The following is a 114,880-nucleotide window of genomic DNA, read 5'->3' on the forward strand; positions in this document are numbered from 1 at the left end:
CTAGAAACCAAAGAACTCGAGTTCGCCCGCCAGGTGCGCCGCGCGCTCGACGAAACCGCCGCCAGTATTCCGCCCGCCACCGTCGACCGGCTCGCTGTGGCGCGCCGTGCCGCGCTCGCTCGCAAGAAGCCCGAGTCCGTGAGCGCGCCGGTGTTCGTACCCGCCTTCGCCGGTGCCGGCATGCCCTCCGGGATGCCGCAGGTCGAGATGCCGCAGCGCCGCCGCTCGCCGCTGCGCCGCTTTGCGCTCGCGTGGCCGCTCGTCGCGCTGGTCGTCAGCCTCGTGGGCATCGCCTACTGGGAAGACCAGCAACGCACCGCCGAACTCGCCGATATCGATGCAGCCATGCTAAGCGACGACTTGCCGCTCAATGCCTATCTCGATCACGGTTTCAACGCGTACCTATCACGCGCCCACTGAGCGGGAGATTCTTCGGGTGAGTTACAAGCGCGGCTTGGCCGTTGTTTTCGGATGCGCGATCGCGGCCCTCGTGTCGTTTGCCGCGACGTATCCGCGCTTTTATCCGAGCCCGTCGACCGCCAGTGCGCCTGCCGCGGGCGGCAACGCAACCGCCAAGGCGCCCGCGCCAACGCTCGCCGTCGAACTGCCGGGCCTGTCCGGCAACAATAGCCCGTTGGCATGGTCGCGCCTGAGCTCGGCCGAGCACCTTGCGCTCGCGCCGTTCGCGGGCGTATGGGATTCCTTCAGCGACGAACGCAAGCGAAAATGGATCAAGATCGCCGCGCGTTATCCGAAGTTATCGCCTGATGCGCAAAAACGCCTGCATGACCGAATGGCTGAATGGGTGCGCATGACACCCGATCAGCGGCGCGTTGCCCGCGAAAACTACCAGGTGTCGAAGGAGTTGCCGCGCGAAACCCGCCAGAACGCGTGGAAGACTTATCAGCAATTGCCGGAAGAGCAGAAGGAGCGGCTCGCCGCGAGTGAGCGTAAGCGGCGCCCGAGCGTCGTGAGCGCACCGCCGTCCGGCAAGACCGAGATCAAGGGCCTCGACCGTCTGGTCAATGCCCGCGAGCACGGCGCGAGCGGTGCCGCAGCGGCGAGTGCTGCGGCGGCAGCTGCATTGCCGAGCCCGGCCGTCACGCCGGCGATTCCCGCTGCGGGCAGCTTCGTGCCCGCCACGCCGCTGCCGGTTTCGCCGGCCGAGGCGCCGTCGATCTTCAACGGCTCCTGATCCGCGCCCCACTGTGTCCCAGCCGCTCGCCACCTCGACACTGCCCGCCGAATCATCCGGCACCGCGCCCACCGTTCGCCGGCGCCTCGCCGCGCTGCTCTACGAAGCGGTGATCCTGTTCGGCGTCGTGTTCATCGCCGGCTATCTGTTCAGCACGTTGACGCAGCAGCGCAACGGTCTCACCCATCACAACCTGCTCGCCGCGTGGATCGGCCTCGTGGTCGGTCTGTATTTCGTCTGGTTCTGGACCCACAGCGGCCAGACGCTGCCGATGAAAACCTGGCGCCTGCGCGTCGTCGCCGCTAACGGCGCGCCGCTGTCCACAGGCCGGGCGATCGTTCGTTACGTGCTGGCGTGGCTGTGGTTTTTGCCGCCGCTCGCGCTGCATCCGTTGCTGGGCCTCTCTGTACCACAGACGCTGGTGATCGCCGCGATCTGGTTCGTGCTGTGGGCCGCCACCGGCCGTTTCGATTCGCAACGTCAATTCCTGCACGACCGCCTCGCCGGTACACGCGTGATCAGCGTCGAGCGATGACCCTCCCTCTCCCGCCACAGTAATAAGAACTTCTCGTGACTGTCACGGCACGGTCACGCGCGACTGGCGCAATACGGGCACCGCAACTCGACGCGTGAGCCATGGACCCCAAAACGTCCGCGACTTCCCTGTTCCGCCAGACCGGCCCGAGCGTCGACCCTGTCGCGTTCCGCCCGGAACCCAACCCTAGCCACGGCTTGCCGTTGCCTGTGCCGTCACTGCCGCTCGACGCGCAAGCCAGCCATCACGACGACGACCACGCCGAACCACACCGCTATCGCACCATCTGGCTGTCCGACATCCACCTCGGCTCGAGCGGTTGCCAGGCGCCGTATCTGCTCGACTTCTTGCGCCACAACGAGTCGGAATACCTGTACCTCGTGGGCGACATCATCGACGGCTGGCAGTTGAAAAAAGGCTGGTACTGGCCACAGGCGCACAACGACGTCGTGCAGAAGGTGCTGCGCAAAGCACGCAAAGGCACCCAGGTCATCTACGTGCCAGGCAATCACGACGAAGCCGCGCGCCAGTTCTGCGACCTCGCGTTCGGCGACATCCACGTGCGCGGCGAAGCGTTCCACACGACGCTCGCCGGCAAGCGCCTGTGGATCGTGCACGGCGATCTGTTCGACGGCGTGATCCAGCATGCTAAGTGGCTCGCCTATCTCGGCGACACGCTCTACACGATGATCCTGATCCTGAACCGCTGGTTCAACCGGATCCGCAGCCGGCTCGGCTTTCCGTACTGGTCGCTGTCGCAATACCTGAAGCATCAGGTGAAGAACGCGGTGAATTTCATTTCGTCGTTCGAGCGGGTGATGACCGACGAAGCACGCCGCCGCGGTTGCGACGGCGTGGTCTGCGGGCACATTCACAAAGCCGAAATCCGTGACATCGACGGTGTGCTGTATTGCAACGACGGCGATTGGGTCGAAAGCCTGTCGGCACTCGTCGAGACGTATGAAGGCGAACTCAAGGTGATCTACTGGACCGTGATGCGCGCACCGGAAGTCGGCGTGCAAAAGGCCCGGGCGACCGCGTAGTCCCTCTCCACTTCTATTGGGCCTAAACCGATGAAGATCATGATCGTCACCGATGCATGGGAACCGCAGGTCAATGGCGTCGTGCGCACGCTGAAGAACACCACGCGCGAACTCACCGCGCTCGGCCACCAGGTCGATCTGCTGACGCCGCTCGAATTCAAGACGATTCCGTGCCCGACCTATCCGGAGATTCGCCTGTCGCTGCTGCCGCGTCGCAAGCTCCATCAGCGCATTGACGAATTCGCGCCCGACGCGCTGCACATCGCCACCGAAGGCCCGCTCGGCATGGCCGCACGCTCCTACGCGATCAAGCACAAGCTGCCGTTCACAACCGCTTATCACACGCGCTTTCCCGAATACGTGCAGGCGCGCTTCGGCATTCCGATCGCGGCCACCTACAAGTTTCTGCACTGGTTCCACAAGGCGTCGCTGGCGGTAATGGCGCCCACGCCCGTGGTCAAGGCCGACCTCGAAAAATTCGGTTTCACCAATGTGGTGTTGTGGACTCGCGGCGTCGACCTCGACATCTTTCACCAGATGGACTCGAAGGTGCTCAACACCGCGCGGCCGATCTTTCTGTACGTGGGACGTGTAGCAGTCGAGAAGAACGTCGAGGCGTTTCTCAAGCTCGATCTGCCCGGCTCGAAGTGGGTGGCCGGCGAAGGCCCGGCGCTCGCCGAACTGAAATCGCGCTATCCGCAAGCGAATTACCTGGGCGTGCTGACGCAAGCCGAACTGGCCAAGGTCTACGCGGCCGCCGACGTATTCGTGTTCCCGAGCCGCACCGATACCTTCGGGCTCGTGCTGCTCGAAGCACTGGCCTGCGGCACGCCGGTCGCGGCGTATCCGGTAACCGGCCCGATCGACGTGCTCGGCGACGGCGGCGCGGGCGCCATGCATGAGGACTTGCGCGAGGCTTGCCTCGAAGCGCTGAAGATCGAGCGCAGCCATGCGCGCGCCTGGGCCGAACGCTTCTCGTGGGCAGCCGCGTCGGAGCAGTTCGCGGCACATTTGAAGCCGCTGCCGCGCACGTCGTATAGCGAGGAAAGCGCCGCCGCGTGAAGCGACGCGCCGAGCCGTTTATGCGAACCCGAAACTCCACCGCCGCACGCGCGTCGAAAGGCGCGCTGCGCGCTGTCGACACCGAGGCCGCCGGCATCGAGCCGTTCGACGACGTGAGCGAGCACGGCACGCCGAATCATGTCGATCACGCGAATGGTTTTCACGGCATGAACGGTGCAAGCCGTGAGGGTCTCGCGAACCCCGAGAGCGAGCCGCACAACGAACCGCTCAGCCCCGACGATCCATTCGCACCGCTTCCCTTTAATCCATACAAGGGCAATCGCGGCGTGACCCGCGCGTGGCACGCGATGAAAAATTCGCTGGCCGGATTTCGCGTGGCGATCCGCGAGGAAAGCGCGTTTCGCCAGGAGCTCACGCTCGCCGCGATTCTGATTCCGTGCGGCGTGCTGGTGCCGGTCGATCCCGTGTCGCGTGTATTGCTGCTCGGCTCGGTGCTGCTGGTGCTGATCGTCGAATTGCTCAATTCGAGCGTCGAGGCGGCCATCGACCGGATTTCGCTCGAGCGCCACGAGTTGTCGCGTCGTGCCAAGGATCTCGGCAGCGCGGCGGTCATGGTCGCGCTCGGCATGTGTGTGATGACATGGGGACTGATCGTCGGGCCGCTTGTCGTTCATTGGGTCAAAGCGTGGCTCTAAGCGTGGCTGTGGAATTCACCCCGAAGCACCGCCTGATGCCCTTTCCCGGTGTCCCAAAGAATGAAAACCCTGAGTATCCGTTTGGTATAAGAACGGTCGGTTTATAATCGTCCGATAGTCTTCTCGGGAAACCGTTGAGACGCTCAATCAAAAATACCAACCACGTCCGGGTGGATCACGCTAAAGCGGCAAGCCGCCACGCGCCCAGCCCGGCGTAACCAGGGCCGGACGACATGGAAGCCAAACCTCCCCGCCGCACCCGCGAACGGATACTCGAACTATCGTTGAAGCTGTTCAACGAAATCGGCGAGCCGAACGTCACAACAACGACGATCGCCGAGGAAATGGAAATCAGTCCAGGCAATCTGTACTACCACTTCCGCAACAAAGACGACATCATCAACAGCATCTTCAGTCAGTTCGAGCAGGAGATCGAAAAGCGTCTGCGCTTTCCCGACGACCACCGCGCGACGATCGACGAGATGTGGTCGTACCTGCAGTACATGGTCGATTTCACGTGGCGCTATCGCTTCCTGTATCGCGACCTGAACGATCTGCTGGCGCGCAACCGCACGCTCGAGACGCACTTCAAGCAGATCATCAGCCACAAGGTGCGCTTTGCAAGCCAGTTCTGCGAGCAACTCGTGGCCGACGGCGAAATGGTCGCCACGCCCGAAGAACTGCACGTGATCGCCACCAACGTCGGCGTAATCGGCACGTACTGGCTGTCGTATCAGTTCGTGATGAACCCGCGCAAGTACAACGAGCAGGAAACGATTCGCGCGGAACTGCATCAGGTGAGCGTGCAGATCGTTTCGCTGATGGCGCCTTATCTGCGCGGCCGCTCGCGGCAGATTTTCGACGACCTCGTCTCGGGCAAGCTGCCCAAGCGCGAGTTCTACGACTACCTGCCGCCCAAGGAAGGCGCCGCGCCCCGCAACGAACCGAAGGACGTTTGAGTATGAAGTCGGTGTGTGTGTATTGCGGCTCCTCCGACGGAGCCAGACCCTTGTACGCCGAGGCCGCGCGCGCCTTCGGCCGTGCGCTGGTGCAGGCCGATCTCGCGCTGGTCTACGGCGGCGGCAAGGTCGGCCTGATGGGCGTGATCGCCGATACGGTGATGGCCGAAGGCGGTCGTGCAATCGGCGTGATTCCCGAGTTGCTGGTCAACAAGGAAGTCGGCCATAACGGGCTGACCGAGTTGCACGTGGTGCCCGACATGCATCATCGCAAGAAGATGATGGCCGACCTGTCCGACGCGTTCGTCGCGATGCCGGGCGGCGTGGGTACGCTCGAAGAGCTCTTCGAGGTCTATACGTGGGCGCAGCTCGGCTATCACCAGAAGCCGGTGGCAGTGCTGAACATCGACGGCTTCTACGATCCGCTGATCGCGCTCCTCAAGCACACGGTAGACGAAGGCTTCATGCGGCAGACCTATTTCGACATCCTGCAAAGGGAGTCCGATCCGGTCGCGCTGATCGACAAGCTGCAACGCTACAAGCCGCCCGTCAGCGACAAATGGGCTGTCAAACGCGACGCTGTTTGATCGTGGTTTGATTGCCGCCTCCCGCGCTTTTTCGACCGCCTGGGCGATCGCTTGAGCAACCGCCCGAACGAACACCCGCCGCACGCTCCCGCGGCTTCCACCCGAACGATGAGCTTGCAATGACGAAAACCGTTCTGATCACCGGGGGCAGCCGCGGCATTGGCCGCGCGACCGCCCGTTTGCTGGGCGCGCGCGGCTGGTCGGTCGGCGTGAATTACGCGCGGAACCTCGCGGCCGCGGAGGACACCGTTGCCGAAGTGGAACGCGCCGGCGGCCAGGCATTGCCGATTGTCGGCGACGTCGCCAGTGAAGCCGATGTGATCGCGATGTTCGACACGCTCCAGCAAAAGTTCGGCCGGCTCGATGCGCTCGTCAACAATGCCGGGATCGTCGCGCCTTCGAGCCAGCTCGCGGATATGGACCTCGCGCGCCTGAAGCGCATGTTCGACGTCAATGTGCTCGGCGCGTATCTCTGCGCACGCGAAGCCGCGCGCCGCATGTCGACCACGCGCGGCGGCGCGGGTGGCGTGATCGTGAACATCTCGTCAGCGGCCTCGCGTTTGGGTTCGCCGAACGAATACGTCGACTATGCCGGCTCGAAAGGCGCAGTCGACACCATGACGATCGGCCTCGCCAAGGAACTCGGTCCGCAGGGCGTGCGCGTGAACGCAGTGCGCCCTGGCCTGATCGATACCGAAATCCACGCCAGCGGCGGCAAGCCCGAGCGCGCCGCCCAACTCGGCGCGACCACGCCGCTAGGCCGCCCCGGCCACGCCGACGAAGTCGCCGAGTCGATCGTCTGGTTGCTAAGCGACGCTGCCTCGTACGTGACGGGCGCATTGCTCGACGTCGCCGGCGGACGCTGAATACCGCCCTTCTGTTCCCGCGGCCGGCGGCTTCGCACGGCCGCAATCCCCTTTCCCCACATTCCATTCCCGTCAATCTGACGAGGAATCGACTCAATTCGTTCGGCTGAACACCCTATTCCACACCTTTTCTGTAATCGGCCGTAATAAACTGGGACTACAATCGCAGCGTTCGTATGCACCCGCATGCGACGCATAGCCAAAGCATAAGTCCGCGGCCCAAGTCGCTGCGTACCGCGATCAGAGATTCCAATGTTCGAAAAACCATCCGCGCCCTGGCGCGCGGGGAAGGTCGCGATTGCGACGCCAGCGCCGGCCGGCCCTGCCGACGGCGCTCCGGAGACGCATCCCGGCTCGGCACACGCGACCGAAGCAGCAGCGCCCGCAAGGCCCGCCCCTGCCGGCCCCACGGATCCGGCCGCCCCGTCTCCCGCTTCGCGCGGCGCCCGGCGCTTGCGCGCGCTCACGGCGGCTCGTCCGTTGAAGTGGCTGGTCGCGCTGGCGATCCTGTGCGCATGGCTTCTGCCTGGCACCCTGGGCCACGAGCCCTGGAAGCAGGACGAGACCTACACGTTCGGGATCATTCAGCACATGCTCGACACCGGCGATCTGGTCGTGCCGACCAACGCCGGCCAGCCGTTCGTCGAAAAGCCGCCGATCTACGACTGGGTCGCCGCCGGCCTCGCGTGGATGTTCGGCCGCTACCTGCCCTTGCATGACGCCGCACGCCTCGCGAGCGCGCTCTTCGCCGGACTGACCGTCTACTACACGGCACGCGTCGCCCGGCGTGCGGTGGCTGCCTCGAGCTGGTTCGATATCCGCGTGATCGGCACGCTGGCCTTGTTCGCCAGCACGCTCGTCGTCATCAAACACGTGCACGACATGATGACCGACGTCGCGCTGATGGCCGGCGCCGCGATCGGCTTTTGCGGACTATTCGAACTCGTCCTCGTGCATCTGCGCGATGAAGCGCGCCTGCTACGGGGCGATGCACGCCGCCGGCGCCACGCGATTCTGAGCGGCGCGGCGATGTTCGGTGCGGGCGTGGGCGTGTCGTTGCTGGCCAAGGGCCTGTTCGTGCCGCTCGTGTTCGGCGCAACCACCGTCGCAGTACTGGTGCTGTATCCCGCCTGCCGCAAGCGCAGCTTTGCGGGCGCGCTCGGTATCGCCGCGCTGGTCTGCGCACCCCTCGCGCTGATCTGGCCGATCTGTTTCTATCTGCGCTCCGAAGCGCTCTTCAAGGTCTGGCTGTGGGACAACAACGTCGGCCGCTTCTTCGGTTTTTCGGTGGCGGAACTCGGCTCTGAAAACGAAAGCCGTTGGTTCGTGCTGCGCACCGTGCTGAGCGTCGGCTTTCCGGTCGTACCGCTTGCCTTGGCCGCGCTCGCCGGCGGCGGATGGCGCCGCTGGCGCGATCCGCGGGTCGCTCTGCCGGTGATTTTCGCGGGCACCGGTTTCGCCGTACTGCAAAGCTCGGCAACGGTGCGCGAACTGTACATCCTGCCGTTCATCGCCCCGCTCGCCCTGGTGGCGATGCAAGGCATCGAAAAGCTGCCGCGGCGTCTGCACGCAAGCTGGGACATGGCAAGCCGCGTGCTGTTCGGCAGCACGGCCGCGCTGGCGTGGATCATCTGGTCGATCATGAGCGATCCTGCCAACACGCATGCGTCGCTGCACCGGCTCGGCCGTTGGTTACCGCTCGACTGGGTGCTGCCCGTCAAGCCCGGGCTGATCGCAGCCGCGCTGCTGATGACGCTCGGCTGGCTGTGGCTCCTGCCGGTCTTCAAATACACCGGCAAATGGCGCGGTGTGTTGAGCTGGTGTGCAGGTGCGACTCTCGCGTGGGGCTTGGTGAGCACACTGCTGCTGCCGTGGCTCGACTACGGGAAGAGCTACCGCTCCGTGTTCGAAAACCTCGGCGCCAGAATGAATATCGAGTGGAACGATGGGGATTGCATGGCCAGTATGGACCTCGGCGAATCGGAAGCGCCGATGCTGTACTACTACACCGGCATCGAGCATCAACCGACCTCGAATCCCGCGGCGACCGAGTGTACGTGGCTGATCCAGCAGGGCCGCCGTGACAATCCGCGCGCGCCAGGTGGAGATTGGCGACTGTTCTGGTCGGGCGCGCGCCCAGGCGACACCGACGAGCTGTTGCGAGTATTCGTGCGAACGCCGGCAATACCCACGCGCGGCGAGTAGCACGTGGCAGCGCATGGCGCGCCCGAACTGCGCCTGCGCGTTGTCGTCACGCCTAGAACGACGAGCCGGGCTCTTTCAGGAAGGCCTTTTCTTCATCCGTCGACAGGCGCTCAAGTACCGCATTGCGATGGGGAAAGCGTCCGAAACGTTCGATGATTCTGGCGTGCCTGACCGCGGATGAATAGTAGGACGCACCGCCCGGCTCTGCCTTCAACTGTTTGAACAGGCGCAGCGATTCGTGCTGGCTGGCAAGCGTTTCGTCGTGTTCGAACGGCAGGTACGCGAACGCGCGGTGATGCACGGTCGGCAACAGGAGATCGGCGCCGCTTGCAATCATCTGTTGCGCGATGCGCAGCGCGTGATGATCGGCGGCGAAAGCGCGCGGTGTGTTGCGGTGGCAATTGCGCGAAAACTGATCCAGCACGATGACCAGCGCTAACGCGCCGAGCGGAGTCTCCGTCCAGCTGTCGAGGGACCCTGCGCGCGCCGCATCGATCAGTGCCCCGAAGCGTTCCAGCAGCATCGCGTCAAAGGCTGCGTCGCGGGAGAACCAGAGCTTGCGCGCCTCACCGAAGGTGGGCGTATTCGGAGCGCCGAACCAGCACTCCAGGACCGCCCGCGCCTCTGCTGCTTCCGGCTCCGCTACCCGCTCAACCATTGCGATTGCGCATCCAGTCCGCGGTCTCGAAGAACGACGCCAGCAAGCGCTCCCTCAACGACTCCGACAGCCCAACGTCTTCCATCGCCCACGCCATGCAGCGAAGCCACTGATCCCGCTCGCTGGACGCGATCGGAAACGGCATATGTCTGGCGCGCAGCCGCGGATGGCCGAAGCGGCTGATGTAATGATCGGGGCCGCCCATCCATCCGCACAGGAACCAGAAGAACTTGTCGCGCGAGCCATCGAGCGACTCGGGATGCAAGGCGCGAATCCCGGCGAATTCCGCTTCGAGATCCATCAAGTCATAAAACCGGTCGACCAGTTCGCGCACGCGCGCTTCACCGCCCACCAGTTCGAAGGCCGTCGGCTGTGCCGTGGACACTTCGTCGTTAAGATCGCTCATACCCAATCACGAAAACAGGAAAGAAAAATCACGCATCTCGCAGCGATTGCAACGCGGGCCGCGCCAGCACATGCCGCAAGCTGAGCCAGCCACCCACGCCCGCGCAGGCGATGCCGGCCGCGATACCCGCCGGCAACAACCACGGATCGAACGCCAGATAAAACTCGAACACGCGCGTCGCCAGTTGCCAGCCGATCACCTGCGCACCGAGCGCCGCCATCAAGCCGGCGAGCGCGCCAACCGCCACGAACTCGGCGACCTGCACCGCGCGCACCTGGCGATGCGAGGCCCCCAGCGCGCGCAGCAGCGCGGATTCTCGCATACGCTCGTCGCGGGTGCCGGCAAGCGCCGCGTAGAGCACCAGCACGCCGGCCGCGAGCGTGAACGCGAACAGGAACTGCACCGCGCCGATCACCTGCTGCAGGACACGCTGCACCTGCGCCAGAATCGGACCGGTGTCGATTGCCGTGAGGTTCGGATAGGCGGCGATCAACCCGTCTATGGTCGATTGCTTGTCGGGCGGTAAATGGAAACTCGTGATGAACGTCGCCGGGAAATCCTGCAAGGCGGCGGGCGGCATCAGCACGAAAAAGTTGACCTTGAACGAACCCCAGTCGAGCTTGCGCACACTCGTCACCGGCGCATCGATCTGCAGACCCGTCACGTCGAAGCGCAGTGTATCGCCGGGCTTCACGTTGATCAGCTTCGCGAGCCCCTGCTCGATCGAAATCTGCGGCGTCTTCGTGTCGCCATACCACGTGCCGGCAGAGAGACGGTTGTCGTCAGGCAGCTCGGTCGTGTACGACAAATTGAATTCGCGGTCGACGAGACGCCTCGCATCGTCGCCCTTGAACGAATCCGGATTGACTGGCTTGCCGTTGATCGCAATCAAGCGGCCGCGCACCATCGGCGCGAGCACCGTGCCGGGCACGCCGTGCGCGCCCAGATACTGCGTGACGGCGTCGCGCTGGTCGGGCTGGATATCGATGATGAATTCATTCGGCGCATCGGGCGGCGTCGATTTGCGCCAGCCGGCCACGAGGTCGTTACGCGTCATCGCAATCAGCAACAGGCACATCAGGCCGATGCCGAGCGCGGTGATCTGCAGCGCGCTCGCGCCACTGCGCCGTTCCAGCGACGCCAGCGCGTAACGCCAGCCGATGCCCGCATTCACGCGCTCGCTGCGCACCACACGCGACGCGCCCCACAGCGCCAGCCGCGCGATGCACGCGAATACCAGCAGTCCGCCGGCGAAGCCGCCCGCCACAATGCCACCAAGCTTCAACTCGCCCGCGGCAACGATCAGGAGTGCGGCGAACAGCACGATGCCGAGCGCGTAAGCGGCCCAGGCAGTGCGCCCCGCTTCGCCCCATTCGCGACGCAGCACGCGCACCGGCGGCACGCGCGTCAGCGGCAACAGCGGCGGCAACGCAAACCCGAGCAACAACACGAGACCGGCCGCGATACCTTCGAGCGCGGGCCATGCGGTTGGATACGGCAGCACGACGTCGATCAGACTGCCGAGCCACGTCAGCAACGCCATGTGGCCCAAGTAACCGAGCGCCACGCCGAGCGCGCCACCGATTAAACCCAGCCCTACGAATTCAAGCGTGAACAGCGTGCGCAGCGTCGCCTGACTGACACCCAGACAACGCATCGCCGCGCAGCCATCCAGATGCCGGCGCATATACCGATGCGCGGCCATGGCGATCGCCACCGCTGCGAGCAACGCGGTGAGCAGCGAGACCAGCGTGAGAAAGTGGCTCGCGCGGTCGAGCGTCTGACGCACTTGCGGCTGGCCGTCCTGCAACGACTCGAGCGCAACGCCGCGCATCTTGCCGCCGTCCACCTTGTCATGCGCGAATTGCGCGAAGCGCGCCACCGACGCATCCGAACCCGCCACCAGCAAGCGATAAGTCACGCGGCTGCCGAAGGTGATGAGGCCGGTCGACGGGACATCGTCGGCACGCAGCATCAAGCGCGGAGAAAAATTGACGAACGAGAAGCCGCGGTCGAGTTCGCGCGTAATCACTGCAGCGATCGCGAAGCTGCGGGACCCGACCTTCACGGTATCGCCGACGTGCAGCTTCAGCGCGTCGAGCAATGCCTGATCGACCCATACCGTGCCAGGAGCAGGAATCGATTGGGTGGGATGGTCCGCTGCGCCCGGCGCCGAAGCAATCCGCAACGCGCCGCGCAACGGATAACCCGGCGACACCGCCTTGATAGCGGCCAGCCGCGAGACCGGCTGCGCGCCGGTCGAATTGATCATGCTGGGAAAGATCGCCGTGCTGGCGGTATTCAGACCGAGCGCGCCGGCTTGCTGCGCGAACTGCGGATCGACCGGATGATCGGCGCGAACGATGAAATCAGCAGCGATCATGCGCCGCGCATCGCGCTCGAGCCCCTGATGCAAACGGTCAGCCAGAAAGCCGACACTCGACAGCGCCGCGACGGCCAGCACCAGCGCCAGCAGCAGCATCGTCAATTCGCCGGCGCGCCAGTCGCGTGCCGTCATGCGGATAGCCTGGCGCAACAGATCCATACTGCCCAACCGGCGCGCTGCCTTGGCGTGCGCCGTTACCCCGCGTCCCGTATCGCTCAATCGTGCCTGCTCCTGGCAAAGCGCGACACCATGTGCGTCGCCATCCCGCGAAAACCGCCCTGCACCCCGCGCCACAGACGCGGCAACGCCCAGGCGGCCAGCATCAGGAAGCCCACCATCAACACAAGGAACACAAGCGGCACGAACAGCGCGAGCAGCATGCCACCGAACACGAGACCGTCTTCAGCGGTCGAGGTCACGACATTCGACACTGGTTCCGGCGACAGATTGATTAGCGCGCGCGTACCCGCTTTAGCCAGATGCGCGGTGCCCGCCAGCGTGCCGCCTGCGAGCGCGGCGACCGTCAGCAGCGCGGGATCGGCATGGCCGAGCGCGCCGGCCGCCAGCACGGCGCCGGCGGGAATGCGGATAAACGTATGAATCGCGTCCCATAGGGAATCGAACGCGGGGATTTTGTCGGCGAGAAATTCGGTGACCGTCAGCACGCCGGCGACACCGATGACCCACGGTGAAGACAGCGCGGACAGCGTGTCGGGGAGATGGATGAAGCCGAGACGTGCGAACACGCCGGCCAGCAGGACTGTCAGATAGAGGCGCAGACCGCTGCCCCATGAGAGGCCCGCAGCGAGCGAAAGTGATTCAAGCATGGCCGCCTCCAGGCGCGCTGTGCGTGCCGGGCGCTTCGACGGGCATTGGAAAGGGAGCAGCCGCACCGAAGTCGTCAGACCCGCGCCAAGCCGGCCGCGCCAAATAGGCCGCGGGCAAATTCAGGTTGGATTCGATCTCATTATAGCCACGTTAATTCGCAGAACGCAGAGTGACTAACAAATGGCGGACTCTAACGGCAGGGTATGGGGGCACGGTTCGAGCGCACGCGGACACGATATTCGGGCCCGCCAACAGGGCTCAATGCCCCGATGACAGCTTCAAACCGATCAATCCGATCACGATCAGCGCAGCGCTCGCGACCCGCGCGACCGTCAGGGCCTCGCCCATCATGACGATGCCGAAGATGAATGCGCCGACCGCGCCGATCCCCGTCCACACGGCGTAGGCCGTGCCGAGCGGCAGTTGGCGCATCGCCATGGCGAGCAGAACGAAGCTGCCGAGCGCGGTCACGATCGTGAACACGGACGGCCAGAGCCGGGTGAACCCTTCGGATGTTTTGAGACCGGCCGCCCATGCGACTTCAAGCAAACCGGCAATCAACAGAAGAATCCAGGACATGAGACAGCTCCATGGTCAGATGGGGCCGTCCCCGTTTGTAGCAGTGCGCAAGGTCGTCCTTACGAACTGTAATTATATCAAAATAGGCCGCCGCCTTACTGCGGCGACAAGCCGCAAGGACGCGCAAGGGCCGCGGCGGACGCCTCGGGCAGGCTCAAACCGCGCCCACCAGCCGATATCCCACGCCCGTTTCCGTCACGATATGCTCCGGCTGCGCTGGGTCGCGCTCCAGTTTCCCGCGCAGATGCGCCATGTAGATACGCAAATAGTGATGGCTCTCCACATGTGACGGCCCCCACACGTCGCGCAGCAATTGCCGGTGCGTCAAGACGCGGCCGGCGTGGCGCACTAGTGTCGCGAGCAGGCGGTATTCGATCGGCGTGAGATGGACGGCCACGCCGTCGCGGCTCACCTGGCGCAAGGCCAGATCGACCGTCACCGCGCCGAAGCGCACCACCGGCGATTCATTCGCGCCGCCCTGATTGCGCCTCCGCATATGCGCTCGGATCCGCGCCAGCAGTTCCGAAACGCCGAACGGCTTGGTGAGGTAGTCATCCGCACCGGCATCGAGCGCGGCGACTTTCTCGGTTTCCTGGGTGCGCGCCGACAGCACGATGACCGGCAACTCGCTCCAGCCACGCAGCTCGCGAATCACGTCGAGACCGTCGGTGTCGGGCAGGCCGAGATCGACGATGACGAGATCGGGCTTGCGCGTCGCGGCTTCGACGAGACCTTGCTTGCCGGTCTCGGCGTCGTGCACAACGATGCCCTCGCCTTCCAGCGCGGTTCGCACGAAGCGGCGAATCTGCTTTTCGTCTTCAATCAGGACGACTGTGATGCTCGGGTCACTCATGGCTAGGCTTGGAACGCGGGTTAAGAGTTAAATCGTGGTCCGGCAAGGCATCGGCGCCTTCGTCTTCCAGCGCATCCGGTGCCTCGGGCGGCGTTTCCACCGGCAGCGTGAACCAGAAGCGCGCGCCTTCGACACGGCCGTCCGCGGACATCCGATTGAGCGCGCCGATTGTACCGCCGTGCGCTTCCACAATTGCGCGGCAAATCGCGAGGCCAAGGCCGATGCCCGGCTTGGCCGACTCTTTCTCGCCGCGCGTGAATTTCTCGAACACACGCGCTTCCATGCCGGCCGGCAGACCCGGTCCGTTATCGTCGACGGCGACGCGTACGAACGATTTGCCGTCCGCGTCGAGACGTTGCGCGCTGATTGTCAGGGGCGTGTCCGGCGACGTGTATTTGGCCGCGTTCTCGAACAGGTTCGAGAAGAGCCGCTCCATCAGCACAGCATCGAGATGCAGCAACGGCAAATCCGCGGGCAGCTTCACCTGTACGGGATGATTGGCCAGCACGCGCTTGCAGGCCCGCAACGCGGCGCCCACCGTTTCTTCGAGGAGCGTCCACTGCTGATTCAATTGCAGGCTGCCGGCTTGCAAGCGCGCCATGTCGAGCAGATTGGTGACGATGCCGGTCATGCGCAGCGCTTCTTCGTGAATGGCTTCGACAAGATCGTCGCCCGGTTGCGCATCAGGATGCGCCTCGCGCGATTGCGCCAGCATCGACGAGAAGCCGACGATCGTCGTCAATGGCGTACGCAGGTCGTGCGATATCGCCGAGAGGAGCGAATTGCGCAAGCGTTCGGATTCCATATTGACGAGCGCATCGCGTGCGATGTCGACATAGTGCACACGCTCAAGGGCCAGCGCGATTTGCGCGGCGAACGCGTCGAGCATGCGTTGCTGCTCGGGCACATCGAGCTCCCGCTCATCGCGCATCACGACGGCGAGCACGCCACGCGTGCGCATCGGCGCCTTCAGCGGCAGATACAGCGCGGCGGCGGCCGGCAGCGTATCGGTGCCTTGTCCGGCAGGCTTCTGCTGGTCGTAGACCCATTGGCCGACGTCGATATCGAGCATCTCGCCTTCGAGCGTGATCGTAGCGTCCGGGTCCTCGATCTTCTGCTTCACCTGATCGGCGCTGTCCGGCAACAGAATCGCGACGCGCGCGCCGAACACTTCGCTCACATGCCGGCTGCCGATGCCGACGATCTGCTCCATGGTGAGCGCCGCCGCCAGCTCACGCGCCATCGCATACATCGCGCCGGTGCGTTGCTCCCGACGCCGCGCAACACTCGCCTCGCGGCGCAAGCTCGACGTGAGATGGCTGATGACGAGCGACGTCAGCAGCATGCCGAAGAAGGTCAGCAGATACTGCGTATCGGACACCGACAACGACATGCGCGGCGGCACGAAGAAGAAATCGAACGCGGCCACGCTCATGAACGACAGCACGACGCCCGGCCCGCGCCCCAGCTTCACGGCCGTGAAGATCACGCCGAGCAGATACAGCATGACGAGGTTGGTCAGATCGATATGGTCGATCAACTGGCTCGACAGCAGCGTAATGGCCGCACAAATCGCCAGCGCGATGCCGTAGGCGCGCGGCGGCGAACGGCGTTCGCGCGCCGTGCTCAACGCCTCGCGCCACGCGTTGGCGGTGGTGTTCAGCAAGCGGCGATGTTCAGCGCCATCACGTTCCGACGACGCGCGGATCAGCGTGAGATCGAGATCGCCCGCGCGTTCGGCGATACGTTCACCGAGCGGCCGGCGCAGCCAGCGCTTGAGACCGGTGCGCGCCGATGCGCCGGCCACCAGCTTCGAGACGTTGCGAGCCTGCGCGTAACCGATCAGCGCCGCGACCGCATCGGTGCCGGCGAGCGTCGCAGTTTCAGCGCCGAGTTCGGCGGCGAGCTTCAAGGCATTAAGCGTGCGTTCGCGGCGCGCGTCGGGCAAGCGCTGCAGCGCGGGCGTTTCCACATAAACGGCGATCCAGTCGGCCTTCAGGCTGGCAGCGAGACGCGCCGCCGCGCGCACCAGCATCGGTGCTTCCGGGCCAGGGCCGACGCACACCAGCAAGCGCTCCCGCGCCTGCCAGATCCGCTGGATCGAACGATCGGCGCGATATTCCCGCATCTGCGCATCGACGCGGTCGGCGGTGCGGCGCAATGCCAGCTCGCGTAGCGCGATCAGGTTGCCCTTGCGAAAGAAGTTGCGCACCGCGCGCTCGGCCTGCTGCGGCAAATACACCTTGCCGTCGCGCATCCGGTCGAGCAGTTCTTCGGCGGGCAGGTCGACCAGCGTGACTTCGTCAGCGCGATCGAACACGCGGTCGGGCACCGTCTCCCAGACGCGGATGCCGGTGATCTGGCCGACCACGTCGTTCAGGCTTTCGAGGTGCTGGACATTGACTGTGGTGTAGACGTCGATGCCCGCATCGAGCAGTTCGTAGACGTCCTGCCAGCGCTTCAGATGCCGGGCGCCCTGCACATTCGAATGCGCGAGTTCGTCGACGAGAATCAGTTGCGGTTTGCGGGCGAGCGCGGCGTCGAGGTCGAACTCGCCGAGCTTGCGGCCGCGATATTCGATATGCGCGAGCGGCAGCACGTCGAGGCCTTCGAGCAGCGCAGCGGTTTCGCTGCGGCCATGCGTTTCGGCAATGCCGACCACCACGTCCGCGCCTTCATCGGCACGGCGCCGCGCGGCCTGCAACATCGCATAAGTTTTGCCGACGCCCGCCGACGCGCCGAAGAAAATCTTCAGCCTGCCTCGCTGACGCTTTTCTTCGTCACGTTGCAGCTTGTCGAGCAGTTCATCAGGATCGGGGCGGTTCATGCTCAATGGTTTTCATAGTAAGGCGAGCGATAGTGCCTGCATGGTGGCACGGCAGCGGCCGCGCCGCAAATGGCGAAGGCGGCCCCGCATGGACGCCGCCTCCTTGAAGCATAGCCATCATCGACGCTTTTCGACGTCAGCGACGCTCAACCTTGTTTCATCTCATCGAGCGCCAGATTCAGTTGCAGCACGTTCACGCGCGGCTCACCGAAAATGCCGAACTGGCGGCCGCTCGTATAACGATCGACCAGTGCCTGCACATCGTTGGCGGCAAGCTTGCGCGCTTTGGCAACGCGTTCGATCTGATACGCGGCAGCGGCCGGGCTGATCTCAGGATCGAGACCGCTGCCCGAGGACGTCACCAGATCGACCGGCACCGGCTTCGACATATCCGTGCCGGCAGCCTTCAACGCGTCGATGCGGCCTTTGACCTCATCGAGCAGCGCCGGGTTGGTCGGTCCGAGATTCGAACCGCTCGAGCCCTGCGGGTTGTACGGCATCGGGCTGGTGGCCGACAGACGGCCCCAGAAGTACTGCGGCGCATCGAACTGCTGGCCGATCAGCTTCGAGCCGACCGCCTTGCCGTCCTTCTCGAGCATGCTGCCGTTGGCCTGGTTGTTGAAGGCCGCCTGACCGACCGCGGTCATCACGGCGGGATAAGCGAGGCCGGTGACCGCGGTCAGCACCGCGAAGATCACGATTAACGGACGGAACAGATTTTTCATGATGAGTAATTCCTCTTAAACAGCCGCTGCTCAAACCCAGCCGAACGCGGCCAGCACCATATCGATCAGCTTGATGCCGATGAACGGCACGATGATCCCGCCCAAACCATAGATCAGCAGATTGCGGCGCAGCAGAATCGCCGCACCCAGCGCGCGATAACGCACGCCCTTGAGCGCCAGCGGAATCAGCAGCACGATGATCAGCGCATTGAAAATCACCGCGGACATAATCGCCGAAGCCGGTGTAGCCAGATGCATCACGTTCAGCGCGTTCAGTGCCGGATAAGTGGTCGCGAACGCAGCCGGGATGATCGCGAAGTACTTCGCCACGTCGTTCGCAATCGAGAACGTGGTGAGCGAGCCGCGCGTCATCAACATCTGTTTGCCGATTTCGACGATCTCGATCAGCTTGGTCGGATTCGAATCGAGGTCGACCATGTTGCCGGCTTCTTTCGCTGCCTGCGTGCCGGTGTTCATCGCCACGGCGACATCGGCCTGTGCCAGCGCCGGGGCGTCGTTGGTGCCGTCGCCGGTCATCGCCACCAGACGGCCTTCAGCCTGGTGCGAGCGGATCGTGGCGAGCTTCGCTTCCGGCGTGGCTTCGGCGAGGAAATCGTCCACACCGGCTTCTGCTGCAATCGCTGCTGCGGTCAGGCGGTTGTCGCCCGTCACCATGATGGTCTTGATACCCATCTTGCGCAGTTCGGCAAAGCGCTCCTTGATGCCGCCCTTCACCACGTCCTTCAGCTCGATCACGCCGAGCACGCGTGCGCCCTGCTCGCCTTTCTCGGCGACCACCAGCGGCGTGCTGCCGCGGCGTGCGACTTCCGCCACTGCCGTGCTGACTTCGTTCGGGAAACGGCCGCCATTTGCTTCGACGTAGTTCTTCACTGCGTCGGCCGCGCCCTTGCGAATTTCACGGCCCGGCAGATCGACACCGCTCATCCGCGTTTGCGCGGTGAAGGCGAGAAATTCCGCCTTCAGCGAAGCCATATCGCGTTGACGGATATTGAAGCGCTGCTTCGCCAGCACCACGATGCTGCGGCCTTCCGGCGTTTCGTCGGCGAGCGACGAAAGCTGGGCAGCGTCGGCCAGTGCTTCTTCGGTCAAGCCCGGCGCCGGCACGAACTGCGATGCCTGGCGGTTACCGAGCGTGATCGTGCCGGTCTTGTCGAGCAACAGCACGTCGACGTCACCTGCGGCTTCAACAGCACGGCCTGAGGTGGCGATCACGTTGGCCTGCATCATGCGGCTCATACCGGCCACACCGATCGCCGACAACAGCCCGCCGATGGTGGTCGGAATCAGACACACCAGCAGCGCGACCAGCGCGGTAATCGTGACCACGTGACCCGCTTTTGCAGCTTCGACCGAAAACATCGAGAACGGCAGCAGCGTGGCGGTAGCCAGCAACATCACGATGGTCAGCGCGACCAGCAGAATCGTCAGGGCGATTTCGTTCGGCGTCTTCTGACGCTTGGCGCCTTCGACCATCGCGATCATGCGGTCGAGGAAGGCCTCACCCGGATTCGCCGTGACACGCACGACGATCCAGTCCGACAGCACGCGCGTGCCGCCCGTCACCGACGAAAAATCGCCGCCCGACTCGCGAATCACCGGTGCGGATTCACCCGTGATCGCCGATTCGTCGACCGACGCAACACCGTCGATCACTTCGCCGTCAGCCGGAATCACGTCGCCGGTTTCGACCAGCACAACGTCGCCTTTACGCAGATCGGACGCCGTCAGAATACGGATCGGCGACTTCGGATGCGGCTCGTTGAGCCTCTTGGCCATCACGTCTTTCTTCGCGCTGCGCAGCGACGCTGCCTGGGCCTTGGAACGGCCTTCGGCAAGCGCTTCCGCGAAGTTCGCGAACAGCACCGTGAACCACAGCCACAAGGTGACCGCGAGAATGAAGCCCGCGGGCGCCTCAGCCTGACCGCCGAGCGCGGCGATCCACAGAATGGTCGTCAGAATACTGCCGACGTACACGCAGAACATCACCGGGTTACGGAACTGCGTGCGCGGCGTGAGCTTCTTGAAGGAGTCCACGATCGCCGGGCGCAGCAGCGCCGGGTCGAACATGGACCTGGTTGCATTATGTTCAGTCATTGAATCCTCGAATTTCCCGTTTGCGCCTGTTCACTCGTTGGTCGCTGGTGTCATCTCAATGGGCCGCCTCAATGGGCGCCCATCATCATCAGATGTTCGACACCAGGTCCGAGCGCAAGCGCAGGCACATAAGTCAGCGCGCCGACCAGCAGCACCGTGCCGAGCAGCAGCACGACGAACAGCGGGCCGTGAGTCGGCAGCGTGCCGCCGGTCACACCGATGCGCTTCTTCGAAGCCAGCGAACCGGCAATTGCCAGCACCGGAATGATCGTGCCGAAGCGGCCGAACCACATCGCGATAGCCGTGAGCCAGTTGTAGAACGGCGTGCTGACCGTGAGGCCTGCAAACGCACTGCCGTTGTTATTCGCAGCCGAGCTGAACGCGTAAAGGATTTCGGAGAAGCCGTGCGCGCCGGGGTTCAGAATGCCGGCCTTGCCCGCATCGCTGAGCACCGCGATCGACGTGCCCACCAGCACCAGCAGCGGCGTGAGCAGCACCACGATCGACACCATCTTCATCTCGTACGCTTCGATCTTCTTGCCGACGTATTCAGGCGTGCGGCCGATCATCAGGCCTGCCACGAATACGGCCAGCAGTGCGAACACGAGCATGCCGTACATACCGGAACCCACGCCGCCGAAGATCACTTCGCCGAGTTGCATCAGCAGCATCGGATAGAGGCCGCCGATCGGCGTCAGCGAGTCGTGCGTATTCGCTACCGCGCCGCACGAAGCCGCCGTGGTCGCCACCGTGAAGATGCCCGACTGCGCGATACCGAAGCGCGTTTCCTTGCCTTCCGCGTTACCGCCCGACTGCATCGCATTCGCCGATTGATCGACGTGCAACGCGGTCAACGCCGGATTACCCGATTGCTCGGCGCCGATTTCGCCGAACACGCATACGCCGAAAGCGATCGTCATTGCCGCGAGCACGGCCACGCCTTGCTTGCGGTCCATGATCATGCGGCCGAATACGAGTGCCAATGCCGCCGGAATGATCAGGATCGAGAAGATCTGGACGAAGTTCGAGAACGGCGTCGGGTTTTCGTACGGATGCGCCGAGTTGCCGTTAAAGAAGCCGCCACCGTTGGTGCCGAGCATCTTGATCGCTTCCTGCGAAGCAACCGGGCCCATCGCGATGGTCTGCGTCTTCACCGGCGTATCGACCGTCACCGCATTGCCCTTGGCGTCCTTCACCGGATTGCCTTGTGCATCGAGCTTCGGGGCGGCGTACGTCGTGGTTTGCAACGTCGGCACGTCCTGATACGACTTGAAGTTCTGGATCACACCCTGGCTCATCAGGATCGCAGCGATGATCACCGACATCGGCAGCAACACGTAGAGCGTCACGCGCGTCAGGTCGACCCAGAAGTTGCCGATGGTTTGCGCAGTGTGACGAGCAAAGCCGCGAATCAGCGCGATCACCACCACGATACCGGTGGCGGCCGAGAAGAAATTCTGCACGGTGAAGCCGAGCATCTGCGCGAGATAGCCAACGGTCTGCTCAGGCGTGTAATCCTGCCAGTTCGTGTTGGTCACGAAACTGACAGCTGTATTGAACGCGCCGTCGACCGTCATCGGGCCGAACTGCTGCGGGTTGCCCGGCAACCAGCCTTGTACGCGCAGCAACAGGTAAAGAAACAGCGTGCCGAGCGCGTTGAACGCGATCGTGGCGATGGCGTAGTGCTTCCAGCCCATTTCCGCCGACGGATCGACGCCCGCGATGCGATACAGCAAACGTTCGATAGGACCGCCGAAGCGGACCACGCGCGAGCTGCCGTCCATCACATTGCTCAGGTAACGGGACATCGGCACCGCGGCAGCCAGCAGCACGACGATGAAGAGACCCGCTTGCAGGACATTGTTCGAGTTCATTCAATGTCCTCCGCGCGCAACAGCGCATAGACCAGGTACACAAACAGCAGCGCGGTCGCCGCACCAGACAACCAGAGAATCCAGGTCATGAGCGAGCTCCCTGGCCACGCCGGAACTGCATCAACTTCTCGCAGCCGGCAATCAACCCAAAGGTCAGCGCGAAAAACAGCACCATCCCCCCGACATACAGCACATCCATTTCTATTCCCCATTCACGGACTTTGGATAGGTGCAACGTTATGCCGATCCGCGTAAAGGGCTGGTCAAAGATCTGAGATGGGATGTAAAAATCGCGTAAACGGAAAAGGCCGTTCCATCGGGAGATGGAACGGCCTTGACCCGCTGGGTATGGGTTTGCGGTCTTTCGCGTTTACGGCAGCAGAACCGTTGAACCGGTGGTGCGGCGCCCTTCGAGATCCGCATGCGCCTGCCCGACATCAGCCAGCGCATAGCGCTGATTGATGCTCGCCTTCACCTTGCCCGACACCAGGACGTCGAACAGCTCCGAGGACATCGCCTCGTAATCGCTGCGTTTGGCGATATACGTGAAGAGCGTGGGACGCGTAAAGAACAGCGAACCGCGTCCGGCGAATTCCGACGAATCGATCGGCGGCAACGGTCCCGAGGCATTGCCGAAGCTCACGAACATGCCAAGCGGTGCGAGGCAATCGAGCGAAGCCGTAAACGTGTCGTTGCCGATCGAGTCGTACACCACCGGCACCCCCGCGCCATTGGTGATCTCGCGCACGCGCCTGGTGAAGTTTTCGCGCGTATAGACGATGGGGTGATCGCAACCGTGTGCTTTGGCGATTTCGGCTTTCTCGTCGGAACCGACCGTGCCGATCACCGTGGCGCCGAGCGCCTTCGCCCACTGGCAAACCAGCAGGCCAACGCCACCGGCCGCGGCCTGAATCAGGATCGTGTCGCCGGCCTTCACCGGATACGTGCGGCGCAGCAGGTATTGCGCGGTCAGCCCTTGCAGCATCACGGAGGCTGCCTGCTCGTCGCTCAACGCGTCCGGCACCTTGACGGCTAGCGCCGACGGCAACACACGCTCCTGGGCGTATGCGCCAGGCGGGCGCGCCACGTAGGCTACGCGATCGCCCGTTTTGAAGCCGGTCACGCCAGGGCCGACCGCCGTGACTTCACCCGCCGCTTCCATCCCGAGTCCACCCGGCAACGGCAGTGGGTACAAGCCCTTGCGGAAATACACGTCGATATAGTTCAGCCCGACCGCAGTCTGTTTGATGCGGATCTCGCCCGCGACCGGCTCGCCCACTTCGACGTCGACCCATTTCATCACCTCCGGGCCGCCGGTTTTGTCGAATCGGATTGCTTTGACCATCATGTCTCCCTGGTTTGTGGTTTCGTTCGATCTTGAAACACCACCGCGTTCGCCTAGACCCGCTGCGTGAGGCGCAAGGTCAGTACGTCGAGAATCATTCGCGCGGTCGAAATATTGGTGGCGCATGGAATGTTGTGAACGTCGCAGGCACGCACCAAAGCGTTGATATCCGGTTCGTGCGGCTGCGGCGTCATCGGATCGCGCAGGAAGATCACCATGTCCACCCGCCCTTCCGCAAGCTGCGCGCCGATCTGCAGGTCGCCGCCGTGCGGGCCGGACAACATGCGCTCGACCGTGAGACCATGCGCGTCGCCAATGCGCGTGCCGGTCGTACCGGTCGCGACGATCTCGCAGCGCCTGAGCGTATCGACGTATTCGCCGGCCAGTTTGACGATGTCGTCTTTCTTGTGATCGTGCGCGATCAGCGCAATGCGGGTGCTCATGACGTAAGACTCCTGAAACCGTTGTGATTGTCGTTGTTGTAGTGAAGGTGCTGCTGGTGCGTCAGAACGTACGCGCTCAGAACGTACCGGGGTAAGCGCCGCCGTCCATCAGCCAGTTCTGCCCGGTGATGTAGCCGGCATGCACGCTGCACAGGAACGCACAGACGCGGCCAAATTCCTCACGCGTGCCGAAACGGCCGGCGGGGATCGTCTTCATGCGCTGCTTACGCGCATCATCGACGGAAATGTGTTGCGCGTTGGCTTGCGCCGCAAAGGTGGTGGCGATGCGGTCGGTGTCGAACAGGCCCGGCAGCAGGCTGTTGATCGTCACGCCCGAGGCGGCTACCTTGCTGCGCGCCAGTCCCGCAATGAAACCGGTCAGCCCCGAGCGCGCACCGTTAGAGAGACCGAGCACGTCGATCGGCGCCTTGACCGCCGAGCTCGTGATGTTGACGATGCGCCCAAAGCCACGCTCGCTCATCCCGTCGATGGTCGCGCGGATCAGCTCGATCGGCGTCAGCATGTTGCTCTCCAGCGCGCGAATCCAGTCTTCGTGCGTGAAGTTGCGGAAGTCGCCCGGCGGCGGGCCGCCCGCGTTGTTAACCAGAATGTCCGGCTGCGGACAGGCGGCAAGCGCCGCGGCGCGTCCTTCGGGCGTGGTGATGTCGCACGCCACCGTTTTCACTTCGACGCCGCTCTGGTTGCGAATCTCGGCGGCGGTCGCCTCCAGCGTCTCAGCCGTGCGCGCGACGATCGTCAGGTTGACGCCTTCGGCTGCCAGTGCTTCCGCGCAGCCGCGCCCCAGACCCTTGCTGGCCGCGCAAACCAGCGCGGTGCGTCCTGCGATTCCCATGTCCATGTGCCTATCCTCATGACGTACTCGTGGCGCGGGGATGGTCCCGCGGTTGCCCAATCGTGGCAAAGAATCCCCCGATTCTAGAAGAATCGGTGCCGGACTGCGCCGGGCCACTGCAATCTCCGGTATCTTCCGGCGCCACTCTTTCGGTAAACTTGCGCCGTGGCGCGCCCGCCTGCCGGTTTCAGGCCGTGCGGAGCGCCAAACCGATCCCTCTAGCCGCCGCTTGCGCCCCCGCCATGACCCAGGACAGCCGTTTCCCCAATCTTTTCATCCTCGATCACCCGCTGATCCAGCACAAGCTGTCGCATATGCGCGACCGGGACACCTCGACTCGCACGTTCCGCGAACTGCTGCGCGAGATCACGCTGCTGATGGGCTACGAGATCACCCGCAATCTGCCAATGACCACGCGCCGCCTCACCACGCCGCTGGTCGAGATCGACGCACCGGTGATCGCCGGCAAGAAACTGGCGATCGTGCCCGTGCTGCGTGCCGGCATCGGTATGTCGGACGGCCTGCTGGAACTGGTGCCGTCGGCGCGCGTGGGCCACATCGGCGTATATCGCGCTGAAGACCATCGCCCGGTCGAGTATCTGGTGCGCCTGCCGGATCTGGAAGACCGCGTGTTCATTCTGTGCGATCCGATGGTCGCGACCGGCTACTCGGCCGTGCACGCAGTGGACGTGCTCAAGCGCCGCAACGTGGCCGGCGAGAACATCATGTTCCTCGCGCTGGTGGCCGCGCCGGAAGGCGTGCAGGTGTTCCAGGACGCGCATCCGGACGTCAAGCTGTACGTGGCGTCGCTCGATTCGCACCTGAACGAACACGCGTATATCGTGCCGGGTCTCGGCGACGCCGGCGACCGCCTGTTCGGCACGAAAAACTGACAGCGGATTGAAGAAAGCAGCGGGCGGCGCGCGCAACGCGCCGCCACCGCGCAGTTTCCCCGTGATTTCCGACTACGCTCTCCTCTGCCGCACCCCTGCGCCGTGATAAAATTCGAATCCGCTCAAAGAGCGGCTCGACTTGCACTGCCACGCGGTGCATCACGCCTTTACGCCGGGTCTGCCGGGACCGGCGCACCTGGGGCGCCGCTGAGCCGCCCGCTGACCGTCCTGCCCCGCCCCAACCGCGCTGCCGACCTTTGGTCCCGCTAGCCGGGTCCGGCCGGGCGTGATCAAGCTGAGGAAAGCCTGACACCGGGCAGTCCGGCGCCGAGCGGTTTGACATCGAGGCGCATGGCCGCAATCAGCAGCGCCGCGCGCCCGACATCGCAACGACAATTGCACTATGCGTGCGCCCCACTGGCGCGCGCGACGGAGAAAAGTATGGCGGGTCATTCGAAATGGGCCAACATCAAGCATAAAAAAGCAGCGGCAGACGCCAAGCGCGGCAAGGTCTGGACGCGGCTCATCAAGGAAATCCAGGTGGCAGCCCGCATGGGTGGCGGCGACATCGACTCGAATCCGCGTCTGCGCCTCGCCGTCGAAAAGGCGTACGACGCCAACATGCCGAAAGATAACGTCAACCGTGCGATCCAGCGCGGTGTGGGCGGTGTCGATGGCGCAAACTACGAAGAAATCCGCTACGAAGGCTACGGCATCGGCGGCGCGGCAGTGATCGTGGACACCATGACCGACAACCGCACCCGTACGGTGGCGGACGTGCGTCACGCGTTCTCGAAGAACGGCGGCAACATGGGCACGGACGGCTCGGTGTCGTTCATGTTCGATCACGTCGGCCAGTTCCTGTTCGCGCCCGGCACGCCGGAAGACAAGCTGATGGAAGCCGCGCTCGAAGCCGGCGCTGAAGACGTCGTCACGAACGAAGACGGCAGTATCGAAGTGCTGTGCCCGCCGAACGATTTCCCGAAGGTGAAGACCGCGCTCGAAGCCGCGGGCTTCAAGGCCGAGTTGGCCGAGGTGACGATGAAACCTCAGACGGAAGTCGAATTCACGGGCGACGACGCGGTGAAGATGCAGAAGCTGCTCGACGCGCTGGAGAGTCTGGACGACGTGCAGGAAGTCTATACAAACGCCGCGATCGCCAACGAATGAGCGTGTCCCGGCGGCACATGGCGCGTGGCTCTGCAGCGAACCACACGCCCGCGCCGCCGGTTAGCACTCGCGTTGCTGCAGAGCGGGCGTTGGTTGGGGCCTTCCGCACCGCCACCACCCGGGTTCGCTATGTGCCCTGCGCCGCTGCCTGGCTGCGGGCCCATTGCAAACCTCGCTGTTTTTCCACGGCTGGGCGTGATGCTTCAGCCGTTTATGGTTTTTAAGTCTCGGGGATTCACATGAAGTTACTCGTCGTCGGTTCCGGCGGTCGCGAACATGCGCTGGCATGGAAGCTCGCGCAATCGCCGCGGGTTCAGCTCGTCTACGTTGCGCCCGGCAATGGCGGCACCGCCCAGGACGAGCGTCTGCGCAATATCGACATCACCGATCCGGCCGAACTCGCCGATTTCGTCGAGAAAGAACAGATCGCGTTCACGCTGGTCGGACCGGAAGGGCCGCTCGCCGCGGGCATCGTCAATCTGTTCCGCTCGCGCGGTCTGAAGATTTTCGGGCCGAGCAAGGAAGCCGCGCAGCTCGAAAGCTCGAAAGATTTTGCCAAGGCGTTCATGAAGCGCCACGCGATCCCGACCGCCGAGTACGAAACCTTCGCCGACGTCGCCGCCGCGCACGCGTATCTGGACGCCAAGGGCGCGCCGATCGTGATCAAGGCCGACGGCCTCGCCGCCGGCAAGGGCGTCGTGGTTGCGCAAACGCTGGAAGAAGCGCACGCCGCCGTCGACATGATGCTGTCGGACAACAAGCTGGGCGATGCCGGCGCGCGCGTCGTGATCGAGGAATTCCTCGCCGGCGAAGAAGCCAGCTTCATCGTGATGGTGGACGGTAAGCATGTGCTGGCGCTTGCTTCGAGCCAGGATCACAAGCGCCTGCTCGACGCCGACCAGGGTCCGAACACTGGCGGCATGGGCGCCTATTCGCCCGCGCCGATCGTCACGCCGCAACTGCATGCACGCGTGATGCGCGAAATCATCCAGCCGACCGTGCGCGGCATGGAGAAAGAAGGCATCCGTTTCACGGGCTTCCTGTACGCCGGCCTGATGATCGACGCGCAAGGCAACCCGAAGACGCTCGAATTCAACTGCCGGATGGGCGACCCGGAAACGCAGCCGATCATGGCGCGTCTGAAAGGCGACTTTTCGAAGGTGGTCGAGCAGGCCATCGCCGGCACGCTCGATACGATTGAACTCGAATGGGACCGCCGTACCGCGCTCGGCGTGGTGCTCGCCGCGTACAACTATCCGGACACGCCGCGCAAGGGTGACCGGATTAGCGATATCCCGGCGGAAACCGGCGATTCGGTCACGTTCCACGCCGGCACGACGCTGTCGGACGGCAAGCTGACCACCTCGGGCGGCCGCGTGCTGTGTGTGGTCGGTCTGGCGGATTCGGTGCGCAGCGCACAGTCGGTCGCGTACGAGACGATCAACCAGATTTCGTTCGACGGCATGCAATATCGCCGCGACATCGGCTACCGCGCATTGAACCGCAAGCACGACGCCAAGACCGAAGGCAAGCACTAAGCCCGCCCCACTCGCCCGCATGCGGCGCCAACGGCGCTACACTGCGGGTTTTCGCGGCCATCGCGGTCATCACGGCGCCCACCGCTCCATGTGGGCTCACCCCGGTTGAGCGGCATTTCACCCGGCGCGAACGACCGTAGCACCGCGCCTTCAGGAATATCCGGACGAAGGCCCGGCGCTCGCCCTTCAAGAAAAACCCGCGGCACGACAGGCGTGCCGCCCTCTGCATCTGCATTCATGACCGATTCGAGCTATGACGCACAGGCCGTGCGCAGCTGGCTGCAAGGCCTGCAAACGCATATCGCGGACACGCTCGGCGCGTTCGACGGTAAGCCGTTCGCGACCGACGCATGGCAGCGCGCCCCCGGCGAAAAGCTGCGCGGCGGCGGCTACACACGGATTCTGGAAGGCGGCAACTTCTTCGAGCGGGCCGGCATCGGCTTTTCGGACGTAGCAGGCGACGCGTTGCCGGGTTCGGCAAGCGCCGCACGCCCGCAACTGGCCGGCCGTGGTTTCGAAGCCATGGGCGTTTCGCTCGTGCTGCACCCGCACAATCCGCACTGCCCGACCGTACATATGAACGTGCGTCTGCTGATCGCGACCAAGGCGGGAGAAGAGCCGGTGTTCTGGTTCGGCGGCGGCATGGATCTGACGCCGTACTACGGCTACGAGGAAGACGCGCAGCATTTCCATCGGGTGTGCCGCGACGCGCTGCAGCCTTATGGCGCCGACCTCTACCCGAGTTTCAAGCGCTGGTGCGACGAATACTTCTTCCTCAAACACCGCAATGAACCGCGTGGCATCGGCGGGATTTTCTTCGACGATTTCTCGGCGCCGGGCTTCGATCAATCGTTCGCGATGCTGAAAAGCGTCGGCGAAGGATTCCTCAAAGCCTACATGCCGATCATCGAAAAGCGCCGCAACATTCCGTACGGCGAAGCCGAGCGCGACTTCCAGGCATACCGGCGCGGCCGCTACGTCGAGTTCAATCTGGTCTTCGACCGTGGCACACTGTTTGGGCTGCAGAGCGGCGGACGCACCGAATCGATACTGATGTCGATGCCGCCTGTGGTGAACTGGCGCTACAACTGGCATCCCGAACCGGGCACGCCGGAAGCGCGTCTTTACACCGATTTTCTCGTGCCGCGCGAGTGGGTGTGAGGCTTTAAGCTCGCACCGCACACCACGTGACCACGACAAAGGATCTTCACCTGAAGCCGAACGCTCATCCTGTCGCCCTGCCTCGCCGGATTGGACTGCTCGGCGGCACTTTCGATCCGATTCACGACGGCCACCTCGCGCTCGCGCGGCGTTTCGCCGAGGTGCTGAACCTGACCGAGCTGGTGCTGCTGCCGGCCGGACAGCCCTGGCAGAAAACAGACGTGTCAGCGGCTGTTCACAGGCTGGCCATGACCCGCGCCGCCGCCACTGCGTTGGTGCTGCCGGGCGTGACCGTGCGGGTGGCGACCGACGAGATCGAACACGACGGTCCGACATACACGATCAACACGCTGCAGTTATGGCGTGAACGCGAAGGTCCGAATGCGTCGATTGCGCTTCTGATCGGTGCGGATCAACTGGTGCATCTCGACACATGGCGCGACTGGCGGCGCCTGTTCGAGTTTGCTCACATCTGCGCGGCCACGCGCCCCGGTTTCGACCTCGCATCGATTCCGCCCGTGGTCGCTAAAGAAATCGACGCGCGCCGTGCCCGCGCCGACGTTCTGCAAGCCACCCCCTGCGGGCACTTGCTGATCGATACGACGCTTGCGTTCAACGTCTCGGCCACCGACATTCGCGCGCATCTGCGCGAACAGGTGACCCAGCGGCTCGCCCTCGCAGGCGGCGAACCGCAAGACAGGAACCAGGCCCGGGCCGCAAGCCATGTCCCCACTGCGGTGTGGGACTATATTCTTCAACATCATCTGTACCACCGGTAACCCCATGGATATTCGCAAACTGCAACGCGTGATTGTCGACGCTCTCGAAGACGTCAAAGCGCAAGACATCAAGGTGTTCAACACCAGCCACCTGACCGCGCTATTCGATCGCGTGATCGTCGCCTCCGGCACCTCGAACCGCCAGACCAAGGCGCTCGCTTCGAGCGTGCGCGAGAGCGTCAAGGAAAACGGCGGCGACGTCATCAGCACCGAAGGTGACGACGTCGGCGAATGGGTGCTGGTCGATTGCGGCGACGCGATCGTGCACATCCTGCAACCGGCGCTGCGCCAGTACTACAACCTCGAAGAAATCTGGGGCGACAAGCCGGTGCGCCTCAAGCTGTCCACGCCGGATCCGTTCGGCGGCGCGCGCTCAAGCGAGCCGGATGACGAGGACGAAGAAGACGAAGCGCCGGCTGTCAAAAAGCCTGCACGCAAGACGCCGGTACGCCGCAAGTAAGTACGCGGCTGGCAAACCGCTGAAGTCCGCGACGCAAAGTCAGAGCATGCGTGCGCGATTGAAGCGATTGCAGCGCTTGCGCCCCCGATTACATCCGTCATGAAACTGCACATCCTCGCCGTCGGCCACAAGATGCCGGACTGGATCGCCACCGGCTTCGACGAATACGCGAAGCGCATGCCGCCCGAGCTGCGTATCGAGCTGCGCGAGATCAAGCCCGAGCAGCGTTCGTCGGGGCGTCCGGCCGAAAGTGTGATGGCGGCCGAGCGGCAGAAAATCGAAGCCGCGTTGCCGAAGAACGCGCGCATCGTCGCGCTCGATGAACGCGGCAAGGATTGGACCACGATGCAGCTCGCCGGCGCCCTCCCCGGCTGGCAGCAGGACGGCCGCGACGTGGCGTTTCTGATCGGCGGCGCCGACGGGCTCGATCCCGATCTGAAAGCACGCGCCGATATGCTGCTGCGTGTCTCCAGCCTGACGCTGCCGCACGCCATGGTGCGCGTGCTGCTCGCCGAACAGCTTTACCGCGCGTGGACCATCACGCAAAATCACCCCTATCACCGCGTGTGAGCGAACGAGGCGGCTGACGGATCGCGTGTTTGCCGGTCCTGTTGCCTGCGCTGATTGACGCGCTTGTGGACGTGCTTGTGGGCGCATTTGCAGGCGCGTTCATCGATACGCTGATCGACGCGCTTTTCATCGTGTCCTTCGGCTCGTTCATCGTCGCCTGACTGATACGCTCATCGCGCGCGCCTCGCGCATTGACGCAACCCGCCTCATCGAGACCTGTTCATGCCCACGTCCGCCGCTTCGCTGCATCCATTCGTCTACCTCGCTTCCCAAAGTCCGCGCCGCCAGGAGTTGTTGCAACAACTCGGCGTGCGTTTTGAATTGCTCCTGCCGCGTCCCGATGAAGATGCCGAAGCGCTCGAAGTCGAGCTACCCGGCGAGCGGGCGCGCGACTACGTGCAGCGCGTGTGCATCGCGAAGGCGCACGCAGCACGCGCACGTCTCGTGGCAGGCGGCCATGCGGCACGACCGATCCTGGTTGCCGACACAACCGTCACGATCGACGACGCGATCCTCGGCAAGCCCGTCGACGCCGACGATGCCGTCGCGATGCTCACACGTCTCGCGGGCCGCGATCACGAAGTGCTGACGGCCATCGCGGTGGTCGACTCGGAAGGCAGGTTGCTGCCCGCCGCGCTATCGGTATCGAAGGTGCGTTTTGCTGCACTGCAAGCGGACGCCGTGCGCCGCTATGCCGCAAGCGGCGAGCCGCTCGGCAAGGCGGGCGCGTACGGCGTGCAGGGACGCGCCGCGGAGTTTATCGAACATATCGACGGGTCCTATTCAGGTATCATGGGTTTGCCGCTTTTTGAAACCGCTGCCCTCCTGCGTGCAGCGCGCATCGACTTCTAAAATAACACCATGAATGAAGAAATCCTGATCAATGTCACGCCGCAGGAAACGCGCGTCGCGCTCGTCCAGCAAGGCGCCGTCCAGGAACTTCACGTCGAACGAACGCTGTCGCGAGGACGCGTCGGCAATGTCTATCTCGGCAAAGTCGTCCGCGTGTTGCCGGGCATGCAGTCCGCCTTCATCGACATCGGTCTGGAACGCGCCGCGTTCCTCCACGTAGCGGATATCTGGCATCCACGCATTGCGGGCGAACCGCAGCATCAAACGCCGCATCAGCCCATCGAGAAAATCGTCTTCGAAGGTCAGACGTTGATGGTGCAGGTCGTGAAGGATCCCATCGGCACCAAGGGTGCAAGGCTGTCCACGCAAGTGAGTATCGCCGGGCGCACGCTCGTGTATCTGCCGCAGGAGCCGCACATCGGCATCTCGCAGAAGATCGAGAGCGAAGCCGAACGCGAGGCCGTGCGCGCGCGTTTGACTGCCGTGCTGCCCGCCGATGAAAAAGGCGGCTACATCGTGCGCACCATCGCTGAAGATGCAACCAGCGAAGAATTGGCCGGAGACGTCGCGTATCTGCGCAAGACGTGGGCGACCATCATCTCGCAAGGTCAGCGCATGCCGCCGACCAGCCTGCTATATCAGGACCTGAATCTCGCACAACGTGTGCTGCGCGATTTCGTCAACGACGAGACCTCGCGCATTCAGGTCGACTCGCGCGAGACCTATCAGATGCTCGCGGACTTCGCAGCGGAGTTCACGCCGGCGGTGTCGTCGAAGCTGCATCACTACACCGGCGAGCGGCCGCTCTTCGATCTGTACAACATCGAGGCGGAAATCCAGCGCGCATTGTCACGCCGGGTCGATCTGAAGTCGGGCGGCTATCTGGTGATCGACCAGACCGAAGCGATGACTACCATCGACGTGAACACCGGCGGCTACGTCGGCGCGCGCAACTTCGACGATACGATCTTCAAGACCAACCTCGAAGCCGCGCACACCATCGCGCGGCAATTGCGGCTGCGCAATCTGGGCGGCGTGATCATCATCGACTTCATCGATATGGAGAACATCGAGCATCGCGATCAGGTGCTTGGTGAGTTGAAGAAGGCGCTCTCGCGCGATCGCACGCGTGTGACCGTGAACGGTTTCTCGCAGCTCGGACTCGTGGAGATGACACGCAAGCGCACGCGTGAATCGTTAGCGCATGTGCTGTGCGAGCCCTGCCCGGTTTGCCAGGGCAAGGGGCAGGTCAAGACCTCGCGCACGGTGTGCTACGACGTGCTGCGCGAAATTCTGCGCGAGTCGCGGCAGTTCAATCCGCGCGAGTTTCGCGTGGTGGCGTCGCAGCAGGTGATCGATCTTTTCCTCGAGGAAGAATCGCAGCATCTGGCGATGCTGATCGATTTCATCGGCAAGCCGGTATCGTTGCAGGTGGAATCGAATTTGAGCCAGGAGCAGTACGACATCGTGTTGATGTGACGTCGGTCGAGGCGCTCCGTGGCGCCTCATAGCCCACCTGATCGAAGCCTCCCGGCTCAATGATTTAACCCCCTCCACTCGCGAGACTTCTTAAAGGAGTCTCGCGACGTTCGTCCAGCTTCCGCGCAGATACTCAACGTCCGGCGCGGCACTTTCTCCGGGTTTTGGTTGATTTAAAACCGAAAACCCCTCACTACAATGAACGTTGCACTGCTGCTTGATCGTCTGGAAAGAACGTCATAACTCGCCGGATTTAGGGGGCGCAGCATGTTGAACGCGGAAGATCTCTACGAAAGCCAGCACTGGCGCGAACTCGACTTACGCGACAAGATCGACTCGCGACTGCAGTCATCCCTCACGCTTGTTACTGCGATTATTGGCGCGCTTAGTTTTCTGCTGACTAACGTCGATATCGGGCACACGCATGGTCTCGCAGACTATTTGTTTTTTACGCTTCTGGCGATCACCTTTGCGCTACTGTTTTTATCCGGGTTTTACTTTTTCAGATCCTCAGTGGGTTCGCTCTTCCACAGAAACACGTACAAAACCCTTCCCGTGTCGACGGAGCTGGATAGATACAAGCGTGGATGGGACGCTACGATAGCCAGATCGCCCCAGACGGCACAGGCGCAAGGAATAACATCGGCAGACGAGCTTAAAAAGCTATTAATAGAAAATTATCTCGCACGCCAGGAAACCAACGCAAAAATCAACGACGAACGCGCGAAGAATATTTCCAACATCAATCTCCTCGTCGTAGTTGAGGCCCTGCTAACCGCAGCCGCTTTCTCGATCTTCTATTTAGGCGGTCTGAATAAGGCAGACCTCCCGAAAACCCAGGATATAAAAATAACAGCACCGATCGATATACGCAGCATGCCTTCTACCCAGCAAAACCAATGTTTCTTCTGGTTTCCGCCCACGGAATACCTGCACGGGTCCCGGACCAGCAAGGGGCATAGTAAATAAGCGCCTTTGAGCGCCTAGAACGTTCCGATACACATGGAGGTTGCCATGCAAGTCAGGTTCAATCCGGCCAAGGACGATTCGCCTGTCGGGCCCATCTCGAGCACGCCTCCAGAACCGCCGCTGGAGCCGCCGGCAAAACCGCTTCCCCGAGATCTGCCGTTCAGAGGCCCACCCGATCCACAAAAGCAGCCGCTCGTCGACGTTGCTTGAGTAGGCGAAATAGTCTGCACGTCACTTCGAAGCCGGCAGTCACCGCGGGTCGTTGGGGGCTGAGGTTTTGCTCACGCCCTTCTGCAAACGGTGCCTGCCGCGCAAACAGCCTCGGATTTCTGTTCCCCCATCTCTCCCGGCCCTCAATTTCCTCATTGACGCCGTTCGAACGAGTCGCGTATAACCATCCCATTGGATGTTAATTGGATGGCGTACGGATGTTTAACGAACGCCGAACGGAATATAAATGGCCAACCTCAAACTCATCGACACCTCCCGCCCCAAAGGCGGCGAGACCGAAAAGATCACCATCAATCTCGGCCCAATCGACCTGGGCCAGATCGACCTGCTCGTCGAAGAAGGCTTTTACTCGAACCGCACCGACCTGATTCGCACGGCGATCCGCAACCAGCTCGCCATCCACGCGCAGGTCGTCACGGAAACGGTGACCCGGCGCGCGCTGGTGCTCGGCCTGCAACACTTCTCGAAACAGGACCTCGAAGCCGCTCAAGCCGCCAACGAGCGGCTGGACATTCACGTGCTCGGCCTCGCCAGCATCGCAGCCGATGTGCCGCCGGAACTTGCGGCGGCCGCGATCGCATCGGTGGTGGTGCTCGGCGCGTTTCACGCGTCGCCCGCGGTCAAGGCGGCGCTCGCCGGACGCATCAGGTAGGCGTGCCCGGCATGGCTGATTCGTTGGTTGAAGCCATGCTGAGGCCGTGAAGCTCATCGCCTGACTCCGTCACGCGCAATGTAAGTCAACGCAGTCACTGCCGATCATGAAAATGAATGAAGATTTCCTGAAGTCGATGAAAGAAGCCTTCGACCTGCTGCGCACAAAGGGGCCGAAGGAAGCGACCGCCGCGGTCCAGCGCGCACTCGCAGGCAGCAAGGCCGACGCAGGCAAGGTGCAAACTCCGCCCATGCCGCAGAGTGTCAACGAATGGGCACAAGCGTGGACGCAGCCGCAATCCCACGCCAACGCCGCACCGCACGCCCCTGCCGAGCGCACTTTCGACGCCGACACCCCCGGCACATTCAGCACCCACACCTTCAGCAACAGCGCGGGCCAACGCCAATACAAACTCTACGTCCCCGCCGTCTACAAGAGCGAACCGTTGCCGCTCATCGTGATGCTGCACGGCTGCACGCAAAACGCCGACGACTTCGCGGCCGGCACGCGCATGAACGAAATGGCCGAGCGTCATGGCTTCATCGTTGTGTATCCGAATCAGTCGCAAGCCGCCAATCCGTCGACCTGCTGGAACTGGTTCAAGCCGGCCGACCAGCAGCGCGATCTGGGCGAACCGTCGTTGATCGCGGGCATCACGCGTGAGGTGATGGCGCGTTATCGCGTCGATCCGGCGCGGGTTTATGTGGCGGGTCTGTCGGCAGGTGGCGCCATGGCGGACGTCCTGCTCAAAACCTCGCCCGATCTGTACGCCGCGGCCTGCGTGCATTCCGGCCTCGCCTACGGAAGCGCGAAGGATCTGCCTTCGGCGCTCGCCGCGATGAAAGGCGGCAAAGCGCATCGCAGCCGCTCACGCGTCGAACCGCAACGCCCGCTCATCGTGTTTCATGGCGACGCGGACACGACAGTGCATCCCTCGAACGCCACCGCGCTCTTAGCGGGCTTCGATGGCGGAGTCACGACACTCAAACCGCTGTCGCACGCCGCAGGCACGGCGAGCGGCCAGCGCGCTTGCACGGTGCAACGGTTCGTCGCGGCGAACGGAGCCGAAGCGGAGTACTGGTCGATCCATGGCGCGGGCCACGCATGGGCCGGCGGCAGTCAGCGCGGCACGTACACGGACCCATCCGGCCCCGATGCGACGGCCGAAATGCTGCGCTTCTTCCTCGCGCATCCGCGTACATAAGGCGCACAGTAAGCGCCATTCGACTGACGAATCATTTTGACGAAAACGCTGTACATCCTGCCGCAAAGGTATAAAGTGGCTCATGTTGCAGCGCAGCAAAATCACTGCGCCGCGTCGACCTGCTGTCTCGTGTGAGACCTGGCCTCCGAAATCCTTTGGGCGCCTGCCCCGGGTCACTTTGGAGATCACTTATGCACAGCCCCGCGATCGAACATAGCGCAGCCTTCGGCCAACGCACTTTCGACATCTTCACCAACCTGCAGCTCGATGGGCTGGCATGTCTGCAAAAGCTCGGCGAACTCAATCTCGCGGCACTGAAGGCATCCGTCACCGAAAGCAAGAGCGCATTGTCGGCCGGCCAGTTCAACACCGCGCCCTTCGCCGGCGTGTCCGATTTGCAGCAGCAACTCGTGCAACGCACCTTGTCGTACGCGCAGCACGTCAAGGAAATTGACGCGCAGTTCACCGCGGCGTTGACCAAGGCAGGCGAATCACTGCGCGAAGAGTTCGGCGCAAATGTGGCGCAACTCGGTTCGGGCTTCGGCCAAACCACGCCGTTCAGCTCGGATAGCGCATTCGGGGCAATGCAATCCGTGATGGCCTCGATGATTCATTCGAGCAATGTGGTGCAGGACAGCATCAAGCGCGCATCCGGTATGGCCGGCACAGCGCTCACCACCGCAGACGACGCAGCAAAATAAGTCTCGTGTCGTAACTCGAGCAGACGAAAAGGGGCCATTCGGCCCCTTTCTCTTTTCCGGTTAGCTTGGGCGACACGCGTCTTGCGCGAAGTACGGCGCGCTGCGGCGACTGCACGCCTACGACTTCAAGTTGGCCACGGGATTGCCGAAGTCAACCGCCGATCGTCAACCCGTGCCCAACGGCTTCAGCAAATTGCGCAACGCCGCGATGGTGATGGGTCGCGAGAACCAGAATCCCTGCGCCTCGTCGCAGCCGAGCGCTTCCAGTTGCGCAGCCTGTTCGGCTGTCTCCACACCTTCAGCCGTCACCCGCAATTTCAACGCATGAGCCATGGCGATAATGGCGCCGACGAGCGCCGCGCACTGCGGATCGGTACTCATGCGCATCACAAACGAGCGATCGATTTTCAGACGATTCAGCGGAAAGCGCGTGAGATAAGCAAGGCTTGAATAGCCGGTGCCGAAATCATCCACCGCGACTTCAACGCCCAATTCGCGCAACGCATGCAGCGTCTGCAGTGCCAGCTCGGTGTCGCCCAGCAGCACGCCCTCGGTGATTTCCACTTCAAGGTACGAAGGGTCGAGCGCGGCATCTTCGAGCGCCTCGCGGATCGTCTCGAACAGATTGTGCCGCTGGAACTGCTGCGGGGACACGTTCACCGCGACCCGCGGCAAGGTGCCGGTGAGCCGCAACAATTTGCCGGCGTCGCGGCACGCGGTACGGATCACCCACTCGCCGATCTGCTCGATCAGGCCCGACTCTTCAGCAACCGGTACGAACTCGACCGGACTGATCAGCCCACGCTGCGGATGATTCCAGCGCAGCAGCGTCTCCACCTGCGCGATGCGGCCATTGGAAAGCGTCACCTGCGGCTGATACACGAGGTGCAATTGCTGACGCTCGAGCGCTTCGCGCAGCATCGTCTCCAGTTCGAAGCGTCGCGCCGCCTGGCCTTCGAGCGCGGTGGAAAAGCGCCGCACCGCATTGCCGTTCACCGCCGAAGCCGCCGACAACGCCACACCCGCGCGACGCATCAGCGTCGGGGCATCGGCGCCGTCCGCAGGATAGGCGACGACGCCGATACTCGCCGTGATGTTCAGCGCGGTACCCGCGTAGTCGATCGATTCGGCGATGCGGCCCAGCGCCTCAGCGGCGAAAGCATCGGCCGCCGCGCCGGTTTCGTTGATCAGCAGCGCGAATTGCGTGCCGCCGATCGAGGCGATCGTACCGTCGTTGGGAAAGAGACCGCGCAGCCGTTCGCCGACGATCTGCAACACCAGTTCAGCCGCATGCAAACCGAGCGCATCGCGCAGTTTGCGCAAATGATCGAGTTCGGCAATCAACACGGTAAAGCCATCGCCGTTGCGCTGGCAGCGCGCGATCGTCAACTCGAGGCGTTCGGTGAAAAGCGTCTGATTGGGCAGGCGGGTCACGCCGTCGTGATGCGAGACGTACCACAGGCGCGCCTCGGACTGCGCGTAGCGCGTCATGTCGATGGCAATGCCGACATAACGGGCCGGGCCCGTGTCTACACCACCGGGATGTGCGGGCTCGGCGACGAGCGGCGCCAGCGCGAACACCACGCGAATCGGGGTGCCGTTGCGCCGCACATAGGACCATTCGTCTTCATAGCGTGAGCCTAGCGCCGACAGCGGCGGCAATTCGGCGCGCCGCCTCGCGAGTTCGGCCGGGTCGAGCAGGGACTCAAAAGTGCGCCGGCCGATCAATTCTTCGGCGGTAAAACCGGTCAGCTTCTCGAAAGCTGCGTTGACGGAGTCGAACGTGCCGTCGGCTGTGCAGATGAACATGCCGTAAGGCGCCGCCGCAAGCGCGGCGTCGCGTGTGCGCGTCTCGGCGTAGGGGTGAACTTGCATCGCGCCGGCCTTTGAATTTCCTGGATATTAAAAGCGAATGAGGAAAGCGGATGAGCGTCTCTCCTGACGCGCACCGCGCAACCGGCAAACCCGGCGTTTCGGTCTGATCCGCCGGGTAACGTTCGTATGATAGCGGCTTTCCTGGCCGGGTCCACCGCACCAGCCGCACGTTCTTCGCGGCAATCGTTTCCCTTGGTGTATTCCCCGATTCGGGCAGCGGCACGCCCGTCATCGCGTGCATCATAAAGCGCTGGCTATTACCGGGATACTCCGCGCCCTATGACTCAACGTGCGCCGGCCTTCGACGCCTTCGCACAGGGCTTCGCCGGATTGACGACCGCTATATCCGTCGATATATTTCGCTCGCGATCCTTCGACAAAAACACTGCCCCACGGCATGGATCCGCACGAAACAGGGTCCCGTTTTTCATGTCCAAGGAAGTCATCGATTCGCACCTTCTCAAGGTGCTGCACACGCTACTGACCGAATCGAGCGTCTCGCGCACCGCAACGCTGCTCGGACAATCGCAGCCGACCGTCAGCGTGGCGCTGCGCAAACTGCGCGACATGACCGGCGATCCGCTGCTGGTGCGCAGCGGCAGCCGGATGGTTCTCACCGCGCACGCACTCACGCTGATCGAACCCACGGCGCAAGCGCTGAACAGTATCGCGGCCATTCTGCATCCCACCTCGTCGTTCAATCCGGCCACCACCAGCCAGACCTTTCGGATCGGCTCGCCGGATTATCTCGATGCGTTCTTCGTCCCCGCCGTAGTCGATGCGTTTCATCGCGAAGCGCCGGGTGCAAAGCTCGAGTTCCGGCATCTGATGATGGTGGACGGCGGCTATGAACATGGACTGGAAAGCGGTTTTCTCGATCTGGTGATCGGCAACTGGCGCACACCACCGGAGCATCTGCATTTGCAGCCGCTGTGCAAGGACGAACTGGTGTGCCTGATGCGCAACGGCCACCCGATCAAACCGGGGCGGCTTAGCAAGCCCGTCTACGAAGAAGCGGAACATCTGGCCGTGATGACGTACAACACAACATCGTGGGGCACGGTCGACGTCGAACTTGCGCGCAGCGGCCTATCGCGCACCGTCACTACGACGCTGCCCTACTTTGGCATGGCGCCCTACGTTTTAGCGCGCTCCAATCTGCTGTTCACTACCACCCGTGCGCTCGCCACGCATTACACCAGGATGCTGCCGCTGCGTATCGAGCCGATTCCCGGCGAGCCGCAGGCGCTCACCTACTATCAACTCTGGCACGACCGCACGCATCGCAGCGTCGCCGCGATCTGGTTGCGCAGGCTGATCGCCAACGTCGCGAAAGATCTGGCTTCCTAAGCGTTCGTCACCGGCGCGCACATCTTTCAAACAGATAAAAAAACGCCGCAAGCAGAGCTTGCGGCGCGAATGCGATCATCGGATGTGTTGCAGGTGACAGGCCCTTAAAACACCGAGCGATCACAAAGCGAGGTCGGTCAGACGGAACATTGTTATGGGTCAGCTGGTCGCTAATGGCCCCTCTGTCATGGCCTTGATCAGAGCGGCCTTGCCTTCGATCGACGCGCCGAGCAAGGCGAAGCCCAACGGACGCTCGCTGGTGGCATGCCAGCACACGGCGCGCGCCGCATGCTTCGCCGCGTCGCCGGCGGTTTCGATCGACCACGCGCCCTCGCCCTCGGGTGTCACGACGACGGCGGGACTCGCGGGCGTCTTCACGGTAATCGGCATCACCGGAAAAGCGACGCGGGTCGGCTGCCCGGCCAGGGTGCGCGCGAGCGCTCGCGCGGCGTGCATGATCGGCAGGATATACGGCTGCACCTTGCCGTCGATCGCGGCACAGTCGCCGAGTGCGTAGATATCCGGTGCGCTGGTGCGGCACCACGCATCGGTTCGAATGCCCTGATCGATCTCGAGACCCGCAGCAGCCGCCAACGCCGTACGCGGCACAAGGCCGACTGCCGACACGACCAGATCCGCAACGATCGGCTCACCGTCGGCGAACGTCAGCCGATAACCGTCCGACAAGCGATCGATACGATCCACACTGCGGCCAGGATGAAAACGGATGCCGCCATCGTCAAGCGCGCGGGCGAAAATCTCACCCACATCTTGCGGAAGCAAGCGAGCCAGCGGCGTGGAAGCCGGATCGATCAGGTTGACCGCATAACCGGCGGCGGCCAGATCGTTGGCAAACTCGCAGCCGATCAGACCCGCGCCCAGAATCGCCACCGAGCGGCAACGCGTGAGCGCCAATCTGAAGCGCGCGTAATCGCCAAGGTCGTTGATCGACATCACGTCGGCCGCGCCATCACCCGCCACCTTCAGGCGCCGAGGGTCCGCGCCCATGGCCAGCACCAGCTTGCTGTAGCCGAGCAACGCGTTGTCGACCACCAGCGTGTGCTCGGCCGGCAAAATGCGCTCCACACGCTGATTGACACGAATCCACGCGCCCAGTTGCGCCGCCATCGCCATGGCGTCGAAACTCGCCAACGCTTGCGGCTCTTTCTTCATCGCCAGTGCATTCGACAACATCGGCTTCGAATAGAAGCTGCCGTCATCGCGGCTGATCATCACGATCGGCACGGTGCTATCGAGCTTGCGCAATTCGCGCGCAACCGTATAGCCCGCCATGCCCGTACCGACGATCACCACCGGCTGTCCTTTGTCTTCATGCTGAGCGGCCGTCATGCGATCACCTGCATTTCAAAGTCGTGTTTGCCGGTCGCACAGTCCGGGCACAACCAGTCGTCCGGTACATCTTCCCAACGCGTGCCCGGCGCGATGCCCGCTTCCGGCAGACCCAGTGCTTCGTCATAGCGAAAGCCGCAGATCACGCATTCCCATACTTTCATGACTTCTCTCCCGAATCACCAATCACTCGTCACAAACCCGCGCCGCGAACTAGCGCACATAGGCCTGGCCGAGGCCGATCTCGGCCAGCGCCCGACGGTAGGCACCCGACGAACGGTCGGCGAGAATCGGCGCTTCCGCCGCGCGGTCGATCGGCAGATCTTCCGGGCGCTGCTGTTCGACGATCGCTCGATCTTCTTCGAACACCTGACGGTTGAACGCGTAGACGTCCTCGAGCGGCAAATCCTTATCGAAGTTGCGCACGATCGGCACGAACAGACGCGTCTTGCGCGCGGACACCGGGCTCGCGGCATTCAGGATCGACAGACGGCCATTGTCGGGAAAATGCACGGTCAGGCGCGCAAAGAACGGCACGTCCACGTCGAAGAAGCGATGCCACAGATAGCCCTCAGGTGCGCGATGCTGCATCGACTTCGGGAAGTTGCTGACCGTGCTTGCGTACTCCGCGTGCATGCCGCGTTCGCGCCGCTCGACCGAATACTGCGGTACCACCGGGTTATGCCGGTCGGCAAAACTGTCATGGTGGATCCACGCGAAATGCGCGACGTCGATGAAGCCTTCGGTCTGACGTCCCGCCGAAGCGTTGATGTCGATCGAGGGCGGCAGAATCTGCTGGAAATCGGGATCGTTCCAGTTGGGAAACGCGGGCAACGCTTCGGTGCCGCCACCCAACGAGACCCACACGAGACCGTAAGCTTCCTGCGTCGCATACGTGACAAGATGCAGGCGCTCGGGAATCGGGCCGTCCGTTTGCGACGGAATGTGCTTGCACTTGCCGTCGTTGCCGTACGCGAGGCCGTGATACGGGCACACGATGTTGCCGTTATCGACCCACCCCTGGCTGAGCGGCGCGCCGCGATGCGGACAGACATCGCGCGCGCTCACCAACTGGCCGTTCGAGCGGAACACAACCAGAGGCTCGTCGAGCAGCGTCACACTGATGGGTTTGTCGGTCACGTCGGCGGCGAACGCCACCGGATGCCAGTAGCGGCTGAGAATCTCCCAGTCGTGGCTATCGAAGGTGCAATTACGGGGTAAAGCGGGGGAACGTTGGAATGTCAGCGGCCTGGTGGTGGCGGTGGCAGTAGCGGTGGCGGAACTCATGCATGTCTCCAAAACCTGGTGGGGGTTCGTCGCGCTCATGTGTTTTCCTGAACGCGTGGAGAGAACGATAGCGGGATGAGGTCCGCCGACCCATCCCCTGAAATGCATCTAGTCTATGTATGAAAATGCATAGGGTGCCACCGCACCAGTGGATCAGCGCCGCCTGAAACGCTTAGGCTGCGCGCGGCAGCGCGGCTTCGATAAACACCGCGCACAGTGCTTCCATGCCCTTCGCGTCTTCTTCATCGAAGCGCGCGACGACCGGACTGTCGACATCCCACACGCCGATCAGCGTGCCATCCGGTGCCACCAGCGGCACGACGATTTCCGATTGCGACGCCGAATCGCAGGCGATATGACCGGGGAATTCATGCACGTCGCGCACCACTTGCGTCTGACGGGTTTGCGCCGCCGTGCCGCACACGCCCTTGCCGAGCGCGATGCGCACGCAGGCGGGCTTGCCCTGGAAAGGCCCGACCACCAGTTCGCGGCCGTCGTGGAAGTAGAAGCCGGCCCAGTTCAGATCGCTCAGGGAATGGAACACGAACGCGGAGAAATTCGCGGCGTTGGCGATCCAGTCGGTTTCGCCGGCGAGCAGCGCGCGCGCCTGGGCGACCAGTTCTTCGTATTGCGCGGCTTTGGGGAGATGCGAGGCGGAGGAGACTTCGAACATGACGGCGTCCGTAATGAAAGCGGAAAGAGGAAGAGCGAGGCGTGCAGTGTAAATCAAGCCGCCGTTTCCTTCACGGCACGCCGCGCTGCGCATGCTGCCCTCTTTCCGTTCGATCCACGAGCGCCCTGATAAAGCGTTGTCCGGACGTCGAGCCTGCGAACAACGCCATGCGTCGATCGTTATTCGACGCCGATGATCACGCTCGATGCCTTGAAGATCGCCGTCGCCGCCTTACCGCTCGCGAGGCCGAGGCGGTCGACGCTTTCATTGGTGATGATCGCGGCGATCTGCGCGCCGCCCGCGCTGATGGTCACTTCCGAATTCACCGCGCCCTTGGTCACTGCTGACACCGTACCTGCGATGCAATTGCGCGCCGACACCTGGCTCTTCGCGACGTCGACCATCACGATCACCGACGACGCTTTGACCAGCGCAAAAGCTTTCTTGCCGGCAGCGAGGCCGAGCGACGTCGCACTGCCGTGCGTAATGATTGCGACGATCTCGAGACCGTCCGGGGTGCGCAACGTGACTTCGTCGTTCACGGCACCGTGTTTGACTTCGGCGACTTCGCCGGCGAATTGATTGCGTGCGCTGGTTTGCATGTTGTTCTCCTGGTTGTGGAGCCTCGTGAAAGACGCTTCGAGGCAATGTGTCGAGTGTAAGGAAACGCCCGGCATGTGTGGTCGCTCGCACGTGAAGTGCGGTATGGCACAGCCGCTATTGACGATTCGAACCCCAATGAAACCACATAAACGTTGTGTAAATACACTCATAGCGCCGCGGCCACCGCGCGACACCGTATCATCGGGCCCTTGGACCATCACCGTCGAACTCCATGCCTGTCGCTGTTCTGCCCCGCTTTGCCGCATGCCTCGCCGCCCGCTTGCCGCACGCCCGCCGCGCCGCCACGCTATGCGCCGCGCTCGCAGCCGCCGCTACCTTCGCCGCCTGCAGCAATCCAGCGCCGACCCGAGATGCCCATACCAGCGTCGACACCGTCGCACTGTTCCCGATCGCCAACTACGACCAGAACGTCGACCACTGGCTCGAACCGGATAACCTCGGCTACGACCGGCCGTTCCTGAGTCCGGCAGATCAGCAGGCACACTTCAGCGCCCTCTACGCGCGCTATTTCGGCACCGGCACGAGCGCGCCGTCGCCATGGAATTCCGCTTACGTGGCGATGCGCGTCTATCGCCAGCAAGGCGCGGACATTGTCGCGCTGCAGCAGCGCCGCATCGACAAGTTCGACAACACCGGCAAGAGCGGTGCGGCGCTCGGCTACGGCGAGAATTTCCGTCCGCACGATAAGGCATGGATCGACGCCATTGCGCAAAACATGGATGTCGGCCAGTTCACGCAGAAGGCCGTCTACCAGTCCGAAAGTCGCGCGATCGCCACCGGCAACCTGATGGTGCGCGAACTGCCGACCACGGACCCGTCGTTCTACGATCACCACCTCGCCGGCGAAGGCTATCCGTTCGACAACCTGCAGATCTCGGCAGTACGTCCAGGCACGCCGCTGTACGTGCTGGGCAGCAGCGTCGACGGCGCGTGGCGCTACGTGCAGACGCCCGACGTGCAAGGCTGGGTGCGCACAGAAGGCGTCGGCCTGACTGACGACGCCTTCGTCGACACGTGGCGCGCCGCCACGGCAAAGTCTCTGGGCGCCGTGATAGTCGCCTCAGCGCCGGTGCGCGACAGCCGCGGTGTGTTCCGTTTCGACGCGCCCGCCGGCACGCTGCTGCCGCTCGCCCCGGACAACGCCATGCGGCCGGCACCTCAGGCAAATAAACCCGCGAGCGAAGCTGCCAGCGCCACCGCCGCGCGCAAACTCCTCGTCCCGGCCCGCGATGTGGACGGCCACGCGATCATCCGCACCGCCCAACTGAACGATGCGCAGATCGCTCCGATGCCGCTCGCCGCCACCCCGCGGCATCTGGCAACGCTGATGAAAACGCTGATCGGCCGGCCGTACGGCTGGGGCAATAGCGGCCTCTACAACGACTGTTCGTCGGAACTGCAAAGCATCTTCGCGGCGTTCGGCGTGTGGCTGCCGCGCCATTCGTCGACGCAGATGAGCGCCGGACGCATGATCGATCTATCCGCGTCGACGCCGGCGCAACGGCTCGACTACCTCGCCCAGCATGGTGAACCGCTACGCACGCTGATTTACATTGGAGGGCATGTGATGCTGTACATCGGCAACACGACCCGCAACGGCATGGCCGTGCCGGTGGTCTACCAGGACGTGTGGGGCTTGCGTCCGGCCGACAATAGCCGGCGCGCGGTGATCGGCGGCTCGGTGATCCTGCCGCTGTTCGAGCACATCCCGGAAGACGCGACCTTGCAATCGCTCGCGGCCACGCCGACGTTCCAGATCAGCATTCTCGGCGCGCCGGGCGGCGGCGCGGCGACGCCGGCGACCCCTTCCTCACCCGCCGCACCGCCGGACGACGACAATCCGGCCGGCTGACTCATCGCACCGCACCGCACGGGCGTGCTCAAAAAATATTTTTCCCGGAGTGTCGATTCGACGGTGATCCACTCGTCGTAACGTTGAAGGCCTGGCTCGCGCAGCCGGTCTTTCAACTCACGAACCTGTTAATTCAAGGAGTCGCCGTCATGTCCAGCCCTGCTGTCAAACCGATCCCGGACGGGATGCACTCGCTTACCCCGTATCTGATTTGCGCCAACGCCGCGGAAGCCATCGCGTTCTACATCAAGGCTTTCAACGCCGTCGAGCAACACCGTCTGCCCGGTCCCGGCGGCAAAGTGATGCACGCCAGCCTGAAGATCGGCGACTCCATGCTGATGCTGACCGACGAATGGCCCGACCACAACGCGCTGGGCCCGAACGCGCTGAAAGGCACGCCGGTCACGATTCACTACTACGTCGAGGATGTCGACGCCAGTTTCAAGCAGGCCGTCGAGGCCGGCGCGACCGTCGTCATGCCGCCTGCCGACATGTTCTGGGGCGACCGCTACGGTCAGTTGAAGGACCCGTTCGGCCACAGCTGGTCGCTCGCCACGCACAAGCGCGACCTGACGCCGGAACAGATTCAGGAAGGCATGCAGGGGATGCAAGGCGCGGAGTGCGGCAAGCAATAAGTTGGGGCCCTTCGATCTTTGATAGGATCGGTCTCGACCCATAAACGGCGGGACATGAACGGTGCGTGTCAACCATCAGGCTTTCTTCTGCTCGCTGTTTGTCGCGCGTCTCGCCGATCAGGTCCTGCTGTTCCTCGTTCCACTCGTCGTGTTTCAGACGACGCACCAGGTCTCGTGGTCGGGGCTCGCGTTTTTTATCGAAACCCTGCCGCGCTACCTGGTCTTTCCTTTCTTCGGCGCCTTGTGCGACCGCATCTCGCCGCTCAAGCTGATGCGCGTGAGCCAGACCGTACGGGCACTGGTGTGTTTCGGTGGCGTGCTGGCGTATGTGCTGTTTGGCGGCATCGGCTGGTTGATCGCGCTGTCGGCCTTGTGCGGTGTACTCACGAGCCAAGGATTGGTCGCACGCGAAGTGATGCTGCCGCAAATCTTCAGCACACAACAATTCCAGCGTGTCCTCGCCTACTCGCAGTTGGCCGACCAGTTGGGTTTCGTACTCGGCCCGATGCTGGCCGCACTGCTACTCGGCTTGTGGCGCTGGGAATGGGTGGTCGGTGCAACCGGCGTGCTGTTTCTGTTTGCCGATGGGGCGCTGCTGCTGTGGCAACGCACCAGCGGTTTCCGCGCCGGCGATCCACCTCCCGCTGCACCCGGTCACTGGACGATGCCCCTGCGCACCGCGTTGCGCCATGTGCTGATGCTGCCCGGTCTGAAAAAAGTCGTGCTGCTCGCCGCCGCCGAAAACCTGGTGATCGGCGTGACGCTCGCGACATCCGCCGCGATGGTGACCGGCTTTCACGCACAATCGAACCGTTACTATGCCGGCCTGCAAACCGCGGGCGCCGTGGCGACGGTGTTGATTCTCCTGACGATCGCACGCAACGCCTGGCCTGCGCAGACACTCGGCCGGGTCGCCTTCATTTCAATCTGTGCCGGCGGCGTGATCGCCGGCGCGAGCGCCGCGCCCTGGGGTTATGCGCTCGGCTTCCTGCTGATTGTCGGCTTCGACAAGATGTTCAACGTCTACATCCGCAGCGCACGGCAGAAAATCATTCCGCCCGAGGACTACGGCAAGACAACCGGCGTGGTGATCCTGTTGAACAACATGACGCAACCACTCGCGGGCTTGCTGGTCGGTGTGTTTTCCGCACGGGCACAAACCGGCCTGCTGATCGTGGCGCTTTCGGTCGCGATGGGCTGCATCGGCGTGACGGTGTCGATCGGCTCGGCGCTGTTGCGGCGCAAGCGTGTGCTCGCGCTTGGCGAATGACGCCGCGCACGCGCTGACTGAAAGCAATAATTAACATTGCGTGACATTTACACCAGCCGGAGATTTAATCGCGCGAATTTCAAATAAGTCAATTGGCATTAAATAGGCCACTCAACGCACACAATCATGCAAATTCCGCACATCAAAAAATATTCGCATTTATTAGAAAAAACTACCTGAATTAGGTATTTTCCCGAACCTGCACATAGAAATAATTTCCTAATTCCTCAATTTCCCTGCTTCGCCCACACTGCCCACGCCAGATATTTCGAATAAATTTCCCAACACAACAATTTGTATTATGAAGAAAGTCTGGTGTAGACTTAATTTCATCAATTGCGATGGTCATTGCATAACACAATTACGCTCCACTGAAATATCCGGCAAATAGACCGACAATCTAGCCAGTGAAATTTCAAACTGCCCGCGCAATTGGAAAATCCGCGTCCTGTCGGTTTGCGAGGTCTCGTAATGAAACAAAAACTGCTGTCGTCCAGCCTCATCGTCGCTTTGATGTTCGGTTTGCCTCTACAGCTCGCGCGCGCCGCCACCTATTCGAACGGCACCGCCGTCACCACCTTCACCGTCACGCTCACGTTGAACGCCAACTGCTCGATCAGCGCCAACCCGCTGAACTTCGGCAGCAACGGTGTGCTCGGCACCGCGATCAACCAGCAGACCACGGTCGCCGTGACCTGCACCAACACCACGCCGTACAACGTCGGGCTCGACGCCGGTACGGTCACCGGCTCCACCGTAACGAGCCGTTTGATGGCCGGCACGGCCACCGGCAATACCGCCACCACCGTCGGGTTCCAGCTGTATCAGGATGCGGGCCATACGACCCTGTGGGGCAACACGCAAGGCACCAACACAGCCAGCGGCACCGGCACTGGCTCGGCACAATCGATTGTCGTGTACGGCCAGGTGCCGGCGCAGACTACCCCGAAACCTGACACCTATCAGACCACCATCACTGCCACGGTCTACTTTTGATACGGTCAGTAAGGACGCGGTCTGCACCGACGCGATTCGCAAGGACGTGGTCTGCAAACACGCGTGGCGCGGGCGCCATAAACGGACCTCTTCGCCTGCTGACGGCGAGCGCATTCGCATGGTGTCTGACGGCCCCACCCACGCAGGCCGCGACGCTGCAAATTTCGCCGGTGATGGTCGACATGTCGGCGGATGCCAACGCGACCGGCATCACGTTGAAGAACCCCGGCGAGAAGCCGCTGTTCGGCCAGGTTCGCGTGTTCCGCTGGGATCAGGCAAGCGGCGAAGACACGCTCACGCCCACTCAGGATCTGGTCGCAAGCCCACCGCTGATCCAGATCGGCGCGCATGCCGATCAGTTGGTGAGGCTGGTGCGCACGACTGCGCAGCCATCGAATGCTGAACAGGGCTACCGCGTGCTGATCGACGAGTTGCCCGAGCCTGATGCCGCGCCCACCAGCGGCGTGACGATCCGTCTGCGCTACTCGGTGCCGGTGTTCGTCGAGCCGTCCGTCGACATCGGTCAGCCGAAGCTGTCGTGGCATCTGTCACGCGGCGCGCAAGGCTGGCTGCTGCGCGTCGACAACGCGGGCAAAAAGCGCGCGCAGATCGCCGCCGTGCAATTGATCGACAACGCAGGAAACGCCTACGTGATCAACAAAGGATTGCTTGGCTACGCGCTGGCCGGCCGCGAACGCCACTGGCCGGTCACGCTGCCGGACAACGCCGGCCAGAACGGTCCGCTGAAGGTACGTGCCGCGGTCAATTCGCTGCCGGCTGAAGCGACGGTGAATGTCGAGTGAACACACGAGGGTTCAAGGGCCGACACACGTGCTGACGAAAGGCACGCAAGGCCGATCAAGATCGCGCCGGGGTCGCCAGGAACACACATGATGCACCGCCACGCAATCAATGAGAATGACACGACGGCGAATACGCCATGGATGGAGACTGCATGCCGTCACGCTCGCGGCAACGCTGAACTTGCTGAGCGTGAATCGGGCGGGCGCGCAAGCGATGGCGCCGCCAGCCCCCGGTCAGGCCTCTGCCGAACGCATCGCGGCGAAGACCGCGCCGGACGTCGCGGCAGGCCGTGATCTGTATCTTGAAGTCATGCTCAACGGCCAGCGCACCTCGTTGATCGCGCACTTTCGCGACGTCGGCGGCCGGCTCAGCGCCACGGGGAAAGACCTGAGCGAAATCGGCATTGCCACCGACAAGCTCGGCGCCGCCGACACCGCTTCGATCGAACTCGACCAGATCCCGGGCCTGCGCTACAAATACGACGCGTCGCTCCAGACCATCGATCTGCAGGTGCCCGACGCGATCCGCAAGCCGTACACCTTCGATACGCGCGAGTTAGCGCAAACGCCGAACGCCGCCGCATCGCGCGGCTTTCTGATCAACTACGACGCGTTCGCGCAAACGGACACCAATGCGCAGTTCGCCCTGTGGAGCGAGGAGCGCTACTTCGACCCGTCCGGTGTACTGAGCAATACCGGTATCGCGTATCTATACCGCGATCTGCATCGCTACGTGCGCTACGACACCGCGTGGAGCACCTCGAATCCGGCCACGCTCAGCACCACGCAGTTCGGCGACACCATTTCGTCCTCGCTCGACTGGAGCCGTTCGATCCGCATCGGCGGCTTCCAGTGGCGCAGCAACTTCGCGCTGCGTCCCGACCTCGTGACGTTTCCGGTGCCGGCGCTCTCGGGCACGGCCGTCGTGCCGTCTGCGGTGGATCTGTACATCAACAACGTGCGGCAATTCAGCGGCAATGTGCCAAGCGGGCCGTTCATCGTCAACAACGTGCCGGGCATCACCGGCGCGGGCGTGGCAACGGTCATTACGCACGACGCGCTCGGCCGCACCATTTCGACTTCGCTGCCGCTCTACGTCGATACGCGCATGCTGGCAGCGGGCCTGTCGAGCTATTCGTTCGAGGCGGGATTTCTGCGCCGCGCGTACGGCATCGATTCGTTTTCCTACGATCCGCGCCCGGCGGTCAGCGCCACCGCGCGGCGCGGCATGAGCGACACGCTGACACTCGAAGGACATGCGGAAGCCACCGGTGGCCTCGTCAATGCGGGCGCCGGTGCACTGGTGCGCATGGGTATGGCCGGCGTGATCAACGGCTCGTTGTCCGCGAGCGCCGGCAAGCTGACCGGCACCCAACTCGGTCTCGGCTATCAGCTGATCGAACCGCACTTCTCGATCGATGCGCAGACGCTGCGCGCCTATGGCAACTACGGCGACCTGGCCGCGCGCGACGGCACGCCGGTGCCCACCGCCACCGACCGCGTGACGCTGGCGCTGCCCTTCTTCAGCCGCCAGACCGTGTCAGTCAGCTATATCGGCTACCGTTTTCCGGGCATTCCTGCCTCGCGGATCGGCTCGCTCTCGTACACGCTGAACTTCGGCAATCTGGCGTCGCTCACGCTCAGCACTTACAAGGATTTTCTGCAGCACAACGCGCAAGGCGTATTTCTGACCGCGAGCTTCGGCCTCGGCAACAACACCGCGATCAATGCCAGTGTCGGCCGTCAGAATGGCCAGTCCACCTACAACCTCAACGCGCAGCGCCCGCCCGACTATGCCGGCGGCTGGGGTTGGGGCGTGCAGGCGGGCGGCTCGGGCGCGGTGCCGTACCGTCAGGCGCAGGCGCAGTATCTCGGCAACTACGGCGAGGTGACCGCGCTCGCGCAGGACGTCGACCGGCATGCGAATGCCTCGCTCGACGTAAGCGGCGCGATCGTGCTGATGGACCGCAGCATCCAGCCGGCGCGGCGGATCGACGACGGCTTCGCGCTGGTCTCCACCGACGGCGTCGCGGGCGTGCCGGTGCTGCACGAAAATCGCGTGATCGGCACGACCGACCGCAACGGCCATCTGCTGATACCGGACCTGAACGCGTACCAGCACAACCAGGTCGCGATCGACAGCATGAACCTGCCCGCCGATGCGCGCATCGCCACGACCTCCATGGATCTCGTACCGAAGTCGCTCACGGGAGTGCTGGCGAATTTTCCCGTGACGCGCTACAGCGCTGCTTCGGTGATTCTGCGTGGCGCCGACGGCAAGCTGCTACCGCCGGGCACGCGCGTGCATCACGTCGAAAGCGGGGGCGACACGATCGTCGGCTACGACGGCCTGACCTTCATCGAGAATCTGCAGCGCGACAATCATCTCGAGATCGACACCGGCGCCACCCATTGCAGCGTCGAGTTCGCCTACCAGCGTCCGGCCGACGGCTCGCTGCCGACGCTCGGACCGTTGACCTGCGGCAGCACAGCCGCTGCCGGCACGGCGGCAACGCGATGAGACGGCTCGTCCTGCTCCTCGCCCTATGCGCGCTGCTCGGCGTGTTGCCGCAGCGTGCGAGTGCGCAAACCTGTACAGCGAGCCCGTCGGCGTTGAGCTTCGGCAACGTCAGCCCGATCGGCTTGAGCGCCGTGGCTGCGACCGGCACAGTCAGCATTTCGTGCACGTGGCCTGCGATTACGCTGACGCCGAGCGTGCAGGTGTGTCTGAACATGGGCGGCACGACCCCGCGTGCGCTGACGATCGGCGCCAACCAGTTGCAATACAACCTGTATCAGGACGCCGCCCTTTCGCTCCCATGGGGCTCGACGACGCTCGGCACCACACCGATTTCGGTGACTCTCAACAAGCCGGTCACCGGCAATACCGCGACGACATCGGTGAACTTCTACGGCCAGATCACCGCCAATCAGCCAACTGTACCCACGACCGGCAACGCCAGCACCACGTACTCGCAGACCTTGAGCCAGACTTCGCTCACCTATGGTTTTTTCTTGCTGCTCGCACCAGGCTGCGCCGCGCTGACAACGAGCGCCGGCAGCTTCGGCTTCACGGCCAGCGCGACGGTGGTGAACAACTGCCTGATCAGCGCGACCAACGTTGCTTTCACATCGACGGGCGTGCTGAGTTCGGCGTTAAACGCGAGCGGTGCGATCACGGCGCGCTGCACGAACGGCGACGCGTATCAGATCGCGCTCAGCAGCGGATTGAGCGGCAGCGTCGCGGCACGCCAGATGCAGCGCACGGGCGGTGGCGGCGCGGTGAACTACCAGCTTTACACGGATGCCGCCCACACGAGCGCATGGGGTGACGGCACCGCGGGCACGACGATGGCAACGGGCACGGGCAGTGGCAATGCGGTGTCGATCACGGTGTACGGCCGCGTGCCGGCGCAGACAACGCCGATGCCCGGCAATTACAGCGACACGATTACCGCGACGATCAGCTTTTGATCTTTGGGCACTGGCTCTGCCGGCCGAGGGATCGCCCGCGTAACGGGCGAAGGACGATTTCTAGAAGTTGATCGTCCAGATCGTTTGCCGGGCGCCGTGGGCGGCGACGAATTGAACCGGCTGCGCCTGATTTCGCGTTGTTTCGTCCGACGCGGCGGGGTCGAATGCGACCTGGGATATCTGGAATGGCGCCCCGTGCAGACAGGAAACCGCCGGTTGATTCGCAACGGTAATGGCCGCGTCCACCGACTGGATGACGCAGGTTTCCTGCACGGTCAGACTGACCGGGATCGAAGCCAGCTCCGTTGGGCATGCTTTTGACGCTGGCACTGCCAGCAGGATTGCCGCTAACGTGGTGGCTGTGTTGCGGGGCATCATATCGGTCCGGAATCGGCTCGCGGCGCGAGTAGAGATTCCGGTTTTTTCGGCATTTCACGCGAAAAACTTTAGGCCTTTTTTAGGCGTTTAGCGGCAGAAAAATCTATAGCGCCTCACAGACAACATCGAACTTCATTAACTGCGTCGCCCCAAACGCATTGCTGATCGCGACGTCAGCCGCATCTCTTCCCCGAGCCATCAACACCCGCCCCGTGCGCGGCACATTATTCCGCGGATCGAAGGTCTGCCAGCAGCCGCCAACATAGGCTTCGAACCACGCGGCGAAATCCATCGTTGCGTAGGGCGGCGGCGTGCCGACATCGCTGATATAGCCCGTGCAATAGCGCGCGGGGATATTCATCGCCCGGCACAGCGCCACGGCCAGATGCGCGAAATCCCGGCACACGCCCTTCCTCTCTTGCCACGCCTGCCACGCGGTCTTGGTCGGCCGCGCGAAGTCGTAGCCAAACACAATATGCTCGTGCACGTAGTTGCAGATTGCATCCACGCGCCCGCGCCCGAGCGGCATCTTGCCGAAGGTCTGCCACGCAAATTCGGATAGCAAATCAGTTTCGCAATATCGGCTGCCCAGCAGAAACACCAAGGTATCGTCAGGCAATGCCTCTACCGGATGCTGCTCGGTCAGCGGCGGCCGCCGCTCAGGCTCGGACGACACCTCGAGCACCGCGCTCGTCGAAAACTCTATCAACCCCTGCGGCGCCACGATCCGGCTGCACAGATTGCCGAAGCCGTCGCGATACTGGCTGATCGGCACCGGCGGATTGACCGCCAGCAAATCCGGACTCAGCACTTCCTTCGCGTGCGAATAGTGCGTGTTCAACATCAGCATCATCGGCGTCGGTTGCACACACTCATAGACCAGCTCGTAGCCAACGCGCAATTTCATCGCGACGCCCTCTTCCAGTTGAAACATTCAGTTGACGCGCCCGGTGAGCAACCTGAGTTGACACTCCCAGCTAACACGTTCGATTTGTACGAGCCCAGTCATCCGGCTCGCTCCTCACTTACCCTCGGTCACGCTCACATCGACCTGCAAACCGCGAAACGAATGCGGCGCGCCATGCCATGTGCCCCACAACGGCAACGCCTGGTAGTAGTTCCACGCCACCGCCACCCGAATCAGATGACGATTGCCGACGATGCTATTGGTCGGATCGAAATCGACCCAGCCGGCGCCAGGCAAATAGATTTGCAGCCATGCATGCGTCGCACCGCCGCCTTGCACCGCGTCATGCTCGGGCACGTCGGGCACGAACAGATAACCGCTCACAAAACGCGCCGCGAGGCCGAGCGAGCGCACCGCGTCCATCATCAGCACGGCGAAATCGCGGCAACTGCCGCTGCGGTTGCGCAAGGTGTCGCCAGGACGGTGCACGCCCTTCTCCGTACGGCGCACATAGAAAAACGTGCTTTTTATGTCGAGCGTCATCGCGCGCAGCAACGCCATCGTGCCGCCGGTGCCATTTTTGCCGCCCGTGCCGCTCGCACCGCCGCTGCCCGGCACGGGCACGAAGCGCCGTGCCCATTCGTCGACGTCGCGGTCTGGATATTGGCGGCTGCGCGCGTTCACGAGATCGGACGCTTCCTCGTTCGTGTACGCAAACGGCCAGTTCACCGCGTACGGTTCAAGCGCGTAATCAGGCATGGGCGTTTCGAAGTGTTCGAGCGTCGCCTCGCTGTCAAAGCGCAATTCACTCGCCTTGCCCGTGAAACTCGCGACTGCCACGGAGTTGTCGAATACGTCGTGCAGCCAGTGCAGCCGCGACGGCGTGGGCGTAATCACCAACCGGCTCGTGACGAGGCGCAGGTCGTGGCTGGCGCGCGGGCGGAACATCATCCGGTGTTCGCCGAACCGCACGGGTTCCGAGTAACGGTAGACGCTGACGTGACGCACCGTGAAACGCTGTGGCTCAGTCATCTGACAGGCCGATGGATGCAACTGGATTCGTCCTGAGCATCACGTTCACGCTGGTAAAACCTGCTGCCGCAGCAGGCGCTGGGCGCCCGGCACGGTTTGATCCTGAAAGAGCCACGAACAAGGTTCAGCGTGGTGAGGTGCTGTCATCGACAAGCTTTCGCTTTGAGCATACACCCGCCATATTGGTTGAAATCACTCATTTGGGCGGAGGTGCCGCTGAGTAAGGACGTTACCAGCAGAATTTGTTCGCGAATTTGGGCGAAAACTGTACCCCAACGGGGGCGATGCCACACCATACAAGGCTCTGCGGGCGACGCGCGGAGGAAATTCCGTCCCCTGCACTCCCGCAACGATCCATTCCCCACACGCTGCGCCGTGAGGAAACCACCGCACCCCCACGGAAGAACTGACCTACATAATTGAGATAGTTTGGTATGGGTTACCGATAGATATAATCCGCCGTTCGACCAATCCGACAAACAGCCTTCATGCGAGTCGCCGTCATTAGCGCCTACTATAAAGAGCCACGTCACGTCTTACGACGATGTCATGAAAGCGTTCTTGCGCAAGCAGGTAACGTGACTCACTTTATGGTCGCCGATGGATTCCCTGTTGCCGACATTGATAGCTGGAAAGGTGTGGTCCACATCAAGATTCCCAATCACGCCGACTACGGGGACACGCCTCGCGGTGTAGGTGCCGCTTGCGCGGCCGCGAGTGGATTTGATGCGATCTGTTTTCTCGACGCCGACAACTGGTATGAGCCAAACCATGTCGAAACGATGCGCATAATAGTCGCGGAAACGGGTGCACAGGTAGTCACGGCGACTCGAACGATTTTCACTGCCGACGGCCGTCTGCTCGGCATCTGCAAAGAATCCAACGGCGTCGATTTCAATGACACCAACTGTTATTTTCTTACGCGCTCCGCCTTTCCCGCATGCGCGGCGTGGCTATTCAAGGACCCGCGCGAAAGTATCCGCGGCGACAAGGTATTTTGGAACGCCGTGCAAGCCGGCGGCTACGTGCATTGCCACTCAATCACGCCAACCGTTAACTACGTGAGCACGTTCGCATTTCACTATGAGATGTTCGGCGAAATTCCGCCCGACCACTCAAAGGTCATTGCGAAACTGCCGGGCCGCCAGCATTTTCAGATGTTTAGTTACGCGCAATATAAGGCGATGGGTGAAGGACCCGGCGGGTAGTGGCCATCGCGCGCAAACACAATCATGATGGCAGCGTGCGCACCGCGGCCGTCCGCTTCGCTTCGGCTCCATGATCAAACGTCGATCGGGTGGCACCTACCCTCTGGCTGCTACCCCTCTGACGACTTGTCGATCGGTCCTTCTGTGAACGTCATGTACTTCTTGATGTCAGGCTGACCCAAAGCAATCGTATTGAGCATCCCAACTCCAAGCTGCCGCGCAAATTCATCGTCCAGTTTGAAATCTTGTTCATCAGCCATCACCACGCCCATCCTCCCTGCAATGAGCGGAGCAAGGCTGTTTGGATCAATGGTATGCACAATTAGCTGCTGCAGATCTTCGTTGTAAGTCAGAACCACAGAATACGGCGGATGTTTAGCCATCAAGGCCCCTGTACTGTTGATACACGAAAAGGGCAGGCGATGCTTCCCGCCCTTTTGCGTGATAGCTTCGAGTCACTATCCTTTGATAACAGAACAGTTCGTATTTTTCCCACGGGCTCCGTCCGGCCCGTTCCTGTTCCCTCGGTGCTATGACCAAAAATCGGTCGGTCATGGCACTCAAGCCTCTGATCAATTACTCTTTTGACGGTCCGTCTATTGGATGCTGCGTGACGGTCAGGTATTGTTTGAGGTCGGGTCTGCTCAATGCAATCACGTTAAGCATTGCAACTCCAAGCTGTCGCGCCAATTCGTCGTCAAACTTGAACTCCTGATCGTCCACAAAAAACGGCACTTCCATAATTCCGCCCAAGAGCGGAGCCAGTCTGACTGAATCTACAGCTTGCATGATCAACTGCTGAGGATCTTCGGTGTAGGTCAGAACCATGGAATATGGGGAATTTTTAGCCATTAATACCCTCTGCAATCTTGATAAATTTTGAATGCGCTCTGTTTACACAGTGCGACGGCCCGGGCGCCGCCCATGTGGAGAGCAATCGCATTGCGCATTTCGATTTGAACTTCATAGCGCGCGAAGCATTCGCTCTGGTAATCTCCGGCGGCGCGCGGTCCGCTCCGCCGGACGGAGCTGACAAGAGGACAGTTCGCGCTTTTCCTACGGGCCCCATCAAGCCCGTTCGCGCGCCGTCAGTACAATGACCAAACGTTAGTCGGTCATACCAACTTAACCTTTGGCCAATTACTCTTCTGACGGTCTGTCATCCGGCCGTTGCGTCACGCTCATATACTGCTTGATGTCCGGCTGACCAAGCGCAATCAGATTCAGCATGGTAGCGCCAAGCCCTTGCGCGAATTCGTCATCAAGCCTGAAATCGAATTCATCTAGCAGGATCGGTATTTCGAATTGTCCGGCTATGAGCGGCGCAAACCTAGCTCGATCAACAGCTTGCAAGGCAAACTCTTGACGATCCTCGAGATAGGTCAGGACCACACAATACGGCGGATGATTAGCCATCAATAACCTCTGCACTTTTGATAATCTTCGAATGCCTGTTGTTTGCAAAGCGCGATGCCGCGCGCGCCGCCCCTATGGAAAGCAATCGCATTGCACATTTCCATTTGAACTTCGTACCGCGCGAAGCATTCACTCTCGTGAGCTTCCCTGCCACCACACTTAACCATCCCACCATCACCACTCGCGGCTCCGAAGAAGGCACCGTAAAGCATTGCCCGCTTAGCAGAACTTGTCAGGTCCGGCACAAGAGCAGGATAAGGAACCTGCGACTGATCGCTCAGCATCAGCTCCGTTGTCTCGCCCCAATTCGGCAGTGAATCGCTTAGTTCACTACCATACAGCGTCGCCGTCAACTTGGCTTTCCACGCCACATAACATTCAACGCACATGTCTGGAACGAAGGCTCCAGCATCAGACTTGACTCCTGTGAGCATAGGCGGCGGCGCAACCGGGTCATTGCCCAGCTCCCAGTTGGTCAGCCACACACCTAGCTCAGCATCGCTGATCGGTTGCCACCACGCGCCGTTAGTCGAGACCTTCGCTGAACGTGACGACACCGTGCCATTCGCACCATACTGATAGTCGACTGCCAGTACGCGGGAGAGTCCACCATTTATGGAGCTTGCCGGCTCTTTGTACTGAAAAGACTTTACGCGACCACGTTCATCGTAAGCGATGCTCGCCTGACCGCTGTTACCCGCGATCTGTGTTGCACGGTTCGCGGCGTTACGCTCAAGCGTTCGCATCGCCCACCCCGACACCGCATCCCGTGTCGTTGCGATGTTGCCGCGTACGTCGTAGGTATAAGTCCAGTCCTCAAGCTTCAGGCCGTCCTGGATGACAGTGGCTGACAGAAGGCGGCCCGCATCGTCGTAGCGTGCGCCGACTGTCATCTGATTACCCGTCCCGACCGCTTGCAGTCCCTGTTCGCCCGTCAGGTCAGTAGTTGCGCGCTCCGCATAGCCCGTGACGTTGCCTCGCGAGTCATAGACGAACGCACGGACTTTGCCCGGTGTAGCGACCAGATGCGGACGCAGTGAGCTGTCATCGTTGTACTCAATCGTCGTTACTGTCTTCTTCCCCGCGACTGTCGCAACCGCCTTCGTTGGCCGGTTGGCGCTGTCCCACGTGTACTGGGTATTCCCATCCGGGGTCTGTCTCTGTTTCAGATTCCCCGCTGCATCCCACGTTCGCGATACCGTCCCGCGCGGTGTAGCAATTGAACGAGGGCGCCGCGTATCCAGAACATCAGGTGTACGTGCTCCTGCCAGCCATGTCGCTGAGCGTCGTAAAGCCGGGACCGTAGCTGAGCGACACGTTACGCGTCGTGTCGGGATGACTGACCGAGCTTGCACGTCCGTTGGAATCGTAGGTCCACGTTGCAACCCGCGAACCGGACTCGTCCTTTACACCTGTCAATGCGTTTGGAAAGCGGGTGTCCTCGTACAGATACTGACGGACGTGGTCATATGGCGCAGTTACCGAAGCAAGATTGCCCTTTCCGTCGTAAGCATATTCCGTAGGCATTCCCAACGGATCTACCAGGGTAACGATACGGTCGTTACTGTCGTACTCCACACGGATTGACGTCGCGGTTCCAGCTATTACGTTATCTGCTGGCCACTGGGCGATCACCGACAACCGCTGCTTGCCGTCATACATGACCTTGCGGATCACACCCGTACGGGTCGTTTCTGAATAGAACTTGCCGGTGGTATCCGAGTAGGCTTCTGTCGTACCAAGCAGTTCGTCCTTCAGGTAGAAGTATCCGTCGCCAACTTTCGTCAGCTTGAGCCAGCGATTTCCTGGCACGACCCACGCTCCGCCAATCCATTTGAACATCAGAGCTTGCTGGTCACCCCGATAAGCAACAATGTGCGGCACGCTCGCGTTGGCCCCAAGCAGATCGAGCCTACGTTGCCAGTTGTTGACCCAGTTGCGGCCCATTACTGACTGCGTGGTGTCGTAGGGTGTCGAGAGATACGTGCGTTTAAAGACGAGGGGAAGTGTGTCGCCGCTCGCAAAGTCAGCCTCGGAAAGCATGACAATGCCCTTCGCCGGCAACACCGGGTCCGCCACCGGGCAGGAGTCGTCGGACTGGGGTGGAACCGGTACGCCGCCGCAATAGTCCCTTATCCAATCCGAAGCATTTGGACAGTTGTAGTAATTCATTCCGTTATACGGATCGTCCGGGCCTGTCGACGTAGGCGAAGTTCCCGCGACCTGGATAGCGCAGAGCGGGGTGCCGGGGATTCCAAGGGATTTCTGATACGTCTGCATGCATTGCATGTAGTCGGCCGCGTTTGCGGCAAACAGGTGTGCGGCCGTGCCTGCCAGATTCTCGGTAGTTCTTTTGTTTTTCATAGTCATCCTTATTGGTTTTACTTGGTTGACGTCCAAGCACCCTATAAGGAGCAATCCACCCCAGCTATCCGACAATTCCTAAAATCAGGCCTCTCTTATGCCCGTACAAACATCGCCGTCAAACCTCCTACGCAATTCGTAGGGAGTTACGCAAGAGCCCGTCAGTCATCAACGGGCCGCAGAGAAAACCAGAACGTCAGACGCGGAATATCCGTACGTGAAAGTGAAGTGATTAGTCGCTACCACCTAAACGCGGGGCGACCGGAAGTGAAGAGACAGGGCGCGTAGCACGCGCCCGAAAGGGAGATAGGTAGCGCAAGAAAACGCGAAGATACTAATCGCAGTACAAACTGCAATTTAAAGATTCAGACCCATGAAGAATGGGCTAAACCTCACTGGCGAACCACCAGAACGGCGACCTCAAAGTTATCCCCAGTTTTCGTTCATAAATCTGTGCATAACTATCCGGCAAAATCGGCAAGCTCTTGATACGTCTGCTGTTTTTACCGCTACGTCGAAGTTGGGCAGGCCAGGCATCTGGCCGTGTCGTGCGATGGCCGTGTCGTGCGATGGCTGTGGCTGAGTTGCAGCTCCATCGCGGCTGAGACCGCACGTCGCCGCCGAATCTGCCGCGCCGCACGCCGGCGTCAAGCGCGTCAATCACGCACCATGCCCGCGTCCGGCTTCCTGTGCGGCCGGCGCGCTACGCTCTTCCTCGCGCCATTCCTGCCGCGAACGCACCATTCTGCGCACGGCGAGCCGCGCCATCTTCACCCAGCCCGACGGACGCGGGTCGGCGAGCATGCTGAGCGCGCGGGCATAGTCGAGCGTGAGACCCGGTGTCCACGCCATCGTTGCGGCGCGTTTGCGCAGTTGCGCGGCCACCCACAACTCCGGCGTCGTCATCACCCGCAGAAACGGCCGCCAGCCGCCGAGGTTGCCCCACACGCGCGCCGACGCGCCCTCGATCGCCGCTTCCAGTGCGCGCGATACGCTGCTCGAGCAATTGCGGTGTGTCAGGTTGTAGGTCGTGTCCTGACGATAGGTGTCCCAGAAGCGGCGCAGGCGCGCGGGATCGTAATTGCGTATGCGCACCTGAACCGTGGACGGACACCACGCTTTCGATTCGGTCGGGTAATCGGGCTGAAATACTCCGGGCACATCGTTCTCGCGCGTCGCGCGCAGCAACCGCGCAAAATCGTCGGGCGAACGATCGATCTCGACACCCGGATACAAGCTGATGTAGATGCCTTCAGGCGACTCGAGCGCGGCATGCCCGGTCGATATCACGCCGTTACGATCCACCGCCGCAATATAACGATCGACGATCAACTGCCGCCGCGCCTCGCCCTTGGCCGAGCCGACCGGCGTCCACACGTGCACGGTCAACGCGTCTTCATCGGCGCTGGGCGGGCCGTCCCATTCGACCGCGCTCAAACGGCCGGGCGCAACCGTACTCGCCGCAGAGTTGGCTGCATCCGCGCTTGCATCATCCGACGCCACCGCGGGATTCGACGCGAGACGCCGCACGCGCGTACTCAGCAAAATCATGTTCCAGCCGCCGAATATCAGACCGAGGCCGAGACAGTACGGCACGGTGCCCACATAGTGCGTCGGATAAGGTTGATAGAAGAAAACCGCCAGCGCGATTTCAACGCCGCCGCCGATCATCGCGAGCCGCCAGGTGCGATAACGAACGACCTTCGCCGAGACGATCTGCAGCAGACCGTCGGCGAGAAAGAGCGTGCCGAAGATCATCGACAGAATGAAGTTGCCGTGATGATGACCGGCAAGAATCAGCGCCGCCGCAAAGCAGAATGCGACACCCTTCACATAGCGCAGCGTGCGTTGCCCGCCCATGCCAGTCCACGCGACGGTCAGCGTGGCGAGCCCTTCAAGGAGCAGCAACAACGCAAACGGCGTGATCGGGAAATAGAGCGCGCTATCGAGTGCGTCGATGAACACCACCACGCCGAGCACCAGGCTCAGCCAGCCGATCAACTGCAACGAGCGCCAGCGTGTGCGCAGGTAGTCAACACCCAGCAGGATCATAACCAGTCGAACCATCGCGAGCTCTCCGTGATCGATGCCTTGATGATCGCAATCTTAACCATATTCACGGCGCTGGCGGGGACGGGTCCGGTGTAGCGGTAGTCTGCGCGTGGTGGCGCATTCACGCAGCGCCGCTTCGCGAATGCATCGCGCATCAGCGCTGCACGATCGCAGCAAGATCCTCAGACGTACTTGTGACGCTCATGCCGATGCGCCTTCGACGGATGTGCGCCGCGCTTGCTCGCACTCGCGGCCGCATGCGGTTCATCATCGTGCGGCGTGACGCGCGGGGTGGCATAGAGACAGTTCGGCAACGCGGTAGAGCTTTGCGGGGTTGCCGCGCTTTGTGGCGCAGTCGATAAATGTGCAGCGGGCAACGGCCCCGTTGCGTCGTCGATCACCTTCTGCAATTCGTCCTGCGCGTACGCGGGCAGCGGCGTGGATGGATACGTCGCATTGGCAGCCATGGCAGCGGATGTGATGGAGACGGCGCAGGCAAAGCCGAGGGCGATCATCAAGTGGGCGATTTTCATGTCGAGTCCTGGTCAGGATGACGCGACCCGCATGATGGAAAGCGTGGCGCGCGTCAGTGGTTCGGAAGGTTCCTGACGGCTTGCACCGTCAGCACAAGCAGTGTGACGGCCGGGACATGAAGGGTAAATTTTATTAAGTCGGATTCAGATAGCCATAATCTGGCTTAATAAGCGCCGGCGCGCAGCATTCTCGACGCGCCGGCCTGCAGCGGATAAACGCAGCTCAGGCGAATGCCACTCAGGCAAACGTCATTCAGGCGGCCGCGGCTTGCGGCATTTCCATGCCCTGCTCGCCACCCAACGCGTCGAGCAGATCGCACAGCATGCGGTCGAGTTCGGCCGTCATCAGCGTGACGTCGGAATCGAAGCGCTCGTCGTCGTTCTGCGCGGTGGGGTCGCTCGCTTCCTTGAGGACGTCGAGCGGCGCGATGCGCTTGATGACCAACGAAGGCGTCAGCACGAACGACACGCGATCGTTCCACGTCATCGCGAGACGCATGCATTGCTTGCCGGCTTCGATATGACGGCGCATATCTTCGGCATCCAAAGTATGTCCGACGTAGCGTACCGTCGCATTGCCTTCCGTCGGCGAGCGCAATTCGGTGTCCTGGTCGAGGGTAAAGCCCGCCGGACCTTCACCGGAAAGCAACCACTCGGTCATCGCCGCAACCGGCGATTGCGTGACACGCACGGTGCCAAGCGGCAGTTGATCGATCGACTTCACCAGCAGGCCGCGCACTTCGTCGGCGACCGCTTGCGAGCCCGCGTCGATCACGAGCCAGCCGTTTTTGGTATCGATCCACACGCGCGTATCGCGGCGGATGCTGAAGGCGCGCGGCAGCAGTTCGTCGGTCACCTGCTCCTTGAGTTCGCGCATCTGCTTGCGGCCAGGTTTGAAGCCTTGCTGCTCTTCGAGTTCGAGCGCGCGTGCTTTGGTCACTTGCGTGACGACCGAAGCCGGCAGCAGTTTCTTTTCGGCGCGAAACGTCAGCAGCATCTGGCCATTGAGCGAATACACCAGCGAGTCGTTGTCGCGTGGCGACGCCCAGCCATGGCTTTGCATCTCGACGCTGTTGCCGGGCGCAAATGCGTGCGGCGCGAGCCATTTCTCCATTTGTTCAGGGGTGACGGACCACGGAGCGGGAAGACGGTGCAACTGAAGGTTTTTGAACCACATTGGCGGGGGTCTTGTATGGGCAAAGCGCGTCATTCTATATGACGCGGCGAAGATGGCGCGGCCGGGCGCGTACCAGCACGCTCGGCGCCGATACAGCGCCACTGCAACGAGGATTTTCAAGTAAAACCGGAAAATCTATTAAGCGACAGATCGACTATCAACACGGCTCTAACAGCGCGAACAACGCGACGTGTGCAAACCATAGTGGTTTAGCCTCATCAGTCTTGAGGCGCGCTTTGCGTTCAAATCACCTAGACTTTTTGGGAAGCGCACGACAAAGACGGAGGCGGCCATGGCCGATGAAACCGCACCTTGGCAGATGGTGGAATACGAGGGTTTCGAAATTCACGTGGCGCCCTTTCCGAAAAACCCGCCCGACGAAACGAAGCCGTCGGCCGCGCCGGATAACCGCTGCACGTATGTCGGTTACGTGTGCCACCCGGGCGCCGACCCGGCCATCCCCGGGCACGCGGTGGCGTTCCATCCGGATGGCGAAGAGAGCTTCGCCAGCGTGGAAGATGCGCTCTACGAAGGGGTGCATGTGGGTCGCAGCATCGTCGACGGCACGCACCCGGATTTGACGGTGCTGCCGCTGGTGACGGGCGGAGTCTAATGCGCGCGACTTGAACAGCGCGCGCCGCGGCGATATTGCCCGTGCGACAGGATTAATGCCCGTCGGCCTTGTCGTCCGGCTGCTTGGCGAACGGCGTCATGAACGTCAGCTTCGAGGGAAGATCCGGCTCCCAGCCTTCCAGGTCCTCGAACGGATAACGGCCGAGTGCATACAGCACGCGCTTCACGCGGCTTTTGAACGGTGCGCGCGGCACGTTGGGTAGTGAGCCGGGCGCGGCGGAAGCTGTCCGCCGAATATACTCGCGATCGAAATCACGCTGCGAAATACCCCACTTCATCAGGAACTCGCGGCCACCACGGTTACGGCGAATCCGGCCGGTCGATTTGCAGCCGAAGTGATAGATGCGGCTCGCGCCGACCGAGCGAAACACACGGCAGCCGACGAGCCACAGCTTCATCAGGAAGTCGTTGTCGCTGCTCATGCCCGGGCCAAACTCGATGCTGTAACCGCCCACCGCATGCCACAACTGGCGGCTGATCAGCATCGGCTGCAAAGCGACGCCGTCGAGATCGGTCGCCCTCATTCCGGCGCTGTACGCGAGTAGACCTGCTTCGTCGAAATTCTCGGGGCCTGTGCCGAAGTCGGCCGTGCTCACGTTCGCACTGCCGGTCGGCTCGATCAGTGCCGCGGACAGATACGCGCACGAATGGCCAAGCCCGCGCAAGCTCGCTTCGAAGGCGCGGTCCCAGCCCGGCGTGCAAAACATATCGTCATTGAGGAACAGGATCCAGTCGCGCGTGGCGAGTCGCGCTACATCGTTCAATGCGAGACAGACGCCGACGTTACCCGTGCTCCACGTGTGCAGGATGCCTTCCGAGCGAACCCATTCGAGCGTGCCGTCGCTGCCATCGTTCACATGCACGATGATTTCGTGATCGAACGCCGAATGACGGCGGATACTGTCGATACACAGCTTCAGGTACGGCAGGTTGTTCCAGCTTGGGATCAGGATGCTGAACATGAGGTGATGACGATTCTCATTGAATGGGAGTGCGCGGCGCGCTGGCGGCGGCACGGTCCGCCTGCCGGCCGGAGTGGGCGACGCTGACGCCATTCCTGTCCGCATACGCGGAGGCAGCCGCAAGGATCGCGATGACCATGGCGTAGAAAGATACGGTCATCTTCAGATCGAAGGTTTCGACCGTCAGACCGAAAATCCAGAAAGCCACGATAAACGTCAGTCCCATCAGCGCGGCCCGGCTCGCCGGGCCGGCCGGCGCGGCGAGCCGCCGCCAGAACAGCGCGCCCGGCACGACGTAGACGGCCAGCACAGCAAGACCGCCGATGACGCCGTAGTCGGTCATGTAAGCAAGCATCTGGTTATGCGCTTCACCTCTGCCCAACTCCGCAGCGACAGGTGTGAGCAGCCCCGAATTGGCAAATGACTGCATGCTGTTGCGAAAGCCGTCGCCGCCGAGACCGAGCAGCGGATGGCTCGCTACGATGCGCGCCGCCGCCTCGTACAGCTGCAGACGGATACCGAGCGACGTGTCCTTGTTGCCATGTGTGTATTGCACCAGATCCGACGAAAGATCCCCGACGCGGTCGCGGGCGGTCGGCGAAAACACGTACACGCCGACCAGAATCGCGACGATCGCAAGCGGCAACAGCACGTTCCACTTGCGTGACTTGCCGCGACTGCGCAAGTAAAGAATCATCGCGGCGACCACCGGGATCGCCACCCACCCGCCGCGCGAGCCGGTGATCAGCGACGCGGACAATCCCGCAAAGAGGCCTGCCACCTTGACGATGCGCACAGCCAGCCGGTCCTTGCGCCACCAGTTCAGCGACAGGATGGACAGCACGCCCATCACCAACGCGATATCGCCGAAGTGAATCGGGTTCAGAAAAGTGCTGCTGAGCCGCCCGAAGCCCCAGTCACGTGGCGCGATCAACAGGATGCCGAGCGACATCAAACCGGCGAGCGCAAACGACAAATCGCTCCACGCGAGCAAGTGCGGCAAACAGCGGCGCAACACCAGGAACAGCGGCGCGGCGGCAAAGAAACGGGAAGGCGAATCGAGTGTACTGGCCACCACCGTGCCGTGCGACACGCCGCCGAGCAGCACGGCAAAAAACGGACACGCCATGGCGACGCACAGCGCGATATCGACACGGTCCCACTGGAGCGGCGGCAGCCCGGTCCAGGATTTCGGCGAGGCCAGCAAAGCAAGCGAAATGACTGCGGCCGCGATCGACAATGCACTGCCGGCACCGTGTATCAGCAAGGTGGCCGACGGATATGTGAGCAGGAAGAACGCTGGCAACAGATTTCGTGAGTTGACACTCAGGGAAGATTTTTTTGCGGGCGTCGACATGTCTGATGAATTTAGCCGGCCGTTGCGACAACTGGCGCGCGCAACCGGACATTTTGGCCTCGCCATTGTACCGGGTTCCCGCTCCTATCCGATTATTAAGCACCGGCGCCCCTGCCGTGGGCAATCACGCTGGCTTCGAGGCGTTGCCGTCCGTAAGGCACTCTTGCCCGAGAGCGTGCAAGAGTGTGCTGTACCATACGGGCCACACGCTCCGCCGCGGCGAGTGGCCGGCCTTGGTGCACCGCACCGCAACGTCCCACCGGCAGAGAGACCCCGAATTTTCCCCAGTATTCGAGCAATGAAACGATTAATGCGCGCGCTCTATCGCAGCGCACCCGCCGCCGTGAAAAGACTCGTGGACACGGCCGTCAGCCGCTCCACCCGCATCCCGTATGCGGGCGTGGCGCACGAGCCCGACGTGTTCCTGCAGAAGACTTCACGGGCGAATATCGTCAAAAAGTACTTACACAAGCATCTGCTGCTCAAATGGCACGGGCAGACGCGCCTGCAACTCAGAAACGCCGCCGGGGTCAAGCGCTTGCTGTGGATTTACACCGGCAAGCGCAATTTTGGCGACGCGACGATGGACATGTCCGGGCGGGCGCTGCTGAAGGGCAGCGAATTCGAAATCGACCTTTTCACATTGCCGAACCTGCACAAGCTGTTCGGGGAGGACGATGTCTTCAAGAACGTCTTTTCCAACTTACCGGATCTTTCCAATCGCCAGTACGATGCGATCCTGATGTCGGAGTACAACCTGCCGTCGATCAAGCTGAAGACGAAACATTTCAACAAGCTGCCGTACGCGTGCCTATTCCAGTACTTCTATGGTCCGGACCGCAATCAGACCACCTTCAGCCATGCCGCGATCAACCACGTCTTCTCGCTCGGCTACAGCGACGGCGAAATCGTTTCGATGAGCAAACCGTATCTGGCGGCGAAGGCGCGCACCCACGATTCGGTTCTCCCGCTCCTGCCGGGCAACCGGTTTCTGGCGTTTGCGGTCGGCGGGATCGATGCGAACCGCACCTACCGGCAATGGGGAGCGCTGCTCGAACTCATCGATTGCTCGGACGACCGGAACATGCCGAAGCAGATAGTTCTGCTTGGCTCGGACAACGGGGTCGCGATAGCGGATGAATTGTTGCACCGAACATTCGGCACGCTGAAGATCACGTCATACGTCGGCAAGCTGACGTTGCTGCAGTCGCGCGAAATGATCGCGCAGGCTAGCCTCTTTGTGGGGGCGGACGGCGGCTTGATGCACATCGCGCACTCCACGCCAACGCCGAGCGTCTCGCTGTTTTCCGACCGCGAACCGCCCTATCTGCGCCTGACCGAACAATGCCACTCGATCGGTATTCAGAGCAGCGGCGACGTGGATGAGATCGCGCCGGCCGACGTCATGAGCGCCATCGAAACACAGTTGGCCACGGTAGCCAATCGGGCTTACTCCGCTTAGGCGGCGAGTGGCGCCGCAGACGCAGGTGTCTGCGACGCCAGCGCACTCGTCAGGATTTACGCTGCGTCCTGCTGGAACTGGATGCGATGCAAATGCGCGTACAGCCCGCCTTGCGCCAGCAGTTCGCGATGGCTGCCGCGCTCGACAATACGCCCGGCATCCATCACCAGAATCCGGTCAGCGCGTTCGATTGTCGACAAACGGTGCGCGATCACGAGCGTGGTCCGGCCCTTCATCAAGGTTTCCAACGCCGCCTGCACGTGGCGTTCGGATTCCGAATCCAGCGCCGAAGTGGCTTCGTCGAGAATCAGGATCGGCGCGTCCTTGTAGATCGCGCGCGCGATCGCCAGACGCTGGCGTTGACCGCCCGAGAGCATCATGCCGTTGTCGCCGACCAGCGTATCGATGCCGCTGGGCATCGCCTCGACGGTGTCCCACAGGTTCGCCGCGCGCAGCGCCGCCTTCACCTTGTCCGGATCGGCCGGCTGGCCATAAGCGACGTTGTTCGCCACCGTATCGTTGAACAGCACCACGTCCTGGCTCACCATCGCGATCTGGCTGCGCAGCGCGTGCAGGCCGTATTCAGGCAGCGCGACGCCGTCGACCAGAATCTCGCCGCCGGTCGGATCGAAAAAGCGCGGCAGCAGATTCACCAGCGTGGTCTTGCCGCTGCCCGAAGGGCCCGCGAGCGCCACCATTTCGCCCGGCGCCACCTTGAACGACACCTGGTCGAGCGTGTGGCGGCCATGCGTGGAGTTGCTGCCGTAGGTGAACGACACGTCGCGGAATTCCACTTCGCCGCGGGCCCGGTCAAGCGGCTTGCCGCCGCCTTCCGGTTCGGAGGGCTCGTCGATCAGGCCAAAAATCAGCTCGCACGCCGTCATGCCGCGCTGCAGTGGCTGGTTCACGTCCATCAGGTGCTTGAGCGGCGAGATGATCAGCAGCATCGACGTAACAAACGCCACAAAGCCGCCGACAGTAGTCTGATCCGACGACGACTGCACCACGGCAATCGTAATCACCACGGCGAGCGCAATCGACGCGAGGAACTGCGTCAATGGTTGCGCGAGGCCGCCGGAGACCGTCATGCGCATGGCGTAGCCGCGCAGACGCTTGCTCATCACCGTGAAGCGGTCCGTCTCGTACTGCTCGCCGTTGTGCACCTTGACGACCTTGTAGCCGCCCACCGTCTCTTCGACGATGTACGACAGTTCGTTGGTCAGCAGTTGATGCTCGCGGTTCAGGCGCCGCAAACGGCGGTTGATCTTGCCCACCAGCCAGCCGATCCCCGGCAGCAGCACCGCGACGATCAGTGTCAGGCGCCAGTTCAGATAAAACAGGTAGCCGAGCAGGAACACGACTGTCAGCGAATCGCGCACCAGGGTGACCAGCACGCTCAACAACACGTTGAGAATCTGGTTGACCTCGAAGACGATCGCGTTGATCACCGTGCTCGCGGTTTCGCGCTGGAAGAACGCCACGCTCGTGTGGATCATGCGGTCGAACATCTTCAGGCGCAGATCGAGCAGGATTTTGTTCGATACGTAGGCGAGCAGATAACCCGACGCGTATTGCGACACGCCGCGAATCAGCGCGAGGCCGATCACCGCGGCCGGTACAAACCACTTGGCGTTGTCGTTGGCATGCGCGCCGAAACCCTTGTCCAGCAGCGGTTTGAGCAAGGCGGGGATTGCCGCGTCGGTACCGGCGCTTACCGCCATTGCGACGATCGCGCCGACCACCACCCACAACAGCGGCTTGATATATGGCCACAAACGCCGGAAGACGACGGCAGGCGACGATGCCTCACCTGAACCGATGGGTTTGCTTAACGTAGGCTTCGCGCTCAAGGAATCCTCTGGGAATGCGGGACAGCATCCGTGCGGCGGGCGGAATGCCCGCTGCACGTAAAATTAAATACGGCATTGTAAACGGTTGCGGATTGCGCGGCCGGTAGTGTGAATTGACCAGATTCGACCGGATTCACGGGTCGCCAGCCGCCGGCGGCCGTGTCCGGCCACGGCCACCGCGCGCTGTGTATACTTGCGCGACCCATTTCGCCACCCTGCACCCTCCACGCAATTCAGGTATGCAAGAAACCACCCTCGGCGTCGCCATCATCACCAAAAACGCGGCGGCGCGACTGGCCGAATGCCTGCAGGCCGTGGCCTTCGCCGATCAGATCGTCGTGATCGACGGCGGCAGCACCGACGGTACCGCCGAGATCGCCCGGGCACATGGCGCGCGCGTGCTGGAGGAAACCGACTGGCCGGGCTTCGGTCCGCAAAAGAACCGCGCCGTGGACGCGCTGACCACCAGCTGGATTCTTTCGCTCGACGCCGACGAAATCGTCACGCCGGAACTGGCAGCGGCGATCCGTGCGGCGCTGGCCGCGCCCACCGCCGATGTCTACGCGGTGGACCGGTTGTCGAGCTTTTGCGGCCACTGGATTCATCACAGCGGCTGGTATCCGGACTGGATTCCACGCCTGTTCAAACGTGGCGCCGCGCGTTTCTCCGACGACCTCGTGCACGAGCGCCTGGTGTTCGACACGCCGTCGCAGCGCCTGACCGGCAAGCTGATGCACTACTCCTACGAGGACTTCGAAGGCGTATTGCGCAAGCTCGACGCGTATTCGACAGCGGGTGCGCAGCAACGTCACGCAGCGGGCAAGCGCGGCAGTTTTGGCATGGCGCTCGGGCGCGGCGCGTGGGCGTTCGTGCGAACCTATGTGCTGCGGCGTGGATTTCTCGACGGCCGCGCGGGTTTTATGATCGCGGTGTTCAATGCCGAAACGGTGTACTACCGGTTTTTGAAGCTGGCGCGGATGGGGGAGCAGACCCGGCGCTAGCGGCCGCGGCTCGCCAACGGTTAGCCCACGCCCACGCAACCGCGCGGGCCAACCAGACATCAATAGACGATTTCGATCGAGCTTCCGGCAAACTCGCCGCGCAATGCCGCGAGCAGTTCGTCTGTCGGCTTCACGCGCCACGCGTCGCCCAGACGCATTTCGCCTTGCGCGTTTTCGCTGCGATAGACCACCTGCACGGCGAGGCCGTTCGGAATCTGCACAGCCTGACGCTGGCCACCGCCGCCATAACCGCCGCCGTTGCGGCCACCGCCGCCGCCATTGCCACCGCGCGATGACGCCGCCGGCGCCGGCGCAGCTTGCGGCTCGTCTTTACCCGCGCTATGCGCTTCGAGCACGCGCCGCAACGCCAACGCGTCCGCATTGCCGTTCATTTGCACCTTCACGGCTTCCGCGTAACGGCAACGCGCGCGGCCGAGGTCCATCACCGTGTCGACCGTGAAACGGATGCCGCCGGTGAATGCGTCGTTACGCGCCTGGCCCTGCACCACCAGTAATTCGTCTTCCTTGAACAGCTGTTTGTGCGCTTCAAAGGTCTCGTTGAAGACAGTCACTTCGCATTGACCGGTGCCGTCGTCGAGCAGCGCGATCAACATCTTGCCGCGCTGGGTCATCTGCGTGCGCAGCGACGCGATCACGCCAGCGACTAGCTTGTCGCGCCCTTCCTTCAATTCGCCGATCTTCTGACGCACGAAACGGCGCACTTCATCTTTGTAGGCATCGAACAGATGGCCCGACAGGTAGAAGCCGAGCGCCGCCTTCTCTTCCTGCAACTTCTTCTTTTCCGGCCATTCCGGCTCGTCGACCAGTTCGTGACCTTGCGACGGCGCATCGCCCATATCGAACAGGCCCGCCTGCATCGCATTGGCGCTTGCCTGCTCGGCGGCTTCCATGGCCAGCGAGACCGAGGCGATCAGCTGTGCGCGATTCGCATGCAGCGTGTCGAACGCACCGGCGCGGATCAATGCTTCCACCGTGCGGCGGTTGACGATCCGGCGGTCGACCCGGTTGCAGAAGTCGAAGATGTCGATAAACAGACCTTCTTCGCGTGCACGGATGATTTCTTCGATCGCGTTCTGGCCGCTGCCCTTGATCGCGCCGAGGCCGTAGCGAATTGTTTTCGAGCGCTTGCCGTCCGCTTCCGCGACCGGCTCGAACCGGTACGCCGACAGATTGACGTCCGGCGGCAACACGGCCATCTTGTTCGTGAGGCAGTCCTCGAACAGGATCTTGACCTTGTCCGTGTCGTCCATGGCGAGCGACATATTCGCCGCCATAAATTCCGCCGGATGGTGCGCCTTCAGCCATGCGGTGTAGTACGCAAGCAGCGCATACGCCGCCGCGTGCGACTTGTTGAAGCCGTAGCCCGCGAACTTCTCCATCAAGTCGAAGATTTCGTCCGCTTTCTCGCCGGCCAGCCCGTTCTTCGCGGCGCCCTGGCGGAACAGCTCGCGATGCTCGGCCATTTCCTCGGCCTTCTTCTTACCCATCGCGCGACGCAGCAAGTCGGCGCCGCCGAGCGAGTAGCCGCCGATGATCTGCGCCATCTGCATCACCTGCTCCTGGTAGACCATGATGCCGTAGGTCTCTTTCAGAACAGATTCAACGCGCGGATCCGGATACTCCACCACCTCGCGGCCGTGCTTACGGGCGCAGAAACTCGGGATCAGGTCCATTGGGCCAGGACGGTACAACGCGACCAGCGCGATGATGTCCTCGAAGCGGTCAGGCTGCGCGTCTTTCAGCATGCCTTGCATGCCGCGGCTTTCCAGCTGGAACACGGCGACCGTATTCGCTTTCTTCAGAATCGAGAACGACGCCGCGTCGTCGAGCGGGACCTGCGCGAGCGACCAGTCTTTCTTCGACGGATCGAGCCGGCGGATATAGCGCTCGGCCCAGTCCAGAATGGTCAGCGTGGTGAGGCCCAAAAAGTCGAACTTCACGAGGCCGACGGCTTCGACGTCGTCCTTGTCGTACTGGCTCACGACGCCGCTTTCGTCGCCCTGCGTATAGAGCGGGCAGAAATCGGTCAGCTTGCCGGGCGCGATCAACACGCCGCCAGCGTGCATGCCGACGTTACGCGTGAGACCTTCCACGCGTTGCGCGAGTTCGAGCAGCTGATGCACTTCGTCTTCGTTATCGAAGCGCTCCTGCAAGAGCGGCTCTTCCTTCATCGCGTCGGCGATGGTGACGTGCTTGCCCGGCTTGAACGGAATCAGCTTGGCGATGCCGTCCGTGAACATATAGCCGAGATCGAGCACGCGGCCGATGTCGCGCACCGCCGCTTTCGCCGCCATCGTGCCGAAGGTGGCGATCTGCGACACCGCGTCCGCACCGTACTTCTCTTTCACGTACTGAATCACACGGTCGCGGCCGTGCTGGCAGAAGTCGATGTCGAAGTCGGGCATCGACACGCGTTCCGGATTCAGGAAACGTTCAAACAGCAGGTTGTAGCGCAGAGGATCGAGGTCGGTCACACCGAGCGCATACGCGACCAGCGAACCTGCACCCGAGCCCCGGCCCGGACCGACCGGCACGCCGTTGTTCTTGGCCCAGTTGATAAAGTCCGCAACGATCAGGAAGTAGCCAGGAAAGCCCATCTTGATGATCGTGCCGCACTCGAATTCGAGGCGCTGGTAGTACGTCTCGCGCTGCGCCTCGCGCTCGGCCGCATCCGGATACAACTGTTCGAGACGCTTTTCGAGGCCTTCTTTTGACAATTGCACGAGGTAGTCGTCGAGCGACATGCCGTCGGGCGTCGGAAAGAGCGGCAGCTTCGGTTTGCCGAGTTCGAGCGTCAGGTTGCAGCGCTTGGCGATTTCGACACTATTGGCGAGCGCCGACGGCAAGTCCGCGAACAGCTCCGCCATTTCTTCCTGCGTGCGGAAATACTGCTCGGACGTAAAGCGCTTAGAGCGGCGCGGATTCGCCAGGATGTCGCCTTCCGAAATACACACGCGCGCTTCGTGCGCGGTGAAGTCGTCCGGCGTCATGAACTGCATGGGGTGCGTAGCCACCACCGGCAATTTCAGCGACGCCGCGAGCGCAACCGCCTGCTGCACGTATTGCTCGCCGCCCGGCTGACCGCAGCGTTGCAGTTCGATATAGAAGCCACCGGGGAAAACCTTCGCCCAATGCAATGCGTTGCGTTTGGCCGCTTCTTCGTTCCCGGCCGCGAGCGCGAGGGCGACGTCGCCCTGTTGCGCGCCCGACAACGCGAGCAGGCCTTCGCCCAGGCCGGATTCGAGCCAACCGGCTTCGATTTCCGCGCGGCCGCGATACTGGTTGGTGAGCGATGCCTTGCTGAGCAGCTCGCACAGATTCAGATAGCCGCGCCGATTCTTGACCAGCAGCAGCAAACGGGAAGGCTTTTCGCGGTCGTCGGGATTGGTGATCCAGACGTCGCAGCCGGCGATGGGTTTGACCCCTTTGCCGCGGGCTTCCTTGTAGAAACGGACGAGGCCGAACGCGTTGCCGAGGTCGGTAAGGGCGAACGCACCCTGACCGTCTTTGGCGGCGGCCTTGACGATGTCGTCAAGACGCACGATGCCGTCGGCAATCGAGAATTCGGAGTGGACGCGAAGATGAACGAAGCGGGGATCTGACATGGGCGACATTGTAACTCCACCCTCCCGGAGTTTTCAGGCCAAAACCGCACGTTAGCCGTTCGGCTTAGGACGGCAACGCGAGCGCGCCGTACACCGGCGTTGTGCAGGCGATTTGCGCTACCGCAAAGGGTTGGCCATTCGGCCGAGTCGGCCAAAGCGCCAGCTTGAGGGATAATACGGGTTTCGCCCTTTTCGACGTGGCCGCGCCGCATGGAGTTTGAATAGGGGCGTTTCAATGCGCCCCGTTTTCCGCGCCGCCACTTCTTACCGCTGGACACACATGAGTATCGTCAATCTCGCCGCGTATCATTTCGCGACCATCGAAGACACCGCCGCATGGCGCCCGTTCGTGACGGAGCGCTGTAATGCGCTCGGCCTGCGCGGCACCATCCTGCTGGCGCCGGAAGGCATCAACCTGTTCGTGGCCGGCACGCGCGAAGCCACAGACGCGTTCATTGACTACATCCGTCACGACGCGCTGTTCGAAGGCAAGTTCGTCAATCTGCAGTTCAAGGAAAGCCTGTCGGACAAGCAGCCGTTCACCCGCATGCTGGTCAAGCTCAAGCGCGAGATCATCACAATGAAAAAGCCGGCGATCCGGCCGGAGCTTGGCCGCGCGCCGTTTGTCGACGCCCCCACGCTGAAAAGCTGGCTCGACCGCGGCCATGACGATGAAGGCCGCCCCGTCGTGATGCTGGACACACGCAACGCGTTCGAAGTGGACGTCGGCACGTTCGACGACGCGCTCGACTACCGCATTACGAAATTCAGCGAGTTTCCGGAAGTGATCGAACAAAACCGCGCCGATCTGGAAGGCAAGACGGTCGTGTCGTTCTGCACAGGCGGGATTCGCTGCGAGAAGGCGGCGATCCACATGAAGGAAGTCGGCATCGAGAACGTGTACCAGCTCGAAGGCGGCATCCTGAAGTATTTCGAGGAAGTCGGCGGCGCGCACTATCACGGCGACTGTTTCGTATTCGACTACCGTACCGCGCTGAATCCGCAACTGGAGCCGACCGCGACCGTGCAATGCTTCGGCTGCCGCGCGGTGGTGCCACCCGAAGCGCAAAAATCGCCGATGTACGTGGCAGGCAAGACGTGTCCGGAATGCCATCCGGACAGCAAGGCGGCGCACGCCGCGTAATGCGGGCGATTGCAGCGGGCGGGCGTCTTCACGTTGCGGCCCGCCGCCCCCATACGGATTCATGGCTGAGCGGCATGGGTCCTTCAGTTGTTCTTCGTCTTTGCGCATCAGCACACCCATCGAACCCATGACCTATCGTGGACGCTTCGCGCCGTCGCCTACCGGGCCCTTGCATTTCGGCTCACTGGTGAGCGCGCTCGCAAGCTGGCTGGACGCACGCGCGCATGGCGGTGCGTGGCTGCTGCGGATCGAAGACATCGACGGGCCTCGCACCGTCCCAGGCGCGGCCGAGGAGATTCTGTCGACCCTCGAGCATTTCGGCATGCACGCAGACGAGCCACCCGTCTGGCAAAGCGACCGTATTGCGCGCTATCAGGAAGCCCTGGAGCAATTGAAGGCCGCCGGCCTGGTCTATCCATGCGGCTGCACGCGCAAAGAGATTGCCGACTCGCTGCTGCATGTCCACGCACGCAACACCACGCTTGCCTACCCCGGCACCTGCCGCAGCGGCCTGCACGGCAAACCGGCGCGCGCATGGCGCCTGCGCGTCCCCGACGGCGACGCGGCGGTGATCACATTCGAGGACCGCTGGCAGGGCAAGCAGACGCAGAACCTGGCCACCGAGGTCGGCGACTTCGTGCTGAGACGCGCTGACGATCAGTGGGCGTACCAACTGGCGGTGGTGGTCGACGATGCAGACGCGGACATAACGCACATCGTGCGCGGCGCGGACTTGATGGATTCAACAGCGCGACAGATCTACCTGCAGCGTTGCCTCGGCGTGCCGACGCCGGAGTATCTGCACGTACCGGTGGTCACGAACGATCAGGGCGAAAAGCTCAGCAAGCAAAACGGCGCAACCGCGTTGGACAATGACAAACCGCTTGAAGCGCTGAGCGCAGCCGCGCGTCATCTGGGTCTTGAGCTAGACGGGACTGCGCATACGACGCTAGAGGGTTTTTATGCTGCCGCGACGGCAGCATGGGCGCAGCGCACGAACGTGCGAGTGTGATGTGATGGCGGCGGGCCGTAGCGGCCACCCCGAACAGAGGCAGCGCCAGTAAAAGAACCGCTCAGAAAAGAAACACTAAAAACAACAAAACCCAGGCAAAGAGCCAGCAATCAGGTAGACGACGGCGACTTCCTCGGCATCCCAAACCCACCGAGCAACGCAGCCAACGGCTGCTTGGAAGTCGACTTCTGCGGAGCCGCAGCAGACGACGCAGCCGCCTCCTCAACCTTCCTCACCGAAGCCGCCGAAGGCTCATAAGGCTTGAGGAAGAAATCATCCACAGGCTGCGCACGATGATGATGCGGCCGATCGAACGATCCCGAGGACGAAGCCCCCGAACGCCGGCGACCGCCCCGCTCGTCACGGCCCTCTGCACGGCCATCCACGCGCTCGCGCCGCGGCGGACGCTCTTCATGGTGGTGCCGCACCGGCGTATCGACGGTCAGGTGTTGCACTTCCAAAGGCCGCTTGATCAGCTTCTCGATATCGGCAAGCTGCTTGCGCTCATTCGGGCTGCACAGCGACAACGCATCGCCGGACGCCCCGGCACGCCCGGTACGGCCAATCCGGTGTACATAGTCTTCCGCATTGAACGGCAGATCGAAGTTGATCACAGCGGGCAGCTCGGCAATGTCCAAACCGCGCGCAGCGACGTCCGTCGCCACCAAGGCCTCGATCTCGCCACGCTTGAACGCATCCAGAGCCTGCATCCGCTCATTCTGCGTCCGGTCCCCGTGAATCGCCGTGGCGATCACACCGTCGCGCTCCAGGCTCCGCGCCAGCCGGCTCGCGCCGATCTTGCTGTTACAGAACACGATTACCTGCTTCAGGCCGCGGTCGCGAATCAGCTTAACGACGGCGCCCGTCTTGTCGCCCTCGGCCACTTCATAAACGATCTGCGTCACATTAGTCGCAGTCGAATTGCTGCGCGCGACTTCGATCGTCTGCGGGTCGCGCAGGTACGTGGCGGCCAGTTTCTTGATTTCGCCCGAGAACGTAGCCGAAAACAGCAGCGTCTGACGTTCCTTCGGCAGCAGGTTCAGGATGCGCTGCAAATCCGGCAGGAAGCCCATGTCGAGCATCCGGTCGGCTTCGTCGAGCACGAGGATCTGCACCTGGCCGAGATTGGCGGTTTTCTGTTGCACGTGATCGAGCAGACGGCCTGGCGTGGCGATCAGAATTTCGACGCCGCGGCGCAGCTGCTCGGACTGTGGATTCATATCGACACCGCCGAACACCACGGCGCTGCGCAGCGCCGTGTGCTTCGCGTACGACTGCACGTTCGCCGCCACCTGGTCGGCCAGTTCGCGGGTCGGCGTGAGGATCAGCGCGCGCACCGGATGGCGGGCGGGCGATGCACTCGTGCTGGCCTGCGGCAGCAAGCGCTGGATGATCGGCAGCGAGAAGCTCGCGGTCTTGCCGGTGCCGGTCTGCGCGGCGCCCATCATGTCCCGGCCGGCCAGCACGACGGGAATCGCCTGCTCCTGAATCGGCGTAGGGATGGTGTAGCCCGATTCTTTGACGGCTTTCAGGATGTCGGGCGCGAGACCGAATTGATCAAAAGTCGCAGTACTGGGCGTGACGGCTGTGTCGGACATGGTGGCTTTCGCTAAAAATGCGCTTGGCGCGGTGCGCGCGGCAGCGGTCGGAACCGCAGAGGGCATCAGGATGAAGGCGGAGCCACGGCGTTCCGCACGGGACCCGTCAGTATTACGGGAAAAATGCGGCCGGCTCCGGCCGGCGGAAACACCCGCCGGAAAGGCCGGTATTGTAGCACTTCAGCAAAAACACTCATGGCGCATCTGCCGGCTTTCTGCTTACGACGGCGAAAGCCGGACGGCGAGCCGCTCGCCGGACCGCCCGTGCCGGCCCCGAAAGCGACCTGCGAGGGTCGGAACGCTTCGCAGGCAGGGTAGTGCGCGCATGCGACAGATGCATGACAGTCCGGCTCAACCCGACCCGCCGCACCACCCCGTCACCACGTCTCGCGCATCACCATCAGGCGCATCTCGGTCATATCCTCGATCGCGTAGCGCACGCCTTCGCGCCCGAGCCCTGAATCTTTCACGCCGCCATACGGCATGTTGTCGACCCGGAACGACGGCACGTCGTTGATCACCACGCCGCCCACGTCGAGCAGATCCCACGCGCGATGCGCATGGGCGAGCGAATCAGTGAACACGCCGGCTTGCAGGCCGAAGTCGCTGTCGTTGACAGTAGCGAGCGCCGCGTCGAAATCGTCGAAACGCTCCAGAATCGCCACCGGGCCGAAGGCTTCCTTGCGATAGAGGTCGGTGTCGCGCTTCACGCCTTCGAGCAGCGTGGCCTCGAACATCGCGCCATCCACCTTGCCGCCGGCGACGATTTTCGCGCCCGCCTGCACCGCGCTTTCCATCCAGCCGGCGAGACGGTTGGACTCCGATTCGGAGATCATCGGCCCGACAAAGGTCTTTTCGTCCTTCGGATCGCCCATGATCAGCGACTTCGTCTTCGCGATCAGCTTCTCGCGCAGGGCGTCGTAGATCTTCGCGTGCACCAGAATCCGCTGCACGCCGATGCAACTCTGCCCGGACTGATAGAACGCGCCGAACGCCAGCCGGTCGACCACGTAGTCGAGCTTGCCGCCCTGATCGCCGTCGACGATCGCCGCCGCGTTGCCGCCCAGCTCCAGAATCACCTTCTTCTTGCCGGCCTTTTTCTTCAGTTCCCAGCCCACCGCGGGCGAGCCGGTAAAGGAAAGCAGCTTGAAACGCTCATCGGTGGTGAACAGATCGGCGCCGTCGCGATGCGCGGGAAGAATCGAGAAGGCGCCTTTCGGCAGGTCGGTTTCAGCCAGAATCTCGCCCATGATCAGCGCGCCGACCGGCGTGCGGCTCGCCGGTTTCAACACGAACGGCACGCCTGCGGCGATCGCCGGCGCGACCTTGTGCGCAGTCAGGTTCAGCGGAAAATTGAACGGCGAGATAAACGAGCACGGACCGATCGGCACACGCTTCACATAGCCGTGATAGCCCTTCGCCCGCGGCGAAATCTCCAGATTGATGATCTCGCCGTCGATGCGCACCGACTCTTCGGCCGCCACCTTGAACGTGTCGATCAGACGCGTGACCTCGCCTTTCGAGTCGTTGATCGGCTTGCCGGCTTCGATACACAGCGCAAGCGCCAATTCGTCGTAACGCTCGCGAAACCGCTTCACGCAATGTTCGAGCACGGCCTGGCGCTTGAATGGCGGGAACGCGCGCATTGCCGGCATCGCGTCGACGGCATAGCCGATCGCTTTGTCGATCGCCGCCGCGTCCGCCATCGCCACACGGGTCGCCACTTCGCCGCTGAATTTATCCGTGACTTCGAGGTCCGTGTTGGCGGCCACCGCAACGTTGGCGAGGTAGTACGGGTAAGTCTTGTTCAACATGACGCGTTCTCCTTGATCCAATGCCTGACATCGGCCATGCAGCCGGCAAGGACCAGGCCCCGTTGCCGCACATGGCCGCACCGTTCATAGTTGGGCGCTCAGCCGCTTGATCTCGCGATTCAGCACACGTTCGTTGTCCGAGTAGTCGATCGGCAGATCGATCACATGCACGCCCGGCGTCGTAAAACATTCGCGCAGCAGCGGCGCGAATTCCGCAGCCGATTCAATGCGATGCCCCTTCGCGCCGTAACTCTCTGCATACGCGACGAAATCTGGGTTGCGCAGCGTCATGCCGTAGTCCGGGAAGTTCATGTTTTCCTGCTTCCAGCGGATCATGCCGAACGCGTCGTCGCGCAAAATCAGGACCACCAGATCGAGCTTCAGACGCACCGCCGTTTCCAGTTCCTGCGAATTCATCATGAAGCCACCATCGCCGCACACCGCCATGACCTTGCGGTCCGGATGCACGATCTTGGTCGCGATCGCCGACGGCAGGCCGGCGCCCATCGACGCCAACGCGTTATCGAGCAGCAGCGAATTCGGTTCGTGTGCGCGGTAGTAGCGCGCGAACCAGATCTTGTACATGCCGTTGTCCAGACACACGATGCCGTCCACCGGCGTGGTCTCGTAGACGTCGTTGACGATCCGCACCGGGTACATCGGGAAACGGTCGTCGTGCTGGCCTTTGACCAGATGCTCCTCGAAGTGCTGCTTGATCTCCTTGAAACGCGTGAAATCCCAGTGTTCCTGACGCTCCTTGAGGCTTTCCTTGAGCTGCCACACCGCGTTGGCGATATCGCCGACCACCTCGATCTGCGGGAAATACACCGTGTCGACTTCCGCGCCGAGAAAATTGACGTGAATCACCGTCTTCTCGCCGGCGTCGCCGCTGCGCATGAAAAACGGCGGCTTCTCGATCACGTCGTGGCCGACATTGATGATGCAATCCGCGTGGTCGATCGCGCGGTGCACGAAGTCACCGTCGGACAAGGTGGCGTTGCCTAGCCACATCGGGTGCGATTCGTCGATTACACCCTTGCCCATCTGCGTCGTAAAGAACGGAATGCCGATCTGGTCGACGAATTCACGCAACATCTTGGTGGTGGTCTTGCGGTTGCCGCCCGCGCCGATCATCAGCAAGGGATGTTTCGCCTTCGTGATCGCTTCGACCGCGCGCGCCACGGCCTTTTCTTCGGCAACGGGGCGGCGGCTGAAGCTCTTCGGAATCGGATGGCCGTCGCCTTCTTCGTGCGCGACGTCTTCAGGCAATTCAAGGTGTGTGGCGCCCGGCCGCTCTTCTTCTGCCTGACGGACCGCTTCGCGCACCGCGGCCGGAATGTTGGCGATCGACACGATCTGCCGCGTGTACTTGGTGAGCGGCTCCATCATCCGCACCACGTCGACAATCTGAAAATGGCCCTGCTTGCTCGATTTGATCGGCTTTTGCCCCGTCACCATCAGCATCGGCATGCCGCCTAACTGCGCGTACGCGGCAGCGGTCACGAAGTTGGTCGCGCCCGGACCGAGGGTGGCCAGACACACACCGGTGCGTCCAGTGAGGCGTCCATATGTGGCGGCCATGAAACCGGCCGCCTGCTCGTGACGCGTGAGAATCAGACGAATTTTCGAGCGGCGCAGCGATTCGAGGAGATCGAGATTTTCTTCACCCGGGATGCCGAATACGTACTCGACACCTTCGGCTTCCAGCGATTTGACGAACAGGTCCGATGCTTTCATGGAGGGTCTCGCTTGATGAAACGGACGCGGGCCATGAGCCCGCCCGTTGAAGTCCAATATCGGACGATCGAAGACGACGACAGCCGCGCGAGCCAAGCGCAGCCTGACATAACGGCGATAGCGACGACACAGGCGACAGCAGTGGCAGCGGGCACAGCGGATGCCATGCCGGACAGCTTACTACTCGAACGGAAAGGATGTGCGCAGGCGGGCAGTGCCGCAAGGCAGGTACAAACGTAAGGCGAGGCAGGCGGCGTGTCTGAAGAAAGACGCCGCATCATGCTCAGCGATTGATGGTGACGCAGTCGGACAGCATCGGCGGGGCGTTTTCGCCATCCGTCGCGTCGTACAGGTCGGCGCGCGGGCCCTTGGTCCACCAGGTGTAGCTGCCGGCCTGATACTTCGCGCCGGAAGCCGAGATCGTATTGACGAACAGCAGTTGCTGGCCCTTGACGGGCACGAGCGCGAAGCTCTGGCCGTTCGCCGTGTTCCAGTAGGTCACCTGCAGAATCTTGCCGGTCGCGCAGGTGTATTTGTGCGTCTGGCGATTCTTCGCCTGAATGTCGGCGAGGTTCAATGGCGCGGCCCATGCATTGCCGTACAACGCCGCAAGACCCGCTGCCGCGGTGACTGCAACAAGCCATTTCTTCATTCGATGCCTCGATTGTTGTTGCACATCAAGCACGGACGGCACGCCTTGCGCTGCGGCTGTGTTGCGCGCCCGGAACGAACGCTCATGAGCCCTTCGCGAACCGGTCGTGGATTGCTTATGGATCGATCACGTCGGCGCAAGCGTCGGTCGGCGCGGCGGCAACGTGCCCGACCAGCGGCACGATCTTCAGTCCAGCCGACGCCACCCGGCACGGCGCAGCGGCGAGGCCGCACCCTGTCATCCCTGCACACAGCGCGAGTATCACACCCAGTGCGCCGAGACGGCCGAACCTTCCAGACCGCACGTTCTTGCGGGATTCCAGGGGCATACGTACCTCTACTTCAACGAACTTCAATGAGTCGGGTTTCGCGCGCGGCGGGTTTGCGCGGCGCGCGAGTATTTCACTTCACAGTTCACACTTCATGGCACATCGGCACGCTGCAACGCCGCAAGGCAGCGCTTTAACGCGCCTTACTTCGTGGAAACCGGCCGCACCGCCGCCGCGGCCTGCTTCGCGCGCGAGCGTGCTTCGTCGGTCGTCTCGCCAGTGGCCAACGCCACGCCCATACGGCGCTTGACGAAGCTCTCCGGCTTGCCGAAGAGCCGCAAATCCGCATTCGGCACGGCCAACGCCGCCGCGACGCCTTCGAAAGCGATCGCCGTTTCGTCCAGCCCGCCGTAAATCACCGCCGACGCACCAGGCGCCCGCAGCGACGTATCCACCGGCAAACCGAGAATCGCGCGCGCGTGCAGTTCGAACTCCGAGAAGCGTTGCGAGCACAGCGTGACCAGACCGGTATCGTGCGGACGCGGACTCACTTCCGAGAACCATACGTCATCGCCGCGCACGAAAAGTTCCACACCGAACAGACCTCTGCCACCCAATGCCGCAGTGACCTTGTGCGCCACTTCGCGCGAACGTTCCAGCGCGAGCGGGCTCATCGGCTGCGGCTGCCACGATTCGACGTAGTCGCCCGCCACCTGCACGTGGCCGATCGGGTCGCAGAAATACGTGCTGACTTCGCCGCTCGCCGGATCGATCGCGCGCACGGTGAGTTGCGTGATTTCGTATTCGAAGTCGATAAAACCTTCGACGATCACCCGGCCGTGATTCACGCGGCCACCCGCCATCGCATATTCCCAGGCGGTTTCTACATCCGCATCGCTCTTCAGCACCGACTGCCCCTTGCCCGACGACGACATCACCGGCTTAACGACGCACGGATAGCCGACTTTGGCGATGCCCGCGCGCAGTTCCTCGAGTGAATCGGCGAACGCGTACGGCGAGGTCGGCAGACCGAGCTCTTCAGCGGCCAGACGGCGGATGCCTTCGCGGTTCATCGTGAGTTGGGTGGCGCGCGCGGTCGGGATTACCTCGGCGAGGCCGTCGGTTTCGATGGCGGCGAGTGCGTCGGTTGCGATAGCTTCGATCTCGGGGACGATCAGGTGCGGGCGCTCCTGTTCGACCAGCGCGCGCAAGGCGGCGCGGTCGGTCATGTCGATCACGTGCGAGCGATGCGCGACCTGATGACCCGGCGCATTCGGATAACGGTCGACGGCGATCACTTCGACGCCCAGCCGTTGCAGCGCGATGATCACTTCCTTGCCGAGCTCGCCGGCGCCGAGCAGCATAACGCGCGTGGCGGATTCAGAAAGGGGCGTGCCGATCCGTTGGCCGATCTGCATGGGGTCTCCAGATAAAAGTCGGATGAGGGTGGGATTGAGTAGAACACGATGTTAACATGCGTCCCCCGATGCGCACCCCGCACCGTAACCCGCACCGCACCCGCTGCGTCGACGCCGCGCTCGCGTGCGGCGTGCCGAGTGCGTTACCCTTACGCCTTCGCCAGTTTGAAGAGGAACGACGTCATGCTCCAAAGCTCCTCCGCGCGAGGTGTTGCGCGCTTCATCCCCTATGCGCGCACGGCCATCGCCGCGTTGAGCGTCGCCGCGCTATGCAGCGCGTGCGCCATGCCGAAGCATCCCGACTCGGAAGCCGCACCGCCCGATCCGTTCAACCCGGCCGCCACCCAGTTGCTCGACGACACCAGTTGGGTGCTCAGCGGCTGGAAACAGGCCGACGGCACGGCCCGCGCGATTCCGACCGCGGATCAGGGCGCGTCGATCACGCTCGTGCTCTCTACCGACAAAGGCCAGCGCCACGCCAGCGGCTTTTCCGGCTGCAATCGTTACATGGGCTCGTATGCGCTGAAAGACGGCAAGCTCAGCTTCGGCACCCTAGGCGGCACGCGCATGGCATGCGCGACGCCGGGCGGGCAGATCGAAGCTCCGTATCTCGACGCGCTGAACCACATCGACCGTACCGGCGTGCAGATGCGCGCGCCGCAGCAGATGCAACTGGTGCTCGATAACGGCGACACGCTCACGTTCGACCGCAGCGCCAAGTGATCGGTACGCTTACCATTGAGCGGTTCGGCCGGTGGACCGCCGGGCGGACCGGCAAGCGGATTTGCGCTTGCGGTCGACACGGTCCGCATGGCGCGCACACGTTGCCGTAGCAGCCGTTGTTTTTCACCGACGGCGGGCCGCACGCCGGCCTGCTTTCCCATTTGACGCAAGCATACTTGCGTCTGCCTTCGAAGCATCGGGCTTCGCCGGTTAAACTCGACGGATTGCGTTCTTGCGCGTCCGTCATTCGTTGATGTCTAGTATGCACACGGTAGTTTTCGGCTGGTTCGGCGGGTCGGCCGTCTGGTTCATTCCTCTTTTCTGGCGCCTCGTGAAGTCGGTGCTGCCGGGCGGCGCAGGCTTGCGCGGCCCCGGCACGATCCGCCTTTGGCTCGGCTTCGTCTGCGTCCTGGTGGCAAGCTGCACGCTGGAGGCGTCGCTGATCGGCGTGGCCGGCGCGAATGGCTTCGGCCACGCGCTGGCGGCGGGCTTAGGCCATCTGCTCGGCCATATCGGCACGCCGCTCGCGGCGCTTGCCCTGCTTCTGATCAGCCTGCCCTGGCTGATCGACTTCCGCTGGCGCGACGTCGCCGTATGGGCCGACGGTGCATTCGGCCTCGGCCTGTCACGCGGCCTCGCCAGGCGCGACGAGGAAGCGCGCCGCCATCGCAGCGTGGATGACGGTTTGCCGTCGCACATGTCGACGTCGACCAATACGATGGCGCCCAAAAGCAATGGACGTTATGCGCGCCCGACCGTCTGGCGGCCGCCGGCGAACGGCCGCAGCGCAGCGACGGCTGCCGGTGCGGCTGGTGCCGCTGCGGCCAGGGACGCGGCGGCACGTGGCGCCGGGGCGAACTGGCGTGCCGGCGCAGTGAAGCCGCGTAGTCAGCCCACGCAGGCGGAGCCGGTGCTGCGCACGTCCGCCGCGACGCCACCGCGCCAGGCACCACGGCAAGTGCCGATGCAGACGACGACGACACCGACACCCTTGCAGAACGCGGACCGGAGCGCATGGATGCCGGCGGAACCGGTCGCGCCGGCCGGATGGTTGCGTGAATCGACAACGGCGCCGCGTGCGCCCGCATCTGCAGCCGGTTTGACAGCGGGATCAGGATCGGCAGCGACTCCGGCTCGTGATGGCGCATCGCAAGTTGGTCGGCGTTCTGCTGGAGAGCAACGTCCGGTGGGATCGTCGGGCGCCGGCTCGGGGGCGGCGGGGGCAGCCGGTTTCGCGGGAGCGGTCGCCGCGCAGGCTGCTGCAGCGCAAGCGGCACCCACCACGGCGGCAGCACGGATGGTGTCGGGTTCGGCAGCCGGTTCGGCGATGAACAGCTCGACTGGCGATGGCCGTCTGTCGACAATGCCGAGCTCAGCCGCCAATGCAGGATCCTCGGGAAGTCGCTCCACCACTGCCCAGCAGCCGTTCTCGCCTGCTCCGCGCGCAGACACCAACGCCGCGCCTACGCAGGCAACGCGGAGTCCGGCTTCTTTCAGCACGCCGGCCCCGAGCTATACCCGGCCGATGGCGACCGCACAGAAGGTAACGCCGCCCGCCAGCGTCCAGGAAACCCTTCGCAGCATCGCGGAAAACGCCGCGCGCTGGACCGACATCGCCGGCGTCAGCCTCGCGCGCAGCAGCAGCGCGGAAAATGCGCTCGTCACTACGACTCCGGACGCTCCGACGGGTGCCGAGCCGACAGTCGAGGCTGGGCAATCGGACGTAGCTTCATCTTCACATGCGAACGATGATGTTGAAATTGCCGCGGTACCGGATGCCAACGCGCCTTTGCAGGAGGTAGTCGAGGCCGCGCCGGACCACCACACAGCGACGCAATCACCCGTCGAAACGCCGCGAATCGAAGCCGCTTCTGAAGCGCCGCTCGAGGAAGATACCGAGCCCGTCGTGCAATGGCCGATTGAACCGCCGGTTATCCAGGCGCCATTGGTTGCGGCACACACACCAGCCACGCAGCATGAAGCGCCGGTGCCCACGCCCACGCCGTTTCAAATCTTCGCAGCCCAACTGGAAGCCAGCGACACGCAAACGGACGTGTCACCACTCGTCGAAGACGAACCGACGCAAGCGCACACTGCGACGCCCGCGCCGATTGCCGAAGTCGTCATCGATAAACCGCTCGCGCCCTGGGAAACCCGAATCGATGCTGTCGCTCCAGTCGATGTGGAAAAGACGGACACCCCTGCCCTATCGGATGTATCGGACGCGTTGGAAACAGTGGACGTTGCCGACGATTTGAACTCGTCAGCCGCTTCGGACGCTTCGGCCATCGTTGCGGCAGTAGAGCCGCAAAGCGCCGTATCGCACACGTCGAACGTGGTTCGTTTCCCTGGCTTCGCGGCTCAGGCAGCACCAGCGACCTCGGCCACCATCGTCGACGAACCCTCGACCGAACGCACCGGCTCTGCGGAACCCGCAGAGCTCGCAGAACCCACCGAACCCACAATCCAGCGCACACCGCTGCGCGGCCACACCCCCGCCAACGGTTTCGAATTCCACGCACCCGCAGCATCGATGGTCGAATTGCCGACGCTCGATCTGCTCGCACGCGCCGACACTGACGTCGAACCCGTTTCGGAAGAAAAGCTCATCGAAACCGGCCTGCTGATCGAGCAACGTCTGCAGGAATTCAAGGTGCCGGTCACGGTGGTCGGCCATTCGGCCGGCCCGGTCATCACGCGCTTCGAAGTCGAGCCCGCGCTCGGCGTGCGCGGCAGTCAGATCGTCGGCCTGATGAAGGACTTGTCACGCGGCCTCGGCCTCACGTCGATTCGTGTGGTCGAGACGATTCCCGGCAAGACCTGCATGGGTCTCGAGTTGCCGAACGCCAAGCGGCAGACGATCCGCCTGTCCGAAATTCTCGAAGCTAGCGTCTACCAGAACTCGCATTCGCAATTGACGCTGGCGATGGGCAAGGACATCACCGGCCATCCGGTGGTCGCCGATCTCGCTAAGGCGCCGCACATGCTGGTTGCGGGCACAACGGGTTCGGGCAAATCGGTGGCGATCAACGCGATGATCTGCTCGCTGCTTTACAAGGCGACGCCCGAAGAAGTGCGGCTCATCATGATCGATCCGAAGATGCTGGAACTGTCGGTGTACGAAGGCATTCCGCATCTGCTCGCGCCGGTCGTCACCGACATGAAGCTGGCGGCCAACGCGCTGAACTGGTGTGTCGGCGAAATGGAAAAGCGCTACCGTTTGATGTCCGCGGTCGGCGTGCGCAACCTGGCCGGCTTCAATCAGAAGATCCGCGATACGGAAGCTAAGGGCAAGAAGCTCGGCAACCCGTTCTCGCTGACGCCGGATGCACCCGAACCGCTCGCGCCGCTGCCGCTGATCGTCGTGGTGATCGACGAGTTGGCCGACCTGATGATGGTCGCCGGCAAGAAGATCGAAGAACTGATCGCACGCCTCGCGCAGAAGGCGCGCGCCGCCGGCATTCACCTGATTCTGGCGACGCAGCGTCCGTCGGTGGACGTGATCACCGGCCTCATCAAGGCGAACATTCCGACGCGCGTGGCGTTCCAGGTGTCGTCGAAGATCGACTCGCGCACGATCCTCGATCAGATGGGCGCCGAATCGCTGCTCGGCCAGGGCGACATGCTGTTCCTGCCGCCAGGCACGGGCTACCCGCAGCGCGTGCACGGCGCGTTCGTCGCCGACGAGGAAGTGCACCGGATCGTCGAGTATCTGAAGCAGTTCGGCGAACCGCAATATGAGGAAGGCATTCTCGACGGCCCGGCCACCGAAGGTGCGTCGCCCGATCTGTTCGGCGACACGCCGGATGCCGAAGCCGATCCGCTTTACGACGAAGCCGTCGCCTTCGTGGTGCGCACGCGGCGCGCGTCGATCTCGTCGGTGCAGCGGCAATTGCGCATCGGCTATAACCGCGCGGCGCGCCTCGTCGAGCAGATGGAGACGGCGGGCCTGGTGTCCGCGATGGGCATCAACGGCAGCCGTGAAGTGCTCGCGCCGGGACCGGCGGAATAAACGGCACGGGCTGGTAGCCGCCAACCCAAGCCAGAATAAAAAACGGGTCGCTCGAAGCGACCCGTTTTTTATTCAACGCGCGTATTCAGATCACCAGCGCCCCCACCTCAAGACGGCGACACCAGCTTGAAGTCCACCGGCGAATCGATCTCGATACGCTTCGGATCCGCTTCAAGCAATCCGCTCTGCTGATCGCGCTTGAACACATACACCGTGCCGCTGTTCTGATTGCCGACGATCAACCAGTTGCCGGTCGGGTCGATCGCGAATTCGCGCGGCGACTTGCCGAGGCTCGACTGGTGCCCGATCTTCTTCAGATGACCGTTGGTCGGATCGACCGAGAAGATCACGATCTCGTTCGCATCGCCGCGATTGGTGGCGTACAGGAAGCGTCCGTCCGGCGACAGATGAATGGCCGCGGCGCCTACCGCGCCCTTGAAGCCGGGCTCGATCAGCGAACTCGTTTGCACTTGCGTGAGCTTGCCGTCGGCGTAGTTGAAGGTGCTGACCGTGGCGGCCAGTTCGCTCGTCAGATACGCATGCTTGCCGTCCGCGCCGAACACCAGGTGACGTGGGCCCGTGCCTGCCTTCTCCTGCGTGTAGCGCCAATCGGTCGGGCCGAACAGGCCGCGGCTGCCGTCCGGCGTGTAGCGGTACGAGTACAGCTTGTCGGCGCCCAGGTCCTGAGCGAACAGATAGTGACCGTCCGGCGAGAACACGGTGGAGTGAACGTGCGAGTTGTCCTGACGACCCTTCACCGGACCGCCGCCTTCATGGTGGACGGTGAGCACCGACGCGCCCACCTGGCCGTCCGCCTGCAATGGGAACACCGCGAAGCTGCCGCCCGGATCGGCCGCCACCGAGTAGTTCGCGGTCAGCAGATATTTGCCGTCCGGCGACAGGCTCAGATAGCACGGGTCATTGCCGTCCGCCGAGACCTTGTTGAGAAAGCTCAGCTGGCCGCTCGCGGCATCGAAGCGAAACGCGCTGATGCCACCGCGTTGGGTGGCCGGGCCGTTGTCGCCGGGCAATTCGTTGACCGCATAGACGAAGCGCCGGTCACGGCTCACCACCAGATACGACGGATTGACCGTCTGCGCGACCGACACGCGGGTCGCTTCGCCCGTCTTCGTGTCGAAGCGATAGACGTATATCCCTTCGCTCTTGCCCCCCGTGTAAGTGCCGACCAGCATGTCATAGACGCCATCGGCGGGAGCCGGGCCGGAATCTTGCGCAAACGCATGCGAAGCAACAATCGAGACCATGAGCACGAAACCTTTTATTATCGAGCGGGCGGAGCTTAGAGGAACTAGCCGGCCGCCGCGCCATGAGGTGGATCGAGCAGCAGAAGGCAAAGGAGAGCTTGAGACGGCACGCACAACGGCACGGTGACTACGAAGCATATGACCTCCTGGACATCGGTTATCCGGTTGTAATGGTGTCTCTGGTCTGCCGCGCCATCGGTCGAATTGTTTTATCGAGGCAAGTATAAAAGCGTTGCGTCGGATCATGCAGCGAATCCGGCGGGCCACGTAGGCCAGGCCGCGTTCAGTTGACTGGCCTGCCGGCGCATGAGTAACAATTGTCCCGCCTGACGGGGCGTTTTTCCAACCGCGTCTCACCCATCCCACACTACGGAGTTTTCATGAACGTCACACTCAGCCTGGGCCCGCTGGTTTCGTTGATCGCCGGTATTCTGATTCTTGTCATGCCGCGCCTGTTGAACTACATCGTCGCGCTCTATCTGATCATCATCGGCATCATTGGGATCTTCGGCGTGGGGTCGTCGCACTTCTAGGCGGCAACAGTCAGCCACGGAAGCTGCAAGAAGGGACGCACGACCGGGCGCAGTGCCGGCCCGGCAATGTCTCGCACGAAAGGAGGACCGGTGCGCGATAGGGCACGCGTGCTGATGGCGGCTACTGCAATGCAACACGTGGCACAGCGAAGCGGTACGTACGCGACTGATTCGCATCGGACGCCAGGCGCCAGATGCAAGACAACAGCGGACAGCCTGCATGAAGCGAGCCCGCGCAACAGAGAAACGGAGAAACGATCAGCCGTTCGAAAGCTGATCCAGCCGCAAACGCCCCTGCAACGACAATCCGCCGACGGCATAATGGCCGTCACCTTCCTGATGACGGCGGAAGCAGGCCCGTTCGATCAGAAAGGCCGCCGCAGCCAGCATTCCGTTGCGGCTCAGGCCCAACTGGCCATGTTCGAGCGGCAACATCGAATCGTCAGCGAGTTCGCTGGCGGCGGAGAGAATTGTGATGCAATCGGATTTCGACGGGTTCAGCATTGCTTGGATCCTCGAAAACGGCGTCTGCATTCGCCAGGGCAAGGCCGCTGCATGATCCGGAGGGCTCCGGGCATCGGCTTGAAATCTGATTGTAGGCAGTGATTTGACAATTACCAACTCGCGTTTTGCCGCATTGCGCGCTGAACCAAAACGCATCGCGCGAGTCCGGTAACACAATGACCCCCAGCGTGGCGGCCTTCGCCTCGCCTAAAACAGACACGCTCCCCCCATGCCCGCACTCATCGAAGACTATGCGCTTATCGGCGACGGCCACACGGCCGCGCTTGTCTCCCGCGAGGGTTCGGTTGACTGGCTCTGCTGGCCGCGCTTCGACTCCGGCGCGTGCTTCGCCGCCCTGCTCGGCACGCCCGACAACGGCCGCTGGCTGATTTCGCCAGTCTCCGATACACCGCCCACGATCACGCGCCGGTATCGCGGCGAGACGCTGGTTCTGGAAACCGATTTCGAAACGCCCGAAGGCGCGGTCACGCTGATCGACTTCATGCCTCCGGGCAACGGCTGGTCGGAGATGGTGCGGATCGTCGTCGGCAAACGCGGCACGGTGCGCATGCAGATGGAACTGGTGCTGCGCTTCGACTATGGCTTTTCGATTCCGTGGGTGGATCGCCTGAAGCACGACAGCGGCATCAAGGCGATCGTCGGCCCGGACACCGCTGTGCTGCGCACGCCGGTCGAGTTGCGCGGCGAGAACATGAAGACAGTCGCGGAGTTCACCGTGAGCGAAGGCGAGCGCGTGCCGTTTTCACTGGCCTATGCGGCTTCGCACCTGCGCATTCCGCCCGGACGCGATCCGCACACGTCGCTCGCCCGCACCGAGAACCATTGGCTCGAATGGTCGTCGCGCAGCACCGTCGAAGGCAAATGGGCAGCGCAGATCCGCCGCTCGCTGATTACGCTGAAGGCGCTGGCGTACGAGCCGACCGGCGGCATCGTCGCCGCGCCCACCACGTCGCTGCCGGAACAGTTGGGCGGTACGCGCAACTGGGACTACCGCTATTGCTGGCTGCGCGACGCCACCATTACGCTGCTCGCGATGATGCGCGGCGGCTATTACGACGAAGCGCGCGCCTGGCGCAGCTGGCTCGGCCGCGTGATGGCCGGCGCGCCGGATCAATTGCAGATCATGTACGGGATCGCCGGCGAACGGCGCCTGCCCGAATTCGAAATCGACTGGCTGCCGGGTTATCAGGACGCCAAACCCGTGCGGATCGGCAACAACGCGGTCGGGCAGCGCCAGCTCGATGTCTACGGCGAAGTGATGAACGCACTGCATCTCGCGCGCGTCGGCGGCTTGCAGGCGGACGACACCGCCTGGAACGTGCAGCGCGCGTTGCTCAGCCATCTCGACACGATCTGGCAAGAGCCGGACGAAGGCATCTGGGAAACGCGCGGCGGCCGCCAGCACTTCACCTTCTCCAAGGTGATGGCGTGGGTCGCCTACGACCGCGCCATCCGCTCCGCCGAAATGTTCAAGCTGGAAGGCCCGCTCGATGAATGGCGCGCAACCCGGGCGACAATCCACGCGGAAGTCTGCGCGAAGGCGTGGAATCCGGCGCTCAACGCGTTCTCCCAATCGTATGGCAGCGATCAGCTCGATGCGAGCGTGCTACTGATGCCGCTGGTCGGCTTCCTCCCACCGACGGATCCGCGCGTCAAAGGCACTGTGTCCGCGATCGAAAAAGATCTGATGCACGACGGCTTCGTGATGCGCTACCGCACCACGGAATACGACGACGGTCTGCCGCCCGGCGAAGGCACCTTCCTCGCGTGCTCATTCTGGATGGTGGACAACCTGGCGCTGCAAGGCCGCATCGACGAAGCCGTCGCGATGTACGAACGGCTGCTCGGCCTCTGCAATGACGTCGGTTTGCTGGCGGAAGAGTACGATCCGGCAGCGAAACGCCTGGTCGGTAATTTTCCGCAAGCATTTTCCCATGTGGCGCTGGTGCACACCGGTTTGAACCTGATGAAGCACGAACAGGCCATGGCTCAGGCCACCGGGCAGCCGCCCCATATCGGCACGCTGGCTGAGGAACTTGAGGCTGCGGCAACCCCCGATAGCGGCGCGGCAGCATCGTCAGTACCATGATTTAATGACAGTTTGCGCGCAGCCCGCGCGCAAATTGCTGCATTGCACAAGTACGCTTTGTTCAGTATGATCCAGCAGACTGTTGGCCGAAAATCAATGCGCCTACAACCAATACGGCCTGCCGCAACGCCACACGCGTGTTTGCCAAGCCCCATGCGAACCGCTTAAACGGAGCACCCATGCTCTACCAATTGCACGAATTCCAGCGGGCGATGTTGAGCCCCCTCACCGCCTGGGCCCAGGCCGCGTCGAAATCGTTCGCGAATCCCGCCAGCCCGCTAGCCTATGTGCCCGGTGCCACACGCCTCTCGGCAGGTTACGAACTGCTCTACCGGCTTGGCAAAGATTACGAAAAGCCTGAGTTCAACCTTCATCAGATTGTCAAAGACGGTCATAACATTCCGATCATCGAACAAACGATCATCGAAAAACCGTTTTGCCGCCTGATGCGCTTCAAGCGTTTCGCGGACGACAGCGACGCTGTTACCCAATTGAAAGATGAGCCGGTCGTGCTGGTGTGCGCACCGTTGTCGGGCCACCACGCCACGCTGCTGCGCGATACCGTGCGCACGTTGTTGCAAGACCACAAGGTCTACCTGACCGACTGGATCGATGCACGCATGGTGCCGCTCGAAGAAGGCGAGTTTCATCTCGACGATTACATCGCCTACATCCAGGAATTCATCCGCCACATCGGCGCGAAGAATCTGCATGTGATCTCGGTCTGCCAGCCTACCGTTCCGGTGCTCGCCGCCATTTCGCTGATGGCGAGCCGCGGCGAAGACACGCCGCGCACCATGACCATGATGGGCGGCCCGATCGACGCGCGTAAGAGCCCGACCTCGGTCAACTCGCTCGCCACGCAGCACTCGTACGAATGGTTCGAAAACAACGTGATCTTCACGGTGCCGCCGAACTATCCGGGCGTGGGCCGCAAGGTTTACCCGGGCTTCCTGCAGCACACCGGCTTCGTGGCAATGAATCCTGAGCGCCATGCAGCCTCGCACTGGGACTTCTACCAGAGCCTGCTGCGCGGCGACGAAGACGACGCGGAAGCACATCGCCGCTTCTACGACGAGTACAACGCTGTGCTCGACATGGACGCGGACTATTACCTCGACACGATCCGCGTCGTGTTCCAGGAATTCAGTCTGGCCGAAGGTACGTGGGACGTCGCCGGCGAGCGCGTACGCCCGCAGGACATCACGAAGACCGCGCTCTTCACGATCGAAGGCGAACTGGACGATATCTCCGGCGACGGTCAGACGTTCGCCGCGCAAGGATTGTGCAGCGGCATTCCGGAGAAGAACAAGCGCCACTTCACCGCGGAAAAATGCGGCCACTACGGCATTTTCTCGGGCCGCCGCTGGCGCACCATCATCTATCCGCAGTTGCGCGACTTCATCCTCGAGCACAACAAGGCGCCGAAGGTAGCGAAGGAAAAAGTCGAAGCCTGAGCACCCCGCACGCAGAGATAAGCAACGGCCTCTTCTTCAGAGGCCGTTGTCGTTTCTGGTGCTTCTTTTGCTGCTTTTTTGCCGCTTCTTATGCCGTCGATGCGCGGCCGCGTTGCGGCTTACTTCCGCAACAGATACGCCAGCAGCAACTCGGTGTTCATCTGGACGACTTCGCTGCGCTCACTCGCACTGCTGAAATCGCGACCGAGCGTTGCTTCAAGCGTGAAGCGGTTCGACACGATGTAGTAGCCCATGCCTGACAGCGTCACGTAAAAGCGCAATGGATCGACATTGGTGCGAAACAAGCCCGCGCGTTGACCCCGCTCCAGAATGCTGCCGAGCGTGGCGACGATCGGTGAGATCATTTCGCGGATGCGCGTCGACTTCTGCATGTAGCGTGCCTCATGCAGATTCTCGTTGTTGACGAGACGCAGCAACTCGGGATGATCGCGGTAGTAATCCCAAACAAAATGCGCGAGACGCGTGACAGCCTCGACGGGTGCGATACCGTTCAGTTCAAGCGTTCGCTCCGCTTCATTGAGCGCGCTAAATGCGTGCTCGAGTACAGCCGTGAAAAGCTGCTCCTTGCTACCGAAGTAGTAATAGAGCATGCGTTCATTAGTTTCCGCGCGGCGGGCGATCTGATCGACGCGTGCGCCGAACAACCCTCCATTTGCAAACTCTTCGGCCGCCGCAAGCAGAATGCGGCGCCGCGTGCCTTCAGGATCTCTTTTGATTTTCGGCTGATTCATGGTGGCATCGTCTTCGTGAGCCGCGTTATCCGGATCGCGCCGCCGGCCTCTCCTCGGGCCTTGCACCGACAGCACTGAACGGGCTGGTTGGGGGAACACCCTTCTGCGGTCTTTCGAAAAAGCGCTTCGATTATGGCACATGGATTGCGGATGGCAATTGGGGAAATCGGCGATAATGTGCTATTTAGTTCAAGCCCAGCGCTTGCGCTTAGTTGCAGCCTTAGTTGCACAAATTCGCGCCTCTATTCGTATCTGTATTTGCCTATATTGGCGCGTGTTTGCCCGCTTTCGCAGCGCTTTTGTGTTGCCCCGGTCTGCCGCGTGTTTTCCCTAACCCGCGCTCGGCAAACTGTGCGGCCACGAGGCAAGCCCCAACGTCGTGACCGTGACCGATTCCAGAACACTCGCAGATCGCATCGAAGATCTGCTACCCCAAACGCAATGCACGAAGTGCGGTTATCCCGCATGCCGTCCGTATGCCGAAGCCGTCGCCCATGGCGAGGCTAACTACAATCAGTGCCCGCCGGGTGGCGCCGAAGGCATCGCGCGCCTCGCCGCACTGCTCGGCAAGCCGGTGATCCCGCTCAATTCCGCCAACGGCGTCGAACGGCCACGCCCGTTGGCGGTTATCGACGAACAAGTTTGCATCGGCTGCACGCTGTGCATGCAGGCTTGTCCGGTCGATGCAATAGTTGGTGCACCGAAACAGATGCACACGGTGATCGCCGAACTCTGTACCGGTTGTGACCTGTGCGTGCCGCCCTGCCCGGTCGACTGCATTGCGATGCCACCGGTCACCGGTGAAGCAACCGGCTGGGACGCATGGAGCCAGAGCCAGGCTGACGCCGCACGCGAGCGCCACAACCGGCGTGAAGCCCGTCTCGCACGCGAACGCGAAGCGGCCGAGGCGCGTGCTGCAGCGCGGCGAGCGGTCAGCAGCGCGCCTGCTCAGGTGATGGAAACCGGTGCTGCGGCAACGCCCGCCGCACCCGCAGCGGACTCCGCCGAAGCGAAGAAACGCGCCATCATCCAGGCCGCGCTCGAGCGTGCACGCCAGAAGAAAGAAGAGTTGGCCGCCAAGGGCCAAGGTCCGCAGAACACCGAGCGCGTTAGCGCCGACGTGCAGGCGCAGATCGACGCCGCCGAAGCTCGCCGCCGCCGTCTCGGACTCGCTGCGGACAACACCGCGGGTAACTCCGGGGGTAACACCGCGGGTAACACTGAATTTCCGCCAACGAAGCGCTAACCTCTAACTCTACGCTGCGCATGAACGCGAACAAACGCCGCGCCATCTACGAGACGCTTCAGAGTCTCAATCCGCATCCCACGACCGAGCTCGAGTACACCACACCCTTCGAACTGCTGATTGCCGTGCTGCTGTCGGCGCAGGCTACCGACGTGTCGGTGAACAAGGCCATGCGCAAGATGTTCCCGGTCGCGAACACACCGCAGAAGGTCTTCGATCTCGGCGAAGAAGGGGTGACCGGCTACATCAAGACGATTGGCCTCTATCGGACCAAAGCGAAGAATGTGATCGCAACCTGCCGCATTCTGCTCGACCAGTACGGCGGCGAAGTACCGGAAGATCGTGAAGCGCTCGAGAGCTTGCCGGGGGTGGGCCGAAAAACGGCGAACGTGATCCTGAACACGGCGTTCGGTCATCCGACCATCGCTGTCGATACACATATCTTTCGGGTTGCGAATCGAACAGGCCTCGCACCTGGCAAAGACGTGCGCGCGGTTGAAGTGGCGCTGGAGAAATTCACGCCCGCCGAGTTCAAGCAGGACGCCCACCACTGGCTGATTCTGCATGGCCGCTATGTATGCAAAGCGCGCCGTCCGGAATGCTGGCACTGCGCGATCGAGCCACTCTGCGAATTCCGGCCCAAGACGCCGCCGCCGGATCTTTGAGCGCGGTGCCGCTCGGCGGCCGCCCGAACGGATGCCGTATCGCGTTAGCGCGTTTGTCCGGCGCCTACGCGGTGCGCACTCAGTGCGCCGGCGGCCGCCGCTTCACCTCGGTCCACTAACGCGCCGCCAGCAAGCCGCCCTGCCTCGGCGTAAAATCACCCCCTTCCAGGCCGCCTCACACTCAACACACCGCCCCCACGATGTTCAATCCCAGCCGCGACGAAGTCCGCCAATTTTTCACCGACACCTGGCGCAAGCAGCGTCAAGGCGAGATTCTGACGCCGCTCGAAGCGATCGCCGCCGACTGGATCGTCGAGCATCCGGAATATCACGCCGACCTCACCAGCACGGAAGCCGCCCAGGCTCAGGATTACTCGCCCGAACGCGGCCAGACCAACCCGTTCCTGCATCTGTCGATGCATCTGGCAATCACCGAACAGCTGTCGATCGACCAGCCGCCCGGCATCCGCGCGGCGCACGAGCGGCTTGCCGCCCGGCTCGGCTCGACCCACGAAGCGCAGCACGCGATCATGGATTGCCTCGGCGAAACCATCTGGGAAGCGCAACGCACCGGCACCCCGCCTGACACGGACGCGTATTTGCAGCGCATCGAACAGCGCGCTACACGAGACTGAGGCACGCGGGCAACCCAGCGCCCGTTAGCACGCCAGCCGAACCCGCCACCCCCGCACAAACCCTAGCCCCAAAGCACAACACCCCGCCGAAGCGGGGTGTTGTTCAATCTGAAAACCGTGCAAAAGCAGCGCTGCGCGCTTACTTCTTCTGCACCAGCGCGCCGTCCAGCGATTCGATGTAGGCCGCGATGTCTTTCATGTCGCTTGGCGAGAGGCTTTGCACCTGCGCCTGCATGATCGCGTTGTTGCGACCGAGGTGCGGATTGCCGTTGCCCATCTGGTACTGGCGCAGCGCCCAGTAGACGTAGTCGGAATGCTGACCTGCGAGCTTCGGATATTCCGGGCTCACCGGATTGTTCAGGTTGACGCCGTGGCAGGCCGCGCAGTTGTGGGTGTTAGCCAGCACCTTGCCGTTGCCGGCGTCAGCGGCGTGCGCGACGTTCGCAGCAAACAGACCGATAACTGCCGCCGACGCACATGCAGCCTTGAACACCGTGTGGAGTGCCTGTTGGGGCTTATTCATGAATTCTCCTATCCCGCGAATATAAATAGCCGAGTGACCGCCTGGATGACCGAAGCCGATCACTTGTCGGGATTGCTCTTCGAAGAGGAATTTTGCGCTGCGTAGTAGGCAGCGATGTCGGCGATGTCTTGATCAGACAGCGACGCGGTGATCGCGCGCATCGTTTCGAAATGGCGGTCGCCCTTCTTGTAGCCGTGCAGGGCATTCTCGAGGTACGCCTGATTCTGGCCGCCGAGCATGGGCACGCGGTAGACCTCAGGGTAAGCCGTGCGGTATTCAGGGATGCCGTGGCAGCCAATACACATCGCGACCTTGCCTTGGCCCGCCTTCGCGTTGCCGACGACATCCGCTGCCTGCGCACTGGCCGCATAGCCCGCGAGCACCGACAGCGCTGCGATCACGACGTGTTTGCCAACGAATTTATTCATAGCATGTAACCTGGCTTGAGGGGAAACGGGCGCCCGAAAAGGCAACGGCCCGCGCCGTTATTCTTATGGGTAGCCACGCAGGCCAAAAAAATCGGGCTAATTGTACCGCGACGCCGCGCCGAACGTCCACCGCGTGGGGCCAGAGGCCTATCCGGCCGCCGCAAAGCCGCGGCTGGCGCCATTTTGCTCCGCCGCACCGGCTCCGCATGGCCTCGTGCTGCCCGCTGCGCCCACGACGCCCGGCGCGCCCGCCCACCGGGCACGCCGGGCGAATGGACTGCTCGCGAACGCCGCGTAAGCACTTGAACCAGCGTCCAGCACCGCGGGTGACACCATACGCCAGGCTCATTCAGCCCAACAGGCCTTCTGACTTATACTGGGTTTTTTCCCAGAAAAGAGCATCTCGCCATGCGTTTTGAAGGCTCATCGCAGTACGTCGCCACCGACGACCTCAAGCTCGCGGTCAACGCCGCGATGACGCTGAAGCGCCCGTTGCTGATCAAGGGCGAACCCGGCACCGGCAAAACCATGCTCGCGGAAGAGGTCGCCGCCGCGCTCGGCATGCCGCTGCTGCAATGGCATATCAAGTCCACTACCAAGGCTCAGCAAGGCCTGTACGAGTACGACGCGGTATCGCGCCTGCGCGATTCGCAACTCGGTGACGAGCGCGTCAAGGACATCCGCAACTACATCGTCAAGGGTGTGCTGTGGCAGGCGTTCGAGTCGGAAGAGCAAACGGTGCTGCTGATCGACGAGATCGACAAGGCCGACATCGAATTCCCGAACGACCTGCTGCGCGAGCTCGACCGCATGGAGTTCTACGTGTACGAGACCCATGAGCTGATCCGCGCGAAACAGCGCCCGCTCGTGATCATCACGTCGAACAACGAGAAGGAACTGCCCGACGCGTTCCTGCGCCGCTGCTTTTTCCATTACATCAAATTCCCCGACCCGGTCACGATGCAGCAGATCGTCGAGGTGCACTACCCCGGCATCAAGAAGGAACTGCTCGCCGCGGCGATGCAGAGTTTCTTCGAGTTGCGCAACGTCGCCGGCCTGAAGAAGAAACCGTCCACGTCGGAACTGCTCGACTGGCTCAAGCTGCTGCTTGCCGAGGACATTCCGCCCGAAGCGCTGCGCTCGTCCGACCAGAAGCAGATCATCCCGCCGCTGCACGGCGCGCTGCTGAAGAACGAACAGGACGTGAGCCTGTTCGAGCGGCTAATCTTCATGAACCGCAACAACCGTTGATTACCCGTTGACGAATCGTTGACTGATCGCGAATACCCGTTGATGAGCGCGGCGCACCGCCCACTCGCCGCCGCCGAGGACACAGCATGCTGATCGACTTCTTCTACTCGCTGCGCGCCGCCAAACTGCCGGTGTCGGTGAAGGAATACCTGACGCTGCTCGAAGCGCTCAAAGCCAATGTGATCGTGCCGTCGCTCGACGAGTTCTACTATCTCGCACGCATCACGCTGGTCAAGGACGAACAGTATTTCGACAAGTTCGACCAAGCCTTCGGCGCGTATTTCAACGGCGTCGCGCAAGCCTCGGAGCTCGCCTTCGACGTCCCGCTCGACTGGCTGAAGAAGAAGCTTCAACGCGATCTGTCGCCCGAAGAAAAAGCGCAGATCGAAGCGATGGGCGGCCTCGACAAGCTGATGGAGCGCCTGAAGGAACTGTTCGACGAACAGAAAGAGCGCCACGAAGGCGGCAACAAATGGATCGGCACGGGCGGCACCTCGCCGTTCGGCAACGGCGGCTACAACCCTGAGGGTGTGCGCATCGGCGGCGACGCGGCGGGTCAACGCACGGCGGTGAAGGTGTGGGAAGCACGCGCCTATCGCGACTACGACGACCAAGTCGAAATCGGCACACGCAACATCAAGGTCGCGCTGCGCCGCCTGCGCCGTTTCGCCCGCGAAGGCGCGGCAGAAGAGCTCGATCTGCCCGACACGATCCGCAGCACCGCGGCGAACGCCGGCTGGCTCGATCTGAAGATGGTGCCGGAGCGGCACAACAAGGTCAAAGTGCTGATGCTGCTCGACGTGGGCGGCTCGATGGACGATCACATCAAGCGCACCGAAGAGCTCTTTTCCGCCGCCAAGGCCGAATTCAAGCATCTCGAGTTCTATTACTTCCACAACTGTGTGTACGACTTTCTGTGGAAGAACAATCGCCGCCGTCACGCCGAGCGCATACCGACGTGGGACCTGCTGCACAAGTTCACGCCCGACTACAAGCTGATCTTCGTCGGCGACGCGACCATGAGTCCCTATGAAGTGCTGCAACCGGGCGGCTCGGTCGAATACAACAACGCCGAAGCCGGCGCCGTATGGCTGCGCCGCCTCGCCGATCATTTCCCGCATTACGCGTGGCTCAATCCGGAGCCGGAGGGTTTGTGGGCGTACCGGCAGTCGGTCAGCGCGATACGGGAAGTGCTCGGCCACCGCATGTATCCGCTCACCCTCGCCGGACTCGAATCGGCGATGCGCATGTTGAGCAAGTAATCCGATCAGATCACGTTTTTCTCCAACTATAAGAAAGCTTCTGCATGAGTCCGTCTTCATCGCCCGATTTGTCCCCTGCCGACGTGCACCCCGGGCCGCTCAAACCGTTTGCCGATACGTCCCTGTCCACCCTCGTCGCCGGCTTCGTCGCGATGATGACGGGCTACACGAGTTCGCTCGTGCTGATGTTCCAGGCCGGCCAGGCCGCTCATCTCAGCGATGCGCAGATTTCGTCGTGGATCTGGGCGTTGTCGATCGGCATGGCCGTCTGCACGATTGGCCTTTCACTGCGCTTTCGCGCGCCGATCGTGATTGCCTGGTCGACGCCCGGCGCGGCGCTGCTGGTGTCGTCGCTGCCGCATGTGACCTACCCTGAGGCGATCGGCGCGTTTATCGTCTGCGCGGCGTTGCTGACGGTGGTCGGCCTGACCGGCTGGTTCGACACGCTGATGAAGAAAATCCCGGCAGGCATCGCTTCCGCTTTGCTGGCGGGCATTCTGTTCGAGATCGGCATCGAGATTTTCCGCGCCGCACAGTTCCAGACCGCGCTCGTGCTGGCAATGTTCTTCACCTATCTGATCGTCAAACGCCTCGCGCCGCGCTACGCGATCGTGACGACGCTGATCGTCGGCACAATCGCCGCCGGCGCGCTCGGGCTGCTCGACTTCAGCCGCTTTCACGTCGCGCTCGCCCACCCGGTGTTCACGATGCCGGTGTTTTCGGTCGCGGCGGGCATCAGCATCGGCATTCCGCTTTTCGTCGTCGCGATGGCGTCGCAGAACGTGCCGGGCATCGCTGTGCTGCGCGCGGACGGCTACACCACGCCTTCCGCACCGCTGATTTCGACAACCGGCATCGCCTCGCTGCTGCTCGCGCCCTTCGGCTCGCACGGCATCAATCTTGCGGCGATCACGGCGGCGATCTGTACCGGCCCCGAAGCGCACGAAAATCGTGACAAGCGTTACACCGCGGCAGTCTGGTGCGGTATTTTCTATCTGATTGCCGGGATTTTCGGCGCGACCATCGCCGCATTGTTCGCCGCCTTGCCGAAGGCGCTGGTGGTCTCCGTTGCGGCGCTGGCGCTGTTCGGCTCGATCATGAGCGGCCTCGCCAACGCCATGCAGGACCTGAAGCAACGCGAGGCGGCGCTGGTGACGTTTATGGTGACGGCTTCCGGCCTCACCTTGCTGTCGATCGGCTCGGCGTTCTGGGGGCTGGTGGCGGGCGTGCTGACGCAACTGGTGCTGAACGCCCGGCGCGCCTGAATCGTCGGCGGAAATCGGCGCCCAAAATCCCTGTGAACGGATCGCCGGCAGCAAGTGTCAATACTGCGTCAGACGATCCGCCATAGAATAGAAGCATCCGGCAGCGCTTTCCGTCAAAATTCCCCGGCAACATGACGGGCAGACGCTGCAGCGTGACCCGCGGCCGCCGGAACGGTTTGTCTTTTCCGTCCGGTGGCGATCTCATTTCTCCTGAACCACGGCGCACGCGCGCCATGAAGGCTCGAACATGACAACCGCACTCGACCAACTCAAGCAATACACCACCGTCGTGGCCGATACCGGCGACTTCCAGCAGCTTGCCCAGTACAAGCCACAGGACGCGACCACCAATCCCTCGCTGATTCTGAAAGCCGTCCAGAAAGACGACTACAAGCCGCTGCTCGAAAAGACCGTGAAGGCGCATGCGTCGAAGCCGGTCGGCGCCATCATCGACCAGTTGCTGATCGCCTTCGGCACCGAAATTCTCAAGATCATCCCGGGCCGCGTGTCGACCGAAGTAGATGCACGCCTGTCGTTCGACACCGAAGCGTCGATCGCCAAGGGCCGCGAGCTGATCGCCCTGTACAAAGACCACGGCATCGGCCGCGAACGCGTGCTGATCAAGCTAGCCTCCACGTGGGAAGGCATCCGCGCGGCCGAAGTGCTGCAAAAGGAAGGCATCCACTGCAACATGACGTTGCTGTTCTCGCTCGCGCAGGCCGCTGCCTGTGCCGAAGCAGGCGCGCAACTGATCTCGCCGTTCGTCGGCCGCATCTACGACTGGTACAAGAAGAACGCCGGCAGCGCGTGGGACGAAGCGAAAGACGGCGGCGCCAACGATCCGGGCGTCAAATCGGTGCGCCGCATTTACGCGTACTACAAGAAGTTCGGCTACAAGACCGAGGTGATGGGCGCGAGCTTCCGCACCCCGGGCCAGATTCTGGAACTGGCTGGCTGCGATCTGCTGACCATCAGCCCGGATCTGCTGCAAAAGCTGCAGGAGAGCACCGAAACGGTCGAGCGCAAGCTGTCGCCTGAAATGGGCAAGGGCGTGGACATCGAACGCGTGCCGGTCGACGAATCGTCGTTCCGCTTCCTCGTTAACGACGAAGCAATGGCGACCGAAAAGCTCGCTGAAGGCATCCGCGCGTTCGCGGCAGACGCGGTCAAGCTGGAAAAGTTGATCGAAGCGCTGCGTTAAGTCCAGCCTTCGTGGCTTGAATGCGCGGCCGCGGTCGCGTATGTGGCCGCGCACATCGTCCCGCACAGCTAGTCCAAATACGCGGCCCTGAACCTTCCGGTTCAGGGCCGCGTGCCGTTTACCGCCGGCTCACGTCCGACACCTGCCCACACCGCGACGCCTTACGAAATAACGTCACAATCGCTACTCCAGCGGACGACTACAATCGTCTACACGCTGCTCCCTCGCTGCCATATGCCGAAGGAACGCGGCGCCGCTGACCCATATCCCGGGAGACGATCATGTACGTTCAGCCTTACGTATTTTTCAACGGCCGCTGTGAAGAAGCGCTCAGGTATTACTGCGAGAAGCTCGGCGCCGAAATCACATTCCAGATGCGCTACAAGGACGCGCCGCCCGATGCGCAAGCGGGGATACGTCCCGGCATCGAGGACAAGATCATGCACGCGGCCATCAAGCTCGGCTCGACGATCTGGATGGCGTCCGACGGCCACTGCGACCCCGACGCAGGCTCGATGAACGGTTTCAGCCTGTCGCTCACGGCCGACGACGACGCCTCGGCGAAAAAATACTTCGATGCGCTCGCCGACGGCGGACAGGTCATGATGCCGTTTCAGCCCACCTTCTGGAGCAAAGGGTTCGGGATGCTGGTGGACCGCTTCGGTCTCGCCTGGATGGTGGGCGTGCCGGAAGAGCATGAATCGTAAGCGACAGGTCGGGAAGGGGCGCGCGGCCCTGAGCGTTGCGCCCTAAACCTTCAGCAAACTGCGCGAATGCCGTTCGATGTTCCAGTTCGGCTCAGTCTCCAGCAGCAAAGCGCGCAAGCGGTCCACTTGTTCGGCAAGCCGCTGCCCGAGCCAATACGGCCCTTGCAAGTCGGGTGGCAAGTCAAGCGCCGCGCCGCCGCACACCTCGGTGAGCGGCGTTGCAGCCGGAATGCCGAAGTGCGTCGCGCGGCCAAAACGCAGCCCGCGCGCGATCGCCAACAGCATGCCGCGCACGGCGTGCACCTCGACGCCGCACTCCCGCGCATACGCGGCGCGCGCTGCAGCGTCCGCGCGCATCAGCGGGCCGGTCGCCAGCAATTCCAGCGAACTGAGCACCGACCGATGCAAGCGCTGGATCTCTTCGAGCTTCGCCTGCGGCACGTCGATCTCCTTTGCCACCGAAGGCATCAGCGAGCGCAACTGCACCAGCCGCTTGTTGATCGCGAGGAAGCGTTTGACCTGTTCCTCTTCGCTGATCGTTTCGCCTTCCAGCAAACGGGTGTAGATCCGCGCACAGTCGCGCAGATTGTCGGCGATCCCATAGCGCCACGAATAGGTCGCGTGCAACGGCAACGCGAACGAAAACGCCAGCGCGATCACAATGCCGATCAGCACGTTCAGCGTGCGCCATAGACCGACGTCGATCAGATTGTCGCCATGACCCGCGACGATGCACATCGTGATTGCCGTCAGCAGGCCGATATACCCCGACGATCCAATCGCGAACCACGCGCAGATCCCCGCGACGATCGACATCAGCACATAGGTGAGCGGCAGCGAGCCGGTCAGGTTCTGCGTGAGGATGAGCAGAAGCCCGATCACCGCGCCGAGCAGCGTTCCCGCCGCCCGGTCGGCGGCCTTCTTGCGGATGTTGCCGTGATGCTGCAAGCCGCCGATCACCACCAACAAGGTCACCGACGACCAGATGCCGTGGGGAATGTCGATCCCGGTGGTTGCGAGAATCGACACCAGCATCGCGACGCCGACCCGCAGACTATGCAGCACCTTTGCGTGGCGATAGCGGTAGTACGGCGACGTGATCGTGCGCACCATGCGGCTGATGGCCGAGCGGCGGACAAGGACGCGGGGGGAATCGGCAGAAGCCATGGCTCGCGCGACGGACGCTTTGAAGGACGGTTCCGCTATCCTGCCCTGGAGTGCCCTGGAAAGACAAACGCCCGCAAACTTTTGTCTGCGGGCGTTGCTTTTCCGGCGAGCTGGAACGGCTGGCTTAGCCTTCGACCACGTCCAGATAATCTTCCGGACGGGTACGGTCCTCGGCGCGCTGCATGCCGAACGCGCGCACCAGCAGGCTCACCACGACCGACACCACGAGGTTGACGATCAGCGACCACACCGCCGCGTAGCCCGGAATCGCCATGCCGAACAGGTGGATCGTGAAGATCGAGCCCGCCAGCTTCAGCGAGATCGCCATCCACGTGCCGGTTGCGATACCGACCGCCCAGCCGATCAGCAGGCCGCGGTAGTCGAGCACGCGCGTGTAGAGGCCCAGCACGATGGCCGGCAGCGTCTGGATGATCCAGATACCGCCCAGCAGTTGCAGCTGGATCGCGTACGTGAGCGGCAGACCGAGAATGAACGCGACCGCACCGACCTTGACGATCAGCGACACCAGCTTCGCGACGTTGGTCTCCTGCTCATGCGACATGTTGCGGTTCACGAACTCCTTGTGGATGTTGCGCGTGTACAGGTTCGCTGCCGCAATCGACATGATCGCCGCCGGCACCAGCGCGCCGATACCGATCGCCGCGAAGGCCACGCCGACGAACCACGACGGGAAGAAGTGCAGGAACAGCGCCGGCACCGCGAAGTTCGGGCCGAACGCCTTGAAGTACGGCGCGAATTCCGGCATGTCCTTCACACCCGAAGCCAGCGCCATGAAGCCCAGCAGCGCGAGCAGGCCGAGCACCAGCGAGTAGGCTGGCAGCATCGCCATGTTGCGACGGATCGTGTTGCCCGACTTCGACGACAGCACCGCGGTGATCGAGTGCGGATACAGGAACAGCGCGAGCGCCGAACCCACTGCAAGCGTCGCGTACGCGCTGTAGCCGTTCAGGCTCGACACGTCCGGTGCCTTCAGCAGCAGCTTGGCAGGCGGCACCACGCTGAAGATATGGCCGAAGCCGCCCAATTGCGGCGGAATCACGATGATCGCTGCGAAGATCACGATATAGATCAGCACGTCCTTGACGACCGCGATCATGGCCGGCGCGCGCAGGCCCGACGTGTACGTGTAGGCCGCCAGAATCGCGAACGCGATGATCAGCGGCAGATCGCCGACGAAGCCCTTGGTGTCGAAACCCAGTGCGCCGATCACCACTTCGATACCGACCAGTTGCAGCGCGATGTACGGCATCGTCGCAACAATGCCGGTCACGGCGATCGCCAGCGCCAGCATGCGGCTGCCATAGCGAGCCGAGACGAAGTCGGCCGATGTCACGTAACCCTGACGCTTGGCGATGCTCCACAGTTTCGGGAACACGACGAACGCGAACGGATAGATCAGGATCGTGTACGGCAGCGCGAAGAAACCCGTTGCGCCCGCACCGAACACCAGCGCCGGCACGGCGATGAAGGTGTAAGCGGTGTACAGGTCGCCGCCCAGCAGGAACCAGGTGACGATGGTGCCGAAGCGCCGGCCGCCGAGGCCCCACTCTTCCAGATGGGCGAGGTCGCCCTTGCGCCAGTGAGCCGCGACAAAGCCGAGAATGGTGACGCCGATAAAGAACAGGACGAAGACGAATGTTGCGGTGGCGTTCATTATCGTGCGCCCCCTTGCGAGCTGCCCGTCGAGCGGGTCTTGGTCTTGAAGTACACGAGCGCCGTGATGATCGCGCTGATCAACACCCACAGCAGCTGGTACCAGTAGAAGAACGGAAAATCGAACAGCTGCGGTTCGACCTTGTTATATGACGGCACCCAGATCATCGCGATCCAGGGCAACAGCAGCAACCAGAGCCAGTGCTTGCTGGCCTTGTTCGCGTCGGCGTCGTGAGCCATGACGTCTCCTCTTCCCTATTATTGAAATGTTGGCCCGTGTGTGGACGGGTGGTGGATGTCCCGTCGCAGGTAGGCCACGGGTACCCCGAAAGCTTCGAAAGAGTATAGGAGCCGAGAACGTCCGGTCAAGCAGGGACGACCCGAGGCGCAAATGTGCTGCTGGGGCGCGCGGGGCGGTGGTTTAGCGGAGATGAGGGGTGGCCGCGAGGGCGCCGGACGCGGGGGGCCGGGGCGCCGATGGGAGCGATGCGTCCTGGGTATCCGGGGATATCGAACCAGCCGGGCAATGCACGGGGGAAGCGGCTGGGAAACCGTCGCATGAGCGCAACGGGGACCTGGGTCGGACCAGCCTCAACCAGCCTTACGCGGCCTTAAGCGGCTTCAAGCGGCCCGACCCATTCTCACATTAGATCGAGAACGAGCTACCGTTCTGACCGGTCGATTCCTGCAGACCCTTGATCCACTTGCGCGCCGGCAAGCCGAGTTCCGCTTCGATCAGCTTCGCGCGCGCTTGCAGCGTCGTGAACGGCACGTCGAGTGCCGGGCCCGAGAACGCGATGGCGATGCGGTTGCCGTCATGCACTTCCGGCAGCGCGACCACACGGCCGTCGAAGGCTTCGTTCAGACGCTTCATGTTGCGCACGAAGCTCGGATGATCGCCGAACAGATTCACCGTCACCACGCCCGCCTCGGTCAGGCACGCGCGCACCGCGCGGTAGAAGCCGACGCTGTCGAGCACCGGGCCACGCGCGGTGGCATCGTAGACGTCGATCTGCAACGCGCCGATCGTGCCGTGGTTGGCGCGATCGTTGACGAAGTCCCATGCGTCCATTTCGTGCACGGTCAGACGGGCGTCGTCGTGCGACAGTTCGAACATCGTGCGCGCGGCGACGACCACGGCCGGGTTCACTTCGACCGCTTCGACTTTGGCGCGCTTCAGGAACCGGTGCGCAAACTTGGTCAGTGCGGCCGCGCCAAGACCGAGCTGGACGATCCGCTTGGGCGTTTCGATGAACAGCAACCAGGCCATCATCTGCTGCGCGTATTCGAGTTCGATCTGGTCCGGCTTGCGCAGACGCATGGCGCCTTGCACCCATTCCGTGCCGAAGTGCAGGAAGCGCACGCCGCCCTCTTCCGAGAACGTCACCGGTGCGAAACGCGGCTTGCGCGGCGCTTCGATTTGCGGCGCGTCGTGCAGATCGTCGTCGTGCAGCGCGCGCTTTTTATTGCGCACTGCTTTCTGTCTGTTCAGCGTGTGGTCGCCGGCGTCAGCGTCTTTATTGCGGAAAGCACGGGCTTCAGCCGAGGCGCGCTTGATCAGTTTCGTCATGTAAGGATGTCGCGCCAGAGACGCAATTTTTGGTCGAACGAGAGCATAGCATTCGCCGGACTCGACGAAGGCAATACGAGGGTGACGTAGCCCGCTTCGCCGATCACCGGCGCAAAGCGGCCTGCTGTCTTGCCGTTGAAGCAGACTTTCTTCAACAGCGGCGCGTGAGCGCGCAGAGAAGCAAAATCGTTGGGGCTGGCGTTGCGGATCGCGGCGTCGAGACTGCCTTCGCGTTCGCAGGCGGCGAGCACGTCCCACACGCCGATGCCGTGCGAAAGCAGACGCCGTAGCCGTTCCTCATAGGCGAGGTCGGGAAGCGGTTCGTCGAGCACCGTGCCCAGCAAGCGCCAGAACTGGTTACGCGGATGCGCGTAATACTGCGTCGCGGCCAGCGACGCCTCGCCGGGAAAGCTGCCGAGAATCAGCGTGTGCGTATCCGCCGCAACGACGGGAGGAAAGCCGCGCAGCATCAGCGCTTTTCCTTTCGGTCCGATGCCGGCGCGTGCCCGGATTCATGTGCTTCCCGTTCGGAAAGGTGTCCCGGTTCTGCGCGCTGTGCACCATGGGCGGCGCGCGATGCCGTGTGCTCAAGCGGCCGGCCGTGTTCCCGCACATGAGTGCGCGGCGGAGCATGGACGTGGCTGGACGCTGAATGCGCAGACGGTGTTTGGCCAGGAGACGCCAGATGCGCCCACAACGCCGGCAACATGCACTCCGTGACCATCAAGGGCTCACCGTGGCGCTCGAACACCGAACGGCGTGCGACCAGCGTATGCGGCCTCACACCACCAATCTCAACCGCAGCCAACCGGTACAACGGATGACGCGCCGTCAGCTTGCGGCTCACCAGCGACGATCGCGCGACGCTGCTATCGCTGTACAGCAACTCGGCGAGCGGCCGCGTGCGCAATCTTCGCGTGGCCTGCCATACGCCGACGCTCGCGGCCAGCGGCGCGACACTATGCGCCGCGACAAACGGCACGCCGTCGACCGACAACACCACTTCCCGAACCCACACCGGCGCACGCGGCGCGAGGCCCAGCGCGGCGTATTCGTCGGCCCACGACAGCGCGACGGCTTCGCGCGTCACGCGCACCGCAACCGCGCCAAGCGTGCGCAGATGCGCGGTCAGCGATCCACCGCGGGTCAACCAGTCTTTCTGGGCGGCGCTAAAACCGGGTAAGGGCGCGACACGCCAGTGGGCGTCGGCGGCATCGAAACGGATAGGCATGGTGTCGGATTATAACGGCGCAGTTGTCAGAAGATCGTGAGTCCCACACCTATCGTCCTGTCGGGAATGTCAGTCGATCACCATGCCCGGCGGAACCGCCTCAATCAGCGTATCGATTTCAGACAGTTCCGATTCTCCTCGTCCAGCGACGCGCGATACAACCTTCGTGCTTTAACAAGTCGACGGTCCGCCCGTGATTGAAGGGCGTGCCATGTGATCGGATATTGAGGGAGATAAAGAAACATGAAAACGTTCCTGGGCGCTTCTGCGTGCGCAATGTCTGTCGTGCTGCTGGCGGGTTGCGCGGCGCCGCTGAACCGCGACAAAGAAACATCGTTGAATAAGGCTGTCGGCATCGAGGTGACGCCGGTTGCCAATGGTGTCTCAGTCAAGCTGCCCGAAGCCGCGCTGTTCGAGTTCGGCAAATCCGAAGTGCGTGGTGATGCAGCGGCCGTCATCAATCGTTCAGCCGTTCTGCTCAAGCGCAGCAAGAAGCCGGTGCTGGTTGAAGGTTACACCGACAATGTCGGCACGCTCGACTATAACCAGCAGCTTTCCGAATCGCGCGCCACTGCGGTGGGTTATGCGCTCGTGGCGCGCGGCGTGGCGATGGACCGGATCAGGACGAAGGGCTACGCGTACAACAACCCCGTCGCCAGCAACGATACAGCCGAAGGGCGCGCACTGAACCGACGCACCGAGATCGTGGTGCGCGGTGAAACGATGGATACGCTGATGGGGCAGAAGTAGGTGTTCGCCATCTGATGTGAGGATCGTAAAAACGCCCGCATGACGCGGGCGTTTTTACGTGTGCGGTCTTTTAGACGCGACTTTGCAGTTTCGGCGCGACTCTCGCAAACAACTATCGAGCGCTTACATCGCCTGCAGACGTGCCGCCACGCGCTCGACCACCGGCTCCCACGCGCCCGGCCGCGGTTGGCGAAACAGATCAACAGAGTCGTACCACGGTTGCGTCTCTTCATTGCCCCAACACCAGTGCGACACGTGATCGAGCATCGCCAGCACCGGGCGCCCCAGCGCACCGCCCAGATGCAAAGGCGCACTGTCGATGGTAAGCACGGCATCGAGCGCGCTCACGTGCGCGGCCACGTCGTCGAAACCGGCCTGATAGTGCGCAGTCAGATCGCACACGCGATGCCCCGATCCGCTCAGCGCTGCCACATCGGCGTCACGGCCCGGCGTCAGCGGATGGAACACGATATTGGGTAGCGCGAGCACGGGAGCCAGCGCCGCAAGCGGAATCGACCGCTTCGCGTCGCGGCGATGCGTCGGGCTGCCTGACCAGACGAGGCCGATATGCAATCGCGCCGCCTCCCCGCCCCCTGCGCCGATCCGCTCGCGCCACGCCGCCACGCGGCTTGCATCGGCGGTTAGATAGGCACCGACGCGCACCTGGTCAGGCCGCAACTCCAGCACCGACGGCACGCTCATGATCGGCAGCCCAAAGTGCGGCTTGCCGAGCGGTCCGTCCTCGATGGAGACGCAATCCCCGTAAAAGCGCGCGAACAGCGGCTGTAACGCCCGGCGCACTGCGAGTACCAGCCGACCGCCTTCGTCGCGGACGCGCGCCGCCAGCTCGTGCACGAATCGCACCATCTGAATATCGTCGCCGTTGCCCTGTTCGCTGTGCACGATCAAAGTCTTGCCGGCCAGCGATTGACCCTGCCAGCGCGGACACAGCCTTTCCATCACCGTCACAACGTTGTTGGGCTCGCGATCGTCGCGCGTTAGACGCGCCGCGAAGTGCGGCCATGCGCTCGACCAGTCGCCGCGCCGCAACTTCAGATCGGCCAGATCGACGGCCGCCTGCGATGCGGATGGGTCGAGCGTGAGCGCTGCATACAGTGCCGCTTCGCTTTCTGCAAAACGCGCCTGCTCGGCCAGATACATGCCGATCGCGCCCATCACTTGGGCATTGCCGGGCGCGGCGGCATCGACAGCGCGCATGGTTGCTTCGGCCGCGGCAGCGTCGTTGCACTGCCACTGCGCATGGCTCAGTTGCCAGGCAATTTCTGCATCGGCAGGATGGCGTGTCAGCACCTCACGACAAACGCGTTCGACGGTGGACCAATCGCGGATTTCTCGGAAAGCCAGCGCGAGCTGCAACGGCAATGCGGGGTGGATCACCGGATCGAGCGCATAGGCCCGCAACAGCGCCGCGCGACGCTCGGCTCGCGCGCTCGCACCCGGTGACGACGCAAGCGCAATCGCCAACCACCAGGGGGCGCGTGCATCCTGTGGCTCGCGTTGCTCGTACGCGCGCAACATGTGTACTGCCGCCGAATGCGCGCCGCAGCGATTGATCAACCAGACGATCCATTCGAGCGTCGCTGCCGACGGTTGGGTGGTTACCGCCAACTCGCTGTCGCGCTGCGCGGCGTCAGCCTGGCCGAGTGCGTCGGCAAACAAGGCTAACCGTGCGTAACGCGCGCCGTTTTCTGCCGCCTGCGTGTGTGCTTGCGACGCACTGTGGTACGCCGCTTCAAAACGCCCCGCACTCGCGCACAGGTCCGCATGTAATTGCGGCGTGACACCCTCCGCGGTTAACTCAAACGCCCGTCGCTCGGCAGCGTCGAAACCTTGCTCGCGCAAGATCGACCACAGGAGATGCACGGGATCGGTGGGGGTTGGCAGTGCGGAATCGGACATGGAGATACAGAGAGTTATCGCGGCGCGTCAATGCGCAATTGCAGAAAAGAGATCGGATGCGTGAACGGCTCGGAGACTGCAGATAGTCCCTCAAGCATCCGAATTTCGATCGCGCAAGCATAAGACAGAGCCGCGTTTTTACATCTCACAAATCAATCTCGATTTAGCGCGTTGAATAGATCTGATCGGTTAAAGGAGGGCAAAAAAAATGCGCTGCCAAGGCAGCGCATTTTTCAATCACAAGCGTCAGAACGACGCCGGTCCAGTCTCAAATCAAACTCGAAAACTCAACCCGCACGCGCCAGCAACAACGCGTTGGTACGCTTCACAAAGCTGGCCGGATCTTCCAGCGCGCCGCCTTCAGCAAGCAAAGCCTGATCGAACAGCAGATGACACCAGTCGTCGAAATTCGCGCTGTCCGCATGCAAGCCCTTCACCAGCGCATGCTCCGGATTCACTTCGAGAATCGGATGGAACGACGGCGCTTCCTGACCCGCCGCCTTCAGCATACGTTGCAGATAGCCGCTCATTTCGCCATCGTCAGCTACGAGACAAGACGGCGAATCTGTCAGACGGAACG

108 protein-coding genes (2 of these 108 running past the window's edge) are annotated in these 114,880 nt (G+C 62.7%); 53 read left to right on the plus strand and 55 right to left on the minus strand.

Annotated elements, in window-relative coordinates:
- From KHO30_RS31215 to KHO30_RS31260, 10 genes are all read left to right on the plus strand, one after another.
- A protein-coding gene (locus KHO30_RS31215) for a DUF3619 family protein (RefSeq protein WP_200620059.1) crosses the window boundary here: on the plus strand, positions 1-420 show its 3' portion. Its footprint begins 9 nt before the window's first position; only the last 420 of its 429 coding nucleotides appear in the window; its start codon lies beyond the left edge, outside the window; the stop codon is at positions 418-420.
- A gap of 16 nt (positions 421-436) precedes the next feature.
- Positions 437-1,195 carry a DUF3106 domain-containing protein gene (locus KHO30_RS31220; protein ID WP_211703243.1) on the plus strand — a complete coding sequence of 253 codons (759 nt, stop codon included), beginning with the start codon at positions 437-439 and terminating at the stop codon, positions 1,193-1,195.
- A gap of 13 nt (positions 1,196-1,208) precedes the next feature.
- Positions 1,209-1,730 (plus strand): RDD family protein, encoded by a 522-nt coding sequence (locus KHO30_RS31225; protein WP_200620058.1) that lies wholly within the window; start codon positions 1,209-1,211, stop codon positions 1,728-1,730.
- Positions 1,731-1,831: 101 nt separating this feature from the next.
- Positions 1,832-2,773 (plus strand): UDP-2,3-diacylglucosamine diphosphatase, encoded by a 942-nt coding sequence (locus KHO30_RS31230; protein WP_054034975.1) that lies wholly within the window; start codon positions 1,832-1,834, stop codon positions 2,771-2,773.
- Between the two features lie 30 nt (positions 2,774-2,803).
- Positions 2,804-3,835, plus strand: coding sequence for a glycosyltransferase family 4 protein (locus tag KHO30_RS31235; protein ID WP_175052848.1), 1,032 nt, complete (start codon positions 2,804-2,806; stop codon positions 3,833-3,835).
- Positions 3,836-3,855: 20 nt separating this feature from the next.
- Positions 3,856-4,491 (plus strand): diacylglycerol kinase, encoded by a 636-nt coding sequence (locus tag KHO30_RS31240; protein WP_093639750.1) that lies wholly within the window; start codon positions 3,856-3,858, stop codon positions 4,489-4,491.
- Positions 4,492-4,724: 233 nt separating this feature from the next.
- The gene (locus KHO30_RS31245; protein ID WP_054034977.1) at positions 4,725-5,450 is read left to right on the plus strand and encodes a TetR/AcrR family transcriptional regulator; all 726 of its coding nucleotides are present in this window, start codon (positions 4,725-4,727) and stop codon (positions 5,448-5,450) included.
- A 2-nt stretch (positions 5,451-5,452) separates the two neighbouring features.
- Positions 5,453-6,037 carry an LOG family protein gene (locus KHO30_RS31250; protein WP_093639586.1) on the plus strand — a complete coding sequence of 195 codons (585 nt, stop codon included), beginning with the start codon at positions 5,453-5,455 and terminating at the stop codon, positions 6,035-6,037.
- A gap of 119 nt (positions 6,038-6,156) precedes the next feature.
- Positions 6,157-6,903 carry an SDR family oxidoreductase gene (locus KHO30_RS31255; RefSeq protein WP_211703244.1) on the plus strand — a complete coding sequence of 249 codons (747 nt, stop codon included), beginning with the start codon at positions 6,157-6,159 and terminating at the stop codon, positions 6,901-6,903.
- Between the two features lie 252 nt (positions 6,904-7,155).
- Entirely contained in the window at positions 7,156-9,108 is a 1,953-nt protein-coding gene (locus tag KHO30_RS31260) for an ArnT family glycosyltransferase (RefSeq protein ID WP_211703245.1), read from the plus strand.
- Positions 9,109-9,160: 52 nt separating this feature from the next.
- Here KHO30_RS31260 and KHO30_RS31265 read toward each other — a convergent pair whose 3' ends face one another.
- From KHO30_RS31265 to KHO30_RS31335, 15 genes are all read right to left on the minus strand, one after another.
- Entirely contained in the window at positions 9,161-9,766 is a 606-nt protein-coding gene (locus KHO30_RS31265; RefSeq protein ID WP_093639576.1) for a DUF924 family protein, read from the minus strand.
- Positions 9,759-10,172 carry a group II truncated hemoglobin gene (locus KHO30_RS31270; protein WP_211703246.1) on the minus strand — a complete coding sequence of 138 codons (414 nt, stop codon included), beginning with the start codon at positions 10,170-10,172 and terminating at the stop codon, positions 9,759-9,761. The genes KHO30_RS31265 and KHO30_RS31270 overlap by 8 nt, the downstream gene beginning before the upstream one ends.
- Before the next feature lie 28 nt (positions 10,173-10,200).
- The gene (locus KHO30_RS31275) at positions 10,201-12,717 is read right to left on the minus strand and encodes an ABC transporter permease (RefSeq protein ID WP_244864188.1); all 2,517 of its coding nucleotides are present in this window, start codon (positions 12,715-12,717) and stop codon (positions 10,201-10,203) included.
- Positions 12,718-12,773: 56 nt separating this feature from the next.
- Entirely contained in the window at positions 12,774-13,385 is a 612-nt protein-coding gene (locus KHO30_RS31280) for a DUF4126 domain-containing protein (protein WP_211703247.1), read from the minus strand.
- Positions 13,386-13,644: 259 nt separating this feature from the next.
- Positions 13,645-13,965, minus strand: a complete 321-nt coding sequence (sugE, locus tag KHO30_RS31285) for a quaternary ammonium compound efflux SMR transporter SugE (protein WP_054034983.1) — start codon at positions 13,963-13,965, stop codon at positions 13,645-13,647.
- Positions 13,966-14,119: 154 nt separating this feature from the next.
- Positions 14,120-14,818: a two-component system response regulator KdpE gene (kdpE, locus tag KHO30_RS31290; protein WP_093639564.1), complete on the minus strand. Its 699-nt coding sequence runs from the start codon at positions 14,816-14,818 to the stop codon at positions 14,120-14,122.
- Positions 14,811-17,645, minus strand: a complete 2,835-nt coding sequence (locus KHO30_RS31295; RefSeq protein ID WP_200620053.1) for a DUF4118 domain-containing protein — start codon at positions 17,643-17,645, stop codon at positions 14,811-14,813. The genes kdpE and KHO30_RS31295 overlap by 8 nt, the downstream gene beginning before the upstream one ends.
- A 146-nt stretch (positions 17,646-17,791) precedes the next feature.
- On the minus strand, positions 17,792-18,370 hold the full coding sequence (gene kdpC, locus KHO30_RS31300) for a potassium-transporting ATPase subunit KdpC (RefSeq protein ID WP_211703248.1): 579 nt from the start codon (positions 18,368-18,370) through the stop codon (positions 17,792-17,794).
- 30 nt (positions 18,371-18,400) lie between these two features.
- Entirely contained in the window at positions 18,401-20,485 is a 2,085-nt protein-coding gene (gene kdpB, locus KHO30_RS31305) for a potassium-transporting ATPase subunit KdpB (protein WP_211703249.1), read from the minus strand.
- Positions 20,486-20,553: 68 nt separating this feature from the next.
- Positions 20,554-22,359, minus strand: a complete 1,806-nt coding sequence (gene kdpA / locus KHO30_RS31310) for a potassium-transporting ATPase subunit KdpA (RefSeq protein WP_211703250.1) — start codon at positions 22,357-22,359, stop codon at positions 20,554-20,556.
- A complete protein-coding gene (gene kdpF, locus KHO30_RS31315) occupies positions 22,356-22,448 on the minus strand; it encodes a K(+)-transporting ATPase subunit F (RefSeq protein ID WP_007175651.1) in 93 nt (30 codons plus the stop codon). The genes kdpA and kdpF overlap by 4 nt, the downstream gene beginning before the upstream one ends.
- The gene (locus KHO30_RS31320) at positions 22,445-22,558 is read right to left on the minus strand and encodes a potassium ABC transporter ATPase (RefSeq protein WP_093639552.1); all 114 of its coding nucleotides are present in this window, start codon (positions 22,556-22,558) and stop codon (positions 22,445-22,447) included. The genes kdpF and KHO30_RS31320 overlap by 4 nt, the downstream gene beginning before the upstream one ends.
- A 171-nt stretch (positions 22,559-22,729) precedes the next feature.
- Positions 22,730-23,704: a quinone oxidoreductase family protein gene (locus KHO30_RS31325; protein ID WP_211703376.1), complete on the minus strand. Its 975-nt coding sequence runs from the start codon at positions 23,702-23,704 to the stop codon at positions 22,730-22,732.
- Positions 23,705-23,757: 53 nt separating this feature from the next.
- Positions 23,758-24,147: a methylglyoxal synthase gene (locus KHO30_RS31330; protein ID WP_093639549.1), complete on the minus strand. Its 390-nt coding sequence runs from the start codon at positions 24,145-24,147 to the stop codon at positions 23,758-23,760.
- 76 nt (positions 24,148-24,223) lie between these two features.
- A complete protein-coding gene (locus KHO30_RS31335; RefSeq protein ID WP_211703251.1) occupies positions 24,224-25,006 on the minus strand; it encodes an SDR family oxidoreductase in 783 nt (260 codons plus the stop codon).
- Between the two features lie 236 nt (positions 25,007-25,242).
- On the opposite strand from KHO30_RS31335, the gene upp reads away from it, so the two are divergent.
- From upp to KHO30_RS31400, 14 genes are all read left to right on the plus strand, one after another.
- On the plus strand, positions 25,243-25,893 hold the full coding sequence (gene upp / locus KHO30_RS31340; protein ID WP_012432337.1) for a uracil phosphoribosyltransferase: 651 nt from the start codon (positions 25,243-25,245) through the stop codon (positions 25,891-25,893).
- 441 nt (positions 25,894-26,334) lie between these two features.
- Entirely contained in the window at positions 26,335-27,063 is a 729-nt protein-coding gene (locus tag KHO30_RS31345) for a YebC/PmpR family DNA-binding transcriptional regulator (protein ID WP_211703252.1), read from the plus strand.
- Positions 27,064-27,302: 239 nt separating this feature from the next.
- Complete coding sequence (gene purD, locus KHO30_RS31350; protein WP_211703253.1) at positions 27,303-28,601, plus strand: phosphoribosylamine--glycine ligase; 1,299 nt, start codon at positions 27,303-27,305, stop codon at positions 28,599-28,601.
- A 237-nt stretch (positions 28,602-28,838) separates the two neighbouring features.
- Positions 28,839-29,762: an oxygen-dependent coproporphyrinogen oxidase gene (gene hemF / locus KHO30_RS31355; protein ID WP_093639540.1), complete on the plus strand. Its 924-nt coding sequence runs from the start codon at positions 28,839-28,841 to the stop codon at positions 29,760-29,762.
- A gap of 26 nt (positions 29,763-29,788) precedes the next feature.
- Positions 29,789-30,541, plus strand: coding sequence for a nicotinate-nucleotide adenylyltransferase (locus tag KHO30_RS31360; protein WP_200620048.1), 753 nt, complete (start codon positions 29,789-29,791; stop codon positions 30,539-30,541).
- Positions 30,542-30,545: 4 nt separating this feature from the next.
- Entirely contained in the window at positions 30,546-31,001 is a 456-nt protein-coding gene (gene rsfS, locus KHO30_RS31365) for a ribosome silencing factor (RefSeq protein WP_200564433.1), read from the plus strand.
- A 99-nt stretch (positions 31,002-31,100) separates the two neighbouring features.
- Entirely contained in the window at positions 31,101-31,571 is a 471-nt protein-coding gene (gene rlmH / locus KHO30_RS31370; protein WP_093639533.1) for a 23S rRNA (pseudouridine(1915)-N(3))-methyltransferase RlmH, read from the plus strand.
- A 29-nt stretch (positions 31,572-31,600) separates the two neighbouring features.
- Complete coding sequence (locus KHO30_RS39605; RefSeq protein WP_266211099.1) at positions 31,601-31,732, plus strand: hypothetical protein; 132 nt, start codon at positions 31,601-31,603, stop codon at positions 31,730-31,732.
- Between the two features lie 61 nt (positions 31,733-31,793).
- Complete coding sequence (locus tag KHO30_RS31375) at positions 31,794-32,423, plus strand: Maf family protein (protein ID WP_211703254.1); 630 nt, start codon at positions 31,794-31,796, stop codon at positions 32,421-32,423.
- Positions 32,424-32,432: 9 nt separating this feature from the next.
- Entirely contained in the window at positions 32,433-33,902 is a 1,470-nt protein-coding gene (rng, locus tag KHO30_RS31380) for a ribonuclease G (protein WP_093639528.1), read from the plus strand.
- 267 nt (positions 33,903-34,169) lie between these two features.
- Positions 34,170-34,871, plus strand: a complete 702-nt coding sequence (locus tag KHO30_RS31385; protein ID WP_200620047.1) for a hypothetical protein — start codon at positions 34,170-34,172, stop codon at positions 34,869-34,871.
- 457 nt (positions 34,872-35,328) lie between these two features.
- The gene (locus KHO30_RS31390) at positions 35,329-35,754 is read left to right on the plus strand and encodes a CopG family transcriptional regulator (RefSeq protein ID WP_200621795.1); all 426 of its coding nucleotides are present in this window, start codon (positions 35,329-35,331) and stop codon (positions 35,752-35,754) included.
- Positions 35,755-35,860: 106 nt separating this feature from the next.
- Positions 35,861-36,958, plus strand: coding sequence for an extracellular catalytic domain type 1 short-chain-length polyhydroxyalkanoate depolymerase (locus KHO30_RS31395; protein ID WP_211703255.1), 1,098 nt, complete (start codon positions 35,861-35,863; stop codon positions 36,956-36,958).
- Between the two features lie 191 nt (positions 36,959-37,149).
- Positions 37,150-37,659: a phasin family protein gene (locus tag KHO30_RS31400; protein ID WP_093639516.1), complete on the plus strand. Its 510-nt coding sequence runs from the start codon at positions 37,150-37,152 to the stop codon at positions 37,657-37,659.
- A gap of 165 nt (positions 37,660-37,824) precedes the next feature.
- Here the strand turns inward: KHO30_RS31400 and KHO30_RS31405 are convergent, their stop codons facing one another.
- Positions 37,825-39,534 carry a putative bifunctional diguanylate cyclase/phosphodiesterase gene (locus KHO30_RS31405; protein WP_093639513.1) on the minus strand — a complete coding sequence of 570 codons (1,710 nt, stop codon included), beginning with the start codon at positions 39,532-39,534 and terminating at the stop codon, positions 37,825-37,827.
- Between the two features lie 429 nt (positions 39,535-39,963).
- Here KHO30_RS31405 and KHO30_RS31410 point away from each other — a divergent pair, with 429 nt between their 5' ends.
- Positions 39,964-40,884 carry a LysR family transcriptional regulator gene (locus tag KHO30_RS31410; RefSeq protein WP_211703256.1) on the plus strand — a complete coding sequence of 307 codons (921 nt, stop codon included), beginning with the start codon at positions 39,964-39,966 and terminating at the stop codon, positions 40,882-40,884.
- Positions 40,885-41,043: 159 nt separating this feature from the next.
- Here the strand turns inward: KHO30_RS31410 and KHO30_RS31415 are convergent, their stop codons facing one another.
- The 5 genes from KHO30_RS31415 to KHO30_RS31435 form a co-directional block, all read right to left on the minus strand.
- The gene (locus KHO30_RS31415; RefSeq protein WP_211703257.1) at positions 41,044-42,234 is read right to left on the minus strand and encodes an NAD(P)/FAD-dependent oxidoreductase; all 1,191 of its coding nucleotides are present in this window, start codon (positions 42,232-42,234) and stop codon (positions 41,044-41,046) included.
- Positions 42,231-42,398 (minus strand): rubredoxin, encoded by a 168-nt coding sequence (locus KHO30_RS31420; RefSeq protein ID WP_093639504.1) that lies wholly within the window; start codon positions 42,396-42,398, stop codon positions 42,231-42,233. Before KHO30_RS31420 ends, KHO30_RS31415 begins: the two co-directional genes overlap by 4 nt.
- A gap of 49 nt (positions 42,399-42,447) precedes the next feature.
- Positions 42,448-43,521, minus strand: coding sequence for an aromatic ring-hydroxylating oxygenase subunit alpha (locus KHO30_RS31425; protein WP_211703258.1), 1,074 nt, complete (start codon positions 43,519-43,521; stop codon positions 42,448-42,450).
- Between the two features lie 172 nt (positions 43,522-43,693).
- Positions 43,694-44,194, minus strand: coding sequence for a GAF domain-containing protein (locus KHO30_RS31430; RefSeq protein ID WP_093639740.1), 501 nt, complete (start codon positions 44,192-44,194; stop codon positions 43,694-43,696).
- Positions 44,195-44,373: 179 nt separating this feature from the next.
- Positions 44,374-44,796, minus strand: coding sequence for a TOBE domain-containing protein (locus tag KHO30_RS31435; RefSeq protein WP_093639496.1), 423 nt, complete (start codon positions 44,794-44,796; stop codon positions 44,374-44,376).
- Positions 44,797-45,029: 233 nt separating this feature from the next.
- Between KHO30_RS31435 and KHO30_RS31440 the strand changes: the two genes are divergently transcribed.
- The 7 genes from KHO30_RS31440 (at position 45,030) to KHO30_RS31470 (ending at position 53,848) form a co-directional block, all read left to right on the plus strand.
- Positions 45,030-46,670, plus strand: coding sequence for an SH3 domain-containing C40 family peptidase (locus KHO30_RS31440; protein ID WP_211703259.1), 1,641 nt, complete (start codon positions 45,030-45,032; stop codon positions 46,668-46,670).
- A gap of 149 nt (positions 46,671-46,819) precedes the next feature.
- Complete coding sequence (locus KHO30_RS31445) at positions 46,820-47,305, plus strand: VOC family protein (RefSeq protein WP_093639737.1); 486 nt, start codon at positions 46,820-46,822, stop codon at positions 47,303-47,305.
- A 61-nt stretch (positions 47,306-47,366) separates the two neighbouring features.
- Complete coding sequence (locus KHO30_RS31450; protein WP_211703260.1) at positions 47,367-48,575, plus strand: MFS transporter; 1,209 nt, start codon at positions 47,367-47,369, stop codon at positions 48,573-48,575.
- Positions 48,576-49,088: 513 nt separating this feature from the next.
- Entirely contained in the window at positions 49,089-49,571 is a 483-nt protein-coding gene (locus tag KHO30_RS31455; RefSeq protein ID WP_093639731.1) for a Csu type fimbrial protein, read from the plus strand.
- 98 nt (positions 49,572-49,669) lie between these two features.
- Positions 49,670-50,374: a fimbrial biogenesis chaperone gene (locus KHO30_RS31460; protein ID WP_406550446.1), complete on the plus strand. Its 705-nt coding sequence runs from the start codon at positions 49,670-49,672 to the stop codon at positions 50,372-50,374.
- 214 nt (positions 50,375-50,588) lie between these two features.
- Complete coding sequence (locus KHO30_RS31465) at positions 50,589-52,895, plus strand: fimbria/pilus outer membrane usher protein (RefSeq protein WP_425312928.1); 2,307 nt, start codon at positions 50,589-50,591, stop codon at positions 52,893-52,895.
- Positions 52,892-53,848, plus strand: a complete 957-nt coding sequence (locus KHO30_RS31470; protein WP_211703261.1) for a Csu type fimbrial protein — start codon at positions 52,892-52,894, stop codon at positions 53,846-53,848. Before KHO30_RS31465 ends, KHO30_RS31470 begins: the two co-directional genes overlap by 4 nt.
- A gap of 60 nt (positions 53,849-53,908) precedes the next feature.
- On the opposite strand, the gene KHO30_RS31475 is transcribed toward KHO30_RS31470, so the two are convergent.
- From KHO30_RS31475 to KHO30_RS31485, 3 genes are all read right to left on the minus strand, one after another.
- Positions 53,909-54,223, minus strand: coding sequence for a hypothetical protein (locus KHO30_RS31475; protein WP_211703262.1), 315 nt, complete (start codon positions 54,221-54,223; stop codon positions 53,909-53,911).
- Positions 54,224-54,329: 106 nt separating this feature from the next.
- Positions 54,330-55,133 carry a transglutaminase-like domain-containing protein gene (locus tag KHO30_RS31480; protein WP_093639725.1) on the minus strand — a complete coding sequence of 268 codons (804 nt, stop codon included), beginning with the start codon at positions 55,131-55,133 and terminating at the stop codon, positions 54,330-54,332.
- A gap of 114 nt (positions 55,134-55,247) precedes the next feature.
- On the minus strand, positions 55,248-56,165 hold the full coding sequence (locus KHO30_RS31485) for a transglutaminase family protein (RefSeq protein ID WP_211703263.1): 918 nt from the start codon (positions 56,163-56,165) through the stop codon (positions 55,248-55,250).
- Positions 56,166-56,176: 11 nt separating this feature from the next.
- On the opposite strand from KHO30_RS31485, the gene KHO30_RS31490 reads away from it, so the two are divergent.
- Positions 56,177-56,389 carry a hypothetical protein gene (locus KHO30_RS31490; protein WP_143131750.1) on the plus strand — a complete coding sequence of 71 codons (213 nt, stop codon included), beginning with the start codon at positions 56,177-56,179 and terminating at the stop codon, positions 56,387-56,389.
- 264 nt (positions 56,390-56,653) lie between these two features.
- The gene (locus KHO30_RS31495) at positions 56,654-57,373 is read left to right on the plus strand and encodes a glycosyltransferase (protein WP_342345982.1); all 720 of its coding nucleotides are present in this window, start codon (positions 56,654-56,656) and stop codon (positions 57,371-57,373) included.
- Between the two features lie 110 nt (positions 57,374-57,483).
- Here KHO30_RS31495 and KHO30_RS31500 read toward each other — a convergent pair whose 3' ends face one another.
- From KHO30_RS31500 to KHO30_RS31530, 8 genes are all read right to left on the minus strand, one after another.
- The gene (locus tag KHO30_RS31500; protein WP_211703265.1) at positions 57,484-57,756 is read right to left on the minus strand and encodes a hypothetical protein; all 273 of its coding nucleotides are present in this window, start codon (positions 57,754-57,756) and stop codon (positions 57,484-57,486) included.
- Between the two features lie 193 nt (positions 57,757-57,949).
- Entirely contained in the window at positions 57,950-58,225 is a 276-nt protein-coding gene (locus tag KHO30_RS31505; RefSeq protein WP_211703266.1) for a hypothetical protein, read from the minus strand.
- 288 nt (positions 58,226-58,513) lie between these two features.
- Positions 58,514-58,789 carry a hypothetical protein gene (locus KHO30_RS31510; protein ID WP_200621812.1) on the minus strand — a complete coding sequence of 92 codons (276 nt, stop codon included), beginning with the start codon at positions 58,787-58,789 and terminating at the stop codon, positions 58,514-58,516.
- Entirely contained in the window at positions 58,789-59,682 is an 894-nt protein-coding gene (locus KHO30_RS39365) for an RHS repeat domain-containing protein (protein WP_244864189.1), read from the minus strand. Before KHO30_RS39365 ends, KHO30_RS31510 begins: the two co-directional genes overlap by 1 nt.
- A 355-nt stretch (positions 59,683-60,037) precedes the next feature.
- Positions 60,038-61,153 (minus strand): RHS repeat domain-containing protein, encoded by a 1,116-nt coding sequence (locus KHO30_RS39375; protein WP_244864177.1) that lies wholly within the window; start codon positions 61,151-61,153, stop codon positions 60,038-60,040.
- 660 nt (positions 61,154-61,813) lie between these two features.
- Positions 61,814-63,220 carry an HdeD family acid-resistance protein gene (locus KHO30_RS31520; protein WP_211703267.1) on the minus strand — a complete coding sequence of 469 codons (1,407 nt, stop codon included), beginning with the start codon at positions 63,218-63,220 and terminating at the stop codon, positions 61,814-61,816.
- Between the two features lie 167 nt (positions 63,221-63,387).
- Complete coding sequence (locus tag KHO30_RS31525) at positions 63,388-63,738, minus strand: hypothetical protein (RefSeq protein ID WP_211703268.1); 351 nt, start codon at positions 63,736-63,738, stop codon at positions 63,388-63,390.
- Between the two features lie 253 nt (positions 63,739-63,991).
- Positions 63,992-64,915, minus strand: coding sequence for a recombination-associated protein RdgC (locus KHO30_RS31530; protein ID WP_211703269.1), 924 nt, complete (start codon positions 64,913-64,915; stop codon positions 63,992-63,994).
- A 292-nt stretch (positions 64,916-65,207) separates the two neighbouring features.
- On the opposite strand from KHO30_RS31530, the gene KHO30_RS31535 reads away from it, so the two are divergent.
- Positions 65,208-65,528 (plus strand): hypothetical protein, encoded by a 321-nt coding sequence (locus KHO30_RS31535; protein ID WP_200651599.1) that lies wholly within the window; start codon positions 65,208-65,210, stop codon positions 65,526-65,528.
- A gap of 52 nt (positions 65,529-65,580) precedes the next feature.
- Here the strand turns inward: KHO30_RS31535 and KHO30_RS31540 are convergent, their stop codons facing one another.
- Together KHO30_RS31540 and KHO30_RS31545 are read right to left on the minus strand one after the other, a co-directional pair.
- Positions 65,581-66,510, minus strand: a complete 930-nt coding sequence (locus KHO30_RS31540; protein ID WP_200619782.1) for a glycosyltransferase family 2 protein — start codon at positions 66,508-66,510, stop codon at positions 65,581-65,583.
- Positions 66,511-66,526: 16 nt separating this feature from the next.
- Positions 66,527-67,639 carry an O-antigen ligase family protein gene (locus tag KHO30_RS31545; RefSeq protein WP_234486752.1) on the minus strand — a complete coding sequence of 371 codons (1,113 nt, stop codon included), beginning with the start codon at positions 67,637-67,639 and terminating at the stop codon, positions 66,527-66,529.
- On the opposite strand from KHO30_RS31545, the gene KHO30_RS31550 reads away from it, so the two are divergent.
- Entirely contained in the window at positions 67,638-69,329 is a 1,692-nt protein-coding gene (locus KHO30_RS31550; protein ID WP_244864178.1) for a glycosyltransferase family 9 protein, read from the plus strand. The genes KHO30_RS31545 and KHO30_RS31550 overlap by 2 nt on opposite strands.
- Positions 69,330-69,385: 56 nt before the next feature.
- Here the strand turns inward: KHO30_RS31550 and msbA are convergent, their stop codons facing one another.
- Positions 69,386-71,179: a lipid A export permease/ATP-binding protein MsbA gene (gene msbA / locus KHO30_RS31555; RefSeq protein ID WP_211703270.1), complete on the minus strand. Its 1,794-nt coding sequence runs from the start codon at positions 71,177-71,179 to the stop codon at positions 69,386-69,388.
- A gap of 239 nt (positions 71,180-71,418) precedes the next feature.
- On the opposite strand from msbA, the gene KHO30_RS31560 reads away from it, so the two are divergent.
- A complete protein-coding gene (locus KHO30_RS31560; protein WP_200619784.1) occupies positions 71,419-72,180 on the plus strand; it encodes a glycosyltransferase family 2 protein in 762 nt (253 codons plus the stop codon).
- 59 nt (positions 72,181-72,239) lie between these two features.
- Here the strand turns inward: KHO30_RS31560 and dnaE are convergent, their stop codons facing one another.
- On the minus strand, positions 72,240-75,815 hold the full coding sequence (dnaE, locus tag KHO30_RS31565; protein ID WP_211703271.1) for a DNA polymerase III subunit alpha: 3,576 nt from the start codon (positions 75,813-75,815) through the stop codon (positions 72,240-72,242).
- A 271-nt stretch (positions 75,816-76,086) separates the two neighbouring features.
- On the opposite strand from dnaE, the gene KHO30_RS31570 reads away from it, so the two are divergent.
- The gene (locus KHO30_RS31570) at positions 76,087-76,950 is read left to right on the plus strand and encodes a sulfurtransferase (RefSeq protein ID WP_211703272.1); all 864 of its coding nucleotides are present in this window, start codon (positions 76,087-76,089) and stop codon (positions 76,948-76,950) included.
- 127 nt (positions 76,951-77,077) lie between these two features.
- A complete protein-coding gene (gluQRS, locus tag KHO30_RS31575) occupies positions 77,078-77,962 on the plus strand; it encodes a tRNA glutamyl-Q(34) synthetase GluQRS (protein WP_211703273.1) in 885 nt (294 codons plus the stop codon).
- Between the two features lie 110 nt (positions 77,963-78,072).
- On the opposite strand, the gene KHO30_RS31580 is transcribed toward gluQRS, so the two are convergent.
- The 6 genes from KHO30_RS31580 to purT form a co-directional block, all read right to left on the minus strand.
- Positions 78,073-79,560, minus strand: a complete 1,488-nt coding sequence (locus KHO30_RS31580) for a DEAD/DEAH box helicase (RefSeq protein WP_097393560.1) — start codon at positions 79,558-79,560, stop codon at positions 78,073-78,075.
- A gap of 377 nt (positions 79,561-79,937) precedes the next feature.
- Positions 79,938-81,374: an aldehyde dehydrogenase family protein gene (locus tag KHO30_RS31585; protein WP_093639434.1), complete on the minus strand. Its 1,437-nt coding sequence runs from the start codon at positions 81,372-81,374 to the stop codon at positions 79,938-79,940.
- Between the two features lie 84 nt (positions 81,375-81,458).
- On the minus strand, positions 81,459-83,111 hold the full coding sequence (locus KHO30_RS31590) for an acetolactate synthase large subunit (protein WP_093639430.1): 1,653 nt from the start codon (positions 83,109-83,111) through the stop codon (positions 81,459-81,461).
- A 283-nt stretch (positions 83,112-83,394) separates the two neighbouring features.
- Complete coding sequence (locus tag KHO30_RS31595; RefSeq protein ID WP_097391805.1) at positions 83,395-83,763, minus strand: MliC family protein; 369 nt, start codon at positions 83,761-83,763, stop codon at positions 83,395-83,397.
- 115 nt (positions 83,764-83,878) lie between these two features.
- Positions 83,879-84,091: a DUF6726 family protein gene (locus tag KHO30_RS31600; RefSeq protein WP_200619787.1), complete on the minus strand. Its 213-nt coding sequence runs from the start codon at positions 84,089-84,091 to the stop codon at positions 83,879-83,881.
- 143 nt (positions 84,092-84,234) lie between these two features.
- A complete protein-coding gene (purT, locus tag KHO30_RS31605; protein WP_200651596.1) occupies positions 84,235-85,449 on the minus strand; it encodes a formate-dependent phosphoribosylglycinamide formyltransferase in 1,215 nt (404 codons plus the stop codon).
- Positions 85,450-85,632: 183 nt separating this feature from the next.
- Between purT and KHO30_RS31610 the strand changes: the two genes are divergently transcribed.
- Positions 85,633-86,172, plus strand: coding sequence for an META domain-containing protein (locus KHO30_RS31610; protein WP_211703274.1), 540 nt, complete (start codon positions 85,633-85,635; stop codon positions 86,170-86,172).
- A gap of 262 nt (positions 86,173-86,434) precedes the next feature.
- The gene (locus KHO30_RS31615; RefSeq protein ID WP_211703275.1) at positions 86,435-90,184 is read left to right on the plus strand and encodes an FtsK/SpoIIIE family DNA translocase; all 3,750 of its coding nucleotides are present in this window, start codon (positions 86,435-86,437) and stop codon (positions 90,182-90,184) included.
- Positions 90,185-90,291: 107 nt separating this feature from the next.
- On the opposite strand, the gene KHO30_RS31620 is transcribed toward KHO30_RS31615, so the two are convergent.
- Positions 90,292-91,449 carry a lactonase family protein gene (locus KHO30_RS31620; protein ID WP_244864179.1) on the minus strand — a complete coding sequence of 386 codons (1,158 nt, stop codon included), beginning with the start codon at positions 91,447-91,449 and terminating at the stop codon, positions 90,292-90,294.
- A gap of 380 nt (positions 91,450-91,829) precedes the next feature.
- On the opposite strand from KHO30_RS31620, the gene KHO30_RS31625 reads away from it, so the two are divergent.
- Positions 91,830-91,982 (plus strand): DUF3096 domain-containing protein, encoded by a 153-nt coding sequence (locus KHO30_RS31625; protein WP_007175701.1) that lies wholly within the window; start codon positions 91,830-91,832, stop codon positions 91,980-91,982.
- Positions 91,983-92,240: 258 nt separating this feature from the next.
- On the opposite strand, the gene KHO30_RS31630 is transcribed toward KHO30_RS31625, so the two are convergent.
- Positions 92,241-92,486, minus strand: a complete 246-nt coding sequence (locus KHO30_RS31630) for a hypothetical protein (RefSeq protein WP_200619791.1) — start codon at positions 92,484-92,486, stop codon at positions 92,241-92,243.
- A 229-nt stretch (positions 92,487-92,715) separates the two neighbouring features.
- Here KHO30_RS31630 and KHO30_RS31635 point away from each other — a divergent pair, with 229 nt between their 5' ends.
- A complete protein-coding gene (locus KHO30_RS31635) occupies positions 92,716-94,596 on the plus strand; it encodes a glycoside hydrolase family 15 protein (RefSeq protein WP_200619792.1) in 1,881 nt (626 codons plus the stop codon).
- Positions 94,597-94,775: 179 nt separating this feature from the next.
- Positions 94,776-96,053, plus strand: a complete 1,278-nt coding sequence (locus KHO30_RS31640; protein WP_093639403.1) for a polyhydroxyalkanoate depolymerase — start codon at positions 94,776-94,778, stop codon at positions 96,051-96,053.
- 119 nt (positions 96,054-96,172) lie between these two features.
- Here the strand turns inward: KHO30_RS31640 and KHO30_RS31645 are convergent, their stop codons facing one another.
- Positions 96,173-96,805 carry a TetR/AcrR family transcriptional regulator gene (locus tag KHO30_RS31645; protein WP_093639400.1) on the minus strand — a complete coding sequence of 211 codons (633 nt, stop codon included), beginning with the start codon at positions 96,803-96,805 and terminating at the stop codon, positions 96,173-96,175.
- Between the two features lie 385 nt (positions 96,806-97,190).
- Here KHO30_RS31645 and rsxB point away from each other — a divergent pair, with 385 nt between their 5' ends.
- The 3 genes from rsxB (at position 97,191) to KHO30_RS31660 (ending at position 99,351) form a co-directional block, all read left to right on the plus strand.
- A complete protein-coding gene (gene rsxB, locus KHO30_RS31650; RefSeq protein ID WP_244864180.1) occupies positions 97,191-98,051 on the plus strand; it encodes an electron transport complex subunit RsxB in 861 nt (286 codons plus the stop codon).
- Positions 98,052-98,071: 20 nt separating this feature from the next.
- Complete coding sequence (gene nth, locus KHO30_RS31655; protein ID WP_093639394.1) at positions 98,072-98,716, plus strand: endonuclease III; 645 nt, start codon at positions 98,072-98,074, stop codon at positions 98,714-98,716.
- A 200-nt stretch (positions 98,717-98,916) separates the two neighbouring features.
- Entirely contained in the window at positions 98,917-99,351 is a 435-nt protein-coding gene (locus KHO30_RS31660) for a DUF1841 family protein (RefSeq protein WP_054035021.1), read from the plus strand.
- A gap of 139 nt (positions 99,352-99,490) precedes the next feature.
- On the opposite strand, the gene KHO30_RS31665 is transcribed toward KHO30_RS31660, so the two are convergent.
- A complete protein-coding gene (locus KHO30_RS31665) occupies positions 99,491-99,874 on the minus strand; it encodes a c-type cytochrome (RefSeq protein WP_093639391.1) in 384 nt (127 codons plus the stop codon).
- 59 nt (positions 99,875-99,933) lie between these two features.
- On the minus strand, positions 99,934-100,302 hold the full coding sequence (locus KHO30_RS31670; protein ID WP_007175710.1) for a c-type cytochrome: 369 nt from the start codon (positions 100,300-100,302) through the stop codon (positions 99,934-99,936).
- Between the two features lie 408 nt (positions 100,303-100,710).
- On the opposite strand from KHO30_RS31670, the gene KHO30_RS31675 reads away from it, so the two are divergent.
- The 5 genes from KHO30_RS31675 (at position 100,711) to KHO30_RS31695 (ending at position 105,988) form a co-directional block, all read left to right on the plus strand.
- Entirely contained in the window at positions 100,711-101,553 is an 843-nt protein-coding gene (locus tag KHO30_RS31675) for an AAA family ATPase (protein ID WP_093639389.1), read from the plus strand.
- An 86-nt stretch (positions 101,554-101,639) separates the two neighbouring features.
- Positions 101,640-102,815: a vWA domain-containing protein gene (locus KHO30_RS31680; protein ID WP_211703279.1), complete on the plus strand. Its 1,176-nt coding sequence runs from the start codon at positions 101,640-101,642 to the stop codon at positions 102,813-102,815.
- 44 nt (positions 102,816-102,859) lie between these two features.
- Positions 102,860-104,080 carry a benzoate/H(+) symporter BenE family transporter gene (locus tag KHO30_RS31685; RefSeq protein ID WP_211703281.1) on the plus strand — a complete coding sequence of 407 codons (1,221 nt, stop codon included), beginning with the start codon at positions 102,860-102,862 and terminating at the stop codon, positions 104,078-104,080.
- A gap of 247 nt (positions 104,081-104,327) precedes the next feature.
- Positions 104,328-105,281, plus strand: coding sequence for a transaldolase (tal, locus tag KHO30_RS31690; RefSeq protein ID WP_093639383.1), 954 nt, complete (start codon positions 104,328-104,330; stop codon positions 105,279-105,281).
- Between the two features lie 281 nt (positions 105,282-105,562).
- Positions 105,563-105,988 carry a VOC family protein gene (locus KHO30_RS31695; RefSeq protein ID WP_211703283.1) on the plus strand — a complete coding sequence of 142 codons (426 nt, stop codon included), beginning with the start codon at positions 105,563-105,565 and terminating at the stop codon, positions 105,986-105,988.
- 42 nt (positions 105,989-106,030) lie between these two features.
- Here KHO30_RS31695 and KHO30_RS31700 read toward each other — a convergent pair whose 3' ends face one another.
- The 6 genes from KHO30_RS31700 to KHO30_RS31725 all read right to left on the minus strand — a co-directional run bounded on the left by KHO30_RS31700 (position 106,031) and on the right by KHO30_RS31725 (position 111,630).
- Positions 106,031-107,155, minus strand: a complete 1,125-nt coding sequence (locus KHO30_RS31700; protein WP_200619796.1) for an FUSC family protein — start codon at positions 107,153-107,155, stop codon at positions 106,031-106,033.
- A gap of 124 nt (positions 107,156-107,279) precedes the next feature.
- A complete protein-coding gene (gene mctP / locus KHO30_RS31705; protein WP_200564402.1) occupies positions 107,280-108,830 on the minus strand; it encodes a monocarboxylate uptake permease MctP in 1,551 nt (516 codons plus the stop codon).
- Positions 108,830-109,069, minus strand: a complete 240-nt coding sequence (locus KHO30_RS31710; RefSeq protein WP_054035028.1) for a DUF3311 domain-containing protein — start codon at positions 109,067-109,069, stop codon at positions 108,830-108,832. The genes mctP and KHO30_RS31710 overlap by 1 nt, the downstream gene beginning before the upstream one ends.
- 406 nt (positions 109,070-109,475) lie before the next feature.
- The gene (locus KHO30_RS31715) at positions 109,476-110,399 is read right to left on the minus strand and encodes a class I SAM-dependent methyltransferase (RefSeq protein WP_211703285.1); all 924 of its coding nucleotides are present in this window, start codon (positions 110,397-110,399) and stop codon (positions 109,476-109,478) included.
- On the minus strand, positions 110,396-110,869 hold the full coding sequence (locus tag KHO30_RS31720) for a DNA-deoxyinosine glycosylase (RefSeq protein WP_211703286.1): 474 nt from the start codon (positions 110,867-110,869) through the stop codon (positions 110,396-110,398). Before KHO30_RS31720 ends, KHO30_RS31715 begins: the two co-directional genes overlap by 4 nt.
- Positions 110,869-111,630, minus strand: coding sequence for a chorismate--pyruvate lyase family protein (locus KHO30_RS31725; RefSeq protein ID WP_211703288.1), 762 nt, complete (start codon positions 111,628-111,630; stop codon positions 110,869-110,871). Before KHO30_RS31725 ends, KHO30_RS31720 begins: the two co-directional genes overlap by 1 nt.
- A gap of 243 nt (positions 111,631-111,873) precedes the next feature.
- Between KHO30_RS31725 and KHO30_RS31730 the strand changes: the two genes are divergently transcribed.
- A complete protein-coding gene (locus KHO30_RS31730) occupies positions 111,874-112,380 on the plus strand; it encodes an OmpA family protein (protein WP_211703289.1) in 507 nt (168 codons plus the stop codon).
- Between the two features lie 123 nt (positions 112,381-112,503).
- Here the strand turns inward: KHO30_RS31730 and KHO30_RS31735 are convergent, their stop codons facing one another.
- Complete coding sequence (locus KHO30_RS31735) at positions 112,504-114,300, minus strand: hypothetical protein (RefSeq protein WP_211703291.1); 1,797 nt, start codon at positions 114,298-114,300, stop codon at positions 112,504-112,506.
- A gap of 287 nt (positions 114,301-114,587) precedes the next feature.
- On the minus strand, positions 114,588-114,880 hold the final stretch of the coding sequence (htpG, locus tag KHO30_RS31740; protein WP_200654109.1) for a molecular chaperone HtpG. It continues 1,606 nt past the right edge of the window; only the last 293 of its 1,899 coding nucleotides appear in the window; the start codon falls outside the window, past its right edge; the stop codon is at positions 114,588-114,590.

The sequence above is a fragment of the Paraburkholderia aspalathi genome (genome assembly GCF_905220735.1).
In the GTDB taxonomy this organism is placed as follows: Bacteria; Pseudomonadota; Gammaproteobacteria; order Burkholderiales; family Burkholderiaceae; genus Paraburkholderia; species Paraburkholderia aspalathi.

What these genes read in the sequence shown, in the direction of transcription:
- KHO30_RS31390 (WP_200621795.1), top strand. Translation starts at nt 35,329, where the DNA reads ATGGCCAACCTCAAACTCATCGACACCTCCCGCCCCAAAGGCGGCGAG.
- kdpA (WP_211703250.1), bottom strand. Translation starts at nt 22,359, where the DNA reads ATGAACTCGAACAATGTCCTGCAAGCGGGTCTCTTCATCGTCGTGCTG.
- KHO30_RS31430 (WP_093639740.1), bottom strand. Translation starts at nt 44,194, where the DNA reads ATGTTCGAAGTCTCCTCCGCCTCGCATCTCCCCAAAGCCGCGCAATAC.
- rng (WP_093639528.1), top strand. Translation starts at nt 32,433, where the DNA reads ATGAATGAAGAAATCCTGATCAATGTCACGCCGCAGGAAACGCGCGTC.
- KHO30_RS31725 (WP_211703288.1), bottom strand. Translation starts at nt 111,630, where the DNA reads ATGCCTATCCGTTTCGATGCCGCCGACGCCCACTGGCGTGTCGCGCCC.
- KHO30_RS31620 (WP_244864179.1), bottom strand. Translation starts at nt 91,449, where the DNA reads ATGGTCTCGATTGTTGCTTCGCATGCGTTTGCGCAAGATTCCGGCCCG.
- KHO30_RS31535 (WP_200651599.1), top strand. Translation starts at nt 65,208, where the DNA reads ATGGCCGATGAAACCGCACCTTGGCAGATGGTGGAATACGAGGGTTTC.
- KHO30_RS31415 (WP_211703257.1), bottom strand. Translation starts at nt 42,234, where the DNA reads ATGACGGCCGCTCAGCATGAAGACAAAGGACAGCCGGTGGTGATCGTC.
- KHO30_RS31625 (WP_007175701.1), top strand. Translation starts at nt 91,830, where the DNA reads ATGAACGTCACACTCAGCCTGGGCCCGCTGGTTTCGTTGATCGCCGGT.
- KHO30_RS31600 (WP_200619787.1), bottom strand. Translation starts at nt 84,091, where the DNA reads ATGCCCCTGGAATCCCGCAAGAACGTGCGGTCTGGAAGGTTCGGCCGT.
- rlmH (WP_093639533.1), top strand. Translation starts at nt 31,101, where the DNA reads ATGAAACTGCACATCCTCGCCGTCGGCCACAAGATGCCGGACTGGATC.
- KHO30_RS31685 (WP_211703281.1), top strand. Translation starts at nt 102,860, where the DNA reads ATGAGTCCGTCTTCATCGCCCGATTTGTCCCCTGCCGACGTGCACCCC.
- KHO30_RS31700 (WP_200619796.1), bottom strand. Translation starts at nt 107,155, where the DNA reads ATGGCTTCTGCCGATTCCCCCCGCGTCCTTGTCCGCCGCTCGGCCATC.
- KHO30_RS31560 (WP_200619784.1), top strand. Translation starts at nt 71,419, where the DNA reads ATGCAAGAAACCACCCTCGGCGTCGCCATCATCACCAAAAACGCGGCG.
- KHO30_RS31330 (WP_093639549.1), bottom strand. Translation starts at nt 24,147, where the DNA reads ATGAGCACCCGCATTGCGCTGATCGCGCACGATCACAAGAAAGACGAC.
- KHO30_RS31445 (WP_093639737.1), top strand. Translation starts at nt 46,820, where the DNA reads ATGTCCAGCCCTGCTGTCAAACCGATCCCGGACGGGATGCACTCGCTT.
- purD (WP_211703253.1), top strand. Translation starts at nt 27,303, where the DNA reads ATGAAGTTACTCGTCGTCGGTTCCGGCGGTCGCGAACATGCGCTGGCA.
- KHO30_RS31505 (WP_211703266.1), bottom strand. Translation starts at nt 58,225, where the DNA reads ATGGCTAAAAATTCCCCATATTCCATGGTTCTGACCTACACCGAAGAT.
- KHO30_RS31635 (WP_200619792.1), top strand. Translation starts at nt 92,716, where the DNA reads ATGCCCGCACTCATCGAAGACTATGCGCTTATCGGCGACGGCCACACG.
- KHO30_RS31480 (WP_093639725.1), bottom strand. Translation starts at nt 55,133, where the DNA reads ATGAAATTGCGCGTTGGCTACGAGCTGGTCTATGAGTGTGTGCAACCG.
- KHO30_RS31710 (WP_054035028.1), bottom strand. Translation starts at nt 109,069, where the DNA reads ATGGCTCACGACGCCGACGCGAACAAGGCCAGCAAGCACTGGCTCTGG.
- KHO30_RS31240 (WP_093639750.1), top strand. Translation starts at nt 3,856, where the DNA reads ATGCGAACCCGAAACTCCACCGCCGCACGCGCGTCGAAAGGCGCGCTG.
- KHO30_RS31405 (WP_093639513.1), bottom strand. Translation starts at nt 39,534, where the DNA reads ATGCAAGTTCACCCCTACGCCGAGACGCGCACACGCGACGCCGCGCTT.
- KHO30_RS31610 (WP_211703274.1), top strand. Translation starts at nt 85,633, where the DNA reads ATGCTCCAAAGCTCCTCCGCGCGAGGTGTTGCGCGCTTCATCCCCTAT.
- KHO30_RS31495 (WP_342345982.1), top strand. Translation starts at nt 56,654, where the DNA reads ATGCGAGTCGCCGTCATTAGCGCCTACTATAAAGAGCCACGTCACGTC.
- kdpC (WP_211703248.1), bottom strand. Translation starts at nt 18,370, where the DNA reads ATGAAAAATCTGTTCCGTCCGTTAATCGTGATCTTCGCGGTGCTGACC.
- KHO30_RS31715 (WP_211703285.1), bottom strand. Translation starts at nt 110,399, where the DNA reads ATGACGAAACTGATCAAGCGCGCCTCGGCTGAAGCCCGTGCTTTCCGC.
- KHO30_RS31435 (WP_093639496.1), bottom strand. Translation starts at nt 44,796, where the DNA reads ATGCAAACCAGCGCACGCAATCAATTCGCCGGCGAAGTCGCCGAAGTC.
- KHO30_RS31525 (WP_211703268.1), bottom strand. Translation starts at nt 63,738, where the DNA reads ATGAAAATCGCCCACTTGATGATCGCCCTCGGCTTTGCCTGCGCCGTC.
- KHO30_RS31420 (WP_093639504.1), bottom strand. Translation starts at nt 42,398, where the DNA reads ATGAAAGTATGGGAATGCGTGATCTGCGGCTTTCGCTATGACGAAGCA.
- KHO30_RS31665 (WP_093639391.1), bottom strand. Translation starts at nt 99,874, where the DNA reads ATGAATAAGCCCCAACAGGCACTCCACACGGTGTTCAAGGCTGCATGT.
- KHO30_RS31245 (WP_054034977.1), top strand. Translation starts at nt 4,725, where the DNA reads ATGGAAGCCAAACCTCCCCGCCGCACCCGCGAACGGATACTCGAACTA.
- KHO30_RS31590 (WP_093639430.1), bottom strand. Translation starts at nt 83,111, where the DNA reads ATGAAAGCATCGGACCTGTTCGTCAAATCGCTGGAAGCCGAAGGTGTC.
- KHO30_RS31260 (WP_211703245.1), top strand. Translation starts at nt 7,156, where the DNA reads ATGTTCGAAAAACCATCCGCGCCCTGGCGCGCGGGGAAGGTCGCGATT.
- KHO30_RS31385 (WP_200620047.1), top strand. Translation starts at nt 34,170, where the DNA reads ATGTTGAACGCGGAAGATCTCTACGAAAGCCAGCACTGGCGCGAACTC.
- KHO30_RS39375 (WP_244864177.1), bottom strand. Translation starts at nt 61,153, where the DNA reads ATGAAAAACAAAAGAACTACCGAGAATCTGGCAGGCACGGCCGCACAC.
- KHO30_RS31235 (WP_175052848.1), top strand. Translation starts at nt 2,804, where the DNA reads ATGAAGATCATGATCGTCACCGATGCATGGGAACCGCAGGTCAATGGC.
- KHO30_RS31660 (WP_054035021.1), top strand. Translation starts at nt 98,917, where the DNA reads ATGTTCAATCCCAGCCGCGACGAAGTCCGCCAATTTTTCACCGACACC.
- purT (WP_200651596.1), bottom strand. Translation starts at nt 85,449, where the DNA reads ATGCAGATCGGCCAACGGATCGGCACGCCCCTTTCTGAATCCGCCACG.
- KHO30_RS31375 (WP_211703254.1), top strand. Translation starts at nt 31,794, where the DNA reads ATGCCCACGTCCGCCGCTTCGCTGCATCCATTCGTCTACCTCGCTTCC.
- KHO30_RS31295 (WP_200620053.1), bottom strand. Translation starts at nt 17,645, where the DNA reads ATGAACCGCCCCGATCCTGATGAACTGCTCGACAAGCTGCAACGTGAC.
- KHO30_RS31730 (WP_211703289.1), top strand. Translation starts at nt 111,874, where the DNA reads ATGAAAACGTTCCTGGGCGCTTCTGCGTGCGCAATGTCTGTCGTGCTG.
- KHO30_RS31270 (WP_211703246.1), bottom strand. Translation starts at nt 10,172, where the DNA reads ATGAGCGATCTTAACGACGAAGTGTCCACGGCACAGCCGACGGCCTTC.
- KHO30_RS31400 (WP_093639516.1), top strand. Translation starts at nt 37,150, where the DNA reads ATGCACAGCCCCGCGATCGAACATAGCGCAGCCTTCGGCCAACGCACT.
- KHO30_RS31645 (WP_093639400.1), bottom strand. Translation starts at nt 96,805, where the DNA reads ATGAATCAGCCGAAAATCAAAAGAGATCCTGAAGGCACGCGGCGCCGC.
- tal (WP_093639383.1), top strand. Translation starts at nt 104,328, where the DNA reads ATGACAACCGCACTCGACCAACTCAAGCAATACACCACCGTCGTGGCC.
- KHO30_RS31615 (WP_211703275.1), top strand. Translation starts at nt 86,435, where the DNA reads ATGCACACGGTAGTTTTCGGCTGGTTCGGCGGGTCGGCCGTCTGGTTC.
- KHO30_RS31335 (WP_211703251.1), bottom strand. Translation starts at nt 25,006, where the DNA reads ATGGACATGGGAATCGCAGGACGCACCGCGCTGGTTTGCGCGGCCAGC.
- KHO30_RS31395 (WP_211703255.1), top strand. Translation starts at nt 35,861, where the DNA reads ATGAAAATGAATGAAGATTTCCTGAAGTCGATGAAAGAAGCCTTCGAC.
- KHO30_RS31540 (WP_200619782.1), bottom strand. Translation starts at nt 66,510, where the DNA reads ATGTTCAGCATCCTGATCCCAAGCTGGAACAACCTGCCGTACCTGAAG.
- KHO30_RS31320 (WP_093639552.1), bottom strand. Translation starts at nt 22,558, where the DNA reads ATGGATGTGCTGTATGTCGGGGGGATGGTGCTGTTTTTCGCGCTGACC.
- KHO30_RS31545 (WP_234486752.1), bottom strand. Translation starts at nt 67,639, where the DNA reads ATGGCGTGTCCGTTTTTTGCCGTGCTGCTCGGCGGCGTGTCGCACGGC.
- KHO30_RS31250 (WP_093639586.1), top strand. Translation starts at nt 5,453, where the DNA reads ATGAAGTCGGTGTGTGTGTATTGCGGCTCCTCCGACGGAGCCAGACCC.
- KHO30_RS31325 (WP_211703376.1), bottom strand. Translation starts at nt 23,704, where the DNA reads ATGGTCAAAGCAATCCGATTCGACAAAACCGGCGGCCCGGAGGTGATG.
- KHO30_RS31465 (WP_425312928.1), top strand. Translation starts at nt 50,589, where the DNA reads ATGGCGCCGCCAGCCCCCGGTCAGGCCTCTGCCGAACGCATCGCGGCG.
- KHO30_RS31280 (WP_211703247.1), bottom strand. Translation starts at nt 13,385, where the DNA reads ATGCTTGAATCACTTTCGCTCGCTGCGGGCCTCTCATGGGGCAGCGGT.
- KHO30_RS31570 (WP_211703272.1), top strand. Translation starts at nt 76,087, where the DNA reads ATGAGTATCGTCAATCTCGCCGCGTATCATTTCGCGACCATCGAAGAC.
- KHO30_RS31230 (WP_054034975.1), top strand. Translation starts at nt 1,832, where the DNA reads ATGGACCCCAAAACGTCCGCGACTTCCCTGTTCCGCCAGACCGGCCCG.
- KHO30_RS31720 (WP_211703286.1), bottom strand. Translation starts at nt 110,869, where the DNA reads ATGCTGCGCGGCTTTCCTCCCGTCGTTGCGGCGGATACGCACACGCTG.
- KHO30_RS31510 (WP_200621812.1), bottom strand. Translation starts at nt 58,789, where the DNA reads ATGGCTAATCATCCGCCGTATTGTGTGGTCCTGACCTATCTCGAGGAT.
- kdpB (WP_211703249.1), bottom strand. Translation starts at nt 20,485, where the DNA reads ATGACTGAACATAATGCAACCAGGTCCATGTTCGACCCGGCGCTGCTG.
- KHO30_RS31595 (WP_097391805.1), bottom strand. Translation starts at nt 83,763, where the DNA reads ATGAAGAAATGGCTTGTTGCAGTCACCGCGGCAGCGGGTCTTGCGGCG.
- KHO30_RS31550 (WP_244864178.1), top strand. Translation starts at nt 67,638, where the DNA reads ATGGCGACGCACAGCGCGATATCGACACGGTCCCACTGGAGCGGCGGC.
- gluQRS (WP_211703273.1), top strand. Translation starts at nt 77,078, where the DNA reads ATGACCTATCGTGGACGCTTCGCGCCGTCGCCTACCGGGCCCTTGCAT.
- KHO30_RS31640 (WP_093639403.1), top strand. Translation starts at nt 94,776, where the DNA reads ATGCTCTACCAATTGCACGAATTCCAGCGGGCGATGTTGAGCCCCCTC.
- KHO30_RS31455 (WP_093639731.1), top strand. Translation starts at nt 49,089, where the DNA reads ATGTTCGGTTTGCCTCTACAGCTCGCGCGCGCCGCCACCTATTCGAAC.
- KHO30_RS31585 (WP_093639434.1), bottom strand. Translation starts at nt 81,374, where the DNA reads ATGTTGAACAAGACTTACCCGTACTACCTCGCCAACGTTGCGGTGGCC.
- KHO30_RS31695 (WP_211703283.1), top strand. Translation starts at nt 105,563, where the DNA reads ATGTACGTTCAGCCTTACGTATTTTTCAACGGCCGCTGTGAAGAAGCG.
- kdpF (WP_007175651.1), bottom strand. Translation starts at nt 22,448, where the DNA reads ATGACCTGGATTCTCTGGTTGTCTGGTGCGGCGACCGCGCTGCTGTTT.
- KHO30_RS31440 (WP_211703259.1), top strand. Translation starts at nt 45,030, where the DNA reads ATGCCTGTCGCTGTTCTGCCCCGCTTTGCCGCATGCCTCGCCGCCCGC.
- KHO30_RS31520 (WP_211703267.1), bottom strand. Translation starts at nt 63,220, where the DNA reads ATGGTTCGACTGGTTATGATCCTGCTGGGTGTTGACTACCTGCGCACA.
- KHO30_RS31675 (WP_093639389.1), top strand. Translation starts at nt 100,711, where the DNA reads ATGCGTTTTGAAGGCTCATCGCAGTACGTCGCCACCGACGACCTCAAG.
- KHO30_RS31470 (WP_211703261.1), top strand. Translation starts at nt 52,892, where the DNA reads ATGAGACGGCTCGTCCTGCTCCTCGCCCTATGCGCGCTGCTCGGCGTG.
- dnaE (WP_211703271.1), bottom strand. Translation starts at nt 75,815, where the DNA reads ATGTCGCCCATGTCAGATCCCCGCTTCGTTCATCTTCGCGTCCACTCC.
- kdpE (WP_093639564.1), bottom strand. Translation starts at nt 14,818, where the DNA reads ATGAGTGACCCGAGCATCACAGTCGTCCTGATTGAAGACGAAAAGCAG.
- KHO30_RS31680 (WP_211703279.1), top strand. Translation starts at nt 101,640, where the DNA reads ATGCTGATCGACTTCTTCTACTCGCTGCGCGCCGCCAAACTGCCGGTG.
- KHO30_RS31485 (WP_211703263.1), bottom strand. Translation starts at nt 56,165, where the DNA reads ATGACTGAGCCACAGCGTTTCACGGTGCGTCACGTCAGCGTCTACCGT.
- KHO30_RS31475 (WP_211703262.1), bottom strand. Translation starts at nt 54,223, where the DNA reads ATGCCCCGCAACACAGCCACCACGTTAGCGGCAATCCTGCTGGCAGTG.
- KHO30_RS31255 (WP_211703244.1), top strand. Translation starts at nt 6,157, where the DNA reads ATGACGAAAACCGTTCTGATCACCGGGGGCAGCCGCGGCATTGGCCGC.
- upp (WP_012432337.1), top strand. Translation starts at nt 25,243, where the DNA reads ATGACCCAGGACAGCCGTTTCCCCAATCTTTTCATCCTCGATCACCCG.
- KHO30_RS31500 (WP_211703265.1), bottom strand. Translation starts at nt 57,756, where the DNA reads ATGGCTAAACATCCGCCGTATTCTGTGGTTCTGACTTACAACGAAGAT.
- KHO30_RS31630 (WP_200619791.1), bottom strand. Translation starts at nt 92,486, where the DNA reads ATGCTGAACCCGTCGAAATCCGATTGCATCACAATTCTCTCCGCCGCC.
- KHO30_RS31530 (WP_211703269.1), bottom strand. Translation starts at nt 64,915, where the DNA reads ATGTGGTTCAAAAACCTTCAGTTGCACCGTCTTCCCGCTCCGTGGTCC.
- mctP (WP_200564402.1), bottom strand. Translation starts at nt 108,830, where the DNA reads ATGAACGCCACCGCAACATTCGTCTTCGTCCTGTTCTTTATCGGCGTC.
- KHO30_RS31410 (WP_211703256.1), top strand. Translation starts at nt 39,964, where the DNA reads ATGTCCAAGGAAGTCATCGATTCGCACCTTCTCAAGGTGCTGCACACG.
- hemF (WP_093639540.1), top strand. Translation starts at nt 28,839, where the DNA reads ATGACCGATTCGAGCTATGACGCACAGGCCGTGCGCAGCTGGCTGCAA.
- sugE (WP_054034983.1), bottom strand. Translation starts at nt 13,965, where the DNA reads ATGTCCTGGATTCTTCTGTTGATTGCCGGTTTGCTTGAAGTCGCATGG.
- KHO30_RS31265 (WP_093639576.1), bottom strand. Translation starts at nt 9,766, where the DNA reads ATGGTTGAGCGGGTAGCGGAGCCGGAAGCAGCAGAGGCGCGGGCGGTC.
- KHO30_RS31425 (WP_211703258.1), bottom strand. Translation starts at nt 43,521, where the DNA reads ATGAGTTCCGCCACCGCTACTGCCACCGCCACCACCAGGCCGCTGACA.
- KHO30_RS39365 (WP_244864189.1), bottom strand. Translation starts at nt 59,682, where the DNA reads ATGACAGTCGGCGCACGCTACGACGATGCGGGCCGCCTTCTGTCAGCC.
- KHO30_RS31345 (WP_211703252.1), top strand. Translation starts at nt 26,335, where the DNA reads ATGGCGGGTCATTCGAAATGGGCCAACATCAAGCATAAAAAAGCAGCG.
- rsfS (WP_200564433.1), top strand. Translation starts at nt 30,546, where the DNA reads ATGGATATTCGCAAACTGCAACGCGTGATTGTCGACGCTCTCGAAGAC.
- KHO30_RS31580 (WP_097393560.1), bottom strand. Translation starts at nt 79,560, where the DNA reads ATGTCCGACACAGCCGTCACGCCCAGTACTGCGACTTTTGATCAATTC.
- nth (WP_093639394.1), top strand. Translation starts at nt 98,072, where the DNA reads ATGAACGCGAACAAACGCCGCGCCATCTACGAGACGCTTCAGAGTCTC.
- KHO30_RS31490 (WP_143131750.1), top strand. Translation starts at nt 56,177, where the DNA reads ATGGATGCAACTGGATTCGTCCTGAGCATCACGTTCACGCTGGTAAAA.
- KHO30_RS31670 (WP_007175710.1), bottom strand. Translation starts at nt 100,302, where the DNA reads ATGAATAAATTCGTTGGCAAACACGTCGTGATCGCAGCGCTGTCGGTG.
- KHO30_RS31275 (WP_244864188.1), bottom strand. Translation starts at nt 12,717, where the DNA reads ATGGATCTGTTGCGCCAGGCTATCCGCATGACGGCACGCGACTGGCGC.
- KHO30_RS31735 (WP_211703291.1), bottom strand. Translation starts at nt 114,300, where the DNA reads ATGTCCGATTCCGCACTGCCAACCCCCACCGATCCCGTGCATCTCCTG.